At 61.0% G+C, this 115,343-nt stretch carries 107 protein-coding genes and 5 pseudogenes (1 of these 112 running past the window's edge); 44 read left to right on the forward strand and 68 right to left on the reverse strand.

Translation table 11 applies throughout. The features are described from left to right. Positions 1–155: 155 nt before the first annotated feature. Entirely contained in the window at positions 156–1,043 is an 888-nt protein-coding gene (locus tag J1N02_RS30610) for an arginase family protein (protein ID WP_405125871.1), read from the forward strand. Between the two features lie 87 nt (positions 1,044–1,130). On the opposite strand, the gene J1N02_RS30615 is transcribed toward J1N02_RS30610, so the two are convergent. Further along, positions 1,131–2,066, reverse strand: coding sequence for a helix-turn-helix domain-containing protein (locus tag J1N02_RS30615; protein ID WP_098479611.1), 936 nt, complete (start codon positions 2,064–2,066; stop codon positions 1,131–1,133). 241 nt (positions 2,067–2,307) lie between these two features. Here J1N02_RS30615 and J1N02_RS30620 point away from each other — a divergent pair, with 241 nt between their 5' ends. From J1N02_RS30620 to J1N02_RS30660, 9 genes and pseudogenes are all read left to right on the forward strand, one after another. Continuing rightward, complete coding sequence (locus J1N02_RS30620) at positions 2,308–3,366, forward strand: phenylacetaldoxime dehydratase family protein (RefSeq protein ID WP_092358134.1); 1,059 nt, start codon at positions 2,308–2,310, stop codon at positions 3,364–3,366. A 277-nt stretch (positions 3,367–3,643) separates the two neighbouring features. Then, positions 3,644–5,158 carry an amidase gene (locus J1N02_RS30625; protein WP_027605700.1) on the forward strand — a complete coding sequence of 505 codons (1,515 nt, stop codon included), beginning with the start codon at positions 3,644–3,646 and terminating at the stop codon, positions 5,156–5,158. 85 nt (positions 5,159–5,243) lie between these two features. Next, a complete protein-coding gene (gene nthA, locus J1N02_RS30630; RefSeq protein ID WP_065941365.1) occupies positions 5,244–5,828 on the forward strand; it encodes a nitrile hydratase subunit alpha in 585 nt (194 codons plus the stop codon). Positions 5,829–5,868: 40 nt separating this feature from the next. Continuing rightward, positions 5,869–6,531, forward strand: coding sequence for a nitrile hydratase subunit beta (gene nthB, locus J1N02_RS30635; protein WP_108574453.1), 663 nt, complete (start codon positions 5,869–5,871; stop codon positions 6,529–6,531). Further along, positions 6,528–7,787, forward strand: coding sequence for a GTP-binding protein (locus J1N02_RS30640; protein ID WP_421148219.1), 1,260 nt, complete (start codon positions 6,528–6,530; stop codon positions 7,785–7,787). The genes nthB and J1N02_RS30640 overlap by 4 nt, the downstream gene beginning before the upstream one ends. A gap of 355 nt (positions 7,788–8,142) precedes the next feature. Continuing rightward, positions 8,143–8,820 (forward strand): annotated as a pseudogene (locus J1N02_RS30645) (PAS domain-containing protein); the annotation flags it as partial. A gap of 15 nt (positions 8,821–8,835) precedes the next feature. Further along, positions 8,836–9,075: pseudogene (locus J1N02_RS30650) on the forward strand (methyl-accepting chemotaxis protein); the annotation flags it as partial. Positions 9,076–9,171: 96 nt separating this feature from the next. Then, entirely contained in the window at positions 9,172–10,812 is a 1,641-nt protein-coding gene (locus J1N02_RS30655) for an AMP-binding protein (protein WP_421148220.1), read from the forward strand. Between the two features lie 55 nt (positions 10,813–10,867). Then, positions 10,868–11,434 carry a TetR/AcrR family transcriptional regulator gene (locus tag J1N02_RS30660; RefSeq protein WP_027605694.1) on the forward strand — a complete coding sequence of 189 codons (567 nt, stop codon included), beginning with the start codon at positions 10,868–10,870 and terminating at the stop codon, positions 11,432–11,434. Between the two features lie 86 nt (positions 11,435–11,520). On the opposite strand, the gene J1N02_RS30665 is transcribed toward J1N02_RS30660, so the two are convergent. The 13 genes and pseudogenes from J1N02_RS30665 to J1N02_RS30725 form a co-directional block, all read right to left on the reverse strand. Then, the gene (locus J1N02_RS30665; RefSeq protein ID WP_092358144.1) at positions 11,521–12,591 is read right to left on the reverse strand and encodes a protein-glutamate methylesterase/protein-glutamine glutaminase; all 1,071 of its coding nucleotides are present in this window, start codon (positions 12,589–12,591) and stop codon (positions 11,521–11,523) included. Positions 12,592–12,623: 32 nt separating this feature from the next. After that, positions 12,624–13,109 carry a chemotaxis protein CheD gene (locus tag J1N02_RS30670; RefSeq protein WP_092358146.1) on the reverse strand — a complete coding sequence of 162 codons (486 nt, stop codon included), beginning with the start codon at positions 13,107–13,109 and terminating at the stop codon, positions 12,624–12,626. Continuing rightward, complete coding sequence (locus J1N02_RS30675) at positions 13,102–13,905, reverse strand: CheR family methyltransferase (protein ID WP_027605691.1); 804 nt, start codon at positions 13,903–13,905, stop codon at positions 13,102–13,104. Before J1N02_RS30675 ends, J1N02_RS30670 begins: the two co-directional genes overlap by 8 nt. A 21-nt stretch (positions 13,906–13,926) precedes the next feature. Then, complete coding sequence (locus J1N02_RS30680) at positions 13,927–14,451, reverse strand: chemotaxis protein CheW (RefSeq protein WP_421148221.1); 525 nt, start codon at positions 14,449–14,451, stop codon at positions 13,927–13,929. Between the two features lie 105 nt (positions 14,452–14,556). After that, positions 14,557–15,069 carry a chemotaxis protein CheW gene (locus tag J1N02_RS30685; protein WP_371263367.1) on the reverse strand — a complete coding sequence of 171 codons (513 nt, stop codon included), beginning with the start codon at positions 15,067–15,069 and terminating at the stop codon, positions 14,557–14,559. A gap of 123 nt (positions 15,070–15,192) precedes the next feature. After that, positions 15,193–16,170 (reverse strand): annotated as a pseudogene (locus J1N02_RS30690) (methyl-accepting chemotaxis protein); the annotation flags it as partial. A 69-nt stretch (positions 16,171–16,239) separates the two neighbouring features. After that, a pseudogene (locus tag J1N02_RS30695) lies at positions 16,240–17,490 on the reverse strand (MCP four helix bundle domain-containing protein); the annotation flags it as partial. 23 nt (positions 17,491–17,513) lie between these two features. Continuing rightward, positions 17,514–19,646: a chemotaxis protein CheA gene (locus tag J1N02_RS30700; RefSeq protein WP_098479620.1), complete on the reverse strand. Its 2,133-nt coding sequence runs from the start codon at positions 19,644–19,646 to the stop codon at positions 17,514–17,516. Between the two features lie 4 nt (positions 19,647–19,650). Further along, entirely contained in the window at positions 19,651–19,968 is a 318-nt protein-coding gene (locus J1N02_RS30705; RefSeq protein WP_027605686.1) for an STAS domain-containing protein, read from the reverse strand. Positions 19,969–20,001: 33 nt separating this feature from the next. After that, the gene (locus J1N02_RS30710) at positions 20,002–20,370 is read right to left on the reverse strand and encodes a response regulator (protein ID WP_027605685.1); all 369 of its coding nucleotides are present in this window, start codon (positions 20,368–20,370) and stop codon (positions 20,002–20,004) included. 13 nt (positions 20,371–20,383) lie between these two features. Continuing rightward, positions 20,384–21,412, reverse strand: a complete 1,029-nt coding sequence (locus tag J1N02_RS30715) for a methyl-accepting chemotaxis protein (RefSeq protein WP_264675410.1) — start codon at positions 21,410–21,412, stop codon at positions 20,384–20,386. Between the two features lie 316 nt (positions 21,413–21,728). Continuing rightward, on the reverse strand, positions 21,729–22,358 hold the full coding sequence (locus tag J1N02_RS30720; protein ID WP_065927714.1) for a response regulator: 630 nt from the start codon (positions 22,356–22,358) through the stop codon (positions 21,729–21,731). Continuing rightward, positions 22,358–25,231 carry a PAS domain-containing sensor histidine kinase gene (locus J1N02_RS30725; protein WP_368960861.1) on the reverse strand — a complete coding sequence of 958 codons (2,874 nt, stop codon included), beginning with the start codon at positions 25,229–25,231 and terminating at the stop codon, positions 22,358–22,360. Before J1N02_RS30725 ends, J1N02_RS30720 begins: the two co-directional genes overlap by 1 nt. Before the next feature lie 505 nt (positions 25,232–25,736). On the opposite strand from J1N02_RS30725, the gene J1N02_RS30730 reads away from it, so the two are divergent. From J1N02_RS30730 to J1N02_RS30750, 5 genes are read left to right on the forward strand one after another with little or no spacing between them, the layout of a single operon-like run. Beyond that, complete coding sequence (locus tag J1N02_RS30730; protein WP_027605681.1) at positions 25,737–28,169, forward strand: TonB-dependent receptor plug domain-containing protein; 2,433 nt, start codon at positions 25,737–25,739, stop codon at positions 28,167–28,169. 44 nt (positions 28,170–28,213) lie between these two features. Then, complete coding sequence (locus J1N02_RS30735; protein WP_098479999.1) at positions 28,214–29,827, forward strand: ABC transporter substrate-binding protein; 1,614 nt, start codon at positions 28,214–28,216, stop codon at positions 29,825–29,827. Beyond that, positions 29,824–30,774 (forward strand): ABC transporter permease, encoded by a 951-nt coding sequence (locus J1N02_RS30740; RefSeq protein ID WP_098479622.1) that lies wholly within the window; start codon positions 29,824–29,826, stop codon positions 30,772–30,774. Before J1N02_RS30735 ends, J1N02_RS30740 begins: the two co-directional genes overlap by 4 nt. A gap of 3 nt (positions 30,775–30,777) precedes the next feature. After that, positions 30,778–31,662: an ABC transporter permease gene (locus J1N02_RS30745; protein ID WP_098479623.1), complete on the forward strand. Its 885-nt coding sequence runs from the start codon at positions 30,778–30,780 to the stop codon at positions 31,660–31,662. After that, a complete protein-coding gene (locus J1N02_RS30750; RefSeq protein ID WP_098479624.1) occupies positions 31,659–33,290 on the forward strand; it encodes a dipeptide ABC transporter ATP-binding protein in 1,632 nt (543 codons plus the stop codon). The genes J1N02_RS30745 and J1N02_RS30750 overlap by 4 nt, the downstream gene beginning before the upstream one ends. A 3-nt stretch (positions 33,291–33,293) precedes the next feature. On the opposite strand, the gene J1N02_RS30755 is transcribed toward J1N02_RS30750, so the two are convergent. Further along, positions 33,294–34,625 carry an ABC transporter substrate-binding protein gene (locus J1N02_RS30755; protein WP_098479625.1) on the reverse strand — a complete coding sequence of 444 codons (1,332 nt, stop codon included), beginning with the start codon at positions 34,623–34,625 and terminating at the stop codon, positions 33,294–33,296. Between the two features lie 923 nt (positions 34,626–35,548). Then, positions 35,549–36,067, reverse strand: a complete 519-nt coding sequence (locus J1N02_RS30760) for an SgcJ/EcaC family oxidoreductase (RefSeq protein ID WP_027605675.1) — start codon at positions 36,065–36,067, stop codon at positions 35,549–35,551. Positions 36,068–36,231: 164 nt separating this feature from the next. On the opposite strand from J1N02_RS30760, the gene J1N02_RS30765 reads away from it, so the two are divergent. The 11 genes from J1N02_RS30765 to J1N02_RS30815 all read left to right on the forward strand — a co-directional run bounded on the left by J1N02_RS30765 (position 36,232) and on the right by J1N02_RS30815 (position 51,857). Next, a complete protein-coding gene (locus tag J1N02_RS30765) occupies positions 36,232–37,410 on the forward strand; it encodes a sensor histidine kinase (RefSeq protein ID WP_421148222.1) in 1,179 nt (392 codons plus the stop codon). Continuing rightward, positions 37,407–38,060 carry a response regulator gene (locus J1N02_RS30770; RefSeq protein ID WP_027605673.1) on the forward strand — a complete coding sequence of 218 codons (654 nt, stop codon included), beginning with the start codon at positions 37,407–37,409 and terminating at the stop codon, positions 38,058–38,060. Before J1N02_RS30765 ends, J1N02_RS30770 begins: the two co-directional genes overlap by 4 nt. Positions 38,061–38,070: 10 nt before the next feature. Beyond that, on the forward strand, positions 38,071–40,386 hold the full coding sequence (locus tag J1N02_RS30775) for an ATP-binding protein (protein ID WP_419480695.1): 2,316 nt from the start codon (positions 38,071–38,073) through the stop codon (positions 40,384–40,386). Continuing rightward, positions 40,383–40,853 (forward strand): response regulator, encoded by a 471-nt coding sequence (locus J1N02_RS30780; RefSeq protein WP_421148223.1) that lies wholly within the window; start codon positions 40,383–40,385, stop codon positions 40,851–40,853. Before J1N02_RS30775 ends, J1N02_RS30780 begins: the two co-directional genes overlap by 4 nt. Positions 40,854–40,965: 112 nt before the next feature. After that, positions 40,966–41,481, forward strand: coding sequence for a sterol desaturase family protein (locus J1N02_RS30785; RefSeq protein ID WP_098479627.1), 516 nt, complete (start codon positions 40,966–40,968; stop codon positions 41,479–41,481). 156 nt (positions 41,482–41,637) lie between these two features. Then, the gene (locus J1N02_RS30790; protein WP_421148224.1) at positions 41,638–43,005 is read left to right on the forward strand and encodes a cytochrome C; all 1,368 of its coding nucleotides are present in this window, start codon (positions 41,638–41,640) and stop codon (positions 43,003–43,005) included. Further along, the gene (locus J1N02_RS30795; RefSeq protein ID WP_027605658.1) at positions 43,002–43,514 is read left to right on the forward strand and encodes a sorbitol dehydrogenase; all 513 of its coding nucleotides are present in this window, start codon (positions 43,002–43,004) and stop codon (positions 43,512–43,514) included. The genes J1N02_RS30790 and J1N02_RS30795 overlap by 4 nt, the downstream gene beginning before the upstream one ends. Next, positions 43,511–45,721, forward strand: a complete 2,211-nt coding sequence (locus tag J1N02_RS30800) for a GMC family oxidoreductase (protein WP_092359457.1) — start codon at positions 43,511–43,513, stop codon at positions 45,719–45,721. Before J1N02_RS30795 ends, J1N02_RS30800 begins: the two co-directional genes overlap by 4 nt. A 287-nt stretch (positions 45,722–46,008) precedes the next feature. Continuing rightward, complete coding sequence (gene mexE / locus J1N02_RS30805) at positions 46,009–47,250, forward strand: multidrug efflux RND transporter periplasmic adaptor subunit MexE (RefSeq protein WP_027605656.1); 1,242 nt, start codon at positions 46,009–46,011, stop codon at positions 47,248–47,250. A 15-nt stretch (positions 47,251–47,265) separates the two neighbouring features. Further along, positions 47,266–50,445 (forward strand): efflux RND transporter permease subunit, encoded by a 3,180-nt coding sequence (locus tag J1N02_RS30810; RefSeq protein WP_421148225.1) that lies wholly within the window; start codon positions 47,266–47,268, stop codon positions 50,443–50,445. Then, positions 50,442–51,857 (forward strand): efflux transporter outer membrane subunit, encoded by a 1,416-nt coding sequence (locus J1N02_RS30815; protein ID WP_421148226.1) that lies wholly within the window; start codon positions 50,442–50,444, stop codon positions 51,855–51,857. The genes J1N02_RS30810 and J1N02_RS30815 overlap by 4 nt, the downstream gene beginning before the upstream one ends. 331 nt (positions 51,858–52,188) lie before the next feature. Here the strand turns inward: J1N02_RS30815 and J1N02_RS30820 are convergent, their stop codons facing one another. Further along, entirely contained in the window at positions 52,189–56,025 is a 3,837-nt protein-coding gene (locus J1N02_RS30820) for a hypothetical protein (protein ID WP_421148227.1), read from the reverse strand. 100 nt (positions 56,026–56,125) lie between these two features. Next, positions 56,126–57,142 (reverse strand): AraC family transcriptional regulator, encoded by a 1,017-nt coding sequence (locus tag J1N02_RS30825; protein WP_169898134.1) that lies wholly within the window; start codon positions 57,140–57,142, stop codon positions 56,126–56,128. Positions 57,143–57,310: 168 nt separating this feature from the next. On the opposite strand from J1N02_RS30825, the gene efeU reads away from it, so the two are divergent. From efeU to efeO (J1N02_RS30845), 4 genes are read left to right on the forward strand one after another with little or no spacing between them, the layout of a single operon-like run. Further along, positions 57,311–58,156 carry an iron uptake transporter permease EfeU gene (gene efeU / locus J1N02_RS30830; RefSeq protein WP_027607884.1) on the forward strand — a complete coding sequence of 282 codons (846 nt, stop codon included), beginning with the start codon at positions 57,311–57,313 and terminating at the stop codon, positions 58,154–58,156. A 10-nt stretch (positions 58,157–58,166) separates the two neighbouring features. Then, positions 58,167–59,369, forward strand: coding sequence for an iron uptake system protein EfeO (gene efeO, locus J1N02_RS30835; RefSeq protein WP_027607885.1), 1,203 nt, complete (start codon positions 58,167–58,169; stop codon positions 59,367–59,369). 14 nt (positions 59,370–59,383) lie between these two features. Beyond that, the gene (gene efeB, locus J1N02_RS30840) at positions 59,384–60,688 is read left to right on the forward strand and encodes an iron uptake transporter deferrochelatase/peroxidase subunit (RefSeq protein ID WP_027607886.1); all 1,305 of its coding nucleotides are present in this window, start codon (positions 59,384–59,386) and stop codon (positions 60,686–60,688) included. A 25-nt stretch (positions 60,689–60,713) separates the two neighbouring features. Then, positions 60,714–61,532 carry an iron uptake system protein EfeO gene (efeO, locus tag J1N02_RS30845; protein WP_027607887.1) on the forward strand — a complete coding sequence of 273 codons (819 nt, stop codon included), beginning with the start codon at positions 60,714–60,716 and terminating at the stop codon, positions 61,530–61,532. A gap of 36 nt (positions 61,533–61,568) precedes the next feature. Here the strand turns inward: efeO (J1N02_RS30845) and J1N02_RS30850 are convergent, their stop codons facing one another. Further along, the gene (locus J1N02_RS30850; RefSeq protein ID WP_421148228.1) at positions 61,569–64,967 is read right to left on the reverse strand and encodes a hypothetical protein; all 3,399 of its coding nucleotides are present in this window, start codon (positions 64,965–64,967) and stop codon (positions 61,569–61,571) included. A gap of 359 nt (positions 64,968–65,326) precedes the next feature. After that, entirely contained in the window at positions 65,327–66,670 is a 1,344-nt protein-coding gene (pssA, locus tag J1N02_RS30855; protein WP_421148229.1) for a CDP-diacylglycerol--serine O-phosphatidyltransferase, read from the reverse strand. A gap of 125 nt (positions 66,671–66,795) precedes the next feature. Here pssA and J1N02_RS30860 point away from each other — a divergent pair, with 125 nt between their 5' ends. Further along, on the forward strand, positions 66,796–67,359 hold the full coding sequence (locus J1N02_RS30860; RefSeq protein ID WP_027607890.1) for a TetR/AcrR family transcriptional regulator: 564 nt from the start codon (positions 66,796–66,798) through the stop codon (positions 67,357–67,359). Positions 67,360–67,413: 54 nt separating this feature from the next. Then, positions 67,414–67,893, forward strand: coding sequence for a DUF1348 family protein (locus tag J1N02_RS30865; RefSeq protein WP_092359444.1), 480 nt, complete (start codon positions 67,414–67,416; stop codon positions 67,891–67,893). 42 nt (positions 67,894–67,935) lie between these two features. Here the strand turns inward: J1N02_RS30865 and J1N02_RS30870 are convergent, their stop codons facing one another. Together J1N02_RS30870 and J1N02_RS30875 are read right to left on the reverse strand one after the other, a co-directional pair. Further along, positions 67,936–69,093: a PQQ-dependent sugar dehydrogenase gene (locus J1N02_RS30870; protein ID WP_421148230.1), complete on the reverse strand. Its 1,158-nt coding sequence runs from the start codon at positions 69,091–69,093 to the stop codon at positions 67,936–67,938. Positions 69,094–69,105: 12 nt separating this feature from the next. Beyond that, positions 69,106–69,420, reverse strand: a complete 315-nt coding sequence (locus J1N02_RS30875; protein ID WP_027607893.1) for a hypothetical protein — start codon at positions 69,418–69,420, stop codon at positions 69,106–69,108. A gap of 184 nt (positions 69,421–69,604) precedes the next feature. Here J1N02_RS30875 and J1N02_RS30880 point away from each other — a divergent pair, with 184 nt between their 5' ends. Both J1N02_RS30880 and ligD read left to right on the forward strand, forming a co-directional pair. Next, a complete protein-coding gene (locus J1N02_RS30880; RefSeq protein ID WP_027607894.1) occupies positions 69,605–70,444 on the forward strand; it encodes a Ku protein in 840 nt (279 codons plus the stop codon). Between the two features lie 24 nt (positions 70,445–70,468). Continuing rightward, a complete protein-coding gene (gene ligD, locus J1N02_RS30885) occupies positions 70,469–72,943 on the forward strand; it encodes a DNA ligase D (protein ID WP_421148231.1) in 2,475 nt (824 codons plus the stop codon). Between the two features lie 18 nt (positions 72,944–72,961). Here the strand turns inward: ligD and lpxO are convergent, their stop codons facing one another. Beyond that, positions 72,962–73,861: a lipid A hydroxylase LpxO gene (lpxO, locus tag J1N02_RS30890; protein ID WP_065948679.1), complete on the reverse strand. Its 900-nt coding sequence runs from the start codon at positions 73,859–73,861 to the stop codon at positions 72,962–72,964. A gap of 334 nt (positions 73,862–74,195) precedes the next feature. Between lpxO and J1N02_RS30895 the strand changes: the two genes are divergently transcribed. After that, on the forward strand, positions 74,196–74,582 hold the full coding sequence (locus J1N02_RS30895; RefSeq protein WP_421148232.1) for a TIGR03067 domain-containing protein: 387 nt from the start codon (positions 74,196–74,198) through the stop codon (positions 74,580–74,582). A 137-nt stretch (positions 74,583–74,719) separates the two neighbouring features. Here the strand turns inward: J1N02_RS30895 and J1N02_RS30900 are convergent, their stop codons facing one another. Next, positions 74,720–75,532 carry a class I SAM-dependent methyltransferase gene (locus J1N02_RS30900; protein WP_092359433.1) on the reverse strand — a complete coding sequence of 271 codons (813 nt, stop codon included), beginning with the start codon at positions 75,530–75,532 and terminating at the stop codon, positions 74,720–74,722. 154 nt (positions 75,533–75,686) lie between these two features. Here J1N02_RS30900 and J1N02_RS30905 point away from each other — a divergent pair, with 154 nt between their 5' ends. The 5 genes from J1N02_RS30905 (at position 75,687) to J1N02_RS30925 (ending at position 79,139) form a co-directional block, all read left to right on the forward strand. After that, positions 75,687–76,925, forward strand: a complete 1,239-nt coding sequence (locus J1N02_RS30905) for an MFS transporter (protein ID WP_027607900.1) — start codon at positions 75,687–75,689, stop codon at positions 76,923–76,925. A gap of 49 nt (positions 76,926–76,974) precedes the next feature. After that, the gene (locus J1N02_RS30910) at positions 76,975–77,550 is read left to right on the forward strand and encodes a hypothetical protein (RefSeq protein ID WP_027607901.1); all 576 of its coding nucleotides are present in this window, start codon (positions 76,975–76,977) and stop codon (positions 77,548–77,550) included. Positions 77,551–77,621: 71 nt separating this feature from the next. Further along, positions 77,622–77,948 carry a DUF2388 domain-containing protein gene (locus tag J1N02_RS30915; protein WP_027607902.1) on the forward strand — a complete coding sequence of 109 codons (327 nt, stop codon included), beginning with the start codon at positions 77,622–77,624 and terminating at the stop codon, positions 77,946–77,948. Between the two features lie 482 nt (positions 77,949–78,430). After that, positions 78,431–78,640, forward strand: a complete 210-nt coding sequence (locus J1N02_RS30920) for a hypothetical protein (protein ID WP_017528106.1) — start codon at positions 78,431–78,433, stop codon at positions 78,638–78,640. Between the two features lie 235 nt (positions 78,641–78,875). Continuing rightward, positions 78,876–79,139, forward strand: a complete 264-nt coding sequence (locus tag J1N02_RS30925; protein ID WP_421148233.1) for a hypothetical protein — start codon at positions 78,876–78,878, stop codon at positions 79,137–79,139. On the opposite strand, the gene J1N02_RS30930 is transcribed toward J1N02_RS30925, so the two are convergent. From J1N02_RS30930 to J1N02_RS30970, 9 genes and pseudogenes are all read right to left on the reverse strand, one after another. Next, entirely contained in the window at positions 79,099–79,677 is a 579-nt protein-coding gene (locus tag J1N02_RS30930) for a lysis system i-spanin subunit Rz (protein ID WP_421148234.1), read from the reverse strand. The two genes, J1N02_RS30925 and J1N02_RS30930, sit on opposite strands and share 41 nt — an antisense overlap. Continuing rightward, positions 79,674–80,207, reverse strand: a complete 534-nt coding sequence (locus J1N02_RS30935; protein WP_421148235.1) for a glycoside hydrolase family 19 protein — start codon at positions 80,205–80,207, stop codon at positions 79,674–79,676. The genes J1N02_RS30930 and J1N02_RS30935 overlap by 4 nt, the downstream gene beginning before the upstream one ends. A gap of 56 nt (positions 80,208–80,263) precedes the next feature. After that, complete coding sequence (locus tag J1N02_RS30940; protein WP_421148236.1) at positions 80,264–80,656, reverse strand: hypothetical protein; 393 nt, start codon at positions 80,654–80,656, stop codon at positions 80,264–80,266. A 1,543-nt stretch (positions 80,657–82,199) separates the two neighbouring features. Beyond that, positions 82,200–82,467 (reverse strand): annotated as a pseudogene (locus J1N02_RS30945) (hypothetical protein); the annotation flags it as partial. Positions 82,468–82,476: 9 nt separating this feature from the next. Beyond that, a complete protein-coding gene (locus J1N02_RS30950) occupies positions 82,477–83,133 on the reverse strand; it encodes a hypothetical protein (RefSeq protein ID WP_421148237.1) in 657 nt (218 codons plus the stop codon). A gap of 322 nt (positions 83,134–83,455) precedes the next feature. Then, complete coding sequence (locus tag J1N02_RS30955; RefSeq protein ID WP_421148238.1) at positions 83,456–87,022, reverse strand: phage tail protein; 3,567 nt, start codon at positions 87,020–87,022, stop codon at positions 83,456–83,458. A 52-nt stretch (positions 87,023–87,074) separates the two neighbouring features. Further along, positions 87,075–87,524, reverse strand: a complete 450-nt coding sequence (locus tag J1N02_RS30960) for a hypothetical protein (protein ID WP_092489126.1) — start codon at positions 87,522–87,524, stop codon at positions 87,075–87,077. Between the two features lie 43 nt (positions 87,525–87,567). Continuing rightward, on the reverse strand, positions 87,568–88,161 hold the full coding sequence (locus J1N02_RS30965) for a tail assembly protein (protein ID WP_092489127.1): 594 nt from the start codon (positions 88,159–88,161) through the stop codon (positions 87,568–87,570). Positions 88,162–88,216: 55 nt separating this feature from the next. Beyond that, positions 88,217–88,639, reverse strand: a complete 423-nt coding sequence (locus J1N02_RS30970; RefSeq protein WP_092489128.1) for a hypothetical protein — start codon at positions 88,637–88,639, stop codon at positions 88,217–88,219. Between the two features lie 147 nt (positions 88,640–88,786). Here J1N02_RS30970 and J1N02_RS30975 point away from each other — a divergent pair, with 147 nt between their 5' ends. Continuing rightward, positions 88,787–89,284 carry a hypothetical protein gene (locus J1N02_RS30975; RefSeq protein WP_092489129.1) on the forward strand — a complete coding sequence of 166 codons (498 nt, stop codon included), beginning with the start codon at positions 88,787–88,789 and terminating at the stop codon, positions 89,282–89,284. On the opposite strand, the gene J1N02_RS30980 is transcribed toward J1N02_RS30975, so the two are convergent. The 14 genes from J1N02_RS30980 to J1N02_RS31045 form a co-directional block, all read right to left on the reverse strand. After that, positions 89,247–90,062 (reverse strand): C40 family peptidase, encoded by an 816-nt coding sequence (locus J1N02_RS30980; RefSeq protein WP_421148239.1) that lies wholly within the window; start codon positions 90,060–90,062, stop codon positions 89,247–89,249. The two genes, J1N02_RS30975 and J1N02_RS30980, sit on opposite strands and share 38 nt — an antisense overlap. Positions 90,063–90,064: 2 nt before the next feature. Then, positions 90,065–90,817, reverse strand: a complete 753-nt coding sequence (locus J1N02_RS30985; RefSeq protein WP_421148240.1) for a phage minor tail protein L — start codon at positions 90,815–90,817, stop codon at positions 90,065–90,067. Between the two features lie 11 nt (positions 90,818–90,828). Further along, positions 90,829–91,167, reverse strand: a complete 339-nt coding sequence (locus J1N02_RS30990; protein ID WP_421148241.1) for a phage tail protein — start codon at positions 91,165–91,167, stop codon at positions 90,829–90,831. Continuing rightward, a complete protein-coding gene (locus J1N02_RS30995) occupies positions 91,167–94,517 on the reverse strand; it encodes a phage tail tape measure protein (RefSeq protein WP_421148242.1) in 3,351 nt (1,116 codons plus the stop codon). Before J1N02_RS30995 ends, J1N02_RS30990 begins: the two co-directional genes overlap by 1 nt. Further along, positions 94,514–94,783: a DUF1799 domain-containing protein gene (locus J1N02_RS31000; protein WP_421148243.1), complete on the reverse strand. Its 270-nt coding sequence runs from the start codon at positions 94,781–94,783 to the stop codon at positions 94,514–94,516. The genes J1N02_RS30995 and J1N02_RS31000 overlap by 4 nt, the downstream gene beginning before the upstream one ends. Positions 94,784–94,830: 47 nt before the next feature. After that, on the reverse strand, positions 94,831–95,211 hold the full coding sequence (locus J1N02_RS31005) for a phage tail assembly chaperone (RefSeq protein ID WP_032877397.1): 381 nt from the start codon (positions 95,209–95,211) through the stop codon (positions 94,831–94,833). Between the two features lie 3 nt (positions 95,212–95,214). Continuing rightward, on the reverse strand, positions 95,215–95,862 hold the full coding sequence (locus J1N02_RS31010; protein WP_068931884.1) for a phage tail protein: 648 nt from the start codon (positions 95,860–95,862) through the stop codon (positions 95,215–95,217). 391 nt (positions 95,863–96,253) lie between these two features. Further along, positions 96,254–96,670 carry a phage tail terminator-like protein gene (locus J1N02_RS31015; protein WP_421148244.1) on the reverse strand — a complete coding sequence of 139 codons (417 nt, stop codon included), beginning with the start codon at positions 96,668–96,670 and terminating at the stop codon, positions 96,254–96,256. Beyond that, positions 96,667–97,323, reverse strand: coding sequence for a hypothetical protein (locus tag J1N02_RS31020; protein WP_421148245.1), 657 nt, complete (start codon positions 97,321–97,323; stop codon positions 96,667–96,669). Before J1N02_RS31020 ends, J1N02_RS31015 begins: the two co-directional genes overlap by 4 nt. 1 nt (position 97,324) lies before the next feature. Beyond that, positions 97,325–97,717 carry a hypothetical protein gene (locus tag J1N02_RS31025; protein ID WP_421148246.1) on the reverse strand — a complete coding sequence of 131 codons (393 nt, stop codon included), beginning with the start codon at positions 97,715–97,717 and terminating at the stop codon, positions 97,325–97,327. A 2-nt stretch (positions 97,718–97,719) separates the two neighbouring features. Next, a complete protein-coding gene (locus J1N02_RS31030) occupies positions 97,720–98,097 on the reverse strand; it encodes a hypothetical protein (RefSeq protein WP_421148247.1) in 378 nt (125 codons plus the stop codon). 10 nt (positions 98,098–98,107) lie between these two features. Then, on the reverse strand, positions 98,108–98,413 hold the full coding sequence (locus J1N02_RS31035; RefSeq protein ID WP_421148248.1) for a HeH/LEM domain-containing protein: 306 nt from the start codon (positions 98,411–98,413) through the stop codon (positions 98,108–98,110). Positions 98,414–98,469: 56 nt separating this feature from the next. Continuing rightward, a complete protein-coding gene (locus J1N02_RS31040; protein WP_421148249.1) occupies positions 98,470–99,447 on the reverse strand; it encodes a major capsid protein in 978 nt (325 codons plus the stop codon). A 3-nt stretch (positions 99,448–99,450) separates the two neighbouring features. Next, positions 99,451–100,188, reverse strand: a complete 738-nt coding sequence (locus J1N02_RS31045) for a hypothetical protein (RefSeq protein WP_421148250.1) — start codon at positions 100,186–100,188, stop codon at positions 99,451–99,453. 187 nt (positions 100,189–100,375) lie between these two features. On the opposite strand from J1N02_RS31045, the gene J1N02_RS31050 reads away from it, so the two are divergent. Next, positions 100,376–100,807 carry a hypothetical protein gene (locus tag J1N02_RS31050; RefSeq protein ID WP_421148251.1) on the forward strand — a complete coding sequence of 144 codons (432 nt, stop codon included), beginning with the start codon at positions 100,376–100,378 and terminating at the stop codon, positions 100,805–100,807. Positions 100,808–100,809: 2 nt separating this feature from the next. On the opposite strand, the gene J1N02_RS31055 is transcribed toward J1N02_RS31050, so the two are convergent. From J1N02_RS31055 to J1N02_RS31155, 21 genes are all read right to left on the reverse strand, one after another. Then, positions 100,810–101,295, reverse strand: coding sequence for a DnaT-like ssDNA-binding protein (locus J1N02_RS31055; protein ID WP_421148252.1), 486 nt, complete (start codon positions 101,293–101,295; stop codon positions 100,810–100,812). Between the two features lie 8 nt (positions 101,296–101,303). Then, positions 101,304–102,416: a minor capsid protein gene (locus J1N02_RS31060; protein ID WP_421148253.1), complete on the reverse strand. Its 1,113-nt coding sequence runs from the start codon at positions 102,414–102,416 to the stop codon at positions 101,304–101,306. Beyond that, complete coding sequence (locus J1N02_RS31065; RefSeq protein ID WP_421148254.1) at positions 102,355–103,794, reverse strand: DUF4055 domain-containing protein; 1,440 nt, start codon at positions 103,792–103,794, stop codon at positions 102,355–102,357. The genes J1N02_RS31060 and J1N02_RS31065 overlap by 62 nt, the downstream gene beginning before the upstream one ends. Further along, a complete protein-coding gene (locus J1N02_RS31070) occupies positions 103,794–105,113 on the reverse strand; it encodes a terminase (RefSeq protein WP_421148255.1) in 1,320 nt (439 codons plus the stop codon). The genes J1N02_RS31065 and J1N02_RS31070 overlap by 1 nt, the downstream gene beginning before the upstream one ends. Next, positions 105,088–105,564 carry a DUF2280 domain-containing protein gene (locus J1N02_RS31075; RefSeq protein WP_421148256.1) on the reverse strand — a complete coding sequence of 159 codons (477 nt, stop codon included), beginning with the start codon at positions 105,562–105,564 and terminating at the stop codon, positions 105,088–105,090. The genes J1N02_RS31070 and J1N02_RS31075 overlap by 26 nt, the downstream gene beginning before the upstream one ends. Positions 105,565–105,596: 32 nt before the next feature. After that, complete coding sequence (locus tag J1N02_RS31080) at positions 105,597–106,205, reverse strand: putative metallopeptidase (protein WP_421148257.1); 609 nt, start codon at positions 106,203–106,205, stop codon at positions 105,597–105,599. A gap of 404 nt (positions 106,206–106,609) precedes the next feature. Beyond that, the gene (locus J1N02_RS31085) at positions 106,610–106,840 is read right to left on the reverse strand and encodes a DUF7681 family protein (protein ID WP_421148258.1); all 231 of its coding nucleotides are present in this window, start codon (positions 106,838–106,840) and stop codon (positions 106,610–106,612) included. Positions 106,841–106,897: 57 nt separating this feature from the next. Continuing rightward, positions 106,898–107,215 (reverse strand): hypothetical protein, encoded by a 318-nt coding sequence (locus J1N02_RS31090; protein ID WP_154989936.1) that lies wholly within the window; start codon positions 107,213–107,215, stop codon positions 106,898–106,900. Then, positions 107,215–107,586 (reverse strand): chemotaxis protein, encoded by a 372-nt coding sequence (locus J1N02_RS31095; RefSeq protein WP_025856073.1) that lies wholly within the window; start codon positions 107,584–107,586, stop codon positions 107,215–107,217. Before J1N02_RS31095 ends, J1N02_RS31090 begins: the two co-directional genes overlap by 1 nt. Positions 107,587–107,733: 147 nt before the next feature. Further along, on the reverse strand, positions 107,734–108,117 hold the full coding sequence (locus tag J1N02_RS31100) for a hypothetical protein (RefSeq protein WP_421148259.1): 384 nt from the start codon (positions 108,115–108,117) through the stop codon (positions 107,734–107,736). A 305-nt stretch (positions 108,118–108,422) separates the two neighbouring features. After that, on the reverse strand, positions 108,423–108,746 hold the full coding sequence (locus tag J1N02_RS31105; RefSeq protein WP_092489149.1) for a hypothetical protein: 324 nt from the start codon (positions 108,744–108,746) through the stop codon (positions 108,423–108,425). 8 nt (positions 108,747–108,754) lie between these two features. Then, positions 108,755–108,940, reverse strand: a complete 186-nt coding sequence (locus J1N02_RS31110) for a Com family DNA-binding transcriptional regulator (protein WP_092489150.1) — start codon at positions 108,938–108,940, stop codon at positions 108,755–108,757. Between the two features lie 88 nt (positions 108,941–109,028). Then, the gene (locus J1N02_RS31115; RefSeq protein WP_421148260.1) at positions 109,029–109,385 is read right to left on the reverse strand and encodes a hypothetical protein; all 357 of its coding nucleotides are present in this window, start codon (positions 109,383–109,385) and stop codon (positions 109,029–109,031) included. A gap of 120 nt (positions 109,386–109,505) precedes the next feature. Continuing rightward, complete coding sequence (locus tag J1N02_RS31120) at positions 109,506–110,051, reverse strand: hypothetical protein (protein ID WP_407017848.1); 546 nt, start codon at positions 110,049–110,051, stop codon at positions 109,506–109,508. Then, a complete protein-coding gene (locus J1N02_RS31125; protein WP_421148261.1) occupies positions 110,048–110,638 on the reverse strand; it encodes a recombination protein NinG in 591 nt (196 codons plus the stop codon). The genes J1N02_RS31120 and J1N02_RS31125 overlap by 4 nt, the downstream gene beginning before the upstream one ends. Then, a complete protein-coding gene (locus J1N02_RS31130) occupies positions 110,635–111,105 on the reverse strand; it encodes a hypothetical protein (protein WP_421148262.1) in 471 nt (156 codons plus the stop codon). The genes J1N02_RS31125 and J1N02_RS31130 overlap by 4 nt, the downstream gene beginning before the upstream one ends. After that, a complete protein-coding gene (locus J1N02_RS31135; protein WP_421148263.1) occupies positions 111,102–111,899 on the reverse strand; it encodes a hypothetical protein in 798 nt (265 codons plus the stop codon). The genes J1N02_RS31130 and J1N02_RS31135 overlap by 4 nt, the downstream gene beginning before the upstream one ends. Then, complete coding sequence (locus J1N02_RS31140) at positions 111,886–112,800, reverse strand: helix-turn-helix domain-containing protein (protein ID WP_421148264.1); 915 nt, start codon at positions 112,798–112,800, stop codon at positions 111,886–111,888. The genes J1N02_RS31135 and J1N02_RS31140 overlap by 14 nt, the downstream gene beginning before the upstream one ends. Continuing rightward, positions 112,797–113,600: a Rha family transcriptional regulator gene (locus J1N02_RS31145; RefSeq protein ID WP_421148265.1), complete on the reverse strand. Its 804-nt coding sequence runs from the start codon at positions 113,598–113,600 to the stop codon at positions 112,797–112,799. The genes J1N02_RS31140 and J1N02_RS31145 overlap by 4 nt, the downstream gene beginning before the upstream one ends. 69 nt (positions 113,601–113,669) lie before the next feature. Then, positions 113,670–114,284: a hypothetical protein gene (locus tag J1N02_RS31150; RefSeq protein WP_213549550.1), complete on the reverse strand. Its 615-nt coding sequence runs from the start codon at positions 114,282–114,284 to the stop codon at positions 113,670–113,672. A 54-nt stretch (positions 114,285–114,338) separates the two neighbouring features. Continuing rightward, entirely contained in the window at positions 114,339–114,566 is a 228-nt protein-coding gene (locus J1N02_RS31155; protein WP_198712650.1) for a helix-turn-helix domain-containing protein, read from the reverse strand. Positions 114,567–114,609: 43 nt separating this feature from the next. Between J1N02_RS31155 and J1N02_RS31160 the strand changes: the two genes are divergently transcribed. Both J1N02_RS31160 and J1N02_RS31165 read left to right on the forward strand, forming a co-directional pair. Then, on the forward strand, positions 114,610–115,317 hold the full coding sequence (locus J1N02_RS31160) for a LexA family protein (RefSeq protein ID WP_421148266.1): 708 nt from the start codon (positions 114,610–114,612) through the stop codon (positions 115,315–115,317). Beyond that, positions 115,317–115,343 carry the 5' portion of a hypothetical protein gene (locus J1N02_RS31165; RefSeq protein ID WP_421148267.1) on the forward strand. 216 nt of this gene lie beyond the right edge of the window, so the window shows 27 of its 243 coding nt (coding positions 1–27); it begins with the start codon at positions 115,317–115,319; its stop codon lies beyond the right edge, outside the window. Before J1N02_RS31160 ends, J1N02_RS31165 begins: the two co-directional genes overlap by 1 nt.

Consider the following 115,343-nt stretch of genomic DNA (forward strand, 5'->3'; position numbering starts at 1 on the left):
CTCGCCCTGCGCAACAAAGCGTCAACTATAGCCCTGTATATCTTCGAAAACTAAGCGAATACGGTAGCGCCCAACGTTCACTTGAGGTGCTTACGATGGCAACCGTATGTTTTCAATCCATTTTTGATCCGCTGTGCCGAACCGGAGCGTTTTGAATGCCTGACTCCCACGGCAAGACCCTGCGTTTGCTGTTCCCACAATGGCAAGGTGGCAACAATCCGTCCTACCACTTCGGAGCCCGGCTGCTGTCCTGGCTGGCGCCTGAACACATCGGCCCGATGGAAGAGGTCCCTGTCAGCCAGCCAGACGGCTCGGAACCGGCGCTGGAAGGCGGAATCGTCGGCCGGAGCCCGTTGCTGCGCCAGTTGCACGAGGCGCACGCGCTGATCGACAAGCATCAACCGGATCGCCTCGTCGTTCTGGGCGGCGACTGCCTGGTGGATCTGGCGCCTTTTGCCTACTTGAATGAGCGTTATGAAGAAGATCTGGCCATTCTATGGATTGATGCTCATCCGGACATTCTGACGCCCAAGGACTTCCAGCATGCCCACGCGATGGTGCTGGGAAACCTGCTGGGCGAAGGGGACCCTGACTTCCTGGAAGTCGTGAAGCGTCCGATTAAACCCGCCAATGTAATGTATGCGGGCCTGCAAAAAACGATGGCAGTTGAAACTACGATGATTGCCCGGCTGGGACTGTCGAGCGCAGGTCCCGGCGAACTGGCTCACTCCAGCGAACCCGTCCTGCAGTGGCTGACGTCGACAGGGGCGAAACATCTGGCGATCCACTTCGACCTGGACGTGCTGGACCCCACGCTGTTTCGTTCGTTGCTGTTTGCCAATCCTGAAGTTCCTGCCAGCACGTGGGACGGCATCGCTCAGGGAAAAATGACGATGGCGCAGGTGGTTCGCCTCCTTGGCGACGTGGCGAAAGTCGTCGATGTGGTTGGAATCGGCATTGCCGAACACCTGCCGTGGGACGCGTTGGCGCTTAAAAACATGCTGACCAGACTGCCTTTGATCGGCGTGCCAGCAAAGAAATAATGGGCGCTAAGACGCCACCGCCCCAGCAAAACAACTCGCTGGCACACAAGCATTGGCGGATCAGGATGCCCGCCGTTTTGGGCGCCATCAGTTGCGCGTCAAGAGCGTGTGCGGCGCAACCCCAAACGCCTTGCGAAAAGCATGGCTGAAGTGGGAGAAATCGGAAAAACCGAAATCCAGTGCGGCTTGGGAAACGCTGCGCACCTGGCCGCACTCGATAGCCGCGCGACTGGCATTCAGCCGTTCTTTCCAGATCTCCGCGACCGGGCTTTTCTGATGACGGGCGAATGCACGGGTCACCGTGCGGGTGGACACGTGGTGGGCTTGGGCGATCAGTTCGATCGACAGTTCTCGGTCGCTCAAGTGGTGCTGGATGTAGGTCATTATCCGCGCATACAGATCCAGCTCCTGGTGAGTGGTCTTCAGGTCCTGGAGTTCCAGGCTGATCACGAGCAGGTCGATTATCGTGTTGGAGTAACGATTGCAAATGCCTCCATCCTCCAGAAGCACGGGAGTGTTCGCCATGTGGCGCAGCATCTCGCGCAGCGGCACCACGCCAGGGCGGCGGTCATCCAGCACCATTGCGGTGCATTCCGCCACACGCGGCAACCGCTCGGTCAGCAACTGCCGAGGGATACGCATCAAGTGGTTTTCGCTCCCCCCCAGGCTGAATCGGAACGGTCGGGTTGCGTCATAAAGGAACAAATTACCCGCACCCAGTGTGGCCTTGCGCCCCTCTTGCTCAAGTTCGCCATACCCATTGAGGGTAAAGCCCAGCCACAGGTCGTCGGCGGGGCCACTGCGTAAATGCCGCTCGGAACGGACCCAATGGTGCAGCGGGGACGACAGCCTGGAGACATCCAACGCCCCTACGCCGGAGACCTGGAGCGTTCCGTTGAAATCGCTCTGGGTCGAGGGTTTGCTGTCAGCCATAAGACAATGGCGACACACCACTTCTTTCCAGTAATCGAAGCGACGCGGTTGCGAAACGGCAAGGGTGGAATAGTGATTGTTCTGAGCCATGGCACTCACCTTAATGCAACGACTTGAAGCAGCGACACGCTGCCGGTCGATCTTGGAAAGCAAAATTCAGACCACGCCCAGCCCTCTTTATCGCTCCTGAGCCCTGGCATCGGGCATCTGTCTTTTCCAACCAAACGGTTGTCCTGGCGAACAAAGCGAGGCGGTTCGTACCTGCCTGACTATGACCTCACAGCCTGTCCAGCCCGCTACGCCTGAACCTGAAAAAAACAAGGAGCCGCCCATGGAATCTGCGATCGACAAACACCTTAGATGCCCACGGACGTTGTCCCGCCGGGTGCCCGAGGACTACCAGCCGCCCTTCCCTATGTGGGTCGGCCGCGCTGGCGAACAATTGAAGCAGGTAGCGATGGCCTACCTGGGCGTGCAGTTTCGCGGTGAGGCGCAGCGTGAGCGTGCCCTTAAAGCCATGCGCGACATCGTCGGCAGCTTCAGCCTGCCCGACGGCCCGCAGACCCACGACTTGACCCATCACACGGACAACAGTGGCTACGACAACCTGATGATCGTCGGCTACTGGAAGGACGCCGCAGCCTATTGCCGCTGGTTGCGATCGCCGCCCGTCAATGACTGGTGGGCATCGCCGGATCGCCTGAACGACGGCCTGGGTTATTTTCGCGAAATCACCGCGCCGCGTGCCGAGCAGTTCGAAACCCTCTATGCGTTCCAGACGCAGTTGCCGGGGGTGGGCGCGATCATGGACACCACCAGCGGCGAGATCGAAGAGCACGGTTACTGGGGCTCGATGCGTGATCGCTTCCCGGCGTCCCAGACCGACTGGATGAGCCCCACGGGCGAACTGAAGGTGGTGCAGGGAGATCCGGCCAAAGGTGGCCGCGTCATCGTCATGGGCCATGACAACATCGCGCTGATTCGCTCCGGCCAGGATTGGGCTGACGCCGAGGCTGACGAGCGTTCACTGTACCTCGACGAAATCTTGCCGACATTGCAGGACGGCATGGATTTCCTGCGCGATAACGGTGCCCCCCTGGGCTGCTACAGCAATCGCTTCGTGCGCAATATCGACCTCGACGGCAACTTCCTCGACATGAGCTACAACATCGGCCACTGGCGCTCGGTCGAGAAACTGGAACGCTGGGCGGAATCCCATCCCACCCACCTGCGCATCTTTGTCACCTTCTTCCGTGTGGCGGCCGGCCTGGTGAAGTTGCGGCTGTACCACGAAGTGTCGGTCTCGGACGCCAAGAGCCAGTTGTTCGAGTACATCAACTGCCACCCGCAGACCGGCATGTTGCGTGATGCAGGTGTCGCGCAAAGCTGACACCCGGCACCGCCCCGTCCGTCCCGATTATTTTTTGGCCCTCATCTCTAGCGCATGGGGTCGGGGCCACTTTTTGACAGGCATCTGACCACGAAGTGGCACCGCGCTGAGCTGTCCTGTTCAGCCAAGCGAGTGTCCTGTTCAACCAAGCCGCAGTGGCAAAAGAGGCCTAATTTGTTCTCCATTACGACCCGGAATGATCCGACCCCGACAGTGCTGGAAGTGTTTGAACAGCCTCAAGTCTTCCCGCCGTTCATCGATGACATCAAGGAAAATCATGGCCATTATTCGACCCACGCTTGATCAACTGCAGGACCTCGCCACCCAGTTGCACATGCAGCTGACGCCGGAGCAGGCTGCGCAGTACCTGGACCTGATGCAACCGAGTTTCGACGCGTACGACCTGGTCGATGAGCTGCCTGATTTCGTTCCGCCCGTACGCTACGAGCGCAGTTCGGGCTATCGGCCCTCGGACAAGGAAAACCCGTTGAACGCCTGGTACTACCGGGCTGAAGTGAACGGGGCCCGGGAGGGCCTGCTGGCCGGCAAAACCGTCGCGCTGAAAGACAACATCGCCCTGGCAGGCGTGCCGCTCATGAACGGCGCCGCGCCCCTGGCCGGTTTCGTGCCGTCATTCGACGCCACCGTGGTCACGCGCCTGCTGGATGCCGGGGCGACGATCCTGGGCAAGGCCACCTGTGAACATTACTGTTTGTCCGGCGGCAGTCACACCTCTGACCCTGCCCCCGTGCACAACCCCCATCGTCACGGTTACGCCGCCGGCGGTTCTTCCTCGGGCAGTGCGGCGTTGGTCGCGGCCGGAGAGGTGGACATGGCCGTTGGCGGTGATCAAGGCGGGTCCATCCGAATCCCGTCGTCCTTCTGCGGCACCTACGGCATGAAGCCGACCCACGGCCTGGTGCCCTACTCCGGGGTCATGGCGATTGAAGCCACGATCGATCATGTCGGCCCCATTACCGCCAACGTGCGCGACAACGCGCTGATGCTGCAAGCCATGGCCGGCGCGGATGGGCTTGACCCGCGCCAGGCTGCGCCGCAAGTCGACGACTATCACAGCTACCTGACGAGGGGCGTGCGCGGGCTCAAAATCGGTGTGTTGCAAGAGGGCTTCGCACTGGCCAACCAGGACCCTCGCGTCGCCGAGAAAGTGCGTGACGCCATCGCCCGTCTCGAGGCGTTGGGCGCGCAGGTCGAGGCGGTGTCCGTTCCCGAGCACAACCTAGCGGGCTCGTTGTGGCACCCCATCGGCTGCGAAGGCTTGACCATGCAGATGATGCATGGCAACGGCGCGGGCTTTAACTGGAAAGGCCTCTACGATGTCGGCCTGCTGGACAAACAGGTCGGCTGGCGCGAGCAGGCCGACCAATTGTCCGCGTCGCTCAAGCTGTGCATGTTCGTCGGCCAATACGGGCTGAACCACTACAACGGACGTTATTACGCCAAGGCGCAAAACCTCGCGCGCTTCGCCCGGCAGGGCTATGACAAGGCGCTGCAGACCTACGACCTGCTGGTGATGCCGACCACGCCGATCATTGCCCAACCCCATCCACCGACGGATTGCTCGATCACTGAGTACGTGGCGCGCGCGCTGGAGATGATCGGCAACACCGCGCCACAGGACATCACCGGGCATCCCGCCCTGTCGATTCCATGCGGGCGGGTCGACGGCCTGCCCGTCGGGCTGATGCTGGTCGCCAGACACTATGCCGAAGGCACCCTTTACCAGGCTGCGGCGGCGTTTGAAGCCTCCGTGGACTGGCGCACGCTCTGAGCCGTCTACGGGCGCCGCCGGCGCCCGTAGAACAATAAGAAATCCAATGACTTTTACCACCGTGTTGACTGATAGGAGTGACCCCATGAGTACAGCTACTTCAACGCCCGGCGAAAGAGCCTGGGCATTGTTTCAAGTCCTCAAGAGCAAGGAACTCATCCCGGAGGGCTATGTCGAGCAGCTCACGCAATTGATGGAGCACGGCTGGAGCCCCGAGAACGGCGCCCGTGTGGTGGCCAAGGCGTGGGTCGATCCGCAGTTCCGGGCACTGTTGCTCAAGGACGGCACGGCGGCCTGCGCCCAGTTCGGCTACACCGGCCCCCAGGGCGAATACATCGTCGCCCTGGAGGATACGCCGACGCTGAAGAACGTGATTGTCTGCAGCCTGTGCTCCTGCACCAACTGGCCGGTCCTCGGCCTGCCACCGGAGTGGTACAAGGGTTTCGAGTTCCGCGCACGCCTGGTCCGGGAGGGGCGCACGGTACTGCGCGAGCTGGGGACGGAGTTGCCCCGGGACATGGTGGTCAAGGTCTGGGATACCAGCGCCGAAAGCCGCTACCTGGTGCTGCCGGTCAGGCCGGAAGGCTCAGAACACATGAGCGAAGAGCAGCTTCAAGCGCTGGTGACCAAAGACGTGCTGATCGGCGTCGCCCTGCCCCGCGTGGGCTGAAAACAACACCTCATCATCGTTCACTCCCGGAGTTTTGATTATGGATGGCTTTCACGATCTCGGCGGTTTCCAAGGCTTTGGAAAAGTCCCCCACACCATCAACAGCCTGAGCTACAAACAGGTGTTCAAGCAGGACTGGGAGCATCTGGCCTACAGCTTGATGTTCATCGGTGCCGACCACTTGAAAAAGTTCAGCGTGGACGAAGTGCGTCACGCCGTCGAACGCCTGGATGTGCGCCAGCATGTCGGCACCCAGTACTACGAACGCTACGTCATCGCGACCGCTACCCTGCTGGTCGAAACCGGCGTGATCACCCAGGCGGAGCTTGATCAGGCCTTGGGCTCCCACTTCAAGCTGGCGAATCCCGCCCATGCCGAGGGCCGCCCGGCGATCACGGGGCGGCCGCCCTTCGAGGTGGGGGATCGGGTGGTGGTGCGAGACGAATATGTGGCTGGGCACATCCGCATGCCCGCCTACGTGCGCGGCAAGGAAGGCGTGGTCCTGCACCGCACGTCAGAGAAATGGCCGTTCCCGGACGCAATCGGCCATGGCGATGTGAGCGCAGCCCATCAACCCACCTACCACGTCGAGTTCGCCGTGAAGGACCTGTGGGGAGATGCCGCCGATGAGGGTTTTGTGGTGGTCGACCTGTTCGAAAGCTACCTGGACAAGGCCGCCGGCGCGCGCGCGGTGAACCCATGACAGACGGCGCCCAGGCAAGCCGACTGCCGGTGACGGTCCTTTCGGGCTTCCTCGGCGCCGGCAAAACCACCCTGCTCAACCACATCCTGCGCAATCGCGAAGGCCTGCGCGTGGCCGTCATCGTCAATGACATGAGCGAAGTCAATATCGATGCCGAAGAAGTGCAGCGCGATGTCGCGCTGCACCGTGGTCGCGATGAGCTGATCGAGATGAGCAACGGGTGTATCTGCTGCACCCTGCGCGCCGATTTGCTCGAGCAGATCAGTATGCTCGCACGCCAACAGCGTTTCGATTACCTGCTGATTGAATCCACGGGGATCTCCGAGCCGATGCCGGTCGCGGAGACGTTCGCTTTCCTTGACGCTGAGGGTTTCAGCCTCAGCGAACTGGCGCGCCTGGACACCTTGGTGACGGTGGTCGACGGCAGTCGTTTCCAGGAACTGCTCGAATCGCCGCACACCATTGACCAGGATGACGCCACGCCAGACGCACCCAAGCGCCACCTGGCCGATCTGCTGATCGAACAGGTGGAGTACGCCAACGTCATTCTCGTCAACAAGCTGGATCTGATCGATGCAGCGCAGTATCAGGCCGTGCAGGCGATCCTCACGGGGCTTAACCCGACGGCGCGGATCATGCCGATGGCCCACGGTAACATCCCGTCAGCCAGCCTCCTCGGCACCCATCTGTTTGATTTACCCAGCCTCGCGGCGTCGCCGGGCTGGATGCGGAAAATGGAGGCGGCAGACGCGCCGGCCTCCGAGTCAGACACCTATGGCGTGACGTCCTGGGTGTACCGTGAGCGCGCACCTTTCCACCCGCAGCGGTTGCTCGCCTTTCTCCAGCAGCCCTGGAGCAACGGGCGGTTGCTGCGCAGCAAAGGTTACTTCTGGCTCGCCAGCCGCCACCTGGAAACCGGCCTGCTGGTGCAAAGCGGCAAGCGGTTCCAATGGGACTATGTCGGGCGCTGGTGGAACTTCATCGAGCCGTCGCAATGGCCCCGGGACGAATACCGGCTGCAGGGCATCAGGGCCAAATGGGACAGCGTGGTCGGCGACTGCCGGCAGGAGTTGGTGTTTATCGGCCAGGGCCTCGACACCGACGCGTTACAGCGCGAGCTCGACCACTGCCTGCTGAGCGCCCAGGAAATCGCCGCCGGCCCACTGGCCTGGCAGGCACTGCCGGGGGCGACCGCCTTTGACCGACAGGCCCTTGCCCGCACCCCCACACAGCCCATGGCGATTGCCCCCATTTGATCCGAGATAGAGGTGCCCCATGCTCTTTTTCAGCCGAACCAACCGCTGGGTATTGGCTCCGCTTGCCGACAGACTGGATGAGCCTGACCAGGCGAGTACACCGCTGTCGTCGAGCAACCCGTTATTGCGACGCATCCTGGCGGGCGTCGAGACATTGCTGCAAGAGCGGCGAGCCCTGAAAGCACAGACACACGCGCTGGCATTGGAAGCCACCCAATTGACCGAGCACCTGGCCCGCCGCGACGCGCTTTTGCAGGAGCAGGAAGCGCGCTGGGCACTTATCGCCCAAGGCGCAGGTGAACTGTTTTGGGAACTGCAACCGGCAGGTATGGCTGCACCCGCACCGGAGTGGGCTATGAAGTGGACAGGGTCCGCGTCGATCCCGACCCAAGGTATTGATCAACTTGGTCGCTGGAACGAGCACCTGCACGCGACGGACCGGCAACGCTTTCTCGACGCGCTGGCCCGGCACCTGGCTGATCGCAGCGGGCGAACGCCCTTTGCGCTGGACGTACGCATGGCCCTTGCATCAGACGGTGACTATCGTTGGTGCAGGATCAGCGGTGTGGCGCGCCGCGATGCGCAAGGCGTACCGGTCGCCATCGGCGGAAGCCTGCGTGACATTCATGAACAGCGCCTGCACGAAGAGTCACTCGAACTGGCGGCCACACGCTTCGAGATTTCCCGTGAAATGCTCCATGACGGGCTCTGGGACATTGAGGTGGTGGCGGGTGACCCGGCGAACCCGAACAACACCATCTGGTGGTCTTCGCAAATGCGGCGACTGCTGGGGTACACCACGGTTGAGGAATTTCCCAACACATTGGAAAGCTGGACCTCACGCTTGCATCCAGACGACAGCGCACGGGCAATCGCGGCGTTTGTCGCCCACGTCGAAGACCACAGCGGTAAAACACCCTTTGATGTCGATTATCGGCTCAAGCACAGCAGTGGCAATTACCGCTGGTTTCGCGGCCGTGGGCAGACGCGACGCGCAGAGGACGGCTCCCCGCAAAGGGTGGTGGGTGCCATCACCGATATCCATGCCCACCATGAAGAAAACAGCATGCGTGAGGCTCAGGAACACCAGCACCGAGTGATGCAGGAGACCCTGCGCAAGCTGACGCACATTGTCGCCACCATCCAGGGCATCGCCAGCCAGACCAACCTGTTGGCCTTGAACGCCGCCATTGAAGCCGCCCGCGCTGGCGACGCCGGACGCGGGTTCGCGGTGGTCGCCGATGAAGTTCGCAAGCTGGCGACCCGCACCAGCCAGGCGACCCAACAAGCGGCCGACATGATGGACAGCTAGCGCCACCGCGCCGAGTCGTGAGCAGCGCAACTATTGGCCGTACAAACCCAACAATAAGAACCAGGTATCGTTATGCGTGATTATCAAGCTGTGGCCACATCCTTCAATTACCAACAGACCGCCGAACTGGCTTTGCAAGGTGACCTGACTGCCCTGAACGCCTGCGTCGAATGCTGCGACCGGCACGCCCACGACGACGCCGTGGCGTTGTATTGCGAAGCACAGGATGGCAGCGCCGCCCAATACACATTCAGCCAATTGCAGGCCAGCGCCGCCCGCTTCGGCCATTTCTTGCGTGAGCAAGGGGTAAAACCGGGCGACCGCGTCGCCGGCCTGATGCCGCGCACGGTTGAACTGCTGATTGCCATCTTGGGGACCTGGCGGGTGGGCGCGGTCTATCAACCGCTCTTCACCGCATTTGGTCCCAAGGCGATCGAGCAACGATTGGGCTGCTCCAACGCGCGCTGGATCGTGACGGATGCGCAGAACCGTCCCAAGCTGGATGAGATCGGCAACTGCCCAAGCGTGATCGTAACCGGCGGGGGCCCGCAGAACCCCAGCGATTATCCGTTCTGGAGCATCCTGGACGGCCAAGACGTCGAGTGCGAACCGGTACTGCTGGACGCCAGCGCGCCATTCCTGTTGATGTGCACATCGGGTACCACGGGGCCGGCCAAGCCTCTGGAAGTGCCGTTGCGCGCCATTCTCGCCTTCAAGGGTTATATACGCGACTCCATTGGCCTGCAGCAGGACGACCGCTTCTGGAACCTGGCCGATCCCGGCTGGGCCTATGGCCTGTATTACGCGGTGACCGGCCCGCTGGCCTGTGGTCATGCCACGCTGTTCTACAACGGCCCTTTTACGGTGGAGAGTACGTGCCGAGTCATTGCCAAGTACGCCATCAGCAATCTGGCCGGCTCCCCAACGGCGTACCGCCTGCTGATCGCCGAGGGGGCAACGTTCGCCGACGCCGTGCGCGGCTGCCTGCGTGCCGTCAGCAGTGCCGGCGAGCCGCTCAACCCACACGTGATCCGCTGGTTTGCCGAGCAACTCGGCGTGACCATTCACGATCATTACGGCCAGACGGAAATCGGCATGGTGTTGTGCAATCACCATGGTTTGCGTCACCCGGTCCGTGAGGGCTCGGCGGGTTATGCGGTGCCCGGCTACCGCATCGTCGTACTGGACGACGCGCATCGGGAATTGCCGGCGGGTCAGCCGGGCGTCCTGGCGGTGGATCGCGAACGCTCGCCCCTGTGCTGGTTCGACGGCTACCTGGGTATGCCCACCCGGGCCTTTGTGGGGCGCTATTACCTCAGCGGCGACAGTGTGGAGCTGAATGACGACGGCAGTATCAGCTTCGTCGGCCGCAACGATGATGTGATCACCACGTCCGGCTACCGCGTCGGGCCGTTCGACGTCGAGAGCGCGCTGATCGAACACCCGGCGGTGATCGAGGCGGCGGTGATCGGCAAGCCCGACCCGCAACGCACCGAGCTGATCAAAGCCTTTGTCGTGCTCGACAGCCAGTACCAGCCCAGCGCCGAGCTGGCCGAAGTACTGCGCCTGCATGTAAGGCAGCGCCTGGCCGCCCATGCCTATCCCCGGGAAGTGGAGTTCGTCGAGCAACTCCCCAAGACCCCCAGTGGCAAGTTGCAGCGCTTTATCCTGCGCAATCAGGAAATTGCCCGGCAGCAGGCGCCCGGGACATGAACCCGTGGCCGGCGTGCCGGAGCGCCAGGCGTGCGCGCAATACGGGGCAAAGCGTGTGCTGAACCGATCAGACTTCCAGCGCAAAGCCTCGGAGTTATTCAAGGAGCGCAGTTTCAACCAGGTCAGCATGCGTGAACTCGCCGCCCATGTCGGCATAAGCCCGGGGGCGATCTATCACCATGTGGAAAGCAAGGAGGCGCTGCTTTACGAACTGCTGATGGAGCTGTATCAAACCCTGTTGTCCCAGGTGCACGGCATCAAGAATCGCCGATTGGCACCCGACCAACGCCTGGCCCAACTGATCGACTGTCACCTTCAATTGCATGAACACATGACCGGACACTTCAAGCTGGCGGTCATGGACGCCAATTGCCTGGGCGACTCGATGCAGGCAAGCGTCCAGCGCCTGAGGCGTGCCTATGAGTCGGAAATAATGGATTTGATCGGCCAGGCAGGCCATCCACCGGGCGGGCCGTTGCGCGAGGGCGCGCTCACGGCCATCTTGCCCATGCTGAACAGTCTACCCACCTGGTTAAGCCCGATGCTCGATAACGCCCAGCGGCGAACGATTACGAAGACCATCGCCTGTGCGGTGTTACAGGCCATTGATTCCCTGCCCTGAGCCCACCATGACCCATACTGAAACCCCAGGCTGGCCCGAGGCGGATTGCCGGAGCGCCTTATCAATCAGCACAGAACCCCGAACCGTCAGCGCCGCTGGTGCATGGATTGCAGAATCGCCGCCGAGATCTGCTCAAGGGGCACCTCACGCTCCACCGCACCGAGCTTGAACGCCTCCTTGGGCATGCCATACACCACGCAGGACTCCTCGTCCTGGCCCAGGGTGCGGGCGCCGTTGTCGTGCATTTCCTTCAGGCCCCGGGCGCCGTCGTCGCCCATCCCCGTCATGATGATCCCCAGTGCGTTACCGCCGGCACTGCGGGCCACCGAACGAAACAGCACATCAACGGAAGGTCGATGCCGGCTGACCGGAGGTCCGTCGACAATTTCCACCAGGTATTGGGCGCCGCTGCGCTTGAGCACCATGTGCCGACCACCAGGGGCAATCAGTGCACAACCGGGGATAACCCGGTCACCGTTCTTCGCCTCCCTGACCTCGATCTCGCACAGTCGATTGAGGCGCTCGGCAAACGCGGCGGTGAAGTGTTCGGGCATGTGCTGCACGATGACGATGCCCGGACAGACCCTGGGCAACGCGGTCAACACCAACTCCAGGGCTTGGGTGCCGCCCGTGGACGTCCCAATGGCGACAATGTTCTCGGTGGTGCGCGCCATTGCCTGGGTGCCCGCCGGCAATATGACGTCGGCCGTCAGCCTGGCGGGAGCGCGTTCGCTGGAAGGCACCATGCGCTTCATGTTGGCCCGCGCAGCGGCCTTGACGGCCCCCGCCAATTCATCGGCACTGTCGGTGAGAAACTGGCGCAGGTTGAGTTGTGGCTTGGTCACAATGCTGACCGCGCCGGCCGCCAGTGCCTGCATGGTGGTGGCCGCGCCCTTTTCGGTCAGCGTGGAGCAGATGACCACGGGCGTGGGGTGTTCGGCCATCAACTTCTTGAGGAACGTGATGCCATCCATCCGTGGCATCTCCACATCCAACACAATCACATCCGGCCATTGCTTGTTCATTTTGTCCATGGCGAACACCGGGTCTGCCGCCGCGCCGATAACCTCGATAGCGGGGTCTTGCCCCAGGGTCGCCGTGAGTACCTGACGCACCACGGCGGAATCATCAATGATCAGCACTTTGATAAGGCTCATGTCGCACGTTCTCCATGAGGGCTCCTGGGGGTTCACTTCAAGGCCAGGTAGTTGAGTTCGATTTCGCCGTTGGCCAGATCGAACACAATGGTCCGATAACCCACGCCTTCCACATGGAAGTGTTGACACCGCAACTGATGCAGGTCGAGCAGGCGCATGGCCTGTTCGACATTGCGCTGGCCGACGTAATCATTGTCCGAGCGCACAAGCCCGGGAAACATGTTGCCACCGCCGAATACGCTGATCCTGAACTCCGTCGGCAGGGCCTTGATCGACTGTATTCGAGCGAGCAACAGTTCAAAGGCTTCGTTGCCGTAGCGACCATCCAGGACGCCCTGTTTGGTCACGGCGCGCTGTGGCAGCAGGTAGTGACACATGCCCCCCAGCAAGCGCCGGGGATGCCAGAACACCAATGCAACACAGGATCCCAGCACCGTACGCAGGCGAATCGCACCCGAGCCGAAAAACCACTCGCCGGGATTCAGGAACACCTCGTTGGGCGGTCGACGGTCAGGCATGCGGCCTCCGGTAGATGGAAGGCTTGACCAGCCGCAGCTGATCGGTGATGCCGTTGAGGCTCTCCGAATGGCTGACCAGAAAGTACCCGCCCGGTTTGAGGTGACTGACCAGGCGCTTGACCACCTGTACTTTGGTGTCGTTGTCAAAATAGATCATCACGTTGCGCAGGAAGATCACATCGAACATCCCCAGCTTCGGCAGCGGGTTATTCAGATTGATCGACTGGAAATCGATCTTCGCCGCCAGCGCCGGGTCGACCATGAAACAACCGTGGTTGGCGCCCACGCCCTTGAGGCAATACTTGTTCAACAGCGCCTCAGGGATGCCGCGTATGCCGTCGAGGGGATAACGCCCAAGGCGGGCTTTTTCCAATACCCGGCTGCTGATGTCCGACGCGACAATCTCCCAGGGCCGGCCGGCGAGGTTGTCCGCCAGCACCATTGCCAGGGTGTAGGGTTCTTCGCCGGTCGAGCAGGCGCCACTCCATATGCGCAACGGCCCGCTGCCCCGCAGCTCGGGCAACGCTACATCGCGCAGGAAATCAAAATGCTTGGGCTCACGGAAAAAGTAGGTCTCGTTGGTGGTCAGCATGTCCACCGCTACCTGCAACTCCACGCTGTCCTTCATCAGCACCTTGTAGTAAGCGCCGTAGGTATTGAGCTTGAACACCTGCAGTCGCTTGGCCAGGCGAGCGCTCACCAACTGTTTCTTGGCATCGGACAGGCTGATGCCGGCGATTTGATAGATGAGGTCACGAAACTGCACGAACTCGGCGTCAGAGAGGATCACGTTCATCAGGACATTCCCCCAGCCTGTTCAGGCGATCGAAGGTAGCGAAGACTCAAGGTTGACCAGCGCATCGACCTGTTCCAGGGACAACACGCGACCGATGTCCAGCAACAGCACGAAACCGCTCTCCAGTTTGCCGATGCCCAGTAAAAAGTCGGCCCCGACATCGGTGCCGAAATTCAACGACGGCTCGATGTCCTGGTCGGCGATTTCCAGGACCTCGCTGACCGCATCGACAATGATGCCCACTGGTTTGCGCTGGGCATTGGCCTGCACCTCGATGATCACAACGCAGGTCCTTGGAGTCTGCACCGTGCGTTCGCCGCGAAAGCGCACCCCCAGGTCGAGCACGGGGACCGCCGCGCCACGCAGGTTAATCACCCCACGTATGCTGGGAGGCAGCAACGGCACGCTGGTGATCGGCCCGTATTCGATGATTTCCCGAACGTTGAGCGTGCCCACGGCGAACATCTCCTCCCCCAGCACAAAGGTGAGGTACTGGCTTGGGCTCGGGACGCTGGCATTGCCTGGACTGTCGATGGGTGGGGCCATGATTCACCTCGGGTCACATACGTTTTCGTCTTCATCAGGGGCGCTTCGCACCCCGGCGCGGGGCAAGCCCGCTCACCACAACAGCTCTATCCGCCGGGGAGATACCTAGACAGCGATCAGGCCGGCTATCTCATCGACACACAGCACATGCTCGATCTGCAGGAGCGTGACAAACTCGCCTCGCACCTTGGTCATCCCCCCGATGAAGTCGGTGCGAATGTGATTGCCGAACGCCGGAGCGGGCTTGATATCGATCTCGAGTATCTCGATCACTTCGCTGACCGAGTCCACCACCACCCCCAGGACCTGGGATTCGCCCTCCTTCGCCGCCTCAAGGATGACGATGCAGGTGCGACTGCCCAGTACCGTCGTGCCCTTGCCGAAACGCGCCTTGAGGTCCACGACCGGCACCACCGAGCCGCGCAGGTTGATAACCCCCCGCAGGAATTCCGGCATCATTGGTACGCTGGTCACCTGGTTGTATTCGATGATTTCACGAACGCTCAGGGTATTGACCGCGTACATCTCCTCGGCCGCCAGGAAGGTCAGGTACTGCAAGGGTTCATCCACTGGCGACGCAGCTTCGACAGCGCCCTGCATGCCCGCTGAGGTGCCCATGGGTCAACTCCCGAAGCGGACGAAACCGCCGTCCGAGGAGCGACTGTCCAGGTCCTGGGTGGACATGGCTCGGCTGATCTGGGGCATCGAGACATTGCGCCCGGCACGTTTGCTTTGCACGGTGAAAAACCCCATGAGTTCCTGCAACTGCTCGGCCTGGCCACTCATTTCCTCGGCCGTCGCCGCCAGCTCCTCGGAGGCCGACGCGTTTTGCTGGGTCAGTTGGCTCATCTGCGACATCGCGCTGTTGATTTGTTCGGAACCGATGGATTGTTCTTCCGAGGCAGCCGCAATTTCCTGCACCAGGTCGGAGGTCTTGGCAATCGACGGCACAATCTCGTCCAGCAGGTTGCCCGCCCGTTCGGCCAAGGCCACGCTGTTCTTGGCCACCTCACTGATTTCCTGTGCGGCAATCTGGCTGCGCTCCGCCAGTTTGCGCACTTCGGCCGCGACCACCGCAAAGCCTTTGCCATGCTCGCCGGCCCGTGCCGCTTCGATTGCCGCGTTGAGCGCCAGCAAGTTGGTCTGGTAGGCAATGGAATCGACGATGCCGATTTTTTCGGCAATGGTTTTCATCGCCGCCACGGTGTCCTTCACGGCTCGACCGCCTTCCGAGGCTTCCTTGTTGGCTTTGCCCGCCATGCCATCGGTGACCTTGGCATTTTCGGTGTTCTGGGAAATGGACGCCGACATTTGCTCCATCGACGCCGAGGTCTGTTCGACCGATGCCGCCTGCTCGGAAGCCGACTGGGCCATGCTTTGGGCGGTGGCGGAAATCTCTTCCGAAGCACTCGACAGCGAGTCCGCCGAGCCGCGTACTTCGCCGATGATTTCCGAGAGTTTTTCCACGGTGCCATTGACCGAGTGCTTCAGCTCCAGGAACTTGCCCTGGTAGTCGCCGGTAATGTTGCGGGTCAGGTCGCCGGCGGCCATCGCCGACAGCACCTCCATGGCCTCGGTGATCGGTACGATGATCGCGTCCAGAGAACCGTTGATACCGAGGATGATGCGGCGGAAATCGCCCTGGTGCCGGGCGGCGTCAGGGCGGGTGTCCAGCTTGCCGATCAGCGCACTGTCGCTGATCTCGCTGGTATCTTCCACAAGGGCCAGGATATTGGCGCGCAGTTGCTCGACGTTTTCATTGATAAAGGCTTTCTTGCCGGGGAAACGCTCCAGGGGCGCGGACAAATCCCCTTCGCCGAACGCGCGAATACAGGCCATGGCCTTTTTCTTCACGTTGATATGGCCGTTGACCATGTCATTGATGCCCTGGCCGATATCCCGGTACGAACCCGCGAAGCGCTCGACATCGATCATCACGTCAATGTCACCTTTTTCATGCTCGCTGGACATGTGCTGCATTTCATTGATCAGCGCCAGGATGTTGCTGCGCAACAGCTCGATGTTGTCGTTGATAAAGGCTTTTTTGCCGGGGAATTGTTCCAGGGGCGCAGACAGATCACCGTTACCGAAGGCGCGTATGCAGGCCATGGCTTTTTTCTTCACCGCGATGTGGCCGTTGACCATATCGTTGATGCCCTGGGCCATGGAGCGGTAACTGCCATGAAAGCGGCCGGCATCGATCTGTGCATCGATCTCGCCCTTGTCGTGCTCACTGGACATACGGTCCATCTCCACGATCAAGTCATGCAGGTTCGCGCCCAACTGCTGCATGCTCGCCATCAGGCTGGTGGTGTCTCCGGCCCTGAGCGTCGCCTTGGCATTCAATTCGCCGGCCGATAGGCGTGCCGCATAGGCTTGCACCACGGTAGGTTCCGCCCCGAGCCGGCGCATCAGATTGCGCCCCAGCAAGACGCCGATCAGCAGGGTAGCCACCAGGGTCAGGCCGCTCACCAGCAGGATGAGGGTGCGTGCGTTCTTCTCGGTGGTGGTGGCGAGCACCTGGCCCTTGCGCCCCAGTTCCAGGTTGTATTCACGCAGCTCGCTGATCGCCGTGAGCACGGCGGTCTGCAGGGGCTGGCTGGTCTCGATCAATGCACGGGCCGAGGCCTGGTCACCGTCATCGATGAGCTTGTCGAAGTGGGTCTGCAACGCCGCAAACTCAGCCAAGTGGCCGCGCAGTTGTTTCAACAACGCCGCATCGTGCTCGTCGGAGGTCAACTCGGCCTGATAGCGATCCAGGGCTTTGCCAACGGCGCTGAAATCCTGCGCCACGCTGGCCGCGTAAGCCGGCACGCTGTTTTTGTCGGTCTCGTTCAAGCGTTGCCATTGCAAGGCATGCAGGTCGGTGAAGGCCGCGGCGGCGCGGTCGATCTCCAACAGGCTGGGCACCGTATTGACGTTGGCATAGCTGGCGCTCGTATTGATTTCACCGGCCAGGTACAGGCTGGTGCCACCCAACACGAAGACACCCAGCATGGCTGTGAAAACCAGCAACATGATATTTCTGATAACAGTCATGGCGAGGCACTCCTGATGACGCTTCAATGAGTCGATAAAGGGCTTGGGATCGAACGATGGGGGGTTTCCTTGGCAACCTGTCCTAGCAAATTCGGGATATCCAGGATCAGCGCAACGGCTCCACTTCCGAGGATGGTGAACCCGCCCAGCCCATGGGCATCACCAAACACTTTGCCCAGTGGCTTGATCACGGTTTGGAACTCCCCCTGCAGGCGATCGACCACCAGGCCGGCACGCAAGCCTGCGTATTGCACGACGACCACGTTTTCCCGGTTGCCTCCAGGCTCTTGCACATCAAACATGTCGCGCAGCCGCAGGATCGGCAGCACCTCGCCCCGCAGGTCCAGGTAGCCGGTTTCGGTGCCCCGCTGAGGTGCCAGCTCGATGCACTCCTCCACCATGTTCAGCGGAATCACGTAAGAAGCCTTGCCCACCCCGATCAGGAAACCGTCAATGATCGCCAGCGTCAGCGGCAGGCGGATGCGCACCGTGGTGCCCTGCCCGACTTCGCTCTCGAGGCTGACACTGCCGCGCAACGCCGTGATATTGCGCTTCACGACGTCCATGCCCACGCCACGCCCGGACAGGTTGCTGACCTGGTCGGCGGTGGAGAATCCCGGCTCGAAAATCAGATTCAGGATGTCCTTGTCCGACGGCTGCTGGGCCTCGCCTACCAGGCCACGCTCACGGGCCTTGGCCAGGATCTTGTCCTTGGCCAGGCCACCGCCGTCGTCGGACACCTCGATCACGATGCTGCCGGATTCGTGATAGGCATTCAGGCGGACCGTGCCCTGGGCCGGCTTGCCCCGCTGAAGGCGCGTCGACGCAGGCTCGATGCCGTGGTCCATGGCATTGCGCACCAAATGGGTCAGCGGGTCGCCAATGCGTTCGACGACGGTCTTGTCCAGCTCGGTCTCACCGCCGCCGATGTGCAGCACGATGTCCTTGCCCAGCTCTTTGGAGACGTCCCGCACCACGCGCTGGAACCGCGTGAAGGTTGCGCCGATCTGCACCATGCGCAGGGTCAGCGCCGAGTCGCGGACTTCCTCGACCAGCCGCGATAACAGGCTGGTGGATTCGATCATCTCGCCAATCCCACTGCGTACCGCCACCAGGTTGGCGCCGGCACCGGCAATGATCAGCTCGCCGACCAGGTTGATCAGTTGGTCCAGCTTGGCGGCATCAACCCGAATCAGGTTGCCTTCGTTGCTCGCCGCGCTTTTGCCGGCCTTGACCGGCGGCGTTGTCGACTCCTGGACATCAGGCTCGCTGCGCGTTTCGACCGGTGCCTGCTCGGCGTCCTGGGTCACGAGCAAGGCCTGGGCCTCGGTCAATGTGCCGCAACGCACCAGCAGCTCGACCAGCGTGGCGTTATCTTCCGGCAAGCCGTCGAGATGGGTCCGACACGCCTGCACCGTAGCATTCGGTGCAAGGATGCGAACCAGCGCGTCCTCGCGGACAAAATCAAAGGCGCCATCGATGACCTCCAGGGACGCGTCGCTGGCCAGTGCGAGTTCAAACCCGAGGTAGTTGGTTTCCGGGTCCATGGCGGTCATGGGCGGCAACCCATCGAACAAGGTAACGGTGTGCAGCAAACGCCCCAGCGTGCTCAGGTAACGCAGGAACGCCAAGGGGTCCATGCCATTGCGCAACACATCCGGGCCGAAGCGCAGCGACAAATGCCAATGGCCGGGACTGGCGCCTGGCTCATCCGCCGGCGCCGGCGCTTGAAGGGCCGGCGCCGGGGTCGAGACCGCCGCGTCCAGATACAGCGACAGCCGCTCAATGATAGATTGACCCTGAGCCCGCACCGGTTCGTCCAGGCGATCCAGGTTGCCGTCCTCGGCCAGCAGGTCGATCAATTGGCCAATATGGTCACGGGCGTCGAGGAACAACGCACTCAACGCCTCGTCGACGCGCACTTCCAGGCTGCGCACCCGGTCCAGCACGCTTTCGGCGACATGGGTGAACTCAACGATCGGCATCAAGCCAAACAGGCCGGCCGACCCCTTGATGGTGTGGGCCACGCGGAACAGGCCGTTGATGGTGTCCAGGTCCTGGGGCGACTTCTCGATCTGCAGCAGCGCATCTTCCATTTGCAACAGAAGCTCGCGACTTTCGGCAATGAACGTCTGCAGCACGTCATCCATGTTCATACGCTTACGCTCCGACCGACTGGGTGAAACTCGCATTGGTGAAGTAGTCGTCAAGGCCGCTGAGGCGAAAAGCTTCGCTCACCGTCGAACTGGGGTTGCTCAGCAACAACTGGGTGCCTTCCTTGAGAGACTCGCGCTTGATGAGGATCAACAGCTGCAAACCGGCACTGTCGAGTTCATCGACACTGGACAGGTCCAACTCCACTTCATGGGCCAGGGGAAACAACGACAACAGCACGTCCTTTTGCTCGGCAGCCGTGTAGATCGTCAGGGGGCCTTCCATGACCTGGATTCGACGTAGCATCGGGACGGCGCTTTTCATGTAAACCTCCTGGCCAGCGGTCGCTGGTCATCGCTATGGCAGGATCAACTTGGAGACGGCGGTCAGCATTTGCGCAGGCTGGAAGGGCTTGACCATCCAGGCCTTGGCGCCGGAGGCCTGGCCTTGCTGCTTCATCGCATCGCTGGCTTCAGTGGTCAGCATGATGACCGGCGTGAACTTGTAGGCCGGCAACAGCTTGGCCGCCTTGACGAAACTGAGGCCATCCATGTTGGGCATGTTCACGTCACTGACAATCAGGTGGATTTTGCGGCCGTCCAGTTTGCTCAGGGCGTCTTTGCCATCACAGCCTTCGATCACGTCGTAACCGGCGCCTTTGAGGGTGATGCTCACCACCTGGCGGATGGAGGCCGAGTCGTCGACGATCAGAATGGTCTTGCTCATCGGAAAAACTCCTCTAGAAAAACGTGATTTCGTTGGCATCGGCCTGGGCAGGCGCTTTACCACCATGAATGGCGTGCTGCTCCGGCATGGTGTAGGCCGTTGACAGCTCCTGCAGCCAACGGTCACTGCTCATTGGCGCCAGGGACTGTCCGCTGAGGCTCGACTCATGACGTTCGTCCAACTGCTGCTGCAATTTGTCGAGGTCGCGGGTAATCAAGGTCAGCATCTGGCTGACGCGGTCCTGGAACTGCAGGGCAACCAGCACCTGGGCAATCTCGTCGGCGACGTTGGCGCTCTGCTGCTGCAGGTCATGGCTGTTGCGCACAATGGTCTGGGCGGTCGTGCGAAAATGTTCGATAACCTCCGACACCACGCGCTCCGAATCGGCGAGGGTCAGGGTGTCTTGTTCGGCGTGGTGGCGGGACATCTGCACCGTGCGGGCGATGGCGGCGTTGACGGTGATCACGGTTTCGCTGATCTTGCGCCCGGTCTCGCCGGACATGCTCGACAACTTGCGCACTTCATCGGCGACCACCGCAAACCCTCGCCCCGCCTCCCCGGCTCGCGCAGCCTCGATAGCCGCGTTGAGGGCAAGCAGGTTGGTTTGACTGGCGATGTCACCGACAAACTTGGCCATCTGCTGAAGCTGCTCGGTGAAGCCCGAGAGCTGCATGACTTCCTTGAGCTCATTCTCCTTATTGGTGAGCGCAGCGCGCAGGGCCACGACGATGGAATTGAGGTCACGCTGGCCGACCTCCAGCAAGTCGACCAATTGTTGCGAAGCGTCCTGGCCGCCATTGCTGGAGACGCTGTGGCTGATGTTGGATGACAACGTGCCAAAACGCTCGCTGAGGCTGAGAATCGAGGTTTCACTGATCGAACGCGCCGCTTCTATCTGCCGCGACCAGATCGGCAGCACGCTGACGCACACCTGTGCCAGGCCGTTATCGACGGCCAGCGCCGGAGCAATGGATGCCTGTTGATCGAGCTGCTGCAGGCCCCTCCACTGCGCCCGGCTCCTGCCGTTTGCCCACAGGCCCATGCCGATACACAACGCCAACACCGCGCCGCCGGCGGCCAGCGCCCCGATGCTGAAGCGCTCGCTCCAGGCAATCGCAAGCCCGCCCAGCAGGCCCGCGAACGCAACCGGAAACAGGGTCAAAGCAGCGGAAGGGGGTGGTGTCGGTGCGCTCACGGTCTGTCTCCCTGTCAAGGCTTGTCGTCACGACCTGACCGGCCATTCGACTGCTTGAAAGAGATACTGGCCCGATAATGGCACTGCCACCATCGGAGCATCCCTATTCTGGGGTAGGGATCCTGGAAAACCGCCTAGGAAAATCCCTACCCCCGTACACGCTTCAGGAAATACCCAGGGTCATGGCGAAACGCACAATGTCGGCGGTGGAGGAGAACCCCATCTTTTCCATGAGCCGGGTCTTATGGGTACTGACCGTCTTGTTACTGATGACCAACTGCTCAGCGATCTGGTTGACGCTCATGCCGTGCGCCAGCAGGCGCAGGATCTGGAACTCGCGATCGGACAAACTCTCGACAAAGGTCTGCTGCTTCAAGCCACTGCTTTGCAGCGCGATCTGTTCCGCCAGCCCAGGGTCCAGGTAGCGTTGGCCACTGACCACTCGACGCATCGCGACCAACAGGGTTTCGGGATCGCGATCCTTGGTCAGGTAGCCCAGTGCACCGGCGCGTAATGCCCGTTGCGCGATATGGATTTCGTTATGCATGCTCAACACCAGAATCGGCAGTTTCGGGTATTGGGTATGCAGGCGCGCAATCAGAATCTCGCCGCTGATACCCGGCATATTCATGTCGAGCAGCAGCAGGTCGATCTCGACCTGGCGCAACAGTTCGATCAGTTGCGTGCCACTCTCGGCTTCGGCCACCACCTGCACGTCGGCGACCAGCGAGAACAGTTGCTTGAGCCCTTCGCGCATGATGGTGTGGTCATCGGCGATCAGCATGCGAATCATCAATACCTATCCTTGTGCATCGGAATGAACGCCTGGACCGTAGTGCCCTGCCCAGGATGACTGAAAATGATCACTTTGCCGCCCAGCATCAGGCCGCGCTCACGCATGCCGGCCAAGCCCAGGGTCTGGCGGCCGACGGCATCCGGGTCAAAGCCCTTGCCGTTGTCCTGGACCTCGAGCACCCAGTGGGTCTCCTGCGGGCTCAGGGTGACGCTGACCTGCGTCGCTTCGGCATAACGCGCGATATTGGTCAGCGATTCCTGCACGATGCGAAACGCTGCGGTCACGTGGGTATCCGGAAGGGTCAGGGCAATCAGCGGCAGGTTCAACGCACAGGGGACCTGGGTCAGGGTGACGAATTCGGCTGTCAGCCATTCAAGACCGGACACCAGCCCCAGGTTCAGCGCGGAGGGGCGCAGGCTCGTGGACACGTTGCGCACCACCTGGATGGTCTTGTCGGTCAGCGCCATCAACCGCTCGACCTGAGGGGTGAGTTCAGGCGTATCGGTGCCGAACTGAAACCTCAGCAACGAGATGCCCATGCGCAGCGCCGTCAGGTGCTGGCCCAGTTCGTCATGGATCTCCCTGGCAATCAGTTTGCGTTCCTCTTCCCGCGCCGTTTCCCGGCGGGTCGACAGGTCGCGTAATTGCGCGTTGGAATTGGCCAGGCGCCGCTCCGCCGCGCGCAGCTTGGAAATATCGCGCCCGACGGCCAGCACGCTGACGACCCGCTGGCCGTCGACCTCGGGAACAAAGTGGATCAACACCACCTTGGGCGCGGTTTTCAAACCCGACAATAAGAACTCCTGTTCCGTGGCTTTGTTCTGGCGAATCACCTGGGCCACCAATTCTCGAAAAAGCTGGGACTGGGCGTTCAGCGGCACCACTTCATCCATGGGCATGCCCATCAGTTCCGGCCAGGCCCCGCCCACCCATTTTCGCAACTGCGCATTGACGTAGAGCACCTCCCCGAAAACACTCAAGCGCGCGACGGCGTCCGGGCTGTTTTCCACCAGGGCGTTGATGTCGTGCTGGCGTTCCAGTTCTTTCTGCCGGGCCCGGGTCAAATGGGTCACATCACGACCGATCACCAACACCCGCGGGCCCACACTGCCCGAGTCGGCGACCGGCACCAGGGTAAAGTGCAGGTTGCGCACTTCGTTGCGCAGCACCATGCTCTCCTCAGACTCCACCACCCGTTCGGCGGCCCTGCACTGGTCATGGAGGGTCTGGATTCTTTCCGCGTTGAGCCGGCCAAATATCGACGCCAGCGTCTCGCCAATAACCTCGCCATGGGGTTTCCCAAGCACCTGCAACAGGGCCGGATTGACCTCGACACAGCGCAGCTCACCCCGTGGCGCAGCCTCCAGCAGGCACAACATGTCCAGGGTATGGTCGAAAATATCCCGGTAGCGGCGCTCGCGCTCCCTGAGCAAGGATTCGGAGCGCCAGCGCTCGATGGCAATCGCGGCAATGTGACAGGTCTGGCGCACGCGCTGCCGGTCGCTCTCGTCCAGCGCAGAACCGGGTGAGCGCGACAACGCGAAAGCCCCAAGGACCTGCCCCTGATTGCCGAGGATGGGCTCGTACCAGCCTGGGGAAGAAGCCATGGACTCCCCCGAGCCGGGGCTTTGCGGGTCAGCAAGCACGACGCCACAGGAGCAGTGAGGCAAGGCCAGTTGAAGATAACTCACCAGCAACCCCAGGGTTTCGTCCAGTGAGGCGCCCGTGGCCATTGTTTCGAAGATGCGCAGACGTGCATCTTCAAGTACCTGCTGTTTGCGCCACTCAGTGATGTCGTGGGCCATGGCCAGTACGCCTGCCACCTCACCGGATGGGCCGCGTTCAGCCATCAGGCTGACGACACAACTCACCGCTTCACCACCGGCGCCGACCGTCCAACTGTTGAGGAATTGAGCGGTCTGGCCTGTGGATGCCACATGGCGCAGATGGTCGAGGTAATCGCCGGGCTGCTCCTCAGGGCCGGCGCCTATGGCTTCGTCATAAGACATGCCGGTCAAGAGCAGGAACGTCGGATTGACGTACGTACGCGACAGGTTGCGATCGTAGCGCACAATGATGTTGGGTGAATTCTCCGCCAGGGTGAGGAATTTCAGCTCGCTGCCCAGCAAGGTTTCGCGAAGCTGCCAGTTCTCGGTGATGTCTTCCAACTGGGAGACAAAACAGATCGGCTGCCCCTGGTCGTCCCGCACCAGCCCCACGGTCAGGCGCACCCAGACAACCTGACCGTCGTGGTGGATGTAGCGTTTATGCAAGGTGGCGCCCTGCCGTGTACCGCCCTTCAACTCCTCTATCAGTTGCTTGCCCACTTCGCGGTCTTCGGGGTGGGTCAATGCCATGAACGTGGTGTTTTGCAGCTGTGCCTCGCTGTAGCCAAGCAGCCTGCAAATGACGCTGTTGGCCCTCAGCCAACGACCGTCCAGTGACACAAGCGCCAAGCCGGTGCCGGAGGAATCGAAAATGGCTTCAAGGGGGATCTCGGAGAAGCGCTCGCTGTGGGAATGCGCGGTTGGGGGCCCAGGCAGGGGAAGGATTTCAACAATAAAATAGTCGTCGCGCCACGGTGTCATCGACAGGTTCAACCGGCCGGACTGCCTCGCGGTCGCCTCGAAACACACCCGGGATCGCCCATCGGCCTTTTCCAGTGCCGCATAAAAAAGCCGGCTGTCCTGGGGGCGCAGCAAGGAGAGAAACTCAGTGGTCGTCTCGGGAGGGACGCCGTTCTGGCACTGCAACCTTGAAAACCCAGGGTTGCCCAACACGACCCGGGCAGATCGATCCAGGACCACAACCGCGCCCGACAGGCAATCCAGCACACCTTCAAGGGTTTGCAGCACATCCTTGTCTGCCATTACCGCTCCTGCATGCGTTCACGCTTACGATGAAAAACCCAGCGTAAATACTTCATCAGTCCGTGCTGGCTCGCTCCATAAAAGCCTGAAACCCATTCAATTGAATGTATGCCCAACGGGTGCCCACAAAAACAACACCCTATGGATAGCATTGCCCGGCACTTGATGGAGACTATCGTAGTCTCATTTACAGCCGGCGCCAGCCAGACTAAAGATTTACGTTCAGCCGCAAGGAATCCTCACGCCGGCCTCCGGCATGCCACCCCACGTGGATGTTTTGGATGTCGAACACTCAACCCACGCCAAGGCCCTGCACATAATAAAAATAGATGATCTTATAAATTCGCAAGATAACAATATCTAATAATTAGCTTATTCCAAAAAAGACTTTCCCCACGGTTTTTTATAGGGATATCTTCATTCCACACACCGACCCCATGCCTGGCGGAGGACGTACCCCCGATCACCAGGAGCCTTCAGCAGGCTTACATGGACCCTTTCCGACATGCCAGACATCGCCGCCCCCCTACCCCGCAGAAGATTCCACCTGTCACTGCTGACCAGTTCCCTGCTGCTGGCCGGCGCACCCTCCTTCGCCGAGGCCGCCGCCGACGAGGCCAAGCTCGATACGGTGACCGTGATCTCCACCGGTTTGCGTGGCCAGCAACGCACCGTGGCCGACAGCCCGGCGCCGATTGACGTGATCAACAGCGAACAGCTGCTCAAGACCGGGCGCGCCGAGTTGTCCGAGGCGATTGCCAAGCTGCTGCCGTCGTTCAACTTCGGCACCAATATCGCCGGCTACAACTCGGTGACGCGTCCGCTGAGCAACCGCAGCCTCGGCCCGGCCTATACCCTGGTGCTGGTCAACGGCAAACGCCGACACAACGGCGCCACCGGCCAGCGCGGGTCGATCGACAACAGCGGCGCCAATGCGGTGGACATCGACCTGATCCCGGTCAGTTCGGTGGACCATATCGAGGTGCTTAAAGACAGCGCGGCGGCCCAGTACGGTTCCGATGCCGTGGCCGGGGTAATCAATATCATCCTCAAGGCCGGCAATAGCGGCGGACACCTGGAAACCAGTTACGGCCAGTTGTTTTCCGGCCAGGGGGAAACGATCAAGGTGGCCGGCGACCAGGGTTTCAAGCTCGGCGACGGCGGCTTTTTCCACCTCTCCGCCGACGCCCGCAAGCGCGGCGAGGCCTCTTGGAACGACAAGGCCGACAGCAGCGTGCGCGCTTTCAACGACCCGGCCAGGGAAGCGGCCTGGGACCGCGTGGCCATCAAGAACGGCGACCCGGACCTGAAAGCCTTCAACCTCGCCTATAACGCCGAACTGCCCCTGGAAGACCTGACGCTCTACTCGTTCTCGACCTACGGCGAGCGCGATGCCGAGGCCGCCAACTACTTCCGCCTGCCGACCGGCCGGGCCGCCGTGCCCGAGGTGTTCCCCGACGGCTACTACCCGCTGAACAACATCAAGGACCGCGACTACCAACTGCTGTTCGGCGGCAAGGGCCAGGCGGCCGAGTGGAACTGGGACCTGAGCACCACCTACGGACGCAACAACGTCCACCATTCCAGCGACCTGAATATCAACCCGTCCCTGGGCACCGCGTCGCCGACCAGGTTCGACAACCTGGCCACCTTCCGTTTCGAGCAGTGGGTGAACAATCTGGACGTCACCCGCCGCTACGACAGCCTGTTCAACCTGACCTCGCCGGTGCAAGTGTCGGCCGGCCTGGAGCATCGCTGGGAACATTTCAGCACCTTCGCCGGTGACCCCGAAGCCTATATCACCGGCACCTACCCGGCGGCATCGGGCGCACAGGCGGCGGTGACGATTCGCCCGGAGGATGAAGTCAGCCTGATCCGCAACAACTACGCCGGCTACCTGGACCTGGGCTTCGACCTGACCGAACGCTGGTTTCTCGACGTCGCCGGGCGGATCGAACATTACGATGACGACTCGGGCAACACCTTCGGCCTCAAAGTGAATTCGCGCTACGAGTTGACCGACAGCGTCGCCGTGCGCGGCACCGTCGGCACCGGCTTCCGGGCGCCGTCGCTGACGCAGATCGGCTACACCGTGGCCGACAACCGGGTGGCCGTGGATGTGAACGGCAACGTGGTGCCCGCCGTGACCCGCCTGACCCCGTCGGGCAGCAACCTGGCCAAGGCCTTGGGTGGCGACGACCTCAAACCGGAAAAGTCACGCAACCTCGGGCTGGGCTTGACCTGGCAGCCGGCACCGCGCACCAGCGTCACCGCCGACGCTTACCTGATCGACATCGACGACCGCATCGCCCTGACCAGCAATATCTACGACCAGGGCAACGGCGTGATCAACGGCATCCTCAGCGCCCAAGGCGTGCCCTCGGGGACCTGGGTCAACTACTACACCAACGCCTTCGATACCCGCACCCGTGGCCTGGACGTGGTCGCCGACCACACCACGCCGCTGGATGCCTGGGGCGATGTGCGCTGGAGCCTGGGCTTCAACTGGAACAAGACCACTATCGAAGGCACACGGGACACCCCGAGTGCGCTGGCCAACTCCGGCGTCACCCTGGTGGGCCGCGACCGCGAAGGCGATCTCACCCAAGCCTCGCCCAAGACCAAATGGATCCTGGGCGCCAACTGGAAGGTCGAGGACCTCGCAGTGAACCTGCAAACCAGCCGCTACGGTGCGGTCAAGACCCTGGCGGTAAACCCATCCGGCGACCGCAGCTTCGGTGCGAAATGGATCACCGACCTGGACGTCAGCTACACCTTCGTCGACCAGATCACCGTCAGCATCGGCGGCACCAACATCTTCGACGTGCGCCCCGACCGGCACGCCGTGTACAGCAACCTGGGCCTGGCGCCCTACGGTAACCCGCCGTTCTACCCCGGCGGCGGCTACTGGTACACCAAGCTGGCCTACGACTTCTAAGCCAATCGCCATACGAGGGCATCCCATTGAACACCTCCAACTTGATGAGCCGTCTATTGGCCCCTTGCGCCCTGGCATTGAGCCTGGCCGCCTGCTCGCCTGCGGGCACTGACAGCCAGGCCGGCAAGACCTTGAACATCGCCTTCTTCGGCGACAACACCACCCTGGTCAGCGTCGACCCGTTCCAGGTCTATTGGCTCGAACACCGGGTGCTGCTGCGCAATATCGCCGAATCCCTCACCGACCAGGATCCGCAGACCGGCAGGATCATTCCCTGGCTGGCGAAAAGCTGGGAAGTCAGCGACGACGCGTTGACCTACACCTTCCACCTGCGCGACAACGTCACCTTCAGCAACGGCGAACGCTTCGATGCCAAGGCCGTGAAAACCGCCTTTGACAGCAACAAGGCGCTGGCGACCGAGCTGCCGGCCACCTTCGGCGCGACGTACCTGGCGGGCTTTGATCGCGCCGAAGTAGTCGACGACTTCACCGTCAAGCTGGTGCTCGCCAAGCCCAATGCGGGCTTCCTGCAGGCGACCTCCACCACCAACCTGGCGATCCTCGCGCCGGCCTCCTACGCGCTGAGCGTCAAGGAGCGTTCGCTTGGCAAGATCATCGGCACCGGCCCGTTCGTATTGGCCAGCTACACCCCGGAAGTCGGCGCGCACCTGACCAAGCGCAAGGGTTACGCCTGGGCGTCGGCGAATATGAAAAACCAGGGCGAAGCGCACCTGGAGGCGGTGGACGTCACCTACATCCCCGAGGAAAGCGTGCGTAACGGCCTGTTCCTGCAAGGCAAGGCCGACATCCTGTGGCCCCGCAACCCGTTCTCGGAAGTCGACCTGAAACTGTTCCAATCCAAGGGCGCCACCATCCAGAGCCGCTCGCTGCCGGGGCCGGCGCTGAACCTGTACCCCAACACCCGCGGCGAGCGGGCACTGGCCGACAAGCAAGTACGGCTGGCGGTGCAAAAGGCCATTGACCGCAAGAGCTACGCCAGCACCGTGTACAACGCCGAATTCCCGGTGGTGGACGGTATCTACGACGTCACCACGCCCTACTTCAAAAGCCAGGGTGCCAAGCTGGCCTACGACCCCGCGGGTGCCGAGCGCCTGTTGGACCAGGCCGGCTGGGCCAAGGGCACCGATGGCTACCGGCACAAAGACGGCAAGCGCCTGAGCCTGAGCTACAACATCACCCCGGCGGAAACTGCCGGGGATGTGCTGCTCCAGGACCAGTTGCGCAAGGTCGGTATCGAGGTCAAGCTCAACGTGGTCACTCGTGCCGAATGGGTTGCCAACAACTCGGCCGGTAACTATGACCTGACCAGCACCTACATGACCCGCGCCGATCCGATCATCTTGCAGACCATCCTCGACCCTCGCACCGCCAACAGCTCGACCCTGGCCACCAACCTTTACGCAGCGCCGACCCTGGAAAAAGCCAAGGGCCTGTTCGATGCCGGCATCACCGCCACCCAAAGCGCTCAAAGGGCGGCAGCCTACGGCGACCTGCAGGACCTGCTGATCGACGAAGGCTCGGCGTTCCCGGTGTATGAGCGCGTGTGGCAGGCCGCGACGTCGCCCAAGGTGAAAAACTTCCGCTGGACCGCCGAAGGCTTCGCGCTGCTGGGCGATATCGAGGTCGGCACGCCATGAGCCGCTACCTGATCGGCCGGGTCGGCCAGGCGCTGCTGGTGCTATGGGGGGCCTATAGCATCACCTACTTCATCCTCTATCTGCTGCCGGGCGATACCTTGTCGATCATGCTCAGTGCATCCGGCATGGAAGCCGACGCCCTGTCGGTGGAAGACCTGGCCAAGGCGCGCGCCTACTACGGGCTGGATAAAGGCCTGTTCGAGCAATATATCGACCTGCTGCTGGGGGCACTGCACGGTGATTTCGGGCAGTCACTGTCGCTCAATCGCCCGGTGGCCGAGTTACTCGCCGAACGCCTGCCCCAGACCCTTTCCCTGGCCGGCCTGGCGATTGTGCTCTCGCTGCTCGGCGGTATCGGCCTGGCTTACCTCACCGCGTATATCCGCTGGCAACCGTTGAAAAAAGCACTCGCGCGCTTGCCGTCCCTGGGCTTTTCGGTGCCGGTGTTCTGGATGGGCTTGCTGCTGATCCAGGTATTTGCATTTGGCCTGGGCTGGTTTCCCGCCACCGGCAGCAAGGGCTTCGAAAGTCTGGTGCTGCCGGCAGTCACCCTGGCGATTCCGAGCGCCGCGGTGTACGCCCAGGTGCTGCAACGCAGCTTCCAGGGCGTGTGGAAAGAGGCCTATATCGTCACCGCCTACGCCAAGGGCTTGAGCCGGGGCCAGGTGCAGGCGCGCCACGGGTTCAGGAACGCTGCGCTGCCGATCCTCACCCTGATCGGCCTGCAGGTGGGTAACACCGTGTCCGGCGCGGTGCTGGTGGAAACCATCTTCGCTCGCTCCGGCATCGGCCGCCTGGCCCAGGAAGCGGTGCTGCGCCAGGACATTCCGGTGGTGCTGGCCATCGTCGCGGTCTCGGCGGCGGCATTTGTCCTGGTGAACCTGCTGGTGGACCTGCTTTACCCCTGGCTCGACCCGCGCATCTCCCACACGCCCAAGGTGTCCTAGACCATGACGACGCTTACCCGGAAACTGATCCGCAGCGAAACACTCTGGCGCCGCCGCAGCCCCTTACAACGCGCAACGGCGACACTCCTGCCATTGCTGCGCCGCCCAGGGTTCAGCCTGGCGGTGCTGGTGGTGCTGTTCTCGCTGGTCGCCGCCGTGACGCCGCAGCTGCTGAGCAGCTTCGACCCTTACGCCACCGCGCCCGCCGCCAAACTCAGCGCCCCCAACCTGACCCACTGGTTCGGCACCGATGAACTGGGCCGCGACCTGTTCACCCGCGTGGTCTACGGCGCCAGCCTGTCAGTGCTGGCCGCCTCCCTGGCGGTCGGCATCGCCCTGGTGGGCGGGTTGGGGCTGGGCATTTTGTCCGGGTTTGCCGGTGGCCGTATCGATGCGCTGATCATGCGCTTTGTCGATGTGCTGCTGGCCCTGCCCGGCCTGTTGCTGGCCCTGGCGATTGTCACGGCCATCGGCTTCGGTACGGTACCGGTGGCGATTGCCGTGGGCATCGGCATCATTCCCGGCTTTGCCCGCACCACCCGTGCCGAAGTGCTGCGGGTGAAAACCCTGCCCTATGTCGAAGCCTCTCGCCTGGGCGGTGCCAGTTGGGGCCGCACGTTGTTGCGGCACATCCTGCCCAACGCCTGGGGCCCGGTAGCCGTGCTGGCGACCCTGGATTTCGGCGCCGCGATCCTCGCCACCGCAGGCTTGAGTTTTCTCGGTTTCGGCGCTGCCCCACCGGCGGCGGAATGGGGCACCTTGATCGCCAACGGCCGCCACTTCCTGATCACTGCACCGTGGGTGTCCTTGCTGCCCGGCCTGTTCCTGGTGGCCGTGGTGTTCAGCCTCAACCATATCGCCCGCACGTTCGAGGATATCCAGCGATGAGCAGCCAGCCGCTTTTAATCGATGTGCGCCAACTGAGTGTCGACTACCGTTCCGGCGGCCAGCTCAATCCGGCGGTGCGCAGCCTGTCGTTTTCACTCACCCAGGGCGAGACCGTGGCGATTGTCGGCGAGTCCGGCTCGGGCAAATCCACCCTGGCCAATGCGATCCTAGGCCTGCTGCCCGAGAATGCGCAGATCGGCGCCGGTGAACTGTGGGTGGATGGCCACCACCTGACCCACGCCAGCGAACGGCAGAAACGCAAGCTGCGCGGGCGCACCATCGGCCTGGTGCCCCAGGACCCGATGGTCAGCCTCAACCCCACGCTGCGCATCGGCCAGCAGATCGCCGAGGCGCTGATACTCGCCAAGGGCAAACGCTACCCCGGCGTCGATGCCGACATTGTCGAGCTGCTGCAACAGGTGGGCATCGACAACCCGGTATTGCGCGCGCGCCAGTACCCCCATGAACTCTCCGGCGGCATGCGCCAGCGCGTGCTGATCGCCATCGCCCTGGCCGGCAACCCGCGCCTGATCATCGCCGACGAACCCACCAGCGCCCTCGACGTGACCGTGCAGCGCAAGATCCTCGACCACTTGCAGCGCCTGGTCAGTGAACGCGGCATTTCCCTGCTGATCATCACCCATGACCTGGGCGTGGCGCTCGACCGTGCCGACCGTATCCTGGTGATGCAACAGGGTGAGGTGGTGGAACAAGGTCCGCCACGGCAGATCCTCGCGCAGCCCAGCCACGACTACACGCGCGCGCTGATCGCCGCTGCACCCGCCTTCGCCAGGCGGCGTGAACCGTTGCTCAACCTCGACCTGGGACGTGAGCCGATCCTGAGCCTGGACAACGTCGGCAAGACGTTTGCCCTGCCCAAGGTCAAGGGCGAAGCCTCGACCTTCGTGGCCCTGGAGGATCTGAGCCTGGAGGTCTACCCCGGCCAGACCCTGGCCATCGTCGGCGAGTCCGGCTCGGGCAAGAGCACCGCGCTGCGTATCGCCCTGGGCCTGGAGAAGCCGACCCAGGGCCGCGTCCGGTTCGAGCAGCAAGACGTCACCGACCTGAGCTGGCGCGACTTCCGCCCGTTGCGCCAACGCCTGCAACTGGTGCAACAAAACCCCTTCGCGGCGCTGGACCCGCGTTTCACCGTGTTCGACAGCATTGTTGAGCCGCTGGTGTCGTTTGGCTTGCTCAAGGGCGCTGCCCTGGAACAGGCGGCGCGGGCGTTGATCAGCCGCGTGCACCTGCCGGCGAGTTTTCTCGATCGTCTGCCCCGTGAACTGTCCGGCGGCCAGTGCCAACGGGTCGCCATCGCCAGGGCCCTGGCGTTGAAACCCGACCTGCTGTTGCTGGATGAACCGGTCAGCGCCCTCGACGTGTCGGTGCAGGCGCGCATTCTTGACCTGCTGGAAGAGCTGCAACGGGAAATGGGCATCGCCTACGTGCTGGTGTCCCACGACTTGTCAGTGGTGGCCAACTTCGCCCATGAGGTGCTGGTGCTGCGCAATGGCCGCGTGGTTGAACAGGGCTCGGTGGAGCGCATCTTCAACCAGCCGGCCAGCGACTACACCCGTGAATTGATTGCGGCCATCCCTGGCCGTCACGTCACGGCAAGCGCCGCCTGAGGTTTACTGTGCCGAGCAATCACGCGCCACGATGCCCTTCTCCTGGGCATACGCGGCGGACTTGGCTTCGATCAACGGACGCAAGGTGGCGCGGTCGGCCTGCAGCCAGTCGGTCACCAGCACCCACTTTTGCCCATCCCACTGCTGCACCCGGGCGGAGCCGCCACCTTCGTGGTCGGCACAGGACAGCTTCAACGGTGCCAGCAGACCTTCGAAGCCCATGGCCTTGAGGCGCGCGGCGTCGATGTCCAGGTGTTCGAATGCCCAGCGGGTTTCCTCGCCGTTCAGCGCGCGGTTGCCGAATTTTGCCTGGCCGGTGCGCAGCGCTTCGACGGCAATCGCGGCGTTGATCAGGCCGATGTTGTAGTAGACCTTGCCGAAGTAGCTGGGGTCCTTGAGGTTGCTCTTGCCGGGATCGAGGATGAACTGCCTGAGCTTTTTATGGATCTCGAAGCTGTCGCCACCGGGGAACGGCGCCAGCGCCTGGTAGCCCTTGGCGGCGGTGCCGGCGGGTATCACGTCGGCTTCGGAGCCGGCCCACACATCACCGATCAGGCGGTCCACGGGGATGCCAAAGCGCACGGCGGTCTTGATGCCGACGGGGGTGGACACGCCCCACGTGCGCAGGAACACCCAGTCCGGGTTGATCTGCCGCACCTGGCGCCACTGGGTGGACTGCTCGTTGCCGGGATCGGCCACGGGGATCTGGATGTTCTCGAACCCGTACTTTTGCGCCAGCAACTGCATGGCCGCCTGGGTTTCGCGGCCGTAGGCGGAGTCGTGGTAGACGGTGACGATCTTCTTGCCCTTGAGCTTGTCCAGGCCGCCTTCGCGCTGGGCGATGTAGTTGATGCCCACCGACGCCTGGCCGTAGTAGTTGAGCAACAGCGGGAACGCGTAGGGGAACACGCGGCCATCGGTGGATTCGGTACGCCCGCCGGCGCCGTCGATCAGCGGGATGTGGTCAATGGCGGCACGGTCCATCAGCGCATAGGAGGCCGGTGTGCTGTGGGTGAAGAAGAACCCGGTGGGTGCGCCGTCGAGACCGGCTTTGTAGCGCTCATAGCATTCGATGATGCGGTCGGTCTTCCACTCCGTCTCGCATTCCTGCCAGACCAGCTTGACGCCGTTCACGCCGCCTTCGACCTCGTTGATGTAGCGGAAGTAATCAATCTCCCCCGCCCACCACGGAATGCCGCTGGACGCATAGGCGCCGACCCGGTAGGTGGCCAGCGGGATGAACTGTTGATCATTGGCGGCCTGGGCCACCGGCCCGCCCAAGGCGCCGAGTGCCAGCAGGCTGGCGATGACTGTGCGTTGCAAGACGTTGTGCATGGGTGTGGTTTCTTATGAAAGGTGAGGTTTCCCTCCCGTTGTCGGGTCAGCGCCAATCGGGTCACAACACAATTCATGCCAAGCCTGGAAGCCCTCACATTCGAGGGTTGGCGCTGTACCGGTCACCCTTCACGACCAGGACAATCGAACACTTTATTGAACCGCTGTTGCGCCACCAACACCGCGCTCGGTCGTCAGCGTCGACCTGCAACTGAAAAGCCTCACCAACCGCTACTACGAGTACGCCTGGTATGACCCGGACGGCGCCAAAGCGTCGCTGCACTCACCGGGTGACGGGTACACCGAGTCTGGGCGAGGTGCCGAGTGGTGAGGGTGGTTGCTTCCGTGGCGGCCTTCGGGCCGACCATGCGCTGGAGTTGGAATGAGTACATATCCGTTGCTGCGGTCACGACCACCTATGGTTCCGCTCTTACAGCGGGTCACTTTGGAAAAGCCCCAAAGTAACCAAAGGGCTCTTGCCCCAACACTCGGCACCTCGCCCAGGCTCGGTGTGCCCGAACGAAGGCTTGAATCCGTGGGCCGCCGTCATGGGCCATCCTTGGCCCAGGACGGCTAACCCGGCGTCCTGCCGGGTTACCCACGGATTCAAGCCTGCGTTCGGCCAGCGTGTTTGACGGGGCGCCTAGGATCAAGATCAAAAGCCAGAGCAAAAGCAGAGCAAAAGCAGAGCAGAAGCAGAGCAGAAGCAGAGCAGAAGCAGAGCAGAAGCAGAGCAGAGCAGAGCAGAGCAGAAGCAGAGCAGAAGCAAACCGAGTTCTAGCTGATATGTGGAGATCCAAATGTGGGAGGGGGCCATCAGTTAGATGATGGCATCGGTTCCCGAGCCGTCACAGGAACAATCTCCCAGCCCCAACAAAAAAATGCCCACCCCCGGTAAGGGATGGGCATTTTCCCTCCAGCCATTACTGCTTGGCGTGCTTGGCCTGGACTTCAGGCATCGCCGAAGAATGATGGTTAAGAATTTTCCACTGGCCACCCACCTGCTCATAGACGAAGGTGTAGCGCGCCTGCACCTGACGCACCTTGCCATCCGACTCGGTCAGGGTGAAGGTGTAGACGCCACTGTCCATGGCCACGTTGCTGCCCAGTTGGCGGATCTCGCGGTAGTTGATCTGGCCCACCGGCTTGAGCGCCAGGAAGTGGTCGAAGTAGTCGGTGATCTGCTCCGGCGTCGTGCGCACCTGGTTGGACACGGTCGGCTGCAACACAGCGCCCGGCGCGTAGAGGTCGACCACGGATTTCACGTTGCCGGTCTGCAGGGCGCTGTTCCAGCGGTCGAATAAACCGGCAATCTCGCGGTCTTTGACATTGGCCGGCGCCTGGGCGACTTCACGGTAGACATACGGGGCCGTCTCGGCGGCATGAACAAACGGTACGCTCAGGGCAAACATCAGGGCGATCGGGGCAATCTTGAATTTCATGGCGATACTCCAGTGGTCGTCGTTGCGGCCACTTTGCCAACCTGCCCACCGGCCGCCATCGGCCAACCGGAGGTATTTACCTATGCCATTTGGCAGATAGCGCCCAAGGGGTCCGACCCTGTCTAATAGATCCCCCTCGCGCCCGCAGCAATGGAGCATCAACCATGCATGACACGCCCCATGATCCCGGCAGCGCCCTGGCCATGCGCGCGCACTTTCGCCAATCGCAAAGTCGTACGGCGCGCCTGCGGCTGTTGGTGGATACCGGCCAGGAGTTGCGCCAACTGCCCCCCGACGCCATGCGCGAACGCGTGCTCGCGCGGGCCTGCGCGTTTCTGGCCATGGACCACGGGCTGCTGCAGGAGTGGGACGCCGAGGGCATCGCCTATACCAGCGCCCGCCATGGCAATCCGTCGCGCTTGGGCAGCCTGGCCGCCCTCGCCGACCGCAGCCTGCGCACGGCGTGTTGGCAGGAGCGGCCATCCGAGGACGTGCCCAGCGTCTTGCAAGTGCCGTTGCGCGCCGGTGACGGCGATGCCTTTGGTGTACTGGTGCTGGGCAATAGCGTCAGCCTGCGGGCGCCGGAGCACGAAGACAGCGAATCCCTGCAACTGCTCGCCACATTGCTGGCCGCCCACCTGGAAAACGACCGGCTGCTGAGCACCCTCAAGCTGCGCGACAAAACCCTGTCCGACCTGGTCAACCGCTTGCTCCGCGCCCAGGAAGACGAACGCAAGCGCGTCGCCTACGACCTCCACGATGGCCTGGCGCAAACCCTGGCGGGCCTGCACCAGCGGCTGCAAGGCTTTGCCGGGCGCTGCCCGCCGCTGCCGGAGGCATTGGCCACCGACCTCGAGGCGATTCTTACCCTGGCCCAACACTCGGTTGGCGAGGGCCGGCAACTGATTGCGGGCCTGCGTCCCACGGTGCTGGATGATTTCGGCTTGTTCAAAGCCCTCGATAAGGAGGCCGACCGCCTGCGTGACGCCGGCATCAACGTGGTGTGGCAGGCGTACTGTGAGGCGCGCTTACCCAGCCAGGTGGAAATCGCCTTGTTCCGGATCGGCCAGGAAGCCATCAACAATGTGCTCAAGCATGCGCGCGCCAGCCAGGTGCAACTGGCCCTGGCGCTGCACGACGGCCAGGCGTCCCTGCGGCTGGACGACAATGGCCGAGGCTTCAAGGCAGAGCCATCAACGGATGACGCCCAGCATCTGGGCCTCGCCACCATGCAGGAGCGCGCCAGCCTGTTGGGCGGCAGCTTCACCTGCGTCAGCACCGTCGACGGCGGTACCCGGCTGCACGCGCGCGTGCCTGCGCACTTGATTGGAGTCCCCCAATGACCCACGTCCTGCGCCTGGTGCTGGCGGACGACCATGAAGTCACGCGCACCGGCTTTGTCTCCCTGCTGGCCGGCCATCCGCAGTTCGAGGTGGTCGGCCAGGCCAGCGATGGCCTGCAAGCGGTGGAGCTGTGTGAGCAACTGCTGCCGGATATTGTCATCCTCGACATTCGCATGCCCGGGCTCAATGGCCTGGGCGCCGCACGCTTGCTGCAACAACGCCTGCCGGCGGTGAAGGTGGTGATGTTCACCATGGACGACAGCCCCGAGTACCTGGAGGCGGCCATGAATGCCGGTGCGGTGGGCTACTTGCTCAAAGACGCCAGCCGCGCCGAGGTGATCCAGGCGCTGCAACACGTGGCCGCCGGTGGCGAAGCGCTCAACACGGCGGTCAGCGCCCGGCTGTTGCGGCGCATGACCGAACGCCAGGCCAGCGGTGCCGCCCCCGGCGAACCGCTCACCCCACGGGAACGCCAGGTCCTCGGCCTGGTCGCCAACGGCATGAGCAACCGCGCCATCGGCGAACACCTGGGCATTACCACCGGCACGGCCAAGGCCCATGTCGAGCGGGTGATCGGCAAGCTCGGCGCGGCTGACCGTACCCAGGCCGCCGTGCGGGGCATCGCCTTGGGCCTGGTGACACCCACATGAGGCGGCCCAAATGAGAAAGCGTTGGGCCGACCTGCCGCTGCGCGGCAAGGCGCTGGTGGTGATTTCACTGCCACTGGTGGTGCTGTTGCTGTCCCTGGTGCTGATCTACACCACGGAACGCCAGACCGCCCGTGCCGAAGAGGATGTGCGCCGGGTTTTACGCGTGCAAGGCGATATCCAGGCCGTGCATACCCTGCTCGCGGAAGCCGCCGCCAGTGTGCGCGGTTACCTGCTCACCCGCCGCGAAGACTTCCTGCCCAGCTACCTGAACGCCAAGCCCCAGATCGAGTCGGCCCTGCACCGACTGGACCGCAACGTGCGCGATCCACGGGTGCGCGAGCAGCTCAGCGCGATCAAGCCGCTGATCGACGGCAAGGTCGACGGGCTGGAGGAAATGCTCAAGGACAGCGACGCCACACCGGAGTCCATCAGTGCCATCCTGATCAGCAACAAGCACATCCTCGACGCCCTACGCCAACACATCAGCACCATGCTCACCCTTGAGGCGTCGTTGCTGGCCGAGCGCAGCGCCGCTGCGTCCGAGACCCGCCAGCGCTTGTTGCTGTCGACGTGGTTGGCGGCGATCTGCGGGTTGTTCGGGGCGATTGTCGCGGTGCTGTTTCTGTCCAAGGGCATTGTCGCCCGGGTGCAGAATGTGCAGCGCAATGCCCAGCGCCTGGCCCTGGGCTCGCCGCTGCTGCCACAGCCGCCGGAAAAAGACGAAATCGGCCAGTTGGGCACCAGCCTGGTGGAGGCCGGACTGTTGCTGGCCGAGCGCGAGCGCGCCTTGCGCGACAACGAAGAACGCTTGCGGCTGATCATCGATGGGGTCAAGGACTACGGGATCTTCGCCCTCGACACGGCGGGCCATGTCACCAGCTGGAACAACGGCGCCGAGCGGATCAAGGGCTATACCGAACAGGAGATCATCGGCCAGCATTTCTCGCTGTTCTACCTGCCCCAGGAATGCCCGCAGCACCCGGACATGGCGTTGCGCGAGGCCACCCGCAACGGTGATTACACCGAAGAAGGCTGGCGCTGCCGCAAGGACGGCACGCGGTTCTGGGCCAGCGTGGTGATCACGGCGCAGTACGACGGCACCGGCGCCCTGCGCGGTTTTTCCAAGATCACCCGCGACATCACCGACCGCCGCGCGGCGGAGATCGCCCTGCGCACCGCCCGAGAGGAAGCCGAACGCGCCAGCCGCGCCAAAAGCCAATTCCTGTCGCGCATGAGCCACGAACTGCGGACCCCGCTCAACTCGATCCTGGGCTTTGCGCAACTGCTGGACATGGACGCGCCCAAGGCGCAAAAGGCCGATGTGGGTCACATTCTGCGCGCCGGCCAGCACCTGCTCACGCTGATCAACGAGGTGTTGGACATCGCCAAGATCGAGGCCGGAAGCCTGGCGTTGAATATCGTGCCGATCCCGCTGGCGGGCACCTTGCAAGAGGCGCTGACGCTGGTGTCGCCCATGGCCGCCGACGCAGGCGTGCAGTTGCGGCCGCTGCCGGCACTGGCGGCGGATACGGGCATCGTTGCCGACCGCCAGCGCCTGACCCAGGTGCTGCTGAACCTGCTGTCCAATGCGATCAAATACAACCGGCGCGATGGTCAGGTGAGCCTTGAGGTCGATATCCGTGGACAACGAGTCAGCGTGGCTGTGTGCGATACCGGCAACGGCATCGCAGCCGATCATATGGGGCAACTGTTCAAGCCTTTCGAACGCCTGGGGGCCGACCCGAATGTGGAAGGCAGCGGCCTGGGCCTGGCACTGAGTAAAAGCCTGCTGGAGAACATGGACGGCCGACTCAAGGTGCAGAGCCAGCCTGGCGTCGGTTCGCGCTTCACCCTGGAACTGCCCTTCGTGCGCGTGGCCCACGCCCAGAGCATCGCCACGCCCGGCATCGACACCGAATTGAAGCGCCCTGCCCCCGTCGTCAGCACCTTCGAGGGCAAGGTGTTGTACATCGAAGACAACCTCTCCAGCCTGGCGCTGATCGAAACCCTGCTGCAACGTCGGCCCGGCATACGCCTGCTGTCGAGCATGCAAGGCCAACTGGGCCTGGACCTCGCCGCGCAGCATGCGCCACAGCTGATTCTGCTGGATGTGTCGCTGCCGGACATCAATGGCTTGAAGGTGCTGCAACGCCTGCGTCAGTCACCGATCACCCGCGACACACCGGTGCTGATGATCACCGCCGACGCCAGCGACCTTACCCGCCAGGCCTTGCAGGAGGCCGGCGCCACCGCGGTATTGAACAAACCGATCAACGTGCCGGCGTTTCTCGCCCACCTCGACCAAGCCTTTCCGGAGCCCGCGTGAACCTCGACCTGCGTATCCTGATCATCGACGACCAACGCCCGAACCTTCACCTGGTGGAGCAACTGCTGGCGCGCGAAGGGCTGACCAACGTGCTGAGCAGCACCCAGCCACTGCGCACCCTGGAGTTGTTCAACAGCTTCGAGCCGGACCTGGTGATCCTCGACCTGCACATGCCGGAATTCGACGGCTTTGCCGTGCTGGAGCAACTCAACCGGCGCATCCCCCAGGGTGAATACCTGCCGATCCTGGTGCTCACCGCCGACGCCACCCGCGACACGCGCCTGCGTGCCCTGGCCCTGGGCGCCCGGGACTTCATCAGCAAACCCCTGGACGCGCTGGAAACCATGCTGCGGGTATGGAACCTGCTGGAAACCCGGGTGCTGTACAAGACCTTGCGTACGCTGGTGCCGGCGGACCGGATTGAGTTGTTGCAGCGCAGCGGATCAACGGCTATTCGACGCTGCTAGGGCGATTGGCTCACAAATCCACCACGTAGCCAGCGCCGGGCAGTTGTATACGGCGGCCCGACACCGGACAATCCTGCGCCCGTCCATTTCGCCCTACAGGGATATTCCGCGCATGGCTGCTTCCAATAAATGGCTGATGTCATCGGTTGCTTATTACCTCGATTTCTTCACCGTTCCGCTGTTCGTGGTGGCAGCCCTCTATCTGGCGCCCTTTGAGCCTTGGCTGGCACTGTCGGGCCTGCTGGCCTGGACCTTGGTGGAATATTCGGCGCACCGTTTCCTGTTCCACTCGCTGTATCGCCGCGAGCATTGGACCCACCACATCGACGTGCTGGCCTACATCGGCGTGTCCAGCTGGAAAACCAGCTCGACCTTCGCCGTGCTGTTGCTGCTCGCCTGGTCCACCGGCCTCGCCTCGGCCTTTATCGGCGCCGTAGCGGGCTATTTCGTCTACATCTCGCTGCATTACGTGATGCACCGCCCGCAGCATTGGGCCTATGGATTTATTCCGGGGCTGGTGGCCAATCACGACCTGCATCATCGCAAAGGCATCGAGAAGAACTTCGGGGTGTCTTCACCGCTGTGGGACCATGTGTTTCGCACTTACATTCGAACAGGGCGCGCCTGAACCGCCTCTTGGCGATTGTTTTTATTACGAACAAATCTAGCCGCCCATACACCTGCGCCGCCAACCTTATCTACGCTCTAGCCCGTGCCAGGAGGCGCATTGAAGAGTCCATGACGGACCCACTGTCTCCCGGCGCCTGATGCCTAGGAGATACCGATGAGAATGGAAACCCATCGCCCCCGGCCCGGGTTCGGCTGTGCGCTGTTTGGCGCGTTGCTGAGCCCCCTGGTCGTCGCGGCCCCCACGTTGTCTACGCAAATACCCTTCGATGTCACGGCGACCCCGCCCTTTTCCCTGTCCAGCCTGCAAGCCAACTTCGATGAAATGTCGTGGCAGACGTTCATCGCGCTGAACTGGCCGGCCCTGGACACGGGTCAACCCAACAGCGCTGTACAGATCGGCCAGCAGGACGCGGCCACCGTGTGGGAAAGCTATAAGGAGAGCTATCAGATATTCCTGGCCCAAGGGCAGAAGCCGCTGCCTTTTCATGCGCCCGCCAGCGTGCCGAAAGCCTGTGAAGGCAAGGGTTCCGGGCGCTTGCTGCAACAGATGGGCAAGGTTCCGGATGTGCTCGACGAGTTTATCCAGCCGTTTGAAAGCGGCCCCCTGGTGGACCAGAGCGGCGTGTACACGCGCAATGAAATCGTGGTCAACCAAGCCATGTTCGACGGCATCGTCAACAACGGCCTCTACAGCATCCAGGGCCAACAGGCGTTTTTTGCCGCCAGCCCGACCAATGCGGTGGCGTTCAGTTGCGGTAACCCGAGCACCAGTGAGGTGGGTTCGCTGATGGTCAAGGCCGCGTGGAAGGTGTTGGACGGCAACGACAATCCCGCCAGCTTCCACAGTGTCGATGCCCTGGTGTATACGCCGGGCAACAGCAACCCGAGCAAGGGGCCGGTGGTGGCCGAGTCCTGCGTGGCCGAGCCGGTCGGGCTGGTGGGCCTGCATATCGTGCACAAGACTACCAGCGCGCCGCAGTGGGTGTGGTCGACCTTCGAGCACGTCGACAATGTGCCGGAAAAGACCACGCCGCCCGCCGAGCGCAAAGGCCCGTACCTGTTCTACAACGCCAGCAGCCAGGCCGAGGTCAACCAGCCGCCGCCCCGGCCATGGAACCCGGCGGTGAAGGCCACGCCCTCGCAGATCGTGCGCGAGATACCGTTGACGGATGAAACCAAGGCCCTCAACACCACCTACCAGACCCTGCTGCGCACAGTGAATCCCAACAGCGTATGGGCCAACTACCAGCTGATCAGCACCCAGTGGCCGACGCTCAGCGGCCAGCCGCCGTGCCAGATCTCCGCAACCCGGCCGCTGGGCAACCCGGCGCCGTCGTTCCTCGCCAATGCCACGCTGGAGACCTATATCCAGGGCACCGTGCCCCAGGCGTCGTCCAGTTGCATCGCCTGTCACGGCAATGCCGCCACCCACGTGACCCAGTCGCCGCGCACCAGCTTCGCGGACTTCACCTACCTGCTCGAGCGCGCCCAATCCACCGGTGTGACAAGGAGTCAGCCATGAGTACCGACCTGGACAATTTCACCGGCCTGAGCGTGGTGCTCACCGGCATCGATCAGGAACTGCTGGCGCCCTCCGTGGATCCCATCGGCCTGCCCAGCACCTTTCTCAACTTCATCGGCCCGCGTGTCGGCCAAAGCGTGCTCAGCGCCCTGCTGGCCCAGTACGCCACGCTGGCGGCCGAGCAGGCGACACCGCAGCAAATCGGCACAGCGATCCTGATGCAGAACGGCCAACCGGCACCGACGCAAACCGCCCAGGTGGCACGCGCGATCATGAAGCTCTGGCTGCTGGGCGTGTGGTACCAGCCGTATACCCAGGGTGCCTTCCCGGTCGACGAGCAAACCGTGGTGAGTGACGAGGCCTACACCCAGAGCTGGGCGTGGAGTATTGCCCAGGCCCACCCCATGGGCTACAGCGAGTTCTTCTTCGGCTACTGGAACAGCCCGCCGCCCAGCCTGGAAGACTTCACCGGGGTTAACGCCAGCACGCAGCCAGGAGCATCGTCATGAGTAGCGAACAAGCAGATGTGGTGATTGTCGGTGCGGGCCTTGCGGGCAGCCTCATTGCCTATCAATTGGGCCTGGCCGGAGTGCAAGTGCTGGTGCTGGAATCGGGGCCGGAGATCCCGCCCAATCGTAACCAGTACCTGGAGCGTTTCTATACCGCGACGTTGAAGACCCCCGAATCACCCTACCCGCCGGTGAGCACCCTGAGCCCGGCGCGCAACCCCGCCGAACAGAACGCACCGCGCGCGACCATCGCCGACCTGATCAACGGCTGGAACAACCCCGACATCAGCTATCTGGTGCAAAAAGGCCCGCTGCCGTTCACCAGTACCTACGAGCGCGTGGGCGGCGGCACCACCTGGCATTGGGTCGCCACCTGCCTGCGTATGTTGCCGAATGACTTCAAGATGAAGACGCTGTATGGCGTAGGGGTGGACTGGCCGATCAGCTACAACGACCTGCAAAGCGCCTATTGCCGTGCCGAGGCGGAAATCGGTGTGGCCGCGAATGTGGCCGACCAGGCGTACCTGGGCATTACCTTCCCGGCCAACTATGAATACCCGATGACCAGTATCCCGCTGTCGCTGGTCGATGGCAGCTTCGTCAGCGCGGTGCAGGGCCAGTCGTTCGAGGGCCTGCCCCTGGTGGTCAGCCCGACGCCGGCCGGGCGCAACTCGCAGCCGTATGCCGGGCGACGAGTGTGCGCGGGTAACACCAACTGCACGCCGATCTGCCCGATCCAGGCCAAGTACGATGCCACGGTGACCATGAACAACGCGCTCAACACCGGCAATGTGCGGGTGCTGTACAAGACCGTGGCGAGCAAGGTCACCGTGGCGGCGGACAACAGCATCAGCGGTATCGAGTTCATCCAGTACCAACTCGGCGATGGACCACCGACCGGCACCGGCGTGGCCGTGGGGCAACGTTATGTGATCGCCGCCCATGCCATCGAGACGCCCAAGTTGCTGCTCAATTCCACCAGCAGCGCCTGGCCCAACGGCGTGGCCAACAGCAGCGGCCAGGTCGGGCGCAGCCTGGCGGACCACCCGATCTACCTGGCCTGGGGCCTGATGCCCGAAGGCAAGACGGTGTTCCCGTATCGCGGCCCGGTGTCCACCTCCGGCATCGAAAGCCTGCGCGACGGCGCCTTCCGCAGCCAGCGCGCGGCCTGGCGGATCGAGATCGGCAACGAGGGCTTCAACTGGCCGATCGGCGATCCCTACACCACCGTCGCCGACCTGATCGATGGCACCAACGTCAGCCACACCAACCCGCTGCCAAACGCCACGGGCGCGCCCCAGGTGCTGTTCGGCACGGCGCTGGTGCAACAGCTGAACAACCTGCTCACACGGCAATTTCGGATAGGTTTCCTGGTGGAGCAAGTGGAGGAAGATCCCAATAACGCCAACTGCTATATCGTGCCTTCCAGCCAATACAAGGACCGCCTGGGCATCCCGCGCCCGGAAATCCACTACGACCTGTCCGACTACACCAAGGAAGGTTTCAAACAGGCGCGGATCCTGGCCAGCCATGTCATCACCGAACTGCTCGGGGCTACCGAACTGACTGCCGACATCCCGCCCGGGGTGTTCACCTACCAAGGGCAATCCTATTCGTTCCAGGGTGCCGGGCATTTGATGGGCACCTACCGCATGGGGGACGACCCCAAGACCTCGGTGGTGGACAAGAGCCAACGCAGTTGGGACCACAACAACCTGTTCCTGGTGGGTGACGGCGTGTTCCCCACCACCGGCACCTCCAACCCCAGCCTGACCATCGCCGCGCTGTCGATCCAGGCCGGCGACACCCTGTGCAACGAGCTTAAGGCCGCGACGCTACAGGTGCAGGCCAACCAGCCATGGCAAGGCACCGGCGTGCAGATCAGCGGCCCGAGCCCGCGCCGGGTGCGGTATGTCAGCGGCAAGTGGCTGGCCAGCCCGGTGGGCGGCATGGTCGATGGCAACGGCAGCCCGGGGTTGATCGCCAAGGCGGGCTACACCTTGCCGGGCGCCAATGAGGGGGCGCTGATTGGCCGGGTGAGCAGCAGCGGGACACCGTTTCTGGTGGGTGACCTGGCGGAGATTCCGGCGGGGCAGACCGGGGAATTGCAGCTGTGTATCAATGATGATCTGGAGGGGCGTTATGGCATTGGTTTGGGGGATAACCAGGGGGCGCTGACGGTGCAGGTGGGGTTCGGTACCGCCTGACGCACCCTGGAGATTGGCGCCCGGCTCAGGTGAACCGGGCGTTTTTTTACCCATCCTGGCCTTCGTCGCCCCCTGCAAACCGCTGTTGAAATAGTTCCTTGCACCCTCGACAACAGTCCTTTGTCATCACGCCCATTGATAGCCCCCTAACGAACCCCCCATGCTAGAGGGCTAACCCCGCGCTTATATCATTCCGAATGATAGTTACCTTTGTTTCATTCGATTCGTGACATACCGCCTCGCCGCGCATGATCCGCCCATCTCAAATACATTGGCGGATGCACCTCATGGAACAGTCACTCAAACATTTGCGCTTCCCCCTGGCGATCCTGGCCGTGGTGGTGATGAGCGCGTGCGGCAAGACCCCGGACCAAGCGGCCGCCATGCCACCGGCAAAAGTCAGCGTGGCCAAGGTGCTTGAGCAGCCGGTCAACGAGTGGGATGAATTCACCGGTCGCCTGGAAGCGCCCGAAACCGTACAGATTCGTCCACGGGTGTCTGGCCAGATTGACCAAGTCGCTTTCACCGAAGGCGCCTTGGTCAAGAAAGGCGACCTGCTGTTCCAGATCGACCCGCGTCCGTTCCAGGCCGAAGTGCGCCGCCTGGAAGCCCAACTGGCTCAAACCAAAGCCGCCGCCACCCGCAGCGACAACGAAGCCCAGCGCGGCGAACGCCTGCGCCAGAGCAATGCGATCTCCGCCGAACTGGCCGACTCGCGCACCACCGCCGCCCAGGAAGCTCGCGCCGCCGTCGCCGGGATCCAGGCGCAGTTGGACCTGGCCAAGCTGAACCTGAGCTTCACCCGCGTGACTTCGCCGATCAGCGGCCGCGTCAGCCGTGCCGAAATCACCGCCGGCAACCTGGTGACCGCCGACGTCACCGCGCTGACCAGCGTGGTCTCCACCGACAAGGTCTACGCCTACTTCGACGCCGATGAACGTGTGTACCTCAAGTACACCGAGCTGGCTCGCCAAGGCCGCCGTGGTGCCACCACCCCGGTGTACCTGGGCCTGTCGAATGAAACCGGTAACCCGCACCTCGGCCAGATGAACTTCGTCGACAACCAGGTCAACCCGGCCACCGGCACCATCCGTGGGCGCGCCGTGTTCGATAACAGCAAGGGCGAATACACCCCTGGCCTGTATGCGCGCCTGAAGCTGGTCGGCAGCGGCACCTACTCCGCCGTGCTGATCAACGACGAGGCCGTCGGCACCGACCTGGGCAAGAAGTTCGTGCTGGTGATGGAAGGCGACAAGCCGGCGTATCGCGCGGTGGAACTGGGGCCGAAGATCGAAGGCCTGCGCATCGTGCGCAGCGGCCTGAACAAGGACGACACCATTATCGTCAAGGGCCTGCAACGCGCGCGCCCCGGCTCGCCGGTCGCCCCGGAAACCATTCCGATGGCCAGCAAGGAAACCCTCGCCGCCTTGGCCCAACAACGACAAGCGCTTGAAGCCAGCAACCTGGAGCAAGTGGCGCCGGAAAAAACCGCGCCCAAGCTCGCAGCCGTTGCGTCTCCACGCGGTTAAGGGATACGACTCAAGATGAATTTTTCCAAGTTCTTCATTTCACGGCCGATCTTCGCAGCGGTGCTGTCGCTGCTGATCCTGATCGCCGGTGCGATCTCGCTGTTCCAATTGCCGATCAGCGAATACCCGGAAGTCGTGCCGCCGACCGTGGTGGTACGCGCCAACTTCCCGGGCGCCAACCCCAAGGTCATCGGTGAAACCGTGGCCGCGCCGCTGGAGCAAGCCATCACCGGCGTCGAGGGCATGCTGTACATGTCCTCGCAATCGACGGCCGACGGCAAGCTGACCCTGACCATCACCTTCGCCCTGGGCACCGACCTGGACAATGCGCAGGTGCAGGTGCAAAACCGGGTGACACGGACTCAGCCAAAACTGCCTGAGGAAGTGACGCGCATCGGTATCACCGTGGACAAGGCCTCCCCCGACCTGACCATGGTGGTGCACTTGACCTCCCCGGATCAGCGCTACGACATGCTGTACCTGTCCAACTACGCGATCCTCAATATCAAGGATGAACTGGCCCGCCTGGGCGGCGTCGGCGACGTGCAGTTGTTCGGCATGGGCGACTACTCCCTGCGTGTCTGGCTGGATCCGAACAAGACCGCCTCGCGCAACCTGACTGCGACCGATGTGGTCACCGCGATCCGCGAGCAGAACCGCCAGGTGGCAGCCGGTGCCCTGGGCGCCCAGCCTGCACCGTCGGACACCAGCTTCCAGTTGTCGGTGAACACCCAGGGCCGCCTGGTCACCGAGGAAGAGTTCGAGAACATTGTGATCCGCGCCGGCGCCAACGGTGAAATCACGCGCCTCAGGGACATCGCCCGGGTCGAGTTGGGGTCGAGCCAATACGCGCTGCGCTCGCTGATCGATAACCAGCCGGCCGTCGCAATTCCGATTTTCCAACGCCCCGGCTCCAATGCCATCGACATCTCCAACGATGTGCGCGCCAAGATGGCCGAGCTGAAAAAGAGCTTCCCGGCCGGCATGGATTACCGCATCGCCTATGACCCGACGATCTTTGTGCGCGGTTCCATCGAAGCGGTGGTGCACACCCTGTTCGAAGCGCTGATCCTTGTGGTGCTGGTGGTGATCCTGTTCCTGCAGACCTGGCGCGCCTCGATCATTCCGTTGGTGGCGGTGCCGGTCTCGTTGATCGGGACCTTTGCGGTGATGCACCTGTTCGGGTTCTCGCTCAACGCGCTGTCGCTGTTCGGATTGGTACTGGCCATCGGTATCGTGGTGGACGACGCCATCGTGGTGGTGGAGAACGTCGAACGTAATATCGAGCTGGGCCTGGAGCCATTCCCGGCAACTGAAAAAGCCATGAACGAAGTGACCGGCCCGATCATCGCCACGGCGCTGGTGCTGTGTGCGGTGTTCATTCCAGCGGCGTTTATCAGTGGCTTGACCGGGCAGTTCTACAAACAGTTCGCCTTGACCATTGCGATCTCGACGGTGATCTCGGCGTTTAACTCGCTGACCCTGTCCCCTGCCCTGGCCGCCGTGTTGCTGCGCGGTCACGATGCACCGAAGGATCGTTTCTCGAAGGTCCTCGACAAGCTCCTCGGTGGCTGGCTGTTCCGTCCCTTCAACCGCTTTTTCGAAAAGTCTAGCCATGGCTACGTGGGTACCGTACGCCGGGTGATTCGCGGCACGGGCATTGCCCTGTTCGTGTACGCCGGCCTGATGGTGCTGACCTTCTTCGGGTTTGCCCACACCCCGACCGGTTTCGTACCGGCCCAGGACAAGCAATATCTGGTGGCCTTCGCCCAACTGCCCGATGCTGCGAGCCTGGACCGCACCGAAAACGTGATGAAGCGCATGTCGGAGATCGCCCTGAAGCAGCCCGGTGTGGAAGCTGCGATTGCGTTCCCTGGCCTGTCGATCAACGGGTTCACCAACAGCCCGAACAGCGGCATCGTGTTCGTGACCTTGAAGCCGTTCGATGAGCGTAAAGACCCGAGCATGTCCGCCGGTGCGATTGCCGGTGCGCTGAACGGCCAATACGCCAACATCGAAGAAGCCTACATGGCGATCTTCCCACCGCCGCCGGTACAGGGCCTGGGCACCATCGGCGGGTTCCGCCTGCAGATCGAAGACCGTGGCAACCTCGGCTATGACGAGCTGTACAAAGAAGTGCAGAACGTCATCACCAAGAGCCGTGGCGTGCCCGAGTTGTTCGGCCTGTTCACCAGCTACACGGTCAACGTGCCCCAAGTCGATGCCGCCATCGACCGCGAAAAGGCCAAGACCCACGGCGTGGCGATCAGCGACATCTTCGACACCCTGCAGGTCTACCTGGGTTCCTTGTATGCCAACGACTTCAACCGCTTCGGGCGTACCTACCAGGTCAACGTGCAGGCTGAACAACAGTTCCGCCAGGACGCCGACCAGATCGGCCAGCTGAAAGTACGCAACAACAAGGGCGAGATGATCCCGCTGGCGACCTTTATCAAGGTCAGCGACACCTCGGGGCCGGACCGCGTGATGCACTACAACGGCTTTATCACCGCTGAAATCAACGGCAACGCGGCACCGGGCTACAGCTCCGGCCAGGCCCAGGCGGCGATTGAAAAACTGTTGAAGGATGAACTGCCCAACGGCATGACTTACGAGTGGACCGACCTGACCTATCAGCAAATCCTCTCGGGCAACACCGCGCTGTTCGTGTTCCCGCTCTGCGTACTGCTGGCGTTCCTGGTCCTGGCCGCCCAATACGAAAGCTGGAGCCTGCCGCTGGCGGTGATCCTGATCGTCCCGATGACGCTGCTGTCGGCCATTACCGGGGTAATCATCTCGGGTAGCGACAACAACATCTTCACCCAGATCGGCCTGATCGTACTGGTGGGCCTGGCGTGCAAGAACGCGATTCTGATCGTCGAGTTCGCCAAGGACAAACAGCAGGAAGGCCTCGACCCGCTCGCTGCGGTACTGGAAGCCTGCCGCCTGCGTCTGCGGCCGATCCTGATGACCTCGTTCGCCTTCATCATGGGTGTGGTGCCACTGGTGTTGTCCAGCGGCGCCGGTGCCGAGATGCGTCATGCCATGGGCGTGGCGGTGTTCTCCGGGATGATCGGGGTGACCTTCTTCGGTCTGTTGCTGACACCAGTGTTCTACGTACTGATCCGTCGCTATGTGGAGCGCAGCGAAGCGCGCAAAGCGGCCAAGGCCTTGAAGCTGGAGACACAGCAATGAGTGTGAAAGTATTCCTGCCGAGCTTGCTGGTCCTGGCGCTGAGCGCCTGTGCCGTGGGCCCGGACTACAAGACCCAGACCCCGGAGGCGGCGAACATCACCGCCGCCGCGGACGCCAAGCAGTATGACCACGCCAAGTTCGAAGGCATCTGGTGGCAGCAGTTCGACGACCCGACCCTCAACCAGCTGGTCACGCAATCGCTGCAAGGTAACCGTGATCTGCGCGTGGCGTTTGCCCGTCTGCGTGCTGCCCGTGCAATCCGCGATGACGCCAGCAATGACGCCATGCCGACGATTACCAGCCGCGTCAGCAGCGACCAGGGCAAGGGCCAGATCCCCGGCCAGACCACCAACCGGGTCAAGACCGAGCGGTACGACCTGGGCCTGGACATGGCCTGGGAACTGGACCTGTTCGGGCGCATCCAGCGCAACCTGGAAGCCACCGATGCCGACCAGCAAGCCGCCGAGGCCGACCTGTACCAACTGCAAGTCACCCTGATTGCCGAACTGGTGGACGCCTACGGTCAACTGCGCGGCGCGCAACTGCGTGAACGCATCGCCCTCGACAACCTGAAGAACCAGCAGGACTCACGCACCATCACCGTCAGCCTGCGGGATGCCGGCGTGGGTGACCAACTCGACGTGGAGCGCGCCGACGCACGCCTCGCCGCAGTGGAAGCCAGCGTGCCGCAACTGCAGGCCGAACAGGTGCGTGAGCGTAACCGCATCGCCACCCTCCTCGGCCAGCGTCCCGACAAGCTGAGCGTGGACCTGAGCCCGAAAGACCTGCCGGCGATTGCCAAGGCGTTGCCGATCGGCGACCCGGGGCAACTGCTGCAACGGCGCCCGGACATCCTCAGCGCCGAACGCAAACTGGCCGCCGCCACCGCGCGTATCGGCGTGGCCAAGGCCGACCTGTTCCCACGGGTCAGCCTCAGCGGGTTCCTCGGCTTCACCGCCGGGCGCGGTTCGCAGATCGGCTCATCCGCCGCGAATGCCTGGGCCCTGGGCCCGAGCATCACCTGGGCCGCCTTCGACCTGGGCAGCGTACGCGCCCGTCTGCGGGGTGCAGACGCCGAAGCCGATGGCGCCCTGGCGACCTACGAGCAGCAAGTACTGCTGGCGCTGGAAGAGTCCGAAAATGCCTTCAGCGATTACGGCAAGCGTCAGCAACGCCTGGTCTCGCTGATCCGCCAAAGCGAATCCAGCCGCGCCGCCGCCGACCTCGCCGCGATCCGCTACCGCGAAGGCACCGTGGACTTCCTCGTCCTGCTCGACGCGCAACGTGAGCGTCTGGCCGCCGAAGATTCCCAGGCCCAGGCCGAAGTGGACCTGTATCGCGGGATTGTGGCGATCTACAAGGCGCTGGGGGGTGGCTGGAAGCCGGACACCGTCGTGGCGACTGCCCAGTAACGTAAAGAGCTCCTTTGGTTGGTCGCATCCAGCCAATTTTTAGCCCCGTGGCCTATTTGGTCATGGGGCTTTTTTTTGTTTAATGCCTCAGCCACCTAGTAACGCTCAGCTGAGATGTCGTGATTTTACCGGGCGAATTTGCCGGCTATTTTTCACTTTAGGAAATCGGCTACGCGGCGAATTCCAAAATATGTCAGTTAGAGCTCATAGAGGGAGCGACTGGGTAACCGTATTGATAAGGCTGGGCGCATCACGCCATTCCCAGTTGCCCGGCAAAGCTGATCTGCGGCTCAGACAATCCGTCTTTCCCCAGTGCATTCAAACATGCGCTTCAGTGCCACTTGAACACCTCTTGAACGACATCGCTGACAGACCGTGGAGCGTGAGGCCCGTGCCTCCCAGGCCGGGGGACCCGCTCCAGCACCTGGACGATGTTGCCCGTCTGGTCGTGGCGCATCAGTACAAAGCGCGGCAAAGGAGCGCTGCTGACTGCACGCTTGCGAATAATCCTGACGGGCAATTGTTCGGTAATTACACCACCTGTGGCCTTGGCCTTGTCCAGCGCCTGTTGAATCGCTTTCACATTTTCCTCGTACAAGGGCCGGTTGTTTTTAGCCTGGTCCAGCAACGCAATGCCGAACAGGGTCGAATCGGCGTTATGCGCCTGGGGCGCCTTGGCGAACAAGCTCAAGGTCGCCTCCTTCACCTCGTCACCCAAGTGGCGAAAGTGCTTGGGGTCCGTGGTGTTCCCCAGGTTGAGCAGGTCTGCAATGTCCTCGCGTCCGCCTTTGATCGCGCCGGAATAGACATAATCCTCATCACCGGGAAAACCATGGGCCTGCTCATGGATCAGTGTGTTGGCCATGGCATCGTCGCTACTCCCCATGCTGCGGTAATAGTCCGTGGCGCCGTTCACATTCACCTCTATGTATTTTTCCTGGCGATAGCCTGCTTTGTAACGGCTATAGGACGACGGCAGGAGCTGGGCCTGCCACTCCGAGCCTTCGTTTTCGAGGAAGTTGATGTTGGAAAGATCCAGCTTGTCCAAGTCCACTTTCATGGTGCGCTGCTTGCGTGTAAAGGCAGCCACGACCTCCTCGGAATCCGCGCCGAAGAAGGTTTTGCACACGAATTTGAGGTCTTTCTCGAACTCAGGATCAGACAACGCACTCAAGGCACCATGGAGTCGCTCCCGGGCGATGGGCAGTGCTCGTTCAATGGCTTGGCGGCTTTGCTCAAGAGGGCTTGTCGCGGCGGGCGCTTCGGCGGTCTCCAGGGTGGGCAGTCGAGCCGGGGCGTGCGGACGCGGTTGCTCACCGTCAACGGAAGGCCTGCGCATTTTCCGGGGACGCTCGGTGGCAAAAGGCGGCGCGCCCAGTTGCTCCTTCATCGCGGTCTTCCAGGTCGCACGGAGCTCCCCCAGCGGCCTGCCAAGACGAAAAACAGGGCGGCTGCTCAACCATTCGTAGCCTGCCTGTAACGGCTGCTCCAAACCCGCAACAGGGTTGAACAGGTTATTGCTCAGCGCACCAAACGCTCTGGTGGCCGCCGACATCTTGGACAAGGCAGTCTCTGCCCGACTGACAGCCTGCGCCCCTTCCACAACCTCGCCAGCGACCACGGAGCCAATCATCACGGCGTCGAGCGCACAGCCGGTGAGCGCGCCCAGCTCGGTCTTCACGCGCCCGGAGGCGATGTCGTCGTAGCATCCCTTGAACGGAATAAGCAGGTCTTCAATGGTCTTGACCGCTTCCTGCGTGCGCGCCTCGAAACGCTCACGCGGCGTCGTGCCCATGGCGGAGTCCAGGAGTTCCTGGCGATTGAGCACCAGGTCATGGCGCCGCACATAGGCGGCAAAATCCCTGGTTTTCTGCGAAAAGTATCCGCCGTCTGCCAATGATCCGCGCCCGCTGCCGGCCGGCAGGGTCTCGCGCAGGGCGCGTATCTGTACCTGGGACTCCCTGGCCCCATGGCCGTCCGCGTGGGATTGCAGTTTCGTCACCCACACACGGGGCACCTGCGCTTCGCCTCGGGCCAGTGCCTTGAGGAAATCGGGACGCTCGAAGTACTCGCCCCTCAAGGGCCAAAACTCAAAACATTTCGCATTGTCACCCTGTCCCGCCTGAACGATAAAACCATAGCGCCCCTTTACCCGCTCCGTTTGTTCCGCCGCACCGCTGATGGTCTTTCCTTCGGCGGTGATGGACTCGCCCTCGACCCGGTAAAACGTCAGTTCTTCTCGCTCCAGCAGCTGTCGGTCCTGATAGGGCATTTTGCTGAACAGGTCCTTGAGACGTGTGGTGATGGCTGAGGTGAACGTGTCGACCTCCGACTTTACCGAGCGGTCGAGCATGTCTTTGGTAAACCGAAGCCGATTAAAACCCGCCTGCAGGTCGGCGAGCTCTCTACCTATGTCTGCCGTAGTCCCGCCAAAGGGGCCGTTGGCCACTTTTTGCGCATACCCACCGTTCTTCAACGCCCCCATCATATGCAGGTCGATCAAGCTCAATTCATGGGAGGGATCAGCCATGAAAAAAGGCATCGGATAGGTATCTCTCTGCACGGGCTTATCCAAGTCCCGCCCTGGGAACACCGCCTTGAGGTCCGCCTGGGCCAAGGCTCTGCGCGTCACGGGAGGGGTCTGCAGGACCGCAGTGGCCTTTTGAGTGGTCTCGATATAGTCCTTGTATTTGCCCGCGCTCTTGCGCAGATCTTCCACGGTGTAACGGTCATCGGCACGGCCCGCGATCACGCCATTGAGCACGCCCCAATCCAGCAACGGATCTGCCTCGGCCGCCTGGAACAACGGCACCAGTGCGGGTGTTGGAGGCTGGAGAGCCGCGCGCTCCAGCACTTGAGCATAGGTCAGGGTCCGACTCGATCCTGGCGCGTGGGCTTCAAGCAGGGCAACGGTTTTCCTCAACACCAGCCAGGCGGGAGAACCGATATGCACGGTGTCGGGGATATCCCGCACCAGAAACTCCGGCGCGACAGTCGCCAGGAATAGATGGCTGACAACCTCCACGGCGTCCGGACTCACGCCTTTGCGGTGCACCAGGTGCATGTGCAGGTCTTCGCGGGCATCGGCCATCTTGAGCCCGGCATTTTGCAGCGAGTACAGGTCATACCCCGCCACGTGATTTCTCTGCTGCCCCAGGTGCGGATCAATACGCAACAGATGGGCGGTAACCTGCAACTGATTGAGCTGCTGTTTGCGCCAACCATCGTGGGGAGCGTTCAGCCCTTCCAGCAAGCGGTGCTGGCGGTACACATTGAGATTCTTCTGGCTGCGTAACCGCCCAAGGATGTGCGCATCGACGTCTCCGGAAAGAGGCGGCTGCTTATCCAGCCACTGCGGGCCGACGAAGCGTTCAAAGGACCCAACCAGCGTTTGGCGGTCTTGCTGGCTGAGTTTCAGCGGCGAGTCCAGCGCCAGCCAGGGCCCGGTATAGTTGCCCATCGGCGGGCTGGAGGGAAGCGGATGGCGCTGCCAGCCAATCAGGTTGCGAATGACCTTGGCCGAGCGCGGGACATCCTGCCCGTCGGCGTTGGGCAGCGTCACGCGCAGCATCTGCAATGCATCGACTTCGCCCGTGGAGTGCAGAATATGTCCGGTGGTTCGCGCCATGTCCAACAGCGTGTCGAAGCGTTTCTTCAAGCCTGGCCGGGCGGATACAGAGTCGCTCAAATCGATCCAGCGCCCTGCACTGTCCAATACCTCTAAGCGTCCATCGAAGATGCGTAGATGGGCAGTCTGGCTGTCGATTCCATATTTTTCCAAGGCCGCCTGCATGCCGGGACGATTTGCCAAAGCGGCCAGGGCCTTGCGCCCACGCTGTACATCGGTCGCCAGCGTGGATCTCGTGACGCTTGAAAAGCGGATCTCGGCGAGGTCGATAGTGTCCTGATCCGCCTTGCCCTGCACGTGGTGCTCCAGGGCAGCGATCCAGCGTTCCTTATTTCTGGCTTCCAGTATCGCCGTGTCGAGCAGGGCTTGCGAAAAATCGCTGATGCCCTGCAATTGGCCTGGAATGTGATGAACCAGTGTCGAAGGGCGCAGCAAAGGCTCCGGACGGATGACCTCTGGGGAACGATCTGGCTGAATCCCGGCGGCCGTGGATGGCAAACCCACTGCAACAGGTTCAGGCGTAGCAACGACCTTGGACATCAGGAGAACTCGCTTTCACGATTGAAGAGTGTCTACCCTGCCCCGGAACACGAATGGATGGGATCAGAAAAGTCCTGGCCGCCAGCAGCCTGTGCGCGACTCAACGAGGTTCCCCCAGGATCAAACTGCGGTAATGCCCAGGATTGGACCCCACCCACTTGCGAAACGCCTTATAAAACGAACTGGTATCGGCAAACCCCAACCGCGCCGCGATCTCGGCAAAGCTGATCTGCGGTTCGGCCAGCCAGACAATCGCCAACTCCTTGCGCACGCTGTCCTTGAGTCCCTGGTAGCTCTGCCCTTCTTCCGCCAGGCGGCGGCGCAGCGTGGAAGCGGAGATACACAGCGTGGCCGCAAGGCCCTCGGTCTCAGGCCAGGTGTCGGGAGGCATTTGCCGCAGGTCGTGCTTGATGCGTGTAGCCAGGCTGTCGGGGTTGCGGTATTTGACCAGGATGTTGGCCGGCGCATGGGCGAGGAAGCGCTTGAGTTCTTCCGGGCTGCGCTTGATCGGCAGGTCGAGGCAGTCGGCGGAGAAGATCATCCGCGTGCGTGGCCGATCAAAACGCAGGTTGTCGGAAAACATCACCTGGTAGTCATCGCAAAAGTCCGGCTGCGGGCAGCGCAGTTCGATGGCCAGGATCGGGATGCGCCGGCCTGCCAGCCAGCAGGCGACGCCGTGCACGATCATCCAGTAGGTGAAATAGGTGAATGCGCGCTTGGGCGCTGGCTCGGGTTCTTGCAACACAATTTCCGCCAGGCTCTGTTGGCGCACCAGCTGGGCTGGCAGGTGTTCCAGCATCAGCGAGAGGAACCCCAGGCCGGTGTGCAGGCCCGATGCCAGGCTGGGCTGTGCAATGGCGGCGCGACAAAGGAACTCGAGGCTACCGGACTTGAGCTTGCGCGGGTCCATGCCGAAGAACTCATCGTCCATGCGCCTGGCCAGCAGACGCCACAAACGGGCGTAGGCGGTGGCCGGAACGCGGGCCACGGGCTGTTCCAGCAATGCCGGCTCGATCCCGACCTTGCTCAAGGCTTCGACGGTGGCCGGCCCCGGTGCGCAGCTCTGCAACAAGGCCTCGCGCACGAGATGGATGGAGATGGTGTCTTTTTCCGACATGGGAGGTTGGGCAATCCGGCGGCTCTCGAGATGCCGTGCATCATAAGGTGGGTTGCGATTCGCCACCACCGTTCAGCCATTGTTCAGCAAACGTCAAGTTTTCCTGTTTAGCAATGAGTATCATTATGTTACAACTTAGCCTCCTATCTACTTAAGCTGCGGTGCCCGATGCTTGTTCCCTTTTTAATCATGCTGCGCGAAGGCATTGAGGCCGCGCTGATCGTCGGCATCATCGCCAGTTACCTGCAACAAACCGGCCGCGGCCAGTGGATGCCCGCCGTGTGGATCGGCGTGTTCCTCGCCGCGGCCCTGGCCTTGCTGGTGGGCGGTGGCCTGGAACTGGTCAGTGCCGAGTTTCCGCAGAAGCAGCAGGAATTGTTCGAAGGCATCGTCGGCCTGGTCGCCGTGGGCATCCTCAGCTCCATGGTGTTCTGGATGCGCAAGGTCGCGCGCTCCATCAAGCATTCGTTGCACGCCTCCCTTGACCAGGCGTTGACCGGTTCCAAACACCAGGTCACGGCGTTGATCCTCATGGTGTTCTTCGCCGTCGCTCGTGAAGGCCTGGAAACCGTGTTCTTCCTGCTGGCGGTGTTCCAACAGAGCGAAGGCCCAGGCGCACCGATTGGCGCCCTGCTCGGCCTGGTCCTGGCGATCATCGTCGGCTTCCTGATCTACACCGGCAGCATGCGCCTGAACCTCGGTGCATTTTTCCGCTGGACCGGCCTGTTCATCCTCGTGGTCGCCGCCGGCATCCTCGCCAACTCGGTGCAAGCCCTGCATGAAGCGGGCGTGTGGAACCACTGGCAGACCGTGCTGTTCGATTTCAGCGCCGAGCTGCCGATGGACAGCCCGCTCGGTTCGGTACTGGCCGGCATGTTCGGCTATCAGGAAGCGCCGACCGTCAGCACCCTGGGCGCCTATCTGATGTATCTGGTGGTGGCGCTGGTGATGTTTTTCCTGCCCGCGGCACCGCCCAAGCCTGCCGCCAGCCCTTCTTCCGTTTCCAGCCAGTAAGGACCGTCTCTTGTCCAACCCAACGCCTCAACCCGCTTCGCCCCCCCGCGCCCTGCGCTGGGCGGTAGCCGGCTCGGTGGTCGTGATGATCGCCGCCGGTGGCCTGTTCTATTACGCCTCGCAACTGGCGGCCAGCAAGCGCCAGACCAACCACGATGAAATCGCCGTGACCATCCATGGGCATGCCTGCGAGCCCAATGCACTGACGGTGCCGGCCGGCCGTGCGAGCTTTCGCATCATCAACCGCTCTGACCGGGCGGTGGAGTGGGAAATCCTCGACGGCGTGCTGGTGGTCGAAGAGCGCGAAAACATCGCCCCCGGCCTGAGCCAGGTGATCAACGCCAACCTGCTGCCAGGCGACTATGCAATTACCTGCGGCCTGCTGAGCAACCCGCGCGGCACCCTGCATGTGACGCCGACGGCTGAGTCCGACGCCCAGGCCAAGGCCAAGCCGTCGATGGTGGCGTTTATCGGCCCGCTGTCGGAGTTTCGCGTGTACCTGAGCAGCCAGGGCAGTGCCCTGGTCAAGGCCGTGACCGCCCTGCAACAGGCGATCGACGCCGGTGACCTGGCTCAGGCGCAAGCGCTGTACGTGCCGGCCCGTGAGGCTTACCAACGCCTGGCCCCGGCCTCGCAGCGCCTGGCCGAGCTGGACAACGCCATCAACGCCCGGGCCGATTACTTTGAAAAACGTGAGCAAGACCCGGCCTTCAGCGGCTTCCATCGCCTCGAATACAGCCTGTTCCAGCAACGCAGCCTTGATGGCCTGGGGCCGATTGCGCAGCGCCTGGTCACCGATGTCACCCGCCTCAAACAGCAGTTGCTGGCGCAGTCACTGCCGCCGGAACAACTGGTGAGCATCGTGGTGCGCAACCTCAACAGCCTGGCGGATGTACGCGCCATCAGCGGTGAAGAAGAGCGCTACAGCCATGTCGACCTTAATGGTTTCGCCGCCAACCTGGAGGCCGCGCACAAGGTGGTCGAACTGATGCGTCCGCTGCTGACCAAGTCCGCCGCCGACCTGCTGCCGACAGTCGACAGCGCCCTCGCCGCCTTCGATGCCGAGCTCCAGGGTTTCAAGCTCGATAAGGGCTACGCCACGTATGACAGCGTTACCGCCGATCAGCGCAAGCAGATCGCCGACAAGGCCAAGGCTCTGGCCGCCGCACTCGATGGAATCGACCCCGCCCTTGGCCTTTCCGGCCTGCAGTGAAGACGACCGCACACATGAGTGATTCAGAACAGTTTTCAGCACAACGTCGCCGTGTCCTCCTGGGCATGGCCGCCACCGGTGCCGCCATTGCCGGCAGCACCCTGACCTGCCCGGCCATGGCGGCCGCCGCCGAGCAAGTCACCACCGCACCGCGCAGCGACAAGACCCAGGACCACCACGATTTTTTCGGCCAGCACCAGAGCGGCATCGTCACCCCACGCCCGGCCTGCGGCATGCTCGTGGCGTTCGACGTCCTGGCCAGCGACCGCGAAGACCTGGAGCGCCTGTTCCGCACCTTGAACGAACGCATCGGCTTCCTGATGACCGGCGGCACCGTACCCCAGGTCGACCCGAAGCTGCCGCCCACCGATTCCGGCATCCTCGGCCCGGTGGTCACGCCGGATAACCTGACCATCACCGTGTCCGTCGGCGCATCGTTGTTCGATGAGCGCTTCGGCCTGGCCGCCGTCAAACCCAAGCGCCTGATCCGCATGGTGGGCTTCCCCAACGATGCGCTGGAACCGGCGCAGTGCCACGGCGACCTGAGCCTGCAATTCAGCTCCAACACCCCGGACACCAATATCCACGCCCTGCGCGACATCGTGAAAAACCTGCCCGACCTGCTGCTGGTGCGCTGGAAGCAGGAAGGCAGCGTGCCGCCCCAGGCACCGGCCAAACCCGGCGAACCGGCACAAAGCGCGCGCAACTTCCTGGGTTTCCGCGACGGCTCGGCCAACCCCAACTCCAACGACAACAAGGCCATGGACCAGATTGTGTGGGTCCAACCCGGCAGCGACGAACCGAGCTGGGCGGCCCATGGCAGCTACCAGGCGGTGCGCATCATCCGCAACTTCGTCGAACGCTGGGACCGCACGCCCCTGCAGGAGCAGGAAAGCATCATCGGCCGTGTGAAGACCAGCGGCGCGCCCATGGATGGCCAGAAAGAATCCCAGGTGCCCGACTACAGCAAGGACCCGGAAGGCAAGCTGACCAAGCTCGATGCCCATATCCGCCTGGCCAACCCGCGCACCCCGCAGACCCAGGCCAACCTGATCCTGCGTCGGCCGTTCAACTACTCCAACGGCGTCAATAAAAACGGTCAGCTGGACATGGGGCTGTTGTTCATCTGCTACCAGGCTGACCTGGAGAAAGGCTTTATCAGCGTGCAAACCCGGCTCAACGGCGAACCCCTGGAGGAATACCTCAAGCCGGTCGGCGGCGGGTATTTCTTCACCTTGCCGGGGGTCACCGGACCTAAGGATTTCATCGGGCGCACGCTGCTCGCTGCAACGCCTTTTCAAACCACTGCCCACACCTAAAACAAACCAGAGCGGAACACGTCCCATGAAGAAGTCGACTATCGCGTTGTCGTTGTTAATGACCCTTTCGCCGCTGGCAGCGTTTGCCGCTACCGCGCCGTTGGACCTGGTAGGCCCGGTGTCGGACTACAAGATCTACGTCACCGAAGAAATCGGCGAGCTGGTCACCCAGACCCAGGCGTTCACCGACGCCATCAACCAAGGCGACCTGGCCACCGCCAAGAAGCTCTACGCGCCGACCCGCGTGCACTATGAGTCCATCGAGCCGATCGCCGAGCTGTTCAGCGACCTGGATGCGTCCATTGACTCCCGGGTCGATGACCACGAAAAAGGCGTGACCGCCGAAGACTTCACCGGTTTCCACCGCATCGAGTACGCGCTGTTCTCCCAGAACACCACCAAAGGCCTGGAAGCCCTGACGGCCAAGCTCAACACTGACGTCAACGACCTGAAAACCCGTGTCGACGGCCTGACCTTCCCGCCGGAGAAAGTCGTCGGCGGTGCCGCTGCGTTGCTGGAAGAAGTTGCCGCCACCAAGATCTCCGGTGAAGAAGACCGCTACAGCCACACCGACCTGTATGATTTCCAGGGCAACATCGACGGTGCGAAGAAAATCGTCGACCTGTTCCGTGGCCAGATCGAGAAACAGGACAAGGCTTTCCTGGCCAAGGTCGACAAGAACTTCGCCAGCGTGGACAAGATCCTGGCCAAGTACAAGACCAAGGACGGCGGCTTCCAGACCTACGACAAGGTCAAGGAAAACGACCGCAAGGCGCTGGTAGGTCCGGTCAACACCCTGGCCGAAGACCTGTCGACCCTGCGCGGCAAGCTGGGCCTGAACTGATACGGCCTCCCGCGCCTGGCGCGGGAGGTCGTCGGCTCAACGGGTTGGCTGGAAGCCGTTCAGTGGCGTGCCGAAAGGCGCGCCGCTGCGCGGGTCAATCGCATACCAGCGGCCGTTGTATGGCGTGGCGTGCACGTCGACCTCCCGATAACGCCCCGCCTTGCCCGCTGTCGGTGTCACCACGGGCGCCTCCGTGCCGCTCGCCTGCCCGGCTGCAATCAGCAGATACGCACGCAACTTCTCCTCGGCGGTCACCAGATGCGGGACCGTCTTGCCCCACTTCATTGCCCCACCCGCCAGCAACGCCGGCAGTTTTACCAGTCCCTTGGTCGCGGCATTGATCATCTGCGGGTAACCATCCAGCGGGTTCAGCGCCGCACTGGTAAACAAACCGGACTGCTTGATGAAGTCAAATGCTCGATCGCTGAAACTCGCTCCAGCTTTCACCTGGGGCACTGCAATCGCCGATAGCTTGAGTCGTGTAACAAGCTGGGTCAGGCGGCGGGGCACCAGGGCCCTGGCCGAGCGGATCAGCGCCCGGGCCTGGCTACCCGCACCAATGGCCACGCCGACTACATCCAGTGCCAGGTTGGCCAGACCTGCGCTGATATTGCCTTGTTTGAACTCCTGATACGCCCCCACGAACGGCACGAACCCCAGTAGAAAGGCATGATCGCGTGCCCGCGCTTCACGGTGCTTCTCCAGCGGCAGTGACTCGCTTGCGCGTTGCAACATGCTTTCGGCGGGCTCGTAAAAGTTGTCCTGGGCGATCCTGTTGACGATGCTCGCTGTTTTTCGCGAACTGTAGGTGTCCGGGACGAACGATTCCGGCGTATGGCTGGGCGGTAATTCTCGCGCAGCAAATGCGCCGCCCAACGCCGACACGATCACCGCCTGGAATGCTGGGTTGGGATCAGGATGGGAACCGTTGGCATAGGCGTCCAAATCAAGGTTCATCTGCGCGCCGCGTACCACCGGTAAATACACCGGGCCATGGGGTGATGGAAAACCCTCGCGGTGAATGACGCCGTCGAGCTCCATCGCGTCGGGTAGATCCGTACGCTTGATGATCTTGCCGTTGGCGAACACCTCGAAATGCACGACCGTGGGTCCATGCTCAACGCGCATCAGGGTGCCGTGGCGCGCCCTGCTGGCGTCTTTGAGTGCGTCGGTCTCCTCGGCCTGGATCTTCCCGGTTTCCCGGCGCAAGGTGAACAGTTCGACCTTGCCCAGTTCCAGCAACTTGCGATCCTCCAGAGGCAACTCGGCAAACATCAGCTTAAGCTTGGTGGCGTATGCGTCCTGGAGCTTTTTCCGGTGCTGGAGCACCGAGTTTTCCAGCAACTTATCCAGCTCGGGCAGACGGCGAATACGTGTATCGAGCCTGGCCCGCGCCGCCTCGGTTACCTGGGGTGCCCGCGCGTGGTGGTAAGGCGTTTTCGCCGTCGCGGGGAAAGCAGGCATGTCGTCACTGAGCACCCATTTGCCCGGTGCCAGGTCGCCGGTCATATAGGTCTCCACCAACGAGCGGGTGCGCGGTTCCGAGACCGGCAGGTTGCGACGATCCTCTGCACTGGCCACATGCACGGTCATGCCTTCCAGTTCGGCCTGGGTGATACCAGGAAACACGCGCAGCAATTCCTTGATCGCCAGCGCCTTGCGCGTCGGCAGTTCACTGCTCGCAGTCGTGAAGGCGGTGGCGACGTCTTCACGCTGGCGGAAAAATACCCGCGCCGCCTCCTGGATATCCCCCGACGAGTATCCACTGTCACTGCGCTGCCTGATACAGCCGTTCAACACCCCCCAATCAGCGATGACTTTCAAGGCATTGAGTTGCATCAGCGTCGCCTGCGCGTCACTGACGGGTTCCAGGGTGGTCAAGTCGGTGACCTGCTGTTCATTCATCATCCTCGACGTCCCTGGCGCATTGTGATCGGCCAATGCGCAGCCCAGGCGCAGCTCCATCCAGGCCGGCGTGCCGATACTCACGGACTCGGGCACATCGCGCACGAGCATTTCCGGCGCCGCCTGCGCCAGGCACACGTGGGCAGCCAACACCGCCAGCTTGGGGTCCAGGCCTTTGTTGTGCTGAAGGTGGCGCTCGATGTCACGGCGTACCTGACTGAACGAGCGCCCCATGTTCGTCGGCTGGTAGATCGGATAGCCCGCCACTTCCCCGGGCTTGTCGGACATCGAGGGATCGACGTGCAGCTTGATCGCGGCGGTTACCAGTTGCTGGAGCAGCGTCCTGGGCAGCGTCGAGTTAGCGCCCTGGCCCACCTGCCAGCGCAGCGCGCCAGCCATTTGCTCGCCGAACGCCAAGGCATCCGGGCTGTCCAGCAGCCTGTCCAGGTGAGCCTGCGGGTCGGCCTGCAACGCCTGCAATGTGACCCTGGACAATGCGCTGAACCCACGAGCCAGGGGACCGCGCAGGCGGATGTCGGCCATGGTGCCCATGTGCTTTTGATCGTCTGCGGTCAAGGTGCCCGGCTTCCACTCCTGGGGCAACAACGCGCCGTAGTCCCCCAATGGCGGCGGCGTTGGCAAGGCAGTGCGCAACCAGGCAACCAGGTTGCGCGTTTCACTCACGGTACGCGCCGAGCCCAAGCCCTTGAAATCCAGGAGCTGGCGCATGTCGTAGCGTGGCGTCGAGTACAGGGCGTTGCCCAAGGGCACGCTGAGCGCCGCCAGTGCCTCGAACTCATCGTTCAGTTCCGGTACGGCTTCCACGTAGCGGGTCAGATTCACCCAACCGCCTACCGGACTCAGGCGCTCAAGCCTGCCTTCAGACACCCTGAATGGCGCACCGGCCCAGGCGAAGCCCTCCTGCTCCAGCAGGCGAACCATTTGCGGGCACGTGACAAACCGCTGCAAACGCTCCACCGCAGCCTGGCTATGCCGGGGCAATGACGATGCCGGTGAAAGCTCGGTCTCATGATCCGACCAGTCCGTACGCGCAGTGTCCGGCAGTTCTTCAAGTTCTGCTTCAAGGCGATCGGCCAGGGCAAGGCGCTCCTCCAGTTCGCTGATCACTTGCCAGGTCTGCTCAAGGTTGCCGGCAGTGATCTGGCCGACCCCTTGGCGCGGCAGCCACAATGCGTCGTCTGGCCCGATAAAAGGCAGCCCCTGGTCCGAGGGGTCCAGCAGTTCTCGAATCGGCCTCAGGGTGCGGGAAACTTCGTTCCAGCCGGAGTTATCGGTCAGGCTGAATCTGACGGCGCTGCGTACACCATTATGGTTGGCGTAGCCCTCGATATGATCGCGGTGAAAGGTCAGGGTCGCAGGCTCAAGGCGCTGCTCGGCAATCCACTGTTGCAACGCTGGCCGGTTCAGCAGGTGTTGGTACAAGCGCGTTGCCAGGCCCGGACTGCTGTCCGGCGGCACCTCGACCATCGTGTAGCCGCTGCTTTCAGCGGCGGCAACGCGCTCAGCCAACTGAGTGTCGGCGGCGGCAGTGCGCGCCTGATCCCGGGGAGGCAGTCGCGTCCACGGGCCAGCCGCGGCCGGCGTTGCATCGGCAGTGGATCGCCGCCTGCGCAGGGTGGGTGGTTGAGTCGGTATGGGATCAGGCGCAGCAGGCACTGCGCTGGGTGGGGTGGGAAACTCCGGAACGGATGGGCGGCTGTGAGGCAGTAGCATCAACATAGTCATCGCTCTCTCGGATGAGTCCATTAAGAATGGATCCGTCCATCCGTGAACGGTGAGAGGCAATCTAAAGACGCTTATCCCAGGCTGGATATAGGAACTGTCCGATACCCTCTACGATTGCATTGCTGATGATTTCACAAGGCGGCTTAAAGGATTCGGTACAGCAATCGCTCAATCCTCACCCGGCTGACGCGACGCAGGAACTTGCCCACCGCCTGCGGATAATCCACCAGGGTTTGCAAGTCCTGGTAACGCTCGATCCGCGTGGTGTGCTGGAAGATCTGCGCCAGCTCCGTGCGTCGCGGCTCCAGCCACTGGCCTTGGGGGTCATCGACGAGCAAGGCGTTTTCCAGGTCGAGACGAAACGCCCGTGGGTTGAGGTTGTTGCCGGTGAGCAAGGTGTAGCGCTGATCGACCCACATGCCCTTGAGGTGGTAGGTGTTGTCGCCGTCGCGCCACAGGTGCAGGTTCAACTGGCCGCTGTCGATCACCGGTTGATGGCGTTTTGCGAAACGGCGCAGGCTGATTTCGTACAGGTACGGCAGTGCCGAGATCACCTTGAAGGGTTCGCTGGGCGGGATGTAGAAATCGTTGGCGGTCTTGTCGCCGACGATGATGTCGACCTTCACCCCACGCGCCAGGGCGCGGTTGATCTCCCGGGTCACCGGCAGCGGCAGGTTGAAGTACGGCGTACAGATGGTCAGTTGGTGCTGGGCGCTGGCGATCAGTTCGAGGATCACGCGGTTCAACGGGTTGTTCTTGCCCACGCCGAGCAACGGGCTGACAGACAGGTGGCCGTTGGGCAACTGCCCTGCGGTGGTGTCGTAGGCCGCGTGCTTGAGACGGCTGCGCAGGTCGCCGATGTCGTTGCGCAGGCTGCGGGTGGTCGGCGGGTTGGGCAGGTCGAGGCGGTGCACGGCCTTGGAGGCCACCAGGCCGTGTTCCACCAAGTGCTGCATGGAATCCGCCAGGGGCTGGCTGTGGATCAGGTGGTAACGGTCAAAGCGGTATTTATCGAACTTGTGCAGGTACACGTTGTTCAGGCTGGCACCGCTGTACAACACGCTGTCATCGATCACGAAGCCCTTGAGGTGCAGCACGCCGAACAGCTCGCGGGTTTGCACCGGTACGCCGTACACCGGCACTTCACTGGCATGGCGCTGCGTCATGGCCTGGTACCAGGCGCTGTTGCCCGGTTGCTTGCCGGCACCGATCAGCCCGCGCTGGGCGCGCAGCCAGTCGACCACCACCACGATGTCCAGCTCCGGCCGTGCGTCCTTGGCGGCGTGCAGGGCGTCGTAGATCTCCTGCCCTGCCTCGTCCTGCTGCAGGTACAACGCGACGATGTAGATGCGGCGGGTGGCCGTGGCGATGTTCTCCAGCAGGCAGCGACGGAACGCGTCAGCGCCGGACAGCACGTCAATGGCGTCGGGGGTCAGGGGAAAACCGCGCAGTTTGGGCAACAGGGAGCGTTTGAAGAACGACGGCATAAGGCTCGCAATGGGTCGAATCCGAAGAGGCCCCGAGCTTACACCATGGGGGTGCTCAGGTCTCGCAGTGGCAGAGAGTAAAATTCCTGCTGACAAAGAAGAACGATCGTTCTACTTTAGCAGCCATGAACGATATGACCCCCAATGAAACCCGCGACATTATCCTCGACGTCACCGAGAAGTTGATCTATCGCCACGGCATCGCCGCCACCGGCATGGACTTCCTGGTGAAAACCGCCGGCGTCTCGCGAAAAAGCATTTACCGTTACTTCGCCAATAAAGATGAGCTGGTGATCGCGGCCCTGCAGCGCCGTGACGAGCGCTGGATGCACTGGCTGCGCGCCGAAGTGGAGCGCGTCGATGGCAGCGGCGCACGCTTGCTCGCGCTGTTCGACGCGCTCAAGGCCTGGTTCGGCTCGGCGGATTTTCGCGGCTGCGCCTTTATCAACACCAGTGGCGAAACCGGCGACCCGCACGACCCGGTCCGCCTGCTGGCCAAGGCCCATAAACAGAAACTGTTCGAGTACGCACTCGAACTGTGCCAAGCACATGGCACCCCCGACCCCGAACGGCAGGCCGCGCAACTGCTGATCCTGATCGATGGCGCCATTACCGTTGCCCTGGTCATGGGTGATTCAACAGCTGCCGATAATGCGCAATGCATGGCGCGAACGTTATTGGGACTGTGAACGCACCCGCCTGGCAACTTTCGATAACGCTGTATGGTTTTGAGGAGCCGCCTGATGTCATCTACCGCAGAAACACGTCCGCCCTTGCCGCCGTTTACCCGTGAATCGGCGATTGAAAAAGTGCGCCTGGCCGAAGACGGCTGGAATTCCCGCGACCCGCATCGGGTGTCGCTGGCTTACACCCTGGACACGCAGTGGCGTAACCGCGCCGAATTCGCCCATAACCGCGAAGAGGCCAAGGGCTTTCTCACCCGGAAATGGGCCAGGGAGCTGGAGTATCGGCTGATCAAGGAGCTATGGGCCTTTACCGACAACCGCATCGCCGTGCGCTATGCCTACGAATGGCACGACGACTCGGGTAACTGGTTCCGCTCCTATGGCAATGAGAACTGGGAGTTCGACGAGAATGGCCTGATGGCCAATCGTTTTGCCTGCATCAACGACCTGCCGATCAAGGAGAGCGAACGCAAGTTCCACTGGCCGCTGGGACGGCGCCCGGATGAGCATCCGGGGTTGTCCGAACTCGGGCTTTGACTGAAGCCGCAAGCTTGAAACTTCAAGCTTGCGGCTCCTTGCTCAATCCTGATTGAGGCCCACTCGATACAGCACGCCATTGTCCTCATCCGTCAGCACATACAGAAAGCCATCCGGCCCCTGCCGCACATCGCGAATGCGTGCCTTCAAACCGCCCAGCAAGCGCTCTTCATGGATAACCTTGTCGCCATCGAACTGCAGACGAATCAGTTCCTGGCTGGCCAGCGCACCGATGAACACGTTGTGCTTCCACGCCTTGAACCGGTCGGCGTCGTAGAACGCCATGCCACTGATGGCCGGTGATTTCTCCCACACATGATGGGGCGCCACGGTGCCTTCTGCGGTCTTGCCCCTGGCCTCGGGAATCGGTGTGAGCGAATAGTTGATGCCGTGAGTCGCCAGCGGCCAGCCGTAGTTCTTGCCCCGCTCGATAATGTTGATTTCATCACCGCCGCGCGGCCCGTGTTCGTTTTCCCAGAGCGTGCCACTCCATGGGTTCAGCGCCAGCCCCTGCGGATTGCGCTGGCCGTAGGACCAGATCTCGGGACGTACCCCGGCTTGACCGACAAACGGGTTGTCATCGGGTACGCGGCCATCCGGGTAGATCCGTACGACTTTGCCCTGCAGCTTGTCCAGGTCCTGGGCGGTCGGGCGGTCGTTGTTTTCCCCCAGGGTTACGAACAGGTAGCCATCGCGGTCGAAGGCCAGGCGCGAACCGAAGTGGTTGCCGGTGGAGAGTTTCGGCTCCTGGCGCAGGATCACGTTGAAATCGGTCAAGCCACTCAGGTCCGGCGCCAGGCGCCCGCGACCCACAGCGGTGCCGGCCGTGCCGCCCTTGCCGCCGCCTTCGGCGTACGCCAGGTAGACCATGCGGTCCTGCTTGAAGTCCGGCGACAGCACCACATCGAGCAAACCGCCCTGCCCCTTGGCCCACACCTCAGGCACGCCGGTCAACGGCGCAGACAGCTTGCCGTCCGGACTGACAAAGCGCAGGTGGCCCGGACGCTCGGTCACCAGGAAACCCTGCTGGTCGGGTAGAAACGCCACGGCCCACGGGTGATCGAGGCCTTTGGCAATCGGAGTCGCGGTGATGCTGCCTTGTTCACTGGGGAACTGCTGCCCATCGGCGGCATAAACGGCCGTCTGCGCAAGCAGCGCGGTGGCGCACAGGGTGGCGAGCAGGGTTTTGCGTATAAACATAAGACAGCGTCCTTACCGGCGATTGCCGTTGGCATCATAGGTGGGGGCTTTGGTTTCGGTGGCGGGACGGCTGGGGGCCGCATCGCGTTGCGGGTAGCGATTGCCGATACCACCGTTTTCCAGGGTCGGTGTGCGCGGCGTTGGCACGGTCTGAATACCACGCACCGCCGGCGTATTGGGCTGGGTGCCCTGCATGCTGTTGGGGTTGGCCCGGTGGATCGGGCCGGTATTGGAATCGCTTCTGCCGGGCAGGTTTTGCGCGAGGGCAACTGGCCCAAGTGCCAGGCCCAACACCAGCACCGCGAGATGACGCACACAGCTGTTCATGACAAAGCCTCTCTGGGGCGAGGAGTACGTGCTTTCGATACCACGCTACGCCCTGGGTTCGGCTTTCGTAACTAAATAGTTTCTGATCAGGTGTAACGAGATCTGTCCACGCATCTGCCCGGCGAAACTTTTCACGCAGCCTTCGAGTCACCAGAACACAGCTTCTTGTTAAGGAATCGCACGTATGCCACGGGCAATCTGGAAAGGCGCCATCAGTTTCGGCCTGGTTCATATTCCGGTATCGCTGGTCTCGGCCACGTCCGCCCAGGGCGTGGATTTCGACTGGCTGGACAAGCGCAGCATGGACCCGGTGGGCTACAAGCGCATCAACAAGGCCACCGGCAAGGAGGTCACCAAGGAGAATATCGTCAAGGGCGTAGCGTTTGAGAAAGGCCGCTATGTGGTACTCAGCGAAGATGAGATCCGCTCTGCCCACCCCAAGTCGACCCAGACCATCGAAATCATCGCGTTTGTCGCCAGCGACCAGATTCCGTTGCAGAACATCGACACGCCCTACTTCCTGGCCCCGGATAAACGCGGTGGCAAGGTCTACGCACTGCTGCGCGAAACGTTGAAGAAAACCCGCAAGGTGGCCCTGGCCAATGTGGTGTTGCACACCAAGCAACACCTGGCGGCACTGATGCCCCTGGAGTCGGCGCTGGTGCTGGTGATGCTGCGCTGGCCGGCTGAAGTGCGCAGCCTGGATGAATTGGAACTGCCCAGCGATGTGACCAAACCCAGCCTGGCCAAGGGCGAGCTGGACATGGCCAGGCGCCTGGTGGAAGACATGAGCGCCGACTGGCAGCCCGAGGCATATCGCGACAGCTTTCAGGAAAAGATCATGGCGCTGGTGGCCAGGAAGGCCAAGGCCGGCAAGATCGAAGACGTCGAATCCCAGGAAGGCAGCGAGGAACGCAAGTCCGCCGATGTGATCGACCTGACCGAGCTGCTCAAGCGCAGCCTGGCCGGCAAGCCGACGACGAAAAAACCGGCCGCGAAAAAAACCGGCAAAAAGGCCTCTTGAGCCTGACGTATGCGGGAGAACCACATGGCCAAGCCCCTGAGCGAATACAACCGTAAACGCGATTTCGAGGTCACCGCCGAGCCAGCAGGCCGCGCACCGGGTCGTAAGCCCAAGGCATCGGCCCTGAGCTTCGTGATCCAGAAGCACGCTGCGCGCAACCTGCACTATGACTTCCGTCTTGAGCTTGACGGAGTGCTGCTCAGTTGGGCAGTGCCCAAGGGGCCGAGCCTGGACCCGAGCCAGAAACGCCTGGCCGTGCACGTTGAAGATCATCCCCTGAGCTATGGCGGTTTCGAGGGCAGCATCCCGGCCGGCCAGTACGGCGCCGGCGATGTGATCGTGTGGGACCGCGGCATCTGGCAACCCCACGACGACCCGCGCAAGGCCTATGCCGCCGGCAAACTCAAATTTACCCTGGTCGGTGAAAAGCTCTCCGGTGACTGGGCGCTGGTACGTACGCGCCTCAAGGGCAGCGGCGACAAGGAGCAGTGGCTGCTGATCAAGGAAAAAGACCAGCAGGCCCGCCCCGCCACCGAATACGATATCGTCCAGGCCCAGCCAAAGAGCGTGCTCAGTGACGCCTCGGTCGGTGAACCCAAGACCAGGCCTCGCGCCAAACCACAGAAGCGGGCAACGGCCCTCCCCGAGCAGTTCGCCCCGCAACTGGCGACCCTGGTGGACCGTGCGCCCGAAGGCGACTGGCACTACGAGATCAAGTTCGATGGTTACCGCATGCTCGCCCGCATCCGCGACGGCGAGGTACGCCTGTTTACCCGCAATGGCCACGACTGGACCGAGCGCCTGCCACGCCAGGTCAAGGCCCTGCAGGCCCTGAAGCTCAAGGACAGCTGGCTCGATGGCGAGGTGGTCAGCCTCAATGACGACGGCCTGCCGGACTTCCAGGCGCTGCAAAATGCCTTTGAGCTCGGCCGCAGCCTGGACATCGTCTACTACCTGTTCGACGCGCCGTTTTTAAACGGCAGCGATCAGCGCCAGGCGCCACTGGAGGAGCGTCGCGCCGCGCTCAAAGACGCCTTGTCCGGCAGCCGCAGCAAATTGCTGCGTTTCTCCGAGGCGTTTGCCGCCAACCAGCGCGATATTGTCGAAAGCGCATGCGAGCTGGCCTTGGAAGGCGTGATCGGCAAACGTAAGGGCAGTCCCTACGTCTCCAGTCGAAGTACCGATTGGATCAAGCTCAAATGCCGCCTGCGCCAGGAGTTCGTGATCGTCGGCTACACCCTCCCCCAGGGCTCACGCAGCGGTTTTGGTGCGCTGCTGCTGGCCGTCCATGCCGATGGCGCACTGGTCTATGCCGGGCGCGTGGGCACCGGGTTCGACCAGGCCTCACTGAAAAATATCCATGCCCGGCTCAAGCCTTTGGAACGCACCGCGTCGCCCCTGGCAAAACCGCTTACCGGCGCCCAGGCGCGCGGCGTACATTGGGTGGAGCCGACACTGGTGGGCGAGGTGCAGTTTGCCCAATGGACCCGAGAGGGCGTGGTACGCCAGGCAGCGTTTGTGGGGTTGCGCACGGACAAACCCGCCGCGCAGGTCATCCGGGAGCAGCCCCGCGCGGCCAAAACCCTGAAAGCACCGGCGGCCCGCAAAGCCAGCGGGGTGACGATCACTCACCCCGACCGCGTCATCGACCCGCAAAGCGGCACGCAGAAACAGCAATTGGCGCAGTTCTACGAAGGCATCAGCGAATGGATCCTGCCCTTCCTGCGCCATCGCCCCGTGTCCCTGCTCAGGGCTCCGGAAGGCATCGAGGGCGAGCAGTTCTTCCAGAAGCACGCGGAGCGCCTGGCGATTCCGAACATCAAGCAACTGGACCCGGCACTGGACCCAGGCCATGCGCGCCTGATGGAGATCGACACGACAAAAGCGCTGATTGGGGCCGTGCAAATGGGCACCCTCGAACTGCATACCTGGGGCGCCACCTCGGACAAGATCGAAACCCCGGACCTGTTTGTGCTGGACCTTGACCCGGACCCGGCGCTGCCCTGGAAAACCATGCTGGAAGCCGCTCAGCTCACCTTGTCGGTACTCGACGAGCTGGGGTTGGAAGCCTTCGTCAAGACCAGCGGCGGCAAAGGCTTGCACCTGGTCATACCGTTGGCGCGGCGGGATGGCTGGGACAGCGTAAAGGCCTTTGCCAAGGCCATTGCCCATTTCATGACCGAGCAACTGCCCGAGCGCTTCACCGCCACCTCCGGGCCGAAAAACCGTGTAGGCAAGATCTTTATCGATTACCTGCGCAATGCACGAGGCGCGAGCACCGTGGCGGCTTATTCGGTGCGCGCACGCCCTGGGCTGCCGGTGTCGGTGCCGGTCAGTCGCGAGGAATTGAAGGGATTGCGCGGCGCTCAGCAATGGACGGTGGCCAACCTGCACCAACGCTTGCAGGAGCTGAAGGTTGATCCTTGGGCCGGCTACGCCAATCGGCAGAAGATCAGTAAAAAAATGTGGGAAAAGTTGGGCGCAAAGCCACCGGAGTGACTAACGCCCGAATCGACTTCAAATCAGTATGAAGATGAGTGCCAGGGCCGCGAAGATCGCCCATTTTTCCAGGTAGTAACGTGTGCGGTTGCGTTTTTTCAGCTCTTTGCCACGCAAGCGAATCTTGTACAGCCGGTTAAATGCGCGATTGAGCCCGCCGGTCTTGTCGCCTGCATCGTTGGGCGAGCCTGCAGCGGCCATGACGTTACGACTGAACCAACGGTTGAACGTGGCAGCCCAGCGATATTTCATCGGCCGCTCGATATCGCAAAACAGGATGATGCGGTTCTGCTGCGTGGTGTTTTCGGCGTAGTGGATGTAGGTCTCGTCAAACATCACTGCCTCACCGTCACGCCAGTAATAGTTCTCGCCGTCCACATTGATATAGCAGCCCGGATCATTCGGGGTCACCAGACCCAAGTGATAACGGTACGAACCGGCGTAGGGGTCACGGTGGCGCACCAGCTTGGAGCCCGGTGGCAACTCGGCGAACATTGCCGCCTTGATCGAGCCGATGCCCTGTAACAGCTCGGTGGTACGCGGGCACAGCTTCATCGCCGAAGGATGGCTTTCGCCGTACCATTTCAGGTAAAAGCGCTTCCAGCCAGACTTGAAGAACGAGTTGAAACCTACATCGTTGTACTGGTCCGAGCGCTTGATTTCACCCATGTGCATGAGGTTCAGGCCCTCCTCGCGAATCTCCTTCCAATGCGCCTCAAGGGGGCTCAAGTCAGGAAAGTCACTGGGTGACAGGTAGGGACGGCCGGGTAACCTGGAGCACAGGTACAGCAAGCAGTTGATCGGGGCCAGGAAGGTCGAATGATCACTGAGTTGGCGGCCCAGCTTATGCCGCACCCGACCACGCAGGTGTACATACGCAATGGAGGCAACGTAGAGAACAACAATGATGAGTTTCAAGGGATTTCGTCACATGTCAGAAGAAAACAGGCTGCTCCTGCGCGCCCACAACGGCTGAGGATGGATAGCAGCATCTGAAATCACAATTCACACAATTGGCACGAACGGCTGAGTAATGTCCCGATACGTGGTCCGTGGCAGTTATTTAGCCACAGTTTGTAACCAAAAGTTAATCAAGAATTGTGAAAACCTGTCTACCGAATGTGCCTTGCAGACGCCTCGACGGGCTGGCCTTGGGGCCCGGCAACCACCGATCATCGAACGGCGAAAGATGGTAAAAGGCAGCACCGCCGGCAACGTCCGGCAATTACTCCTGCAGCAAAAAGGAATTTGTATGTCATCCATTTCAGACCCAGATATTCAAGCCCTTCAAGGCGCCTGGGAGCAAATCTCACTCGAAGACAGTGGCGTACTCAATCCCATCGATGCCCACAGCGCTCCGGGTGCTTTAACCACTATCAGCGGCGACCGCTTCGAAGTGAAGACCGTCAGTGGCGAGGTGTTGTTGGCGGGTCGGTTTTTCCTCGACAGCAGCACGGTTCCCAAAAGCATTACCTGGGTGGACGCCCTGGGCGATGACGCCGGTAAGCACCTGCCCGCCAGTTATCGCCTCGAGGGGGATTCATTTGTGTTCATTGCGGCGGATGAAGGTATGCCCAGGCCCATCGTGTTCAGTACCGGCCCAGGCCAAACCATGCGCACTTTCGTGCACCGCGCTTGATGCTGTACGCCATCCGAACGCGCGACAGCATTTTCACAAAGCCTTCACTTTCAGCCCTATAGGGTAAAGCCTACCTACTCCAGTAAATCCCTTGGCCCGCCAGTTCGCGGGCTTTTTTTTGCCTGGTGCGAATCGGCTCAGGCGGGACGCTTGGTGGCGGCCAGCGTGAAGCACAGGGGCAACTGGGCAGGCTGGTGCTCGTACTGGTCGTAAAGTTCTTCGCGATTGGAGTGGGCATATTCCTGCAGATGGTCGATCTGCAATTGCGCAGCAATCGCCGCGCTCACCACATCCCCCAGGGTGTGCACATACCAATAGGAGGTCGGCCCCGCCACTTCGCCCTGCCCCTCATAGACAATCGACTCCTGCAGCACAAAAGGCTCACGCTGGAAGTACGAACTGGCCGGCAACAGTGGGTCTGGCGCGCGCGGGTCGAACATTTCCAGAAACGGGTGGGTTTCATACATCACCAGCGTGCCACCGGGTTTCAAGGTCCTCGCAACATGGCGCATGAACAGCGCCACATCCGGCATCCAGCCCAGCACGCCGATGGTCACCAAGGCAATGTCGAAGCGCTCGTGCAAGCGGGATGGCAACTGGTGGATATCGCTTTCGATGAATTCCGGGTTGTGGGGCGAAACGTCGGCAAGCTCACGGGCCTGCTGCAGGAACGCCCGGGATTGATCCACACCGACCACCAAACGCGCGCCCAGGCCAAACAGCGACAGGCTTTCGCGGCCGTTATTGCAGCACACCTGCACCACCTCTTTGCCGGCAACGCCGATGTCTTGCAACAGCCCGGTAAGGGTGGGGTCCAGGCACGAAAACCCAGGGTCGCGGACCCCGTTAAGCAGGGCGCTCCAGGTCTCGGTGGTTTTGTGCAGGTCGGCGGATTGATCCCAGGCGTCCTTGTTGCAGGCAATCGCCTGTTGAGCTGAGGGCATGTCCATTGCGTCTCCAGATAAGTCATACGGCGAGGCAAAGAAAATAAGCCACAAGCCCGCAGATTAAAACCCCAGCAGCAGGCGAAACTAAATGAACTGCGCGCAGGTCACTAGCGCAATGAGTGTTCAGCCTTTGAACGCCCCCTGCGAAGTCCTGATCATGGCCACACACGCCGACCTGCGTAATACCCTGTCCCTGGACAGCCTGAATTTTTTCCTGGCGGATGTGCGCGACGGCCTCGGTCCATACCTGGCCATCTACTTGCTGGCGGTGCACAAATGGGATCCGGCCAGTATCGGCGTAGTCATGACCCTGGCAGGTATCGCCGCGCTGATCACCCAGGGCCCGGCGGGTGCCCTGATCGACCGCACGCGCAGCAAACGCGCGGTGATTGCCGTTGCCGCCCTGCTGGTGACCGGCAGTTGCCTGTTGCTGCCCTTCGTCAGTTCATTCAGCCTGGTTGCCTTGACCCAGGCGGCCAGTGCCATCGCCGCCTCGGTGTTCGCGCCGGCGATTTCCGCGATTTCCCTGGGCATTACCGGGCCACGTGCGTTCACCCGGCGCACCGGGCGCAACGAAACCTTCAACCATGCCGGCAACGCTGTGGCGGCGCTGTTGGCCGGTGGCCTGGCGTACCTGTTCGGACCCGTGGTGGTGTTCTACCTGATGGCCTTTATGGCGGTGGCCAGCGTCGTCGCGGTCAGTTGCGTCTCCGCCAAGGCGATCGACCATGAGGTGGCCCGGGGCTTCGACCCTGCCCACCACAGCGACCATGAGCAGCCGTCCGGCATTGCGGTCTTGCTGGCCAACCGGCCGTTATTGCTGTTTGCCGTCTGCTGCGCCCTCTTCCACCTGGCCAATGCGGCGATGCTGCCACTGGTCAGCCAGAAGCTCTCGCAGATCAACCTGCAGATGGCCACGCCGCTGACCTCGGCCTGTATTGTCGCCGCACAATTGGTGATGGTGCCGATGGCCTGGCTGGTGGGCAGCAAGGCCGACGTGTGGGGGCGCAAGCCGCTGTTGCTGTTCGGCTTCATGATCCTGCCGCTGCGTGGCGTGCTCTATACCCTGTCCAGCGATCCCTACTGGCTGGTGGCCGTGCAGATGCTCGACGGTATCGGCGCAGGGATCTTCGGTGCGCTGTTCCCGGTGATCGTCAAGGACCTGACCCAGGGCACCGGGCGTTTCAACGTCAGCCTGGGGGCGCTGTCCACCGTATTTGGGCTGGGCGCGGCCTTGAGCAGCAGCCTGGCCGGTTTTGTGGTGCAGCAGGCGGGCTACAATGCGGCCTTCCTCACCCTGGCCGGGGTGGCGGGCGTCGCGTTGGCGCTGTTATGGCTGGCGATGCCGGAGACGCTGGCGAAGCCCATCTTGGCCCCCCACGCATCTGCCGCATGATATAAGCGACACTGTGCGCCGAACCCAAACAGCAAATGGAGTTGCCCCTATGAAGAAATACATCCTGTATCCGCTACTGCTTCTGCTCGCAGGATGCAGCACGGGGCCCTATCTGCATCCGGAGTCGACGGTGGGCAGCAACGCCCTGCTTTCGCGCACCTGCCCCGGCCCGAAAGCGGCGATGAGCTATGCCCCACTGGCAGAAGAACTCAACTGGGTTCATGTGCTGGTCTATGTGGCGCCACCCGGCACATCCAGCTGGCCGGGTAACCAGCGCTCAACCGCGGCTGAACTGCGCCTGTTCGGACGGCTCTACCCATCCAATAGCACAGCAGCCGTCAAACAGGCCGACCCGGCGCTTTGGGTCAGTGCAGCGTCGCCCGTTGTCACGGTCACCCTGGCGAATGGGCAAAGCTATCCTGTCACCATTGAACAACTCAAAACCGGTTTCGACCCCAGGAAAACATTCCACAGCGAGTTCAAAGGGACAGCATTGGGCCAAGGCGACATGGATGATTTCACGCTCACCTTTCCGGACATATTCGTCAACGGTGAAAAAGTCCCTATGGCCCCGATTCATTTCAAGAAACGCGAAGAGCGTTATGCGCCTGTGTTTAATTGCTGACGGGCCGGGTTTCTGGCGCTCAGCCGACTCTGTTACCGTGCGTCCTTCGACCGCAATGGAAGCATCGAAGAATGAATTCCTGGAAGACGCTGGCAATCGCCCTCATGGCATCGATCAGCACCAACGCTATGGCATGGTATGTGGAGAACCCGGTCGAGAGAGCGCTGAGCGCCACCACCCTGTTCCCGACCATTGTCCTCGGCGGGACCACGGCATTCACGGTCTACTCGCCCTCAGTAATGAAAAAAGCGAAGGATGATGCCCTTGCATTCATTGGCTCCGAGGGCGAAATTCGCGGCGCTCAGTTTGAGCAGGCATCTCTACACTACCGCTCGGCCCCTCACACGCGCCCCATGACCGATATGCAGCTCGCACAGGCAATCGCAACAACTTACTGAGCGCGGCCTCGTCGAGAACGGCTTGCCACATTCAAAACGCTGAACATCCGTCGTCGGCCGCCATACAACTGTCGCCTGACATATGCGACAATGCGCGCCAAATTCCAACACACATCCCCCATTTTTTGCTCAGCGACCGGGTTTCGCGCCTTGATGTCGCTGTTGATGCATGCCTGAAGGCTCCTGCCGCCACGCTCGCAACCCATTGATAGGTAAAGTAATTGATCTCCACAGCTAACATCACCATGCGGTATGAAACGCATTCTGATGATTACTGTTGATCAGTGTTTGCTGGGCCAAGTCGTCATAAGTAATCAGCAATAGCACACCGAAATGCACCCGTTGGTCCCAAGACTGGTCCCAACGGGAAAATTTTATCCCATGCCGAAACTGCATACCCCCCCTCGCTGCGTCCTGCCGACTAAATCAAATCCCCCAGATTAAGCCCCCCGCTAAGCTGTTCACTTCAAGGAGGAATAGACATGCCGAATACAGACCTACTCCCGTCCCTACTCTCCAAACTCTACGAAAACCAGCTGGCCCTGGAAGCCTCCATCATGGAGTTGTCGAATTGGGTCGAGCAGCGCGGCTCCGCAGATGTAGCCGAGAATATCCGGGGCGCTCTGCACACCATCGACGAGAACGAAGAGTTCATAAAACTTACCCTGGCAGTGCTCATGGCGCCGGAGTAAATCCTATAGCTCATCGCCTCAAATCGGCGTCACGTCAAAAGCTCAATTACTGCATGCGCATACAGCATTCGGGTTTCCCGTCATGAACCTTGATGAAGACACCTGCGGGTGGCTTGGATGCCCTACGCGCCCGGAAATGTACAAGTACACATGCCCCCTAAATATATTCAGGACTTCGCCGATAGATTCGATAAGTGCCCCGCGTCGGGGAAGCACGTTGCTACGGATCCACGTTATGAAAGACATCTATCTGCTTGTTGAACACGGGAGAGATCAGGGCGAGGTCTACATATTGGGTTGGTTTGACGACAAAGAAAGCGCTAGTGACATGGCGGAAGCAAAGGAATGGCAGGCCTACCGCGCCGCTTTACGTGGGGACGCTTCATGGTCCATGCAAGCACCAATACCACCCGACCAGACTAAATATCGCCGGTTTTGGGTTCATGAGATTTCCAAATTTAATGCTGCTCAGGCGCCTCTGGCATCGGCGGTTCACTAGCCTGACCTCCTCTCAACCTGCTGCCTGATACAACGCGCACATATGCCTGACAAGCACGCAGCGCGATCAATCCTCGGTCTCCATCGCTGGTGATGGCGAGAATTCGTTGAGCATGCGCTGGGTCAAGTTGGGCTCGACGGACTGCATGAACCACGCCGACGGCGCCGGGGGCGGAAGGCACGTTGCAGCCACTGGCTGGGTCCGTTGCGTCGAGAAGGACTGACAGCCGCAGATCAGAAGTGGCAAGGCGATCGCGCAGGCGAGCCTGGTTGCGCTGTGCATCGGATATCTCCTTGGTGTGTTGTTGGTCGGAGGTGGCCAGGGCCTGTTCGGTAGCCAGGCGCTTGTCCTGCTCGGTGCGGACCTGGTTGGCGGCGGCATTCGAGATCGTGGCTAGGTCATCCTTGTGCAGGCTGGCCTGCTCAGCGAGCTTCTTGCCCATCCGCCAGTCCTGAACCTGCCAGGTGACGCCCGCGGCGCCGGCCATCAGCACCACGATCAACACCACCAGCCCGACCAGCTTCTGCACCGGCGTCACGCCAACACCTTCTTCGCCCGCTCCCACAACTGCTGGCGATCCTCAAGGCCGTTGAGCCCGCCATTGATGCGACGGGTGATCTTCACGAAGTCGCCCTGGTCCGCAAGCGTGTTCAGGCCCTTGGTCGACCAGAACCAGGCCGCCGACATCGCGGCGTACTGCGGCTGCTCCAACAGTTCAGGGTTGCTGATGAGGTCTACGCCCAACGCTTCCCCGCACGCGGCATGGTTCGCCCGTCCAGTGATCTGAATAAGGCCCCGTCCTCTGTACTTGGAGCCATCGCCCGGCACGGTGTTGCCCAGGTCGGCACGACCCTCGTAGCCGGCCTGCTGCGCCGTGGGGCCCCATATCTCGCGCACGTAGCGAAGTTGGCCCGACTCGTGCCCGACCTGGGCGATGAATGCGGCGATACGCAGTTTGGTCACGATCCCGTACTTGCCCATGGCAGCATTCAGCACAGGAACAAAAACGCCGGCTTGGCGGCCGGCGTTCGGGAGGATCTGCAGCAACTGCTGCTCGGTAATCGGCATGGTTATCTCCGGGCAAAAAAATACCCGCTCTTAGCGGGTTCTGGTGTTCGGTAGCGTCAGGTCGGCGCGACAGGACGCTTGCCGCTGTCAGGGAATTCAGGGTTATCGGCGGTCCACTTGCGCAGGGCCAGCCAGTATTTCTGCCACCCAGAAACGGTTCCAGAAATACCCTCCTCTCCATAGGTGAGGGCGGTCACGGTTTGCTGCGCGAGGGGCATTTGCTCCTCCCGCCAGGCGTTCTCGGTGGCGATGAGCTGGGAGGGGCTTTCCGACCAGGTCAAGGTATCAAAGCTCCAAACCTGATCCGCCCATTCCGGCGCTGGAGCCTTTATAGACCCAAAGGGCGGGTCCCCATTCCACCCACCAAGATATACACCATTGGCGTTTACATAATGGAAAAGCTCAGAACCTTGAAGCTCCTCAATAAATTTAACCGTTTCTTCAATCATGCGTATAGCTCCACAACAATATCTACCTGAGCGGGGGTTACGGTAGTAGCTGCCCCCGATGCAGAGGCTGAAAACATACCGTTACTTGCAATTTGCAAAGTTGCGGCTGTAGTTGTCGGCCTCCTTATTTCCGCCCCAAAGTTACCCGAGCCAGATACAGTCGTCAGGATTGAAGAAATTTGCGAAAGCTCACCGACCGCCATTCCATTAATAGCCTGTTTATATTTGAGTTTGATAACTGCAAATGACCAGAGGCTCCCTAGCGTATGCGTAAGGTTCAGAGTTCCGCCGTTTGTCCAAGCAAGATCGGCACTCGTCCATTTTTTGGTTACAACTTGCTTAGACTGAAGGTCAGAAATTGCAGCAGTATTTTGTCCAAGAGTAACCCCTTGTTGATTAACGGTATTAGATAAAACAGTTACGTCAACAGTTCCTTGGTTTACTGCGGTCTTTGCGGCAACGATGCACCATATTCCCGTAGTGCTAGCCGGGCGGGTCTCGCTACCTACACGCGGCGTACCGTTGATACCGTCATTTACTGGGGCGCCAGTGTGAACACTATAAAGTGTAGCAATACCCGCATTCGTTCCAAGGCCTGCGGTAGTTGCCGTGTCCGCAGTATAGGGACCGAAGGAACCAGAAGTTGAAGATGCCTGAGCAGTTTTAAACTTCATGCCTTGAATTTGGTCAGCCTGATGCAGCCCCGGTGCGCCTGCAGAATTCTTGCCGTCACCACGGAAAACCATCGCAGAAATAGTATTGCCGTCTGGATGCTTGCCGTTATCGTCCGGGAGGCGAAAGTCCGTCGAACCATCACCGCTAGATGGCAATCCTCGGCTGGTATACGGGGCCGCTAGCCAAACTGCATCGGATACACAGAATGGCTGGAGCAGCGCCCACAACTCCGGATAAAGCGCACGGCCGTTGGTGACTCGCTGGCCGTCCAGAGGAAGCTGCCCACCAGGAATAGTCGCTCGGTTGAACTTCCACTGGGTCATCGCACCAACCGGCAAACCGCCGCCGGCGTCGCCGTAACTCCCATCACCCTTGAGGAATTTATCGCGATCGGCAATACCTGGTGCAGGCGCAAGCCCCTTTACTCCCGCAGCAGTTGCAGTAGCACCAACCATTGGGGACAAGCCCTGTCTAATCTTGTCAAACCCGCTGGCGCTTAAGACCTGCAGCGACGTAATGTCGTTGTTGTCCCCGCTTGCAGCCTTGCCTATGGTTACCTCCTCGGCGTGGGCAGCGGAATCAGCCGCTGCAGCTGCTGAAGCCGCGGCCGCCTGCTCCGATTGAACAATCGAATCCCGAGCAGTTTCTGACCGATCTGCGGCTGCACCTGATGCTTGAGCAGAAGAGGCGCTTTGCTGAGCAGCCAGCTGTGCAGCGTCTCTGTTATCTGTGGACAAAGAAGCAGCAGCGGTGGCAATACCTGCCTGTTCAGTAGCACCCGCCTTAGACAGCGCAGCAGACTCAGCAGCCTCGGTTGCGGTCGCCACCTGGTCCTGCATGTCAGCAACGCCGCTGGCGATCATCTGGGTGGCTGCGCGCAGGGCGTCAGCGGAGTCTTTCACGTAGCCCTGCATAGGTGCGAGCGAGTAGCCACCCGAAGTCACTGCGGAGCCCTGGTAATTCGGTGCGATCGACAATGCCGTGTCGCTGGCAATGTTGGTGACTTCGTACCATTCACCGTCAGGACCACGGAAGGCGTCACCGACGCGTGAGTTCGCAATGAACGATGTGCCGGTGCCGATCACAGCATTACTGCCCTGCGTAACAGCGACAGTTCCTGTTTTGTACCAGGTCATGTGATACCTCTAGGAAATTGGTTTGGCCCAGACAACTGGCGTATATAAAGTTGTTTGTATATCAACACCGATAACCTGAATAACCAATCGGTTATTGCCATAATCCCAGACTGCATACATGTTTCCTTGCCTTGAGGTACCGCCCGCAACATCCATTGCAATGTTGTTCAACAGCATATAGTCGCCAGTATTTAAAGGGGAATATGCGGTCCAGCTCAACCTGTACACGCCCTGACTTGTCTGCTCAGCTCCGAGGTAGCTCCATCCGGATATGGTTCTCGTAAACTGGGCAGCCGGGGTTCCATTGTCGAAAAGCAACTTGGAAGATCCGTCCCAAAGCCTTAATCCGAACTTAGCCGTTTCTTGCGACTTAAAAGCAGCGGAAAACCATGAGCCTGATGTTCCCTGCCCCGAAACGCCAGAGAAGGAAAAACCAGACCAGGCGCCGGCTGAGCCATAGACTTTGCAAAAGCAAAATGTATTCGATTGGTTAGGCCTTACAAACACCAATGGCGGTTCGGCAGTTGTTACAACGGCAGGGAAAGACACACCGACCCCGGATCCGTTTCCGCTCCATGTGCCGCGAGCAATTACAACCAATCTAGAAAACTCAGAATCCAAAGTTACTACATTACCGCTATTCACATAAGTTAATCCAAAAGCCATTATCTGTACCTCATGACTAACAGCCTTTGAGGGGTTAATCCTATAGGACCAGTCGATCTTGATGGGCACCCAAAATATATAGTTACCCCTCCAGAACCAACTACTGGTGTGAACTGAATAGCGTAAGGGCTCTGCGCGTCTGTGGTGTAGTCGGATATAGGCACGCAGACAGCAGAATGGGTAGATGGGTCAACTCCAGGGATAGAGATAAACGTACTTCGTCCTGACGTACCAATCACTGCTGAATAGGTAACCCCAACAGTAAACGTGTTTTCATCTAACTCCAGAACGCCTGTAGCGCCCCATATCCTGAGCCCCCCTATCATGCTGTTAAATCTCCAAGCTGCACGCGTTTAACGCCGCTCTCGTCGTAGACCTTAATTGCGCGGTTGGTCATGGTCAGGCGCCCACCACCAGGTGCAGGTCCGTTGAACTCAAGGTTGCCTGCCTTATCGAGGCGCCACCCCTGAACCCCGGCGACGTAGTTGTCAGATTGCAGCGCCTGCCCGATCTTGAGCATGGTGATGCTACCGTCCTGAATGAAGGCCGAGTTCATGAACACTTGGCCACCCTGTACGGCGAAAGGAACGCTGACGGCGCCGCCAGCAATGGTGTTGACGATTGCGAAACGATCAGCGCTGACCAGAAACTGGCTTTGCAGAACACCTTCAACGTTCTCGATTCCGAGACCGACACCTGCATACACGTACTGCCCGTTTTGATTGAGCTGCATCTTCACGGACCACATGGTGGACAGCTTGCCGTCTGTATCGGCCTGTGCCTGGCTTACCGTTTGGATTTCAGCCGTGTTTTCCCCGATGGCGACGCCAACCTGCTGAATAGCCTGCGCAGTCGCCTCGCGATCGCTGACCACGACGCTTTCGAGTTCGGTCACCGAGCCGCTAACTTCAGCCACCGAAGCGGTGAGCTCCGTCTGCCGCTGCACCATGGCCGAGTTCTGCGAGGCGCGCGTCTTCACTTCCTGCGCGAAACTCGCCGAGGCGTTGTACCCCTGGAGCGCATCCGCCAGGTCGCCCTCGCCGGTGTCATCCCGATAGGCTGACTGCAAGGACTGAAGGCTCGACGCCTGGGCAGTGACCACACCGTCCAACTCAGTGATGCTGGTGGTGTTGAGCTCTACCTGGCGCGCCAGTCCGTTGGCGGTGACCAGCACCTGACCAACGTCCACCCAGTACGCGGCGTTCGGCGGCGAGGTATCCACCGGCACCAACTGCGTGGCTTGGTAGATCCGCTTTCCGACCACCACCAAGTCGCCCTCGAGGTAAACCGACTCTGGGTCGTAGGCCGACAGCCCATCGAGCGCATCAATCTGCGCCTGCAGCCCTGGAATCTTGTCAATTTCGTCGACGATGTCCTGGCCAAGCTCCGTGCGGCCGACCTGTCCGGCGATCAACTCCAGCACCGGCGCCGCATCTGCGCTGGCCTGGCCCATCACGCCATTACCGACCGGATAGAACGGGCCGATGTTGCCGGTCCTATCCACCAGGCGGGCCCAGAAGAAGAACTGCGCGCCGGCCTGGAGCGCCTGCATGCTGTAATCCGCCTGAGGGTGCGCCAGGTCCGCCAGCTTGGTTGCCACCGACAAGTCATTGGCCTGGCCATACCACAGCTCGGTGCGCTGGGTGTCCTCGGCGCCAGCAGGGAAACCCCAGCGAATACCGATGCCGAACAGTTCGCTGGTGGTGGTCAGGAACGACACCGCTGGCGGCAAGCCAACCTTCCCTTCCAGGTTGGTCAGGTTGGAGCTCTTCCAGATCGACGAGATCTCGAAGGCGCTCACCGAACGCACCCGGGCCAGGTAGGCGCCCGAGTAAATTCCGGTGACGTCCACGCTTGTTGCGCCCGTGCGCTGCAGCTTGATCCAGTTGCCGCTGTCCTTGCGCCACTCCACGTCATACGCAACCGCGCCAGCCACAGCGGGCCACGAGATGTTCATGGTACTGATGGCCAGACCTTGGTCAACGGAGTAGTTCGACGTGATGTCGACGCTCGCCGGCGCCGGTACCACGGTAATTGGCACAACGCTGATTGGGCGCTCCTCCAGCCGGGCGCCGGTGTCGATGTGATCGAACTTGCTCGGGTCGTACTGCACCGCGGAGATTTCAAACACGCCAGGCTCCGGCCGCGCCACGCTGACCACGCGATAAAGCGGAATGGCCAGGTCGTCGGCATCCAGCGCCCACACCAGCTCTCGCTCAGGCGCAACGGAGTAGGCAACGGTCACAGTGATCTGTCGGCCACTTACCAGCTGCACGGTGCGGCCCTCGCACTTGCCGTCGGGCAGGTTGAGGATAAGGCGGTCGCCTGGCTTTGCCTGGGTGTCACGGTCCAGGGTGATGACCTTCCCGTTCACCGCCGAGATACGCCCGCCAACCGGCCGACCGGCCAGGAGTTCGTCGGCGATCGGGATTACGTAGCCAGGCAGCGGGATGCGCCCGTCGAGGCCGACCTTGAAAGTGACGGCCCGATCCTTGGAGTTCGTGAGCAGCGCCCACTTGCCCCGGCGCTGAGCCTCGGATTCGCGGGTGCAGCCGATGGCACTGATCTCCAGCGGGTTGTCGCCGTAGCGCCGCTGCAGCTTCGGATCGGTCACAGCCGTTACGTCGGTGTCGAAGTTGTTCAGCGGGTTGTCATAGCTGACCAGCGCGCGACTGTAACGGGTACGTTCCGATGCGCTGGAGTAAGTGAACTTGCCATCGATCACGTTCGCCCGGGTGTAGGCGAAGTCGAAGTCAGTGGCACGCGGCATGTCCGATAACGTGAATACCTGGCCTTGGGCCCAGTAGGTCATGCCGCGGTAAATCGCCGAGATATCGCGCAGTAGCGACCAGGCGTCAGCCTTGCTCTGCAGGTTCAAGTTGCAGAGGAAACGCGGCTCCATGCCGCCCTTGCCGTCCGGAATCAGCTGATCGCAGTACTGCGAGATGCGGTAGAGCTCCCACTTGTCCACCATCCACGGCTTGATACGACGGCCAAGGCCGAAACGGTCGCTCGTGGTTATGCCGTAAGTGTGCCAAATAGGGTTGTCGGTCCAGGCCTCTTTGAACGTTCCGTCCCAGACGCCCGTGTAGGTGCGCGACCTGGTGTCGTAGTTGCTCGGCACCTGCCATTTCCGACCATCGCACTCGATCGTCACTGCTGGGATGCTGCGGAACTGTTCCGCAGAAAACTCGATGTAAAGCAGCGCGGTGTTCGGATACCGGATCTTGGCGTCGATCACCTCAGTGAAGCCGGCAATCTGCATGGTGTCGGAGATTTTATTGTTGTTCTGGTTTGCAGTCAGTCGAGTGATGCGCAACAGCCACCCGGTTGTCGCGCGCGGCAGATTGATTCGCCGGGTTCGCTCGTACAAGCTGGTGGTCTTGCCGGATACTGCCTCGTTCAAAACCTCCTGGTAAGTTCCACCATCCGTTGCCAACTCGATCTTATACCCGATCGTGTAACCGTTGATGTTGCCGCCGGAATCCACCGATTGGAGCGCAGGCCAGGCAAAGCGCACACGTACAGCTGAGAGCTGGGTATTGGTGATCGCTCGAACCCACCGCGTGCCGCTGCGCAGCTCGGTGCTGATGGTTGTTTCGTTCTCGACCGATGGGATGCCCTGGATATAGGACTGGTCCACAGCCCCGCTGCGCCACTCCCACTTCACGTTCGGGAAGTTCATGTTCCCCTGCGGGTCTTGCAGCGGTGTGTTGTCGAGAAAGATGTCCTTGGCGGTAGGAGCACCATCAAACTCGCCCTCACCCACAGCAATAAGCATTTTCGCAATTGCGACGGAGCGCAGGCTGTCTGGTGCCTCGGTTGGGGTTTTAGGCTTCTCGGAACCGCCCTTGGCGCCATAGACATCGATCTTGCGTGCTGCGCCCATGCTTTTCTCCAGACGTAAAAAAACCGCCCGGGGGCGGTTTTATTTGAAAGATTCAACCAGTTATTGTTATCTGTATATTTCGTGTCGCAACACCATACGCATCCGCCAGCTGAGAAATAACAGCTTTCATATCTATTGATTCTTTAAGAGGCTCCGGCCGAGCTAAAACGTTATCCCGCCCATTAAAAAGATCTTCTAAATCTTGCTTGTTATATTCGTTAAGCCACTTAGTCCCTGGCACTGGGACTGTGCTGATGTAGCTCTTCTTAACAATTTCAGAAAATCGAAACCCTGCAAAGCTCGGATCTTCAGTGCTAATTGTAATCTCATCGATTTTTGCAACTGCTCGAATCGAATTACCAACAACAAAAGCAACGTACTTAAACTTAGAGGGATGGTGCTCTAGAAACTCCTCATCAAAATACTGAAAACCAAACCCTTCAAAAACTTTTGAAAGATTTTTTTCGTCATCAAGTTTAATTACCACACCTAACGTCGCCATAAAACTCCATTTCTTAGCGCTATTCAGAGCGTCAGAATATAGACTACAACTGATCTTCGGCATAGATGGCAGCGCTAATAATTGCGCCACCCCATCGCCGGCGGCCAGCGCAAAGCGAGACAGGATTGCCGGAGGCCGTTGTGTTCTTGGCGCTGCCGAAGGCGTAGCCGGGGGTGTTCTCGGGGGCGGCACTCGTTTTAAGTCCGCTGGCTTGAGGGCTCAGCATCTGGATAACACCGCCGGCGACAAGACCAATGCCCGCTCCTATGAGCGGAGTACCGAAAGGCGTTGCAGAGAAAATAACACCCACAACAATCAAGATCGCACCGACGATGGTTTGAAGGATGCCGCCGCGCTTGCTGCCTACGACCACGGGCGCAATGCGGATGTCTCCGGAACCGTTGTAGCTCAGCTCCTTCTCCCCGATATTGCGCTTATCGCGAAACACCGCGAATTCAAGGCCTCGAGACTTGGCATTCGAAAGAAACCGCTCGAACCCAGGGATCTGCACGCATAGTGCTTTGATCGCCTCCGCCGGCGATTTCACCGCGAGCCTGAACGACTTCCCGAACTGACGTAACTGCCCGTGCAGACGAATCGTTGTCATGGGTTGATAGTTGATCGCTGATGCCTGCATCACTTTCTCCGGACAATAAAAAACCGCCCGGAGGCGGCTTCATGGCTTTCTTGGTTCAGTTGTAATCGACATAGGGCCCAATGTAGAACCCGGCCATGTCGCCGCTGATGCGGTACAGGCTTTCCTTGCCAGGCTGAACCGTCGCTGCGATGGTTCGAATTGCAGCGCCTGCGCACAAGCCAGAGCCTGCTAGACCGGCGCCCAGATTGGGCGATCCCGGCGGAAGGTAGAATGTAGCCCGCTGACCAGTACCGATTTTTGCAGCCATGCGGCCGTCGACATAAACAACAATGTCGCAGCCAGAGCCGACAGCGCCCGAGTCGCGTACCACGGTGATTTTTCCGCTCTCGCCAGACGGTTTAGTCTGGAAGGCATAGACCTCATCGGACGGTACCGGCTTCGCATCCCGCACTGAGATCGCCGATGAGGCGCACCCCGCCAGCATCGCCACCGCCACAGCCGCTATCAAAATCCGCATGTCGTTCCCTCTTTGGTTTGGCGGAACTGTAGCACTGAGACTCGGCAACAAGAATTCGACATGCAAAGAATCGGTCTTGACAGGTGCGCTCAGCATAGCCATTCGCTAAAATTCGCCCCTTTTTTAATCCATGGATGCAGAATAGAAATGAGCAGTTCCAACTGGGTCGCAATCGTATCTGTAGTCGCCACTTCCCTAGCTACCGGCTACTCCACCTATTCAAACAACAAGTCCAATACGGACTTAGAAAACACGAAGCAAGAGCACATGCTGTCAGTGGAAAAGCTCAAACAAGATAACTTAATTGCCCTGGAAAACGTAAAATCCACTCGTGAGCAGAATACCTTCTTACAAACGAAAACCCTCGAAGTTCGCACACAATACTGCAATGAGGCGAAATCTCTATATAAGGAGCTCGGTGACTCGGTAATTAATTCACAGGATAGCAACTATGTGGTTCAGTCCGCCGCATCGAAGCTCGTATCGAAGCTTACGATACAAGCATATGCATATCTTGATAACGCTATTGCCGACACCTATACGAAGCAAACAAAAAATTCTAACACACCCGATAGCAGCGCAATTTTAGCTGCTCTTGCAACACAAGTCAGAAGGTGTGCGGCGATGAAACCGAACGACGCTTAAATTCATTTGGGGTCACAGCCCCCGAACTTTTGCCTTTTTGCCTCAAGATCAGCCGGCTTCGGTCATGCCATGGGCCGCCGTATACGATGATTTCAGAAGGCCTCCCGTACAGGTGGTGCAGCAGGAACGGACCAGGGCCGAACGCTCCAGACTCCTCGCCAGGTAGCGAAGGATCGTTGCCAAGGTATATGCCTGCGTGGTTCGGGTGGGCCGTCCGGCCAACCTGCATAACGATCATGTCGCCGCGCTGTGGGCGGTCGACACGCACGAAACCGGCAGCCTCGTAGTTCGCCTCGTACAGGCTGGTGTTCTCCGCACTCTCCCACCAACCATCGGTGCGCTGGAATGCTTCGAACTCAAGGCCCCACTCACGTTGATACCAGTCAACGCAGACCTGCCAGCAGTCCCAGGCCCCATGCACGAACGGTCGCTTGAGCAGCGGCGTGCTGCCCGTTGGAGTGATCGTGCGCATGTCGCCCTCGGGCCACGACAGAATGTGCCAGGGCAACGCCGTGGCCTCGCACATGGCCAGGTCATGCGGTGACGGCCTGCTGGTGGCGTCCGGGTGTGAGTGAACGATGCCGATAACTTCGCCCAGGTCTTCCGCCGCAGCGTAGTCCTCGGGATCGAGCCGGAACTCTTGGTTCGGCTCCTTGGCGATGTTCCGGCACGGGAAATACTTCTGCTTGCGCCCGATGGCCAACAACAGACCGCAGCACTCGCGCGGATATTCCGCCGCCGCGTGCGCCTGGATGGCCGCGATGATGTGCTTACGCATGGTCAGCTCCTCGAAATCAAGCTGACGGCGGGGAATCCACCGAAACTGAGCTCGTTGTTCTCGCCGAAGCGCAGCTTGCAGGACGACAGGCACCCCTTGCACTGGTCCAGTGCTGGGTCATCCGTGGGGTTGTCCTCGTCGTCGAACATGGCCGCGCCGGTGTAGCCACAATCCGGCCCCCTATACCCATTGGTCATGGCCCAGTGGCAGAAGGTTGTCATCTGGCGCCCGGGAAGCCCGTGGTTATCGATCTCGCCCGGGGAGGACAGCTCCCAGACCACCGCCTCACCGTCCTCGCTGGTTTTCTGGTCGATGTACCAGATCTCCAGCGCTTCCTGAGTTGGGTCGGCAGTTGCGTTACCGTCAGGGTAGTTCGCCGCGTCCAGGTACTGGGCCAGCGTCTCACGGACCGTGAGCTTGAACTTGAGCATGTCCTCGAAGGCCAGACACAGCGCCGTGACGCGCCCGTTGACGTTGCCGGCGGCGAAAGTCGGCCGAGAGGCGGTGCCGTCGCTGCTCGAGGAGATACCCTCGATCTGCACCGGCCAGGCTGCAAACTCCTCGCCCTGCCAGATAATCGACTTGGCCGGCAGGTCCTCTTCGGACCCTTCGTAGGCAAGCAATTCCTCTCGCGTGTGCGGAATGGCGTGACCATGGAAACGCAGGTAATCCGCGCCGTACTCGGTCCCATCAATTTCAAACAGGCGAATCTCGCCGCCGGGCTGCAGTTTCTGGATGTCCGTGATCAGTGCCATGGGCAGTTATCTCAGGGATGAAAGGTTTGCTGGAAAGTCGCAGTGATGGCGTAGACCTGGCCGCCGCGATGCGCTGGCTTGTAGCCGTTGCACTTGTAGAGGCCAAGCTCACCCAGGGGCGGTTCCCAGAGGAAGCCCTTCGCCCCTTTGTGCCGGTCGAGGAAGTACATGATTTCCTTAATGCGCGGCTTCAGGCCGGTAAAGGTCACCGGCCAGGATTGCGACCGGTTGTTGATCCCATCCTCGACCGATTGCTCGTAGCCATCGCCAAACTGCTTGGAGCGGACGCGCTGGGCAATATCGCCTTCCGCGCCCTTCTCTGTTGCCCAGGTGAATCGTTCGATAGCCATCATCGCCCCTTAATTGCGTTGTTGATGACGCCGCCCTGGCGCATGTCCCTGCTCCGCAGTTCCTGGTATTTCTGCTCTACGAACGTCGCCAACTCCTTGCCGAAGAGGTCATAGCCAGGTGCATCAGCCGAGGAGGTAGCGTTGCCGTCGCCATCGATATGCACCTCGACATTGATCTGCGTTCCGCCAGCCCCACCGCCGCCCATGGCCATAACCCCAAGCTTGCCGCTCGACGTCCGGGTCAGCGGCATGATTGCCTCCTCACCAGCTTCACCCATGACGCCGGTTTTGCCATTGGCCATCCCGAAAGCCGTGGGCTTGCTGACGATGGAGTTCGTGAACGCACCGCCGTCGGCGAACATCTGCACACCGCTCGACCACGCGCCGCCCAAAGCCTGGGGAAAGTAGGTGCTGGAGTATCCGGCCGATGACGCCCCGAGGTTCGACGACGTGGCACCGGCAGACCCGGCGGCCATGCCGTTGCCTCCACCAGCAGCACTACCTCCGAGGTAGCTTGCCGCCGCGCCCACCAGACTGCCCAGCAATGCGGAGCTGGCTTGGCGGGTCGCGATACGCGCCATGTCGGCCAGGATCGATTTGGCGAAGTCCGAGAACGACGCCTTCCCGGTCATGGCAAAGTTGACGATGGAATCCTCCATGGAACTGAAGGCGTTGCCGAAAAGGCTTTTGGTTTGCCCGGCGATGTTGCGCGCCGAATCCAGGTAGTTATCCCAGGCTGCCGTTGCGCCCTTCGTCCAATCGCCCTGGGCATTCTCCACATCCGCATAGTTCTGCCGGATCTGGTTCGTCGCGGCCTTGTTCGCGTCTGCGAGAGCCTGCGATTTGCGCTTAAACTCTTCCTCCGACATGTTCCGCGATGGGTCGGATTTCTGGTTGGCAAGCTCCAGCGACTGCTGAGCAAACCGGTCCTGCTGGCTGTTCAGTTCGCCGCTCAGCGCGTTCTGGCGGTCACCCTGACCCACGCCGAGCACTGCACGCTGACCTGCAAGCTCCAAGGCCCTCTGTTGCTGCCCCAGCGCCTGCACGTACGTGCTGATCGCCCGCTCCTGCTTTGCCAGGCGCCCGGTTTCGTTGGTGGCGAGCACTTCAAGCTGACTGTCGGCATCCTTCTGCGCCTTGACCATTCCTGCGCGCGCGTCGGCGATCTTCTGGTCCAGCAGGATGCTTTGCGCAGCCGACGTGGACTTCTTGCCCTTGGCGGACTCAAGCGCCGCAATCTCTGCTTCGTAGGCTGCCGTTGTCTGGTCGAGCTGATTCCCGATCAGCGCCTGGCGCCGCAGCAGATAGTCTTCCTCAGACAGTAGGCCAGCCTTCTGTGCCGCCTCCAGTTCCTTCTGATAGTTCTTGTAGGTGTCGGTGATCGCAGCCAAGTCGTTCTTGGCGTTGTTGAAGCTGGTCAGATCAACTTGGGTGCCGGCGGTTTTCGGGTCCTTGTTTTTATCCCCAAGGCCTTTCAAAAGAATGTCGTACGCACCACCGGAAAACTTTTTGCCGTCGTAGCTCACACCGTCAAGCAGTGGCGATTTCTGCCCTGCCTTTTCTGCATTCTCGTAAAGCGCTTTGAACTGATTGTTCAGCTTCTCCAGTCCCGCTTTGCGCTTGTTCAGAGGGTTGACGTTGTCGAGTTGCGCATCCAGCGCTTTCTGAGCCTCGATTGCCTTCTGGTTTGCGTCGGCGTTCTCACCGGTGACAATTGCCAGGTTAGAGCTGGCAGTCTGTCTGGCCTTCAGGTCGGCAAGTTTTTTCTCAAGCGCCTCAGTTGAGTCGTCATGCTCACCGGTGCCCAGACCAAGAGCCGAGTTCAAGGAACTGAGACCGTTAGAGATGGCGCCCGCAATTCCGCCGCCTTTGCGGGTATCCAGAACGCGCTGGGTGATCTCGATCTGCTTGGCCAGGTCAGGGAATATCTCCGACCGGACTTCTGCGTACGCGCCTTTGATGGCGCTCTTGATCCTGTCCCAGTCGCGCTCTACGTCGGATAACGACTCGCGGTAAGTCTTCAGGCGCGTCAAGGCGGCCTGATTCAAATCTTCGCTGAGCACATCCAGGGCACGCTGGCTGTCGCCCTGGTCATCCAGCCCCTTGATCACCTGGTACTGCTCGAGGGTGATCAATCCGTACTGACTGCTGATCTTGCTGGCGGCTTCAGTTGCTGTATCGCCAGCGGTGGCAAAGGACTTGGCGAGTTCGCCCGCCCCCTGACCGGTAACTTCGCTGACTGCGGCTGCTGCTTCAGCCAGATTGCGCATCTGGGTGCCGCTGGTGGCCGCGCCAGACGCAAGCGAAACAACGGCCTCTCGCGCACCGGACAGGTTACCGGTAACACGCCCAGCGCCGTCGGCCATATCCTTCAGGCTGGCAATAGTTTGCCCCGCGCCATTTGTGCCGCCGTTGATCGCAGCATTGAACTCGCGCGCCTGTTTCATCGCGTCGAAGTAGGCATAGCCAAGCGAACCGATCACAGCGACCAGCAGGCCGGCAGGAAGCAGCATCCCTGCCAGGCTCTTCGCGGATTCACCGGCGCCAGCACCCAACTGAGCGATCGCGCGCGCCCCACTGCCTAGATCGCCTGCCTGGATCGCGTTAGCCAGCTGCATGACGTTTTCTTGAGCTTGGCGGGTACCGAGCTTCAGTTTGTCGAATGCGCCGGTTGCCTCAGTCAGCCCAGCCCGATCCTTACCGATTTTGGCCAAGGCCTCGTTGTAACGGTCGGCGTCGATCTGACCAGACTTGTGCAGATCATTGAGCGCCTTCTCCTGAGCCTCCAGCTTCGCCAGCTTGGCGGTTACTGGATCAATCCCGTTGACGGTACGCTTCAGCGCCTCAATCTGACGATTTTCCGCTTCGATCAGCTTCTGCTTCTGCGCCAGCTCTTTGGCTTCTGCCTTTTCAATCTTGTCGTAGGCCTTTCCCAGCTGATCCTGGTATTTCGCCTGCTCTTCGATGGTGACCAAGCCGCCCTTGCGGGCGCGCTCCAGCAAACCCTCGGCTTGAACCAGCGATTCCATGCTCGAGATATTGCCCGTCATGGCCTTGTCGAGCTGACTGATGACAGAGATTTCCGCTACTGCGCTGTCAGTGGCTTTGCGACTTGCCCCGGCTTGACGGTCCCTCGCTGCCGTTGATTTATCGATGCTTTGCGCAACATCCGCTTCGGCCTGGGAAACCTTTTTACCGGTGTTGGCCAGGCCTTCGCCCGTTTTGCCCAGGTCATCAATGGCCTTCTGGGCGCCTTCAGCGGAATCGACTAGCTTATCAAGATCATCAGCAGCCTTTGCGGCCTGTGACGACTCGACCGCAATACCCAGGGAAGCGAAGTTGGTGCTCATTTGTTTTCTCTCTGTTCCGCCATCACCTGCAGGGCTTCAGCCTCCATACGGCGGAAGTCGCTGAAAATGGTTAGTCGCTGGCTGATCGGTACGCCACACATCCGAATAACCCCGGAGAGAACGCTGTAGTCCATGCCTGTTGCGCCGCACGCACCTGTGCGCCATTGGGTGCTCATGGCCTCGAAGACTCTGAAGGCGTCCCAGTTGTCGGGCCAGATGCCTACTTCCTTGTCGGGAATGTCCTGGCGAGACAAGCCGAAGGCCAACAGATCTGCATCTGACGGCCCGGACTCGTACAGCGCGCGGGAGGCGCTTAGGAGTTTCCCAGGCGGGCCTCACTGAATGCTTCGGCGTAAGCGTTCAGCACGGCCTTAGGCGCCGAGTTGATCGAGTTGACGAGGATGCGCACATTTTCAGGCGTGAACTCCTCTTCGATGTCCCAGCCCACAACCACATCCAGCAGTTGATCGGCTTGCAGTGCGATCTGGGCGGCGGTGAAAGCTTTGAGGTCCATGTCGCCGACCTGCTTGCCCAGTTCGTCGTGCCGCTCGTTCCAACCGGTGTACAGCTCGGCGAGCGCAGTACGGTCCAAGTACTTAAACTCGAACTCCACCTTTTCGGCGTTATAGCCGGCGCGCTGGATCATCACCGGCGCCTTGAAGGTCGGTTTCTGGATCAACTTGAACTTAGCCATGGATTACACCGCAGCCGCGTAACGGGTTGGGCGACCGGTCAGCGCCAGGCTGATAACACGGGTCATCAGGTTGTTACGGGACATGGTCGGGGTCGATGTGATGGACACGTAGCCGTTGTAGATAATGCTGCTACCGCCCGGCAGGTTCAGGCGAAGCAAGCGAGCCTGCTTATCATCGTCCGCCGCCTCACAGACAGCCACATACGGCTTGGACGGATCGTCGGCGACGGTGAAGGTCAGCGTGATCGGGTTCTTTGTGGTCGGCATCTGGCGATCATCATCGTCAGCCAGGAAGCCGAAGGTTAGGAACTGTTGATCACCACCACTGGAATTCATCTCAGTAATCTGCGAGATCTCGGTGAAGGCCGTCACCTCGCGAACGGAACCAATCCCCGAGCCCGCGGGATACTGTTGAATGCTGGTCGTATTGACGCTCTCCAGCGCGAACGTGCCGCTGGCGATCTCCCCGACTCGAACGCCGCGACCATCCAGGCGGGTCCAGCCAGAATTTACGGCAATGATGTCGCCCTCGGCCAGGCCGTGCGCCGCAGCAGTCGCGACGGCTGGATTGGCATTGGTCAGAGCGGTGAAAGGGATCGCCGTGCCGTAGATGGACGCGATCTCAAGAGTGGCGCCGTTGGGCATTTGCATGGGTGTTTCCTCTTTTCAGAAATGACAAAACCCGCACAGAGGCGGGTTTCGGGGTTTGCCCAACGGGCTAAAAGTGTTTGCTGCTAATCGATTTTCATATTGCTTCTAACCTCGTCCAGAGGGATGCCGGATTTCGAGCCTACGACGACACCGGTAAGGCCACAGCTTGGGCAGCAGGCATGCTTATCCTCGTACCACTTAAGAATGTCAGTTGGCATGAGCCAGAGACCGCATCCGACGCATAGACACCGTTCGCTCAAGGCAATCTCTTCACGATTCCTATAGCAATGGTGCTCAACCCACTCACTTAGATACTGAAGTCGTTGCTTCCTGATTTCGTCCATCGCAGGTATCCCCACATCAATTCATGAAGGGATTCTACCGTTTTGGATCAGAGGGAGTCGGCTCGATATTCGAACGAGACCGACACGGTATATGTGGGCGGATCAGGAATGCCCGGACCAGGATCAACTGGCGACATCGTAACGACAGTCAGGCCTGCCTTTGTGTCTCGCGCATAAAGCGGGAACAGCGTGGTCAACTCAACCACAAGTGGGTTTGTCTTGGTCTTGCCGGTGCCGGCCGGGGCCACAATGCTGACTTGGTAGACGCCGATGAAAGCGCGATGGTCGCCAGCGAGCGTGCTGCTTGTGGTATCGCCTGGGAGCATAAACGCCCGCAGATAGGTCTCGCCGTCCGCCGGGTCATACTGCATATTCTCAAACACGACCTTGATGGGCTCTGCCCTCGCCTTGCTCCATGCAAGCAACTTGGCCTCGTATATGGACGCGATGATGGCGTGGCTCATACCTGGTTGTTCCTTGTGGCTTCGTCGACGATCTGTTGGAAGCGGGCCAGGGTAATCCGGACCATGCCGCCGGGAGCTTGGGTCGAATGCCCATACTCCAGCGGGATGCCGTACGGAAGATTATTCACGATGTAGGCCGTCTCGCCAGCCGTAAGTGCCTGGACTTGTAGTCGCAGCTTGGCCAACGTCGCACCGCCAACCGGGTCGACTTGGTCAAGTGTGCCCTCCGCCGGCGTGCCGATGGAAAACTGCCAGTTCCCCCGAAACCGCCCGCCGACGTAGTCCCTGCCCGCGACCAACCCGTTCACGTTGAAGTTCTGGTCGCGCTCGGTCTTGGTCAGGGGCTTGGCGTACTTCACGCCGCGCCGCAACTTGCCAGCCTTAGTGAAGTTCGATTCGTTGAGGTTGATGATCGTGTTGCGCACTGCGACCTTGAAGTCATAGTCATCGGCGGCCCGGGTGTTCGCCTGGCGGTGCGCAACGTTCGCCGCCCAGATCTCTGGGTTACCCACAGGCGACATGCGGATGACGCTGCTGCCGATCTCGATAACGATTTCTCGGATGGTTGCGTCGATACCGACCTGAGCGCGCTCGGCGAAGTCACGAATGTTCTCGGCAAAGCTGCCGTTCATGCTCGCGTATTTATTCGCCATGTCACTTCCTCAGTTGAACCGTCCACGTAGCATCCGCTGGGTCAGATGACACGTTCATAACCCGCAGGCCGTTGACTATATCGCCAATGGCCGGGGCAGCCGGTACCGCCGTCGGAACGCCGGCCTCCGACACGAACAGCTCGTTTTGCAGCACCAGCAGCTTCTTGTCGCTGGTCTGGATGAGGGAGCCGTCGATTTCCTTGGACAGGTAGCCCCCAAGGACGCCGCGCCCCGAGTACGTCACGGTGGTCTCCGGCGTTTCGCCGCCGAGGTCCGGGTCATACTCGCCCGCAACCTTGCGAACGCCTGTCACCGGCTTGACGGCATCTGCCAGGCCATCAGGGTCGTCGAACGACTCGGCCAATTCGGCCTGGATCTCTTCACGCATGCCCATGATCAGATCCTTTTCAGCATCATCACGCCGGGGCGCTTGATCCATGGTTCTAGCAGCGCCAGGGCGAAGTTGACGCCCGCCGACTGGTCGGTAGAGCCCGCCACGTAGGTCTTGCTCACGGACGTGCCGGATTGAGCCGAGACCGTCTTACTCTGCACTTCCTTCTGCGTTGCCGTGTAGAGCTTGCCCGCCGCCGCCTCTTTGGCGACCTGGGCGCCGGCTGTTTTGATCTCGGCCGGGACCGGATCGGGAACAGCCCGCTTTATCTTGGCTGTGAGCCAGGCATTGGCCATGGTCACAGCAAGGACCGGATCACCGGCACCGGCCCAGCCAGGACCCAGCGAGGCATCAACATCGGCAACGGTGATGTAATCGGTCATGTACTTGTCCTTATTCCGCTGGCACCAGGGCTTGCAGGTCTTCTTTCTTGGCGGCCGGGTCGAAGGCAATGCCCTTCTCGGTCAGCCATTCTTTCAGCTCGGGGACCTTCATTTTCAGAGGGTCGGTTTCTTTGCTCTCTGGCTCCTTGCCGTCGGACACCTTGATTCCGGCCGCTTGGTAGGCATCGAAGATATCCGGCGCATCGCCATCGACCACTACCTCGGTAGCGGAGCCGATGACACCGAAGAATTCGCTCAGCAGGCGGTAGCACACGCCGCGCTCTTTTCCTGGTTTGTCCGTGTAGATCACTTTCATGAGTCACCTCAAAAGCACCCCGGCGCCCATCAAGGCGCCAGGTTGTGTGGGCCGGATTACGGCGTGGTGGTACCGCTGATGACGGCGGCGAACGGGACCTGCTTGCGGCTGAACACGCGCTGCCAGTTCGCAGCAGCTGCGTACTGAGTTGCGGTTGGGCTGAGGTTCTGAGCCTCGGAACCCTTCCAGCTGAAGCCGGCTGGCTGGAGGATGTAGGTTTTACGCTCCCACAGCACCTCAGCGCCGCCACCGTTACCGCCGCCTGGCTTACGCTCCAGCTCTACCGGCACCTTCGGAGTACCTTCACCGTAGCCGAAAGCGCCCTGACCGAAGAACACGGACAGGTACTTGCCCGCGCCATATACCAAGGCATCGTCCATGAACACTGGCTTGCCGAGGTAGGTGGCCAGGATGATCTTGCCGTCGGAGTCACGCAGGTACTCGATGAGATCCTGCTTGACCATCTGGTTCATCACCACCGAGTGCACGCCGATCGCGCCGAACTGGTCAGCGGCATCGCCGGCGGTGAACGCAGCATCCTGGAAGGCGTTCGCGCTGATGGTCGCACCGGCGTCGATGACCATGTCACCGCCGTTGTTCGCGATGTTCGAGGCGATGATGCCGCGAGATGCGCCCAGGGTGTAACGCTGCCACTGGCGGGTCCAGTAGGTGCCGAAGCGGTTGCGGATCTGCTGCTGAGGTTCGGTGTTCGCCAGCTCAGCAGTCAGGTCGGTGACGCCGTAGCCTTTGTTGAGGTACAGGACGCGGGCACGCATGCTGTCTTGGGTGACTTTGCCGACTTCGCCTTGGTCGTTCGGGTCGTCGTTGCTGATGTTCGGCGCTTCATCGGCGTTGAGATCCTGCCAGTAGCTGATCTCGGCGGTGCCCTGGCTGCCGGAGGCGATCGCGTCCAGCACAGGCGAGCGAGTCACAATGCCCGACTCGTAGACAGCCGTCTTTTCCGGGCTGTTAACCGGCGCCAGGGAGGCGTAGTAGTCGCCGACGAAGATGTCGGTTAGTTGGGTAGTTGCCATGGATTAGGTTCCTTTGGTGGCCTGGATTTTCTTGAAGAGATCGGGATTGTCACGGGCGATCGCAGCGCGCTCGGTTTCCGTGTACTCGCCCCACTTTTTCGTGGCCTTGCCACCTTGATCACCGGTCTGCCCGGCGCCCTGAGCCCTTGGCCACAGGTGTGTTGCTGTTTCACGCAGAGACTCCGCCCATTCGAGCGGCGACAGCGGGGTTTTCCCGTCCTTCCCATAAACGACCTCGCCGTCACGGTCAGTGGCAATCGCCTCGCCGTCCTCACTGAGTTTGAAAGTGCCCCGGGCGCGCAGAATGATGTCTTCGGCAGCCTCGGGGAGCGCGCCGGCCTTGATGGCAGCTGCGCGGATGGAATCGGCCAGCACCTTGTCGCTGTACTTGGCTGCGAATTGCTCTGCCTTGTCGGCGCGGGCCTTCTCAGCGGCCAGCTTGGCGTCGTAGTCGGTGCGCAGGCGTTCGGTGCGCTTGGTGATGACCTCGTCGAGCTTACCCTCGGCCAGCAGGCGGGTTTCCTCGTCTTGGCCGACCTTGGTTAGCAAAGCCTTCACCGCGTTGATGTCCAGGCCTTCGAACTGGGACTTGAAGCCATCCAGCTCGGTCTTGGTAGTCCGGAGCGAGCCAAGCAGCTCGGTGTTTTTGTTCTTGAGGCCCAGGGTGGCAGCCTCAACGGCTGCAGCAATGGCGGTCTGAACTGCCGGGTCTTCAAGATCAATCTGGTTTTCGTCTGCCACTTGGTGCACCCCTTGGGTTTGGTCGGCCCGCTTTGCAGGCATAAAAAAACCCCGACATGGTCGAGGCATAGATACTTTCGCGTCATTGCTGTTACTTAATTGCGCAACGCCGTCCGAACTCCGGTACAAGCGTGAATCCTAACTACACTCCTTCTCGAGCCATGTCGGCTCACGACAGGAGAGTGTTATGCAAAATTCTGCTAAGACAGTGCTACTTGCTATTGGCGCATCAGGGATTTCAGGATGCGCTGGAATTGATCTAGGGAAGGATGGACTTACGTACTACGATCCAGTGCCTTACATCTTGGTGACCAACAATAAGGACTGCTCACAGGGGGTGGCCGCAGTCACACTACCTGGCAAGCAGCGGTCCCTGAAATTCAAAAGTGGACTTGGCTCAGCGAAGCTTAATGTGAGTCTTGAAAACGGAATGATCAAAACAATTGGTCAGGAAACCGATACTCAAATCCCTCAAACAATAGCAGCACTGATTCCAATTCTTCCCGACAAATCAACACCAAAAAAGTGCATACAGGAGTCGACTCTAATCGAAAGCGGGACTCTGGGGTTTCCGTTCATTTTGCCCAAACCTAAACCTGACAATACCCCGGGCGTTTAAACCTACCTGACAAGTCTTAAACCACGCATCACCAAGTAATCTGCAAACTGTGTCCGGCTTGATGTATATGGAGGTGGTCGCATACGAACGCCTGCGGTGTCTCGACCTAGTCTTGTGCGCCGGCCGTCAGGCTCAATGCAATGCATGGGCTCCTCTATCTGGAAGCCCTGCTCGGCGGCATATAGCTCGACCGCCAGCCTCACCTGGCCCCATTCAAGCTCAAAGGGCACGAACGTCTCGGAGAGCGTCTGGTATTCGATCTTGCAGTCGCGCCTGGGCCAGGCCATTGCCTGTTCAGGCTTTGCCTTGCGCCCTTTCCACTGGCGACCGTTGATGTCGGCCGCAGCGCGCAGCAGCAGTTCGACCTGGTCAGCCTCAGCTTCAGGTATCCGGAACCCGTAGTAGTCGCGGTAGAAGGTCAGCTTCTCCAGCGGCACGAAGCTATTCGCGTCTGGCCTGCCCTTCCCGTCCTCAACGATGATCTGCATGTGCTATCTCAACCTGGTTGAGCGCCGAGTGTAATGCCTGCTCGGGTGAACATGTCAGGCTCTGCTTCCTTCAACTGCGCCAGCGTCAGCGGCTTGAACGATTTGTCGAGCTGCAACTTGGCGAACTTCTCCGGCGTCAGGCCACCATCACGGAACAACTTACCCCGGACCGGCCCGAGGGCATGATCCTGGAAGCTCGCCGGCTGCGTTGCCAGCCACTCGTAATAATTCAGGCCTGCGTCGACCTGGGCCCCACCGTTATCGCCCACCGAGGCGCGTGTGGCGTCCTTTGTGAACATCTCCGAAAGCCTAGTGGTCGGCACCGTGGTTGACCGGCAGTTGATATGCGCCGGCGGCAGCGGACCTTTGCCCAGGTCGAAACGCATCCCATCCAGGCCCTTGCATTGCTGCGAGGTCTTGCGGTCAAGCGTCGACACCCAGCGATAGCCCAGCACCACGTCGCTGTTGGCCTTCAGCGTCTCCATTCGTGCCGTGGTGGCTACGTGCTGGATTGCCGTCTGCACCACAGAGGCAGCGTTGCGGTTGCTCACAGCAAGGACGCCGTCCGTGAAGTTCTGTGCCGCGGTACCGCGAATCGCCTGGATGATCTGGGCATTGGTCTGGCCCTGGCCGAAACCGAGCCGGATGGTGTTCGTGACGCGCATCGTCTCGGTCCGCGTCCAGCCGCTGACGAAGCTCTTCAGCAGCTTGCCGCCGTCGATGCCTTTCACCTGCAGCGGATAGGAGAACACCGCCGCGCGGATCACCGTATTAGTCGGCACCACCGCGTCGATGGAGAGCGCATTGCTCAGGCTTTTAGCCTCGAAGGTTGACTCGTACAGCGCGATATCGACCAGGTCGGCCTGCACCAGGTCGCCGTAGGCCTTGTAGATCTCCAGCAGCTTGCCGTCCAACCGGGCCAGGAACTGCTCAAGCCGGTCCCGGCTGTAAGTGGTCAGTTCCTTTCGGGTGAGCTGCTCCCGCACCAGCTTGTCGATCTGCCGCAGGTACTTCTCGAACTTCTTGACCTCGCCGGCCTTAAGCCGCTCCAGCATGACGCTATGGCGTGTCGTCTGCTCCAGCAGTTGGCTGTCCGCCTGCACCAGATTTGTCGATGGCATCGTCTTTGTCCAAGTTGATGCCGGCCGACTCGCGCTCATCGCTGATCAGGTCGGCCTCTTCGTCGTATGGGCGGTCCGGCAACTTGCCGGTGGTGAGGTACTGCCAGTAGGTGTCGGCGCTGATCGTGCCAGCCATTACGCCTTTCAGCAGCTCGGCGAGCACCTGGGCGTCGACCACCGGGGTCACGAACTCAGGGTTCACCTTGAACTTGACCTGCTTTGGGTCGTATCCCTTCCACTCGGCGGCGTATCGCAAACCCTGCTCCACCGCCTCGGCCACTGTGATGACGATGCTGTGCAGCGTGGCGTGCTGGTCGTTCTGGCGTGTTTTGCGCGCCTCACCCGACTCAGTGCCTGCTACGTCCATGACCTTGGCACCAGCTTCAAGCGCGGCGTTTTTCTGGTCATCCATCGCCTTGCGCACGGCTTCGATGCCGGCGCCCTGGAATTCCAGGTATCCACACTCGCCATTCGGGCCCAGGTCCCACGCAGCAGATGGGCCGGTGACGCTCAACTCCACCGCCTCATCCAAACCAGAGACCCACGGTTGCGGGTGACTGGTCTGATGCAGGGAAGTGAAGTAATCAGCGCTGAGCTGATACGACTTCAATGCCGCCCGCGCCATGGTCAGCAACGGCACCTCGTCGACGTCCGGCGAGTTGTCGGTCGAGCCGCAGTAGATCACCGGCAAGTACGACAGGCCTTTAACCAGGCGGTTGTCAGCTCCTGTTGTGCCCAGCGGCTTTTCGTCCTCGACCAGCTCACCGCCTTCATTTCGAACCGCGGTGTGGCAAACATCGTCCAGCATGAAGAACTCACGGAACACCGTGTCGCAATCATGACTGTAGCGATCGCCGCCCTTCTTGCGAAACTCGCGGAATACCGATAGGACCAGATCCTGCCGGCCGCCTTGATCAGCAGTGCCCCAATTGATGGCGTTGCGGGTAGCGTACGTCGAGAAGTACGGCTCGCCGCTCTCGTCGATGTTCACCACCAGCGGCACCCGGCCGTGCGAGATCGCCTGGCGCACCATGCGGAAGAACAACTGCTTCAGGCCGAAGCCATCCGCCGTGGCGTTATCCTCCAACCCCTTCAGGCCGGCGGGCAGCTCGATCTCCGGGATCAGTCGAGAGACCAGCCCCATCATCGAACGCAACGAGTCACGCACCCAATGCTCGTACTGAGCCCGGTTCGTGTAGTTCTCGTAGAGGTATTTATTGCCGACCCCATCGAGCTTCTCCGCCTCAACCATGCCGCTCGGCTTGGGCAGGTTGCGCTCGTTGCGCTTCACGGCGCACTCACCCTCGAGCGCGTCGTCCATCATCTCCCACTCGGCGATGTGCGCGTCGTAGTCGGGGTTTGTCGATTGCACTGGCATCAGGCCAAGCCTCCAATTCGGCGTGTTCCGCCTGTGCGTGTTTTGATCGGGTACCGCTTGGCAATGAAGTAGCCGGGGGCGTCCACCAGGTGGTCATAACCGGCCTTCTTGTCGGGCTCACCCTTGTCCGTGTAGATCTGCCGTTCCAGGCACTGCGTGTATTTCGGGCATTGGTCGACGTTGACCAGGTACCGGTGCTCGCTATACGTGTTGGCGAACATTGCGCACATGGCGTTGACCCGGTCTTTAACCGCGGGGTTGGTCGAATCCACAACTACGGTGAAACCAGCCTTCCTGAGCAGTGACAGATCAGACTCGCTCGCGCTCTTGCTGCTTGTGTTCTGGCCGCTGGCGTCCGGGTAGATAGCAATGCTGTGATCAGGGAAGCGAAGCTTGATCTTCTCGATCATCTCCGGTGTGTCGCGCACCTCGGAGAACTCGCTGAGGGCCAATGGCAGATCGTCACGGATGACATGCACCACGGCGGCCATCTTCATAACGTTGAAGTCCATGCCGATGTGTAGCGCCTCACCGCGCTTGATCGTCTCGCTGGTTCGATTCGCCTCACGGTTGAACGTGTAGTAGACGACGCCCTGGTAGTTCTCAAAGCTGGCCTCGTACTCTTGCCGGAAGGTTCGAGGGTCCATCTTTCGGCGGGCAGCCTCCAACTCTTCGGCCGGAACATTGCCGCCGTCGAGCGAGGTGTACAGCCAACTCTTGTGATCGGGCTCATGGCCTGGTCGGCCATCGAGGAACGTGTCGTAACAATGGTTGAAGCCCTTGGGCGTGCCGATGCGCAGCGCGTGTCCGCCCTTGCGCATGCCAACGCCCGGTATCGAATACTGGCAGGTAGAGAGCATCGGCCGCAGGACTTCTTCCCAGGCTTCCCACGGGCAGTCTGCCCATTCATCCACCAGGACGAAGAACAGACCTGAGCCCCGCAGGTTGTCGTAGTTGTCGAGCCCCACCACGCGCATGACATGGCCGGACTTGAGGGTGATCGAGCATTCCGTCTCGTTCGGGCGGTGTGCACGCCATGCTTCGGGGATAGCCTGCTTCAGGCGCCGCCAAAACACGCGCTTGGCCTGTTTGAAGGTCGGCGCGCCATACCAGATCTCGTCCTCAACGCTCACGCCCCACTCAGCAGCCAGCCGTGCAGCGCGGCGCATCTCCGCCTTACCCAGGAATGTCTTGCCGAACCGCCGGCCGCAAACTGCATCACGGAAGCGGGCCTCAGGCTGGAAACCCCAGCAGTAAATGTTCGCCTGCTTGGGCGTCAGCCTTACCGGCGGGTCAAAGGTACGGGGTAGCGGGGACATTCTCATCAGGCTCCAAGGTGTACTCAGCAACGGCGTGCTGCTGGTCAGCGTGGGAGCCCAAAGGCTTTTCAGGTTCAAGGCGGCGATTCACGTAGGCATCGCCCACTTCTTTGGCGGCCTGCTCATACAACTGAGCAGTCAGCGCCAGGTTGCGCATGCTCTCAGCCTTCTCGGCCAGCCGCCCAAGACCGCGAAGCCGGTACGCGCGATTGGCAATGGGGATATCGGTTATCTCTTCACGGAATCGCTTGCGAGCAGCGTGGAACAGGTCCACCCAGGTCTTGCCGAGCTTCTGCCCGGCAAACTTTGTCGGGTCGTGCGTTTCGCATTGCTGGCGCGTGATCTCAATCCCGAATTCTGTCTTGACCGCTGCTACCACCTGGGATGGCGTATCGAAGCAGGCCAGAGCCTGAACGATGAAGGCTTTGACCTCGCTTCGTAGTACTGCCATATGGTTGTCATCCGTCAATACCTGTCATGGAATCAGGCCGACTTGAGCAGACAGGTTCCGCAGGCCCTCGATATGTTCAATTTCCCCACCTCGGCAGGACTGTTTGCAGCATCCACCAACGCTTGAACGTCAGGACTTGCGCCGTAGCGGCGGACCACACCGACGAACTCTTCGACGTCGTGGCCCTGCAGCTTGATCTTCGGTGCACCGTCTTGGGTGAATGCTGGTTGACCGTACTTGTCGGTCGCGTGAGCCAGGTGATACAGCTCATGTTCGATGAGTGCGCAGAACTCAAGGTCGCTGCACTGGGCGCAGTAATCAGCCGCCAGGGTGATGATGAAGGCCGGAACATCGCCGAACCAATCACGCATCTGTTGCTCCATCCGGGCCTTCTGCCATCCACCAGCGCGGAAAGCCACCTGTTCGGCCTGGCCAAGAACTGTACGGCCCTGTTTCTCGAAGCTCGACGATGCCCACATGACCCGGATGTCTGCATCCAGTAGATGGGCATGGTCTTCGTTGTGAATGCTGCCGGTGTCGGAAAATATCTCGCTCTGGATCCAGTCCCACACCTCTGCGGCCGGGCGCAATTTGAGCCAGAGCGACTCGAGAAGATCGCCCGGTGGCTGAGGTCTGGTCATGAAGCCACCTGGTTCGGTACGAGGATGAGAACACGCTACTTGATTAGGGGCTGATTGAGTATTTCAAATAAGCCCCGTTTGGCAGGGGTAGAGCAAGTTAACGAACTGGAATCCAGGCTCTAGAGCCCCTGGGAGAATGATGGACGACCCTGCATCCATTGACGACCGGAAAACCGGAAGACACCCCCATCCAATACAGCAGGTTGGCGTACTCCTCATCGGAGTATCGGTAGAACAGGCCGTGCTGACACTGAACGTAGTTGTTAGCTTCATCTTGGTCGCTCATAGCACCCATGTTAACTGCTACTGGCTCGACAAAAACTGTGGGTTTCACCTCAAACATCTGATCCCTCCTTGGCAATTAGAGGCAGAACTCTATCGGATGCGAGCTACCTTTTGCTACCTCAAACGAAAGGGTCGGCGGGCTTGGCGATCGAGCGCACAAACCACATGAAGCCCTGCTGTAGGCTGGTCTTGGCTAAGGCTAGCAGCCGCTGGTCAACGCCCTGAATTTGACCGATCTGCTTGAACAGTTCGCCGGCGTCAACTTCGAGCGCCTTGATAGCGTTCATCCCGTCGATTTCAGACTGGGTGAGGTCGCGGTAGCCGGTGATTTTCTTGTGCTGGTTATCCATGGGTGACTCCTCATGTTTGCGCCCAACGATTTGGCGCATTCGAAAACGTGGCGCGGATTACTGCGATACACGGTTGAGGGCTTCGTCCGCTTTGTCGGCAGCCTGGGCCGCAGTAGTTGCAGCCTTCGTAGCTTTGTCGGCGGCGGTGCCGGTTTGGCGAGTCAACTCTTCCAGGCGCTTGTCACGCTCGCCCATGGCGGTGTCGTAGGCCCTGCGAATGTCGGTCACCTGGTTGCTCTGATTCTCGGCAAGAGACCAGTAGGCGGCCTGGTAACCAAGAACGGCACCACCACCAACCAGCACGACAGCGATTGCCCAGACCTCGGCACGCCGCCACCAGCGGCGTGCGATAAATTCCAATGCGCATCTGTCCATCAGGCGATACCTCCCAGCTTGGTGCGCAGGCGAGTGATCTCGTCGCTCTGCTGCGTCACGCGGTCAGTGAGTTGAGCGACCTGGCTTGTCAGCGCTTCGATCTTACCTTCCATGCGGCCGACGGCGGCGGCCAGGTCATTCCGCTCTTTCGCGAACTGATCGGCGCGGGCCTCGGCCTCTTTGCGGGCGGCCCGTTCTTGGTTCAGCAACTCGTTCAGGCGCTTCAGCGTGCCGATATCGGCGCTGTCCATGGCGCGGTCGGTTGCATCCTTGGAAAGGAACCGGCGCAGCCAAAGCAGGCCGCCCAGCACTACGGTGGCGCTACCGCCCAGCCAGGTAGCTGTGCCTGGGCCGAGGTCAGTAGGATCCATCGTCACTCCATGAAGAAAATGGCCTTCGCCAGAAAAAGATCAGCCCAGCAGCACTCCCTGCTGGGAGCAATCGGTGTCGCGTAGCCGAAAAGAAAAAACCCCGGCAAATGCCGAGGTTCTTGAACTAAAAGCTAAACCAGCATAGCGCTACGCGTCTTGGGGATTAGCTCTCCAATAGCTAGTCACTTCATTGTAGGCATCGATGAAGAAGCGGTCGTTATCATCAAACTCCCTACCATTCTTCCGCGCCATTTCAAAAAAGCCTGGCCCTGGAATCACCGAGCCATTTTTGTGAACCACCAGGGCGGTCAAAAACCCCCTGCCTTGGTCGTACTCGGAAGTCGATATCTCGTCCAGAAGCACGCTCAGACGCGAATCATGCGCTTCAAGAGCAATCGGAAGTTGGGCAACCAAGTCCGAATAAGCGATAAACGGATTGGGTCGTCTCGCGTGCTTGATGAGTATTGCCCGTGCAGCGTTTCGCGCTTGAATCCAATCAGATGCAGCAAAACCGTGGATTAGACCAGTCACATCGATTCCCTTCAGTTATGAAAAAAATCGATGATGGCATTGAGCCCACAGAATGTCATCTGCAGGCGCTTCAACAATGAGATCCCCTATAGCCACTCGATCTTATCGAACAGGCGCTGTAGATACTCCATGCGCTCGACTCCGTGGGGCATGTTTGAAATAGGTCGGCTCCAGCAGCACTCCCAGCTCGGAGCAATGGGTGTGGCGGAGCCGAAAATAGGAAGGCCCCGGCAAATGCCAGGGCCTTGGCCTGTCACGTAAGGACAGGAGAAAAGCAAACGGCTGCAGATGCAGCCCACCGCTTCTTACGGCAGCAGGTCGTAGGTCACGTAGGCCGTACCGCCGCCATTCTGCGTCATTGCTACCCACAGGCCCTGACCGGCGGGGATGGTTACAGAGAACGGAAGAGTGGAAGAACCGCTAACGGCGGACAAGATAACGGGCACGTTGGTCACCCAGCGCCCTTCCGGAATGGTCGTGCCGGTGCTAATAAATCCGTTCCCGACGGGGCTGATCATCGTAGCTGTCCGAACTACAGCGCCATTGACGTTCTGTGCCGGAGTGAAAATTGCCTCGGCGTAGCTGGTTGCCACCGATTTGAAACGGCTGCCGATTTGTACTGGTTCCATGTTTTCACCTATTGAGTCGAATGATTTGTCGCGGAGGATTCCGCTTTCATGTCGCTCAAAGGCGATTGCTCGAGGATCTTGTCCTTCGCATGATTCAACGTCCCGCATCGGGAACACTTGATCTGGAGCTCTGTAAACCCACCCGTACGGGCGAGAAGTCTTTTGCAGTTACCGCATCTGAATTCTTTCAACATCTGCAAATTCCTTTTGCTGAATCGCCCTTTTCCGTGGGCAATAAAAAGCCCAGCGCGAAGGCTAGGCATCTGTGTTTCGTAAGGTGTTTTATATGCGCGTCCTGGCCATGACTCGCCATATTTTTATCAACAGAAGTGCAGTTAGCGCGCCGAGCAGGCCTGCAAACAATCCCATCTGAAAAATTGCAGATGGCTGCATCCAGCACAGGCTCATTGGCTTGGTAAAAGAATAAAGGCAAGGCTCAGGGAACAGGATCTGCCATGAGGGCAACGCGCCAGCGATAAACAATAATCCTGTTCCGAATAGCACTACGGCTACCCAGCGAGAAATGGTGGGGAATTTTATTCGAGCCTGCGATAGAGCAACTACCAGGGCGGCGGAAACGAATCCAGGAACGAAAAGAGCCGCAAAAAAAACCTGGCTATACTTATGGGCAGTATCCATATCACCTCAACAAAAAACCCGACACAGCGGCCGGGCTTTTTTATGTCAATCCCTAACGCGCAAGATCGACAGGATGGGTAAATACTCTCTCACTTTCTCACTCATTGCAATGGCTATTTGCTACGCCGCGCAACTTTCGATTAATCCCTCCGCGTCGAGCAGTTCCTGAGCGGCAGTGAGCGCCTCGTTCACCTGGTCATCAAGCGTCTTGCGGATCCCTGAGCGCCAACGGTACCGGGTCGACTCTGGCTTACCATCATTGTCCCAATTGGTGATGTCGTACCAGGCTGCCGGCAGCACTGCGGCGGAGCGCTTGCCTTCGGCACCAGCAACCTGCGGAATGGCCCAGGTCAGCACCGCGCATTCCCGGAAGCGCTTCGGCGCCGGCGTCTTCACCGAATTCAACAGTTCCAGGATGGCGCCATGCTTGCGCTCCTGGTGCGTCGAGTACTTCGCCACGAGCGCCCGCCAGTGCGCCGGGGTCAGCGCCTTATGCAGCCGACCGAACACCCAGCAGTCCTGTAGAAACGCCGCCTCCTTGCCGACGATCTCCCCCTTCTGCTTGGCACACTGCACCTTGGGCTCAAAGTCGCACCCGCCGGCGGAACTAATGGTCTCGGCCGCGAGGGCTCGAACTACTGCTGAAACAACGTTGCGATAGGTCATGCTGCAGCCCTCTTCAGTTCTCTGGTCTTTGCCCGGTAGTAGGCCTTGATGCCCTTGATCTGCTCGACGGAGTACATGCGCACGCTCTGGTCGGCTTCCAGGGCGTCAACCGCTTCCTGGCCGATTCGCGCGATCAGGCCGATCCGGTAATCCACGGCATTGCCCGAAAGGAATCGGTTGTCCTGCTTGCTCTGGGCGTGGCAGTTGCGTTCATCGAAGCGCAGGTGCGGCGCGGAGCCAACGCTGCGGTAGTGGCCGGCATCGACTGCGTTGCCGCTCCAGTCCAACGGCTTGCCGCTGGAGATGCAGAGATGGCCGGCAGTCTGGTCCCTGGTGCGGATGTATTCGTTGAACGCCTGCTGAGCCTCGCGCATATGTTCGCCGCGGCTCTTCAGCTTCTCCTTGCGAACCTTGATCTCGCGGCGCTCAACTTGAGCTAGGGACTTGCGCGCCTTGGCCTGGTTCACGTCCTTGATGGCGAGGCCGCACTTCGGGCTACATACGGACTGTCCGAGGCGCTGCGGCGGGAAGCTGATGCCGCATGCCGGGTTCTTGCACTTCTTCGGTTTGGGTTGCTTGGCGATCATGCAGCCTCCTTGCTGAGTAGATCAGTGAAAACCACACCTTGGCCTGTAAAATAGGCGGCGATGCGGTCGGTGTAATTGATGCCCTGGGCGCGATTGAACAGGCTGGTCACCGGGAAGCCGTCCGGCCCGAACAGATGGCATTCCCCCATCATGGCCAGCTTCGTTCCGTAGGGTAGATGGCGCATGACTCGGTACCACTCGGCCTGGAACCCAGCGTCTTCGTTAAGCAAGATCTGCACGCCAAAGTGCAGCTTGCAGTAGCGCCGGGCGTCAGCCGCGTCACCGATCTGGGTCATTTCGGCGATACGCTTGTACATCCCGAACCACAACCGATTTTGGTCAAGCGTGCGGTCCTTGCCCGGGCGCAGGGAGACCACCACGAACTTCTTGTCGCGGTACATGGCGCTCAACTTGGTGATAGCCTCAGAGAGCTTGGCCTGGCAGTTGACGCTGATCTTGTCGGTCATGGCGCCGCCCTCTTCGCTTCCAGTTCCTGAGCTTGCTTGATGAGCAGCGCCCTGCGATCCGCCAACTCATTTGCCGCGTCAATCCGCATTTCGGTTTTCCGTTCGGCACTGGCCTTGCGCATTTCCAGCATCGAGTTTTTCACCAGTTCCAACTTCTGCCGAAGCTGGGGCTCTGGCCGTGTGACGGTGCCAGTGAGCAAGCCGGCGATGGCGCGACCGTCCTCAGTGACCGGCACGACACTCAGGTCAGCCAGGTACTTCTGGCCGTGATCGAGGGGAATCCGCTTCAGCTCCATCGCCTTGGTCACCGCTTGGATACGGCGGTTTGCATCGAAGCCCACTGAAACGTGCCAGTTGACCGGCTTCGCATCCTCGCGGGCCTGCCCCACGAACCGCTGGTAGGCGTCGATGAACGCCATGCGCGCACCGATTTTGTCGCCACCATCCAAGATGGGTTTCGCTGCTGCCAGGGCCAGTTGGATTTCATCGGTCAGTACCACGGTTTCAAATTCGTCGTTGGTGGTCATGGCGATCGCCCAGGCCTCGTCCTTGCCAGGACGGCCGTCGGAGGTCTGGACACGCTGCAGGATGTCAGCCATAGCCAGCTTGCCTTTCACTTCGAAGCGGCAAGCCTTCAACGCGGCTTTGACGACGGGCACCGGGTACGCGCAAAGGTCTTCGGCCATCATCGCGGCGGTGCCGGGGCTCATTTCCTGGCCCATGGCCTCGGCGGTTGCGCAGATGGCAGCGGCCAGCCCGGCTACCTGCTGGTCATTCATTTCAAAGGTATTCATTGCGGTCACCTGCTTGGCGTTTGGCCAGAACCATCTGTGCGGCCTGCTCCGCTGCGGAATGGTTCGCTTCTGTCCGTTCCATCTGGCGGGCGGTTGTGCCGTTGATGCGCTGCCCGGTCACCCACTGGGTGTGGTAGCTCTCGGCGTTGGCCAGCAGCTCGTTGAGGCTGTGGCACTTACGCAGCACAGCGGCGTCGCTGGTTTTCAGGAAGTGGGCGGCGACGTGGTGAGCGACATCGGCACCCAGGCGGTCGACGAGCAAAGCCATTTGCTTGCCTGTCTTGGCGTTCCACACCGGCCAGGCGTTGTAGCGTTTACGGTAGGCCATGGCGTAATTGGCCCAGACTTTGAACGTCTTGCAGGTCTGGTCCTTCGGCCCGGGCATGTCGGCGGGGATTTCAACTCGTGGTTGCTGCGAAACGAATGGCACGACCTGCCCCCTCACGACCTTGGCGGTAGCCTGGGGCGTAATTGGTTCAATGACCGGTTCTATGACTGGTTCAAGAGAGTTACTGATTCTGGGTGCAGCTGCTGCACTACCCCCTGGTGCAGGAGATTCACTAGGGAGTGAACCTGCTGCACTACCCTGGTGAATCTGCTGCACTACCCCTGGTGCAGGAGGTGCACCACCCCCATCGAGAGTGAGAAAGTAAACGTTAGACGAGTTTCCCTTCGGACCACCCTTACGAATCTCCTTGCGCAGCAATCCCGCGTCACACAGGGCTGTGATGTGGTTCATGACAGAGCGCTTGCTGATCTCGCACTGATCGGCGATGTGCTGATAAGACGGCCAGCACTCGCCTACATCGCTGGCGTTGTCGGCCAGCTTGATCAGCACAAGCTTGCGCAATGGATTGCCGACGCGAAGCTTCATCGCGGCGACCATAAGGCCCATGCTCACGCGGCACCTCGAACTGCTTTATCGTGCGTGAACAGGCCGTCCCATGTCTTCTTCATGGGCAGCTCGCCGGCCAGGTACAGGTCGTATAGGCGTGCGGCGCCCTTCTTCAGCAGGATTGGCATGTAGGAGATGAACGGGTCTTTGCCGTGCGGGGTAACTTCGTGCTGGTGCTCGGTCATGTACTTGTCGCGTGCGTAGGAGCCAACACGGTGACGTACGCCGGACTTGCTTTCGTTGTAGAGCCAGCTGCGGACCTCAAGGTAATTCCCCACCTGCATGACATTGACACCATTCAGGCCCTTGCAGAATTGGGTGTGGGTCATGCGTTCCTTGAACAGGTTCTCCATGGAGTGGATCTTGGTGGCCTGCTGGTGATTTTCAACGCGCAGCACTGCCGTCTGCTCGATCTGATCGGCGTACAGGCGCAGAGCCTCTGAGTAGGACGGCATTGCAACAGACTGGGCGGTATGAGCTTCCTCCAGCTCATGGAGCCGGCGGATAACCCTGTGGCGAAGCGGAATGCTGTAGCCGGTTACCAGTGTTTCGGTAAGTTCTCTATCCAGATGGAAGCAAGGCAGCGAGCGTCCGGTGCCGTCCAGATAGGTGCCCCCAAATTTGGGGTCAGTGATTTTCAGCTCTGAGAGCATATTGCGGATATCGCGCATGACGTGGTCGTGGCGCTTGCCGGTGAGCTCGGAGATTTCGCGCGAGGACATAGTTGTTCGCGCCACGTTTTCGGATTGCGGAAAACGTGGCGCGGAAATGTCGGGGCTATTGATCGATTCTGTGTGTTGGTGCATGATTCGCTCCAGTTGTTTACCGCTGTAGAAAAAGCCGACCTCGACCGTCGGCTTTTTTGTGCCTGGAATTCAGGCAATGGATTTCAGTGCTGGCTTACCGTTGAGCAGCGCCTCAGCCTTCCGGCGCAACTCCCCCGCCTTCGCTTCAACCTGGCGGCACTGCTTAGCGAAAGCTGGCAGGTGCGGCAGATCCAGTTCGCACATCACCTGGTCGTCGAACACTTCGCTGCCGGTGTCGATCACATCGCCCAGCGCGCGGATTAGCGCACCGAAGCTTTTGTTCGCACATTGGTCGCTGGTCATCTGGCGGGCACCGGTCAAGCCGTGGCGGCTCGCCAGCTCGTTTAGGCAGTGATCACGGTATTCGGGCTCAAGGGCGTTGACCCACGACTCTTCCAACCAGGACGGCATTTCCTGATCGCCGTTCAGCCAACGCTGTACACGCTTGAGCCAGCGGCCGGTCGCCTTCACAAAGTCGGACACGTCGTTCTGCAAGGTAAGCGCGGCGAAGTCCGGCACCTCTTTGGCGATGGCCTTCTCCGGGCACGACAGGTGAAGCTCGCGGCTCAGCGCCTGGGCGAAGTCGTCCTGGCTCAGGCTGGTGCGCGCGATCTGGTTTGCAGCGTGTGCGACCAGCACCTGATCACGAGTTTGTACGGTGTGTCTGGAACTGGACGTTTGCATGGGGACTGCTCTCTTCTAATCTGGCTTCAATGGAACGGCGGACAGGGAAGTCGCCTAGGCGGCCCGAATATCCGCAGTAGATTGCTGCGGAAAAACACGATCCAAAGTGCATTTCGCACCCAATTCATTCAGCGCCTGGACGATCTTCCGGGCGTCTTCAAGCTTCAATGGGCGTGCCCCCGACTCGTAGTTAGCGAGCCGCGACTGCTTCCAGTTGAGCTTTCGGTGCAAGGCTGCCTGGGTGATTCCGGCCTCCTCACGAAACTCTGCTATGAGGTTCATTGCGCTGCTCCTGCGGTCAATAAACCAAGGATAAACACATAACGTGTTATTGGCAAACACAATAAGTGGGCGGAATTTATTTCACTCCGTGATTAAAATTCGATCCATGAAGACACTCGGATCGCGCATCGCGCACTACAGAGAAAAAGCAGGGCTTTCTCAGGCTGCCTTGGCAAAGGCATGCGGGTGGAAATCCCAATCGCGCATAGGAAACTATGAGAAAGATGCTCGGGAGCCAAACCTTGACGATATCTCCAAGATTGCCCATGAACTGAAAATCGATCCGGCGGCGCTGCTTTTGCCTGGCGAAAGCCCCTCGAATATTTCAATCGCCGCGCAGCCCACCAAATCATTCCGCTACCCAGTAATAAGCTGGGTTGCCGCCGGCGCCTGGACGGAAGCAGTGGAGCCCTACCCGGCCGGATTCTCGGACAGCTACGAGTTCTCGGAGTACGACTCCAAGGGCACAGCGTTTTGGCTGAAGGTGAAAGGTGACTCAATGACGGCGCCCGCCGGCCAGAGCATCACCGAGGGCACGCTGATTCTGGTGGACACCGAGGCTGAGGTCGCACCAGGTAAGCTGGTGGTGGCCAAGCTGCCAGACAGCAATGAAGCCACATTCAAGAAGCTAGTCAGCGACGGCGGCAGGCTGTTCCTGAAGCCGCTGAATCCGAGCTACCCAATTGAGGCGGTTGACGAGAATTGCCGGATCGTTGGCGTGGTTGTGCAGGCGCTGCAGAAGTTTTACTGATGCCATCCGCCCTTGGAAAACCTTCT

This window comes from Pseudomonas sp. NFX5 (genome assembly GCF_049132125.1).
In the GTDB taxonomy this organism is placed as follows: Bacteria; Pseudomonadota; Gammaproteobacteria; order Pseudomonadales; family Pseudomonadaceae; genus Aquipseudomonas; species Aquipseudomonas marginalis.

Coding starts and splice junctions, on each gene's coding strand:
- J1N02_RS30610 (WP_405125871.1), top strand. CDS start 156: ATGCCTGACTCCCACGGCAAGACCCTGCGTTTGCTGTTCCCACAATGG.
- J1N02_RS30615 (WP_098479611.1), bottom strand. CDS start 2,066: ATGGCTCAGAACAATCACTATTCCACCCTTGCCGTTTCGCAACCGCGT.
- J1N02_RS30620 (WP_092358134.1), top strand. CDS start 2,308: ATGGAATCTGCGATCGACAAACACCTTAGATGCCCACGGACGTTGTCC.
- J1N02_RS30625 (WP_027605700.1), top strand. CDS start 3,644: ATGGCCATTATTCGACCCACGCTTGATCAACTGCAGGACCTCGCCACC.
- nthA (WP_065941365.1), top strand. CDS start 5,244: ATGAGTACAGCTACTTCAACGCCCGGCGAAAGAGCCTGGGCATTGTTT.
- nthB (WP_108574453.1), top strand. CDS start 5,869: ATGGATGGCTTTCACGATCTCGGCGGTTTCCAAGGCTTTGGAAAAGTC.
- J1N02_RS30640 (WP_421148219.1), top strand. CDS start 6,528: ATGACAGACGGCGCCCAGGCAAGCCGACTGCCGGTGACGGTCCTTTCG.
- J1N02_RS30655 (WP_421148220.1), top strand. CDS start 9,172: ATGCGTGATTATCAAGCTGTGGCCACATCCTTCAATTACCAACAGACC.
- J1N02_RS30665 (WP_092358144.1), bottom strand. CDS start 12,591: ATGAGCCTTATCAAAGTGCTGATCATTGATGATTCCGCCGTGGTGCGT.
- J1N02_RS30670 (WP_092358146.1), bottom strand. CDS start 13,109: ATGCCTGACCGTCGACCGCCCAACGAGGTGTTCCTGAATCCCGGCGAG.
- J1N02_RS30675 (WP_027605691.1), bottom strand. CDS start 13,905: ATGAACGTGATCCTCTCTGACGCCGAGTTCGTGCAGTTTCGTGACCTC.
- J1N02_RS30680 (WP_421148221.1), bottom strand. CDS start 14,451: ATGGCCCCACCCATCGACAGTCCAGGCAATGCCAGCGTCCCGAGCCCA.
- J1N02_RS30685 (WP_371263367.1), bottom strand. CDS start 15,069: ATGGGCACCTCAGCGGGCATGCAGGGCGCTGTCGAAGCTGCGTCGCCA.
- J1N02_RS30700 (WP_098479620.1), bottom strand. CDS start 19,646: ATGAACATGGATGACGTGCTGCAGACGTTCATTGCCGAAAGTCGCGAG.
- J1N02_RS30705 (WP_027605686.1), bottom strand. CDS start 19,968: ATGAAAAGCGCCGTCCCGATGCTACGTCGAATCCAGGTCATGGAAGGC.
- J1N02_RS30710 (WP_027605685.1), bottom strand. CDS start 20,370: ATGAGCAAGACCATTCTGATCGTCGACGACTCGGCCTCCATCCGCCAG.
- J1N02_RS30715 (WP_264675410.1), bottom strand. CDS start 21,412: ATGGGCCTGTGGGCAAACGGCAGGAGCCGGGCGCAGTGGAGGGGCCTG.
- J1N02_RS30720 (WP_065927714.1), bottom strand. CDS start 22,358: ATGATTCGCATGCTGATCGCCGATGACCACACCATCATGCGCGAAGGG.
- J1N02_RS30725 (WP_368960861.1), bottom strand. CDS start 25,231: ATGGCAGACAAGGATGTGCTGCAAACCCTTGAAGGTGTGCTGGATTGC.
- J1N02_RS30730 (WP_027605681.1), top strand. CDS start 25,737: ATGCCAGACATCGCCGCCCCCCTACCCCGCAGAAGATTCCACCTGTCA.
- J1N02_RS30735 (WP_098479999.1), top strand. CDS start 28,214: ATGAGCCGTCTATTGGCCCCTTGCGCCCTGGCATTGAGCCTGGCCGCC.
- J1N02_RS30740 (WP_098479622.1), top strand. CDS start 29,824: ATGAGCCGCTACCTGATCGGCCGGGTCGGCCAGGCGCTGCTGGTGCTA.
- J1N02_RS30745 (WP_098479623.1), top strand. CDS start 30,778: ATGACGACGCTTACCCGGAAACTGATCCGCAGCGAAACACTCTGGCGC.
- J1N02_RS30750 (WP_098479624.1), top strand. CDS start 31,659: ATGAGCAGCCAGCCGCTTTTAATCGATGTGCGCCAACTGAGTGTCGAC.
- J1N02_RS30755 (WP_098479625.1), bottom strand. CDS start 34,625: ATGCACAACGTCTTGCAACGCACAGTCATCGCCAGCCTGCTGGCACTC.
- J1N02_RS30760 (WP_027605675.1), bottom strand. CDS start 36,067: ATGAAATTCAAGATTGCCCCGATCGCCCTGATGTTTGCCCTGAGCGTA.
- J1N02_RS30765 (WP_421148222.1), top strand. CDS start 36,232: ATGCATGACACGCCCCATGATCCCGGCAGCGCCCTGGCCATGCGCGCG.
- J1N02_RS30770 (WP_027605673.1), top strand. CDS start 37,407: ATGACCCACGTCCTGCGCCTGGTGCTGGCGGACGACCATGAAGTCACG.
- J1N02_RS30775 (WP_419480695.1), top strand. CDS start 38,071: ATGAGAAAGCGTTGGGCCGACCTGCCGCTGCGCGGCAAGGCGCTGGTG.
- J1N02_RS30785 (WP_098479627.1), top strand. CDS start 40,966: ATGGCTGCTTCCAATAAATGGCTGATGTCATCGGTTGCTTATTACCTC.
- J1N02_RS30790 (WP_421148224.1), top strand. CDS start 41,638: ATGAGAATGGAAACCCATCGCCCCCGGCCCGGGTTCGGCTGTGCGCTG.
- J1N02_RS30795 (WP_027605658.1), top strand. CDS start 43,002: ATGAGTACCGACCTGGACAATTTCACCGGCCTGAGCGTGGTGCTCACC.
- J1N02_RS30800 (WP_092359457.1), top strand. CDS start 43,511: ATGAGTAGCGAACAAGCAGATGTGGTGATTGTCGGTGCGGGCCTTGCG.
- mexE (WP_027605656.1), top strand. CDS start 46,009: ATGGAACAGTCACTCAAACATTTGCGCTTCCCCCTGGCGATCCTGGCC.
- J1N02_RS30810 (WP_421148225.1), top strand. CDS start 47,266: ATGAATTTTTCCAAGTTCTTCATTTCACGGCCGATCTTCGCAGCGGTG.
- J1N02_RS30815 (WP_421148226.1), top strand. CDS start 50,442: ATGAGTGTGAAAGTATTCCTGCCGAGCTTGCTGGTCCTGGCGCTGAGC.
- J1N02_RS30820 (WP_421148227.1), bottom strand. CDS start 56,025: ATGTCCAAGGTCGTTGCTACGCCTGAACCTGTTGCAGTGGGTTTGCCA.
- J1N02_RS30825 (WP_169898134.1), bottom strand. CDS start 57,142: ATGTCGGAAAAAGACACCATCTCCATCCATCTCGTGCGCGAGGCCTTG.
- efeU (WP_027607884.1), top strand. CDS start 57,311: ATGCTTGTTCCCTTTTTAATCATGCTGCGCGAAGGCATTGAGGCCGCG.
- efeB (WP_027607886.1), top strand. CDS start 59,384: ATGAGTGATTCAGAACAGTTTTCAGCACAACGTCGCCGTGTCCTCCTG.
- efeO (WP_027607887.1), top strand. CDS start 60,714: ATGAAGAAGTCGACTATCGCGTTGTCGTTGTTAATGACCCTTTCGCCG.
- pssA (WP_421148229.1), bottom strand. CDS start 66,670: ATGCCGTCGTTCTTCAAACGCTCCCTGTTGCCCAAACTGCGCGGTTTT.
- J1N02_RS30860 (WP_027607890.1), top strand. CDS start 66,796: ATGAACGATATGACCCCCAATGAAACCCGCGACATTATCCTCGACGTC.
- J1N02_RS30865 (WP_092359444.1), top strand. CDS start 67,414: ATGTCATCTACCGCAGAAACACGTCCGCCCTTGCCGCCGTTTACCCGT.
- J1N02_RS30870 (WP_421148230.1), bottom strand. CDS start 69,093: ATGTTTATACGCAAAACCCTGCTCGCCACCCTGTGCGCCACCGCGCTG.
- J1N02_RS30875 (WP_027607893.1), bottom strand. CDS start 69,420: ATGAACAGCTGTGTGCGTCATCTCGCGGTGCTGGTGTTGGGCCTGGCA.
- J1N02_RS30880 (WP_027607894.1), top strand. CDS start 69,605: ATGCCACGGGCAATCTGGAAAGGCGCCATCAGTTTCGGCCTGGTTCAT.
- ligD (WP_421148231.1), top strand. CDS start 70,469: ATGGCCAAGCCCCTGAGCGAATACAACCGTAAACGCGATTTCGAGGTC.
- J1N02_RS30895 (WP_421148232.1), top strand. CDS start 74,196: ATGTCATCCATTTCAGACCCAGATATTCAAGCCCTTCAAGGCGCCTGG.
- J1N02_RS30900 (WP_092359433.1), bottom strand. CDS start 75,532: ATGGACATGCCCTCAGCTCAACAGGCGATTGCCTGCAACAAGGACGCC.
- J1N02_RS30905 (WP_027607900.1), top strand. CDS start 75,687: ATGGCCACACACGCCGACCTGCGTAATACCCTGTCCCTGGACAGCCTG.
- J1N02_RS30910 (WP_027607901.1), top strand. CDS start 76,975: ATGAAGAAATACATCCTGTATCCGCTACTGCTTCTGCTCGCAGGATGC.
- J1N02_RS30915 (WP_027607902.1), top strand. CDS start 77,622: ATGAATTCCTGGAAGACGCTGGCAATCGCCCTCATGGCATCGATCAGC.
- J1N02_RS30920 (WP_017528106.1), top strand. CDS start 78,431: ATGCCGAATACAGACCTACTCCCGTCCCTACTCTCCAAACTCTACGAA.
- J1N02_RS30925 (WP_421148233.1), top strand. CDS start 78,876: ATGAAAGACATCTATCTGCTTGTTGAACACGGGAGAGATCAGGGCGAG.
- J1N02_RS30935 (WP_421148235.1), bottom strand. CDS start 80,207: ATGCCGATTACCGAGCAGCAGTTGCTGCAGATCCTCCCGAACGCCGGC.
- J1N02_RS30940 (WP_421148236.1), bottom strand. CDS start 80,656: ATGATTGAAGAAACGGTTAAATTTATTGAGGAGCTTCAAGGTTCTGAG.
- J1N02_RS30950 (WP_421148237.1), bottom strand. CDS start 83,133: ATGGCTTTTGGATTAACTTATGTGAATAGCGGTAATGTAGTAACTTTG.
- J1N02_RS30955 (WP_421148238.1), bottom strand. CDS start 87,022: ATGGGCGCAGCACGCAAGATCGATGTCTATGGCGCCAAGGGCGGTTCC.
- J1N02_RS30960 (WP_092489126.1), bottom strand. CDS start 87,524: ATGGCGACGTTAGGTGTGGTAATTAAACTTGATGACGAAAAAAATCTT.
- J1N02_RS30965 (WP_092489127.1), bottom strand. CDS start 88,161: ATGCAGGCATCAGCGATCAACTATCAACCCATGACAACGATTCGTCTG.
- J1N02_RS30970 (WP_092489128.1), bottom strand. CDS start 88,639: ATGCGGATTTTGATAGCGGCTGTGGCGGTGGCGATGCTGGCGGGGTGC.
- J1N02_RS30975 (WP_092489129.1), top strand. CDS start 88,787: ATGAGCAGTTCCAACTGGGTCGCAATCGTATCTGTAGTCGCCACTTCC.
- J1N02_RS30980 (WP_421148239.1), bottom strand. CDS start 90,062: ATGCGTAAGCACATCATCGCGGCCATCCAGGCGCACGCGGCGGCGGAA.
- J1N02_RS30985 (WP_421148240.1), bottom strand. CDS start 90,817: ATGGCACTGATCACGGACATCCAGAAACTGCAGCCCGGCGGCGAGATT.
- J1N02_RS30990 (WP_421148241.1), bottom strand. CDS start 91,167: ATGGCTATCGAACGATTCACCTGGGCAACAGAGAAGGGCGCGGAAGGC.
- J1N02_RS30995 (WP_421148242.1), bottom strand. CDS start 94,517: ATGAGCACCAACTTCGCTTCCCTGGGTATTGCGGTCGAGTCGTCACAG.
- J1N02_RS31005 (WP_032877397.1), bottom strand. CDS start 95,211: ATGGCTAAGTTCAAGTTGATCCAGAAACCGACCTTCAAGGCGCCGGTG.
- J1N02_RS31010 (WP_068931884.1), bottom strand. CDS start 95,862: ATGCAAATGCCCAACGGCGCCACTCTTGAGATCGCGTCCATCTACGGC.
- J1N02_RS31015 (WP_421148244.1), bottom strand. CDS start 96,670: ATGAGCCACGCCATCATCGCGTCCATATACGAGGCCAAGTTGCTTGCA.
- J1N02_RS31020 (WP_421148245.1), bottom strand. CDS start 97,323: ATGGCGAATAAATACGCGAGCATGAACGGCAGCTTTGCCGAGAACATT.
- J1N02_RS31025 (WP_421148246.1), bottom strand. CDS start 97,717: ATGGGCATGCGTGAAGAGATCCAGGCCGAATTGGCCGAGTCGTTCGAC.
- J1N02_RS31030 (WP_421148247.1), bottom strand. CDS start 98,097: ATGACCGATTACATCACCGTTGCCGATGTTGATGCCTCGCTGGGTCCT.
- J1N02_RS31035 (WP_421148248.1), bottom strand. CDS start 98,413: ATGAAAGTGATCTACACGGACAAACCAGGAAAAGAGCGCGGCGTGTGC.
- J1N02_RS31040 (WP_421148249.1), bottom strand. CDS start 99,447: ATGGCAACTACCCAACTAACCGACATCTTCGTCGGCGACTACTACGCC.
- J1N02_RS31050 (WP_421148251.1), top strand. CDS start 100,376: ATGCAAAATTCTGCTAAGACAGTGCTACTTGCTATTGGCGCATCAGGG.
- J1N02_RS31055 (WP_421148252.1), bottom strand. CDS start 101,295: ATGCAGATCATCGTTGAGGACGGGAAGGGCAGGCCAGACGCGAATAGC.
- J1N02_RS31060 (WP_421148253.1), bottom strand. CDS start 102,416: ATGCCATCGACAAATCTGGTGCAGGCGGACAGCCAACTGCTGGAGCAG.
- J1N02_RS31065 (WP_421148254.1), bottom strand. CDS start 103,794: ATGCCAGTGCAATCGACAAACCCCGACTACGACGCGCACATCGCCGAG.
- J1N02_RS31070 (WP_421148255.1), bottom strand. CDS start 105,113: ATGTCCCCGCTACCCCGTACCTTTGACCCGCCGGTAAGGCTGACGCCC.
- J1N02_RS31075 (WP_421148256.1), bottom strand. CDS start 105,564: ATGGCAGTACTACGAAGCGAGGTCAAAGCCTTCATCGTTCAGGCTCTG.
- J1N02_RS31080 (WP_421148257.1), bottom strand. CDS start 106,205: ATGACCAGACCTCAGCCACCGGGCGATCTTCTCGAGTCGCTCTGGCTC.
- J1N02_RS31085 (WP_421148258.1), bottom strand. CDS start 106,840: ATGGATAACCAGCACAAGAAAATCACCGGCTACCGCGACCTCACCCAG.
- J1N02_RS31090 (WP_154989936.1), bottom strand. CDS start 107,215: ATGGACAGATGCGCATTGGAATTTATCGCACGCCGCTGGTGGCGGCGT.
- J1N02_RS31095 (WP_025856073.1), bottom strand. CDS start 107,586: ATGGATCCTACTGACCTCGGCCCAGGCACAGCTACCTGGCTGGGCGGT.
- J1N02_RS31105 (WP_092489149.1), bottom strand. CDS start 108,746: ATGGAACCAGTACAAATCGGCAGCCGTTTCAAATCGGTGGCAACCAGC.
- J1N02_RS31110 (WP_092489150.1), bottom strand. CDS start 108,940: ATGTTGAAAGAATTCAGATGCGGTAACTGCAAAAGACTTCTCGCCCGT.
- J1N02_RS31115 (WP_421148260.1), bottom strand. CDS start 109,385: ATGGATACTGCCCATAAGTATAGCCAGGTTTTTTTTGCGGCTCTTTTC.
- J1N02_RS31120 (WP_407017848.1), bottom strand. CDS start 110,051: ATGACCTATCGCAACGTTGTTTCAGCAGTAGTTCGAGCCCTCGCGGCC.
- J1N02_RS31125 (WP_421148261.1), bottom strand. CDS start 110,638: ATGATCGCCAAGCAACCCAAACCGAAGAAGTGCAAGAACCCGGCATGC.
- J1N02_RS31130 (WP_421148262.1), bottom strand. CDS start 111,105: ATGACCGACAAGATCAGCGTCAACTGCCAGGCCAAGCTCTCTGAGGCT.
- J1N02_RS31135 (WP_421148263.1), bottom strand. CDS start 111,899: ATGAATACCTTTGAAATGAATGACCAGCAGGTAGCCGGGCTGGCCGCT.
- J1N02_RS31145 (WP_421148265.1), bottom strand. CDS start 113,600: ATGCACCAACACACAGAATCGATCAATAGCCCCGACATTTCCGCGCCA.
- J1N02_RS31150 (WP_213549550.1), bottom strand. CDS start 114,284: ATGCAAACGTCCAGTTCCAGACACACCGTACAAACTCGTGATCAGGTG.
- J1N02_RS31155 (WP_198712650.1), bottom strand. CDS start 114,566: ATGAACCTCATAGCAGAGTTTCGTGAGGAGGCCGGAATCACCCAGGCA.